Raw genomic sequence first — 100,000 nt, forward strand, 5'->3', positions numbered from 1 at the left:
GGTGCTGTGCCTTGTGTGGCACTAATTGTAACACTTGCTCCAGATAATTGTACTGGAGTGGCATCGGCTGTTAAGGTGCCTGCATCGGCTGAACATGTTTGAGCATTTAAATTATTACTGAATAATAAGCTCACGAACATTAGAACATTTAACAAGGCCGTTTTTCTGCCTGTTAATCCTTTTGAAAAATTGTAAAACTGTTTCATCATTATATTTTTGTCTAGTTAATAACTATACAAACTTAGACAATTTATTTTATTTGTCAAAGAATTTTTATTAAATCTTAGACAAATAAATGTAGTTATTTATTTCATTAGCATAAATATAAGAAAACAGAAAATGCGCAATACACTGTTTATCAAGTGTATAAATGGCTTATTCATGATAACTAGGTCAGAATCAGTGTGAAAAAAATTATAATTTTTTTAACTATTAAAAATTAGGTAAAAGGTAGATTTTTAAAAAAAATAAAGATTTGAAAATGATAGGATTTATAAATTTAAATAACCAAAAATATTACAAAAGATGTTGATAAGAAAATACTACTCCTCTTTCAACTCTTTTACAAAACTTTCAAACTCATTCGTAAACTCTAAATATTTTTCGCCAGTGGCTGGTCCATTAAACCCTGTATGAATTTTACGAACGTTCCCCGTTTTATCAATAAAAATCGTGGTTGGATAACTCAGCACTTGATTTAACATAGGCAATTTTTCTTGAGCAGATACTTTACTAGAGCTCCCATATTGTGCTAATAAGATTGGATAATCTATCTCTAGTCTATTTTTTAGTCTTTTTATGTTAGCAATAGCCTTTTCTTCAGTTTTAGTGTATTCGAAAGCTAGACCTATAATTTCTAAGCCATTGTTTTTATTGTTTTTATTGTTTTTATAATAATTTGCTAAATATTTGCTTTCATCTAAACAGTTTGGGCACCAGGTTCCCATTATTTGTACCAAGACAACTTTGTCTTTAAACCGGTCATCTTCTAAAGAAACCATCTTACCATTTTCATCTGGAAAAGAGAAAGCCACCTTATCATAGCCTTCTTTTAAGAAGGTTAAATTATTAGCATCGGGTAATTCAAAAGCTTCATTACGTTTTGCTGTAAAAGGCTCTTTATAATGGTTTCCAGAATAGAACATGCCTTGCATGATGCTATCTGTTACAGTTGCATGAAACAAATAAGCATGAGCCCCGTCGAAAGTTGATAGTTTTAACTGATTACCATCCAAAACGCCTTCTAGAAACCTGTAATCCCCTGTCGTAGTTCTAAAAGTTCCTGTTACTTTATTTTTGTCTTGCTTAAAGATGCCTTTAGCGATGTATTTATCAGCTTCCGAATCTGGGCTAAAAATAGTTTCCCAGTTTCCAGATACATCCGTTTCTGCATTGTTTTCAACTTCAAAACGTTTTGTTTTCCCAAAAACGGCTGTAAAAGGAACATTTCGATTTAAATCGTCTTTTATATAGTTTCCTTCCAAACCTGCATCTGTTATTTTTGCAGCAATATAACTATCAAAAACTGGAGGTTTTATAAACACAGAATCGTTTCTATAGGTAATTTCATCAACATCAATCACCTCTTCAGAATTAAAAATCTGGAGCTTATTTTCAGATAAAACCATAAAAACAAAGGGCATATCAATACTATCATTTACTTTTAAGAGAGCTTTATAGGTTCCTATTTGTAAGGTTTTTTGTGGTTCTTCTTTTTCAGATTTACAAGAAACCAAAATGACAAGAGCAAAAAGTAAACTATATTTTTTCATACAAAAAATTATTTAATTGAATAGATTCTTCGCTATAGCCTGTCTTGAGCGACAGTCGAAAGGCTATGAATGACAACTTTTATGATAAAAAAAAAGCGACCAGTTGGTCGCTTCATCTTATTTATTTTTCTTCGGATTAAATATGGGAAGCAATTGGGTTGAGACTTCACCAAAACCAATTCTAGTGCCATCTTTTTCACAATAGCCACGCATGGTAACCGTATCGTAATCGTTTATAAATTTACGTTCTGTTCCATCTTTCAACTTTAGAGGTTTTTCTCCTCTCCAAGACAATTCCAACATGGAGCCATAAGAATCTGGAGTTGGACCAGAAATGGTTCCAGAACCCATCATATCTCCAGAATTCACAGGACAACCATTAACCGTATGATGGGCTAATTGTTGTACCATATTCCAGTACATATATTTAAAATTAGACTTACTCACAATAGTTTCTTTTGCTGCTTTAGGTTTAATGGCTACTTCCAACTTAATATCGTAACTTTTCTTCCCTTTATATTGTAAATATGGTAATTGTGGTTTTAATGGCTTCGGACTCTCTACTCGATAAGGCTCTAAAGCATCTAAAGTTACTATCCAGGGAGAAATAGACGACGCAAAACTTTTTGCCAAGAAAGGTCCTAATGGCACATATTCCCATTTTTGAATATCTCTGGCAGACCAATCGTTAAACAATACGAGACCGAAAATATATTCTTCAGCTTCATCTATAGGAATTGGCTCCCCTAAATCGTTAGCATCTGTAGTAATAAAGGCCATTTCAAGTTCGAAATCCACTAATTTTGAAGGTCCGAAAACAGGGGTATCACTCCCAGCAGGAAGCGTTTGTCCTTGTGGTCTGTGGATTGGAATTCCCGAAGGAATAATAGAACTACTTCTTCCATGGTATCCTACAGGAATATGTAACCAGTTTGGCATTAGCGCATTTTCCGGATCACGAAACATGGTTCCTACATTAGTAGCATGCTCTATACTCGAGTAAAAATCTGTATAATCGCCAATTTGAACTGGCAATTGCATTTCAATTTCATCTAATCGAAATAAGACAATTTCCTTATGTTTTAAATTGTTTTTTAAATCACCATTTTCAGCATCAAAAATATGAGCTATTCTATTTCTTACTAAACGCCAAGTTTTTCTTCCGTCTGCAATAAAATCGTTAAGGGAATCTTGAAGAAAAATATCGTCGGTCAACGGGATTCCTTCAAAATAACCTAATTGATGTAAGGCACCTAAATCTATAGCTGTATCTCCTATTCGCGTTCCGATGGTAATAATATCGTCTCGTGTAAGGAACACCCCAAAAGGAATGTTTTGAATTGGAAAATCTGAATTTTTATCGACGTGTAACCACGATCTTCTATCTGGATTGTTAGCTGACATTGGCATAACTTTTCTGAGTTTGTAAATTAATAATTTCTATTCAAACCTACATAACTTTTTATTTTTATACTAATAATAAGGAAAAAATGTGGTTTGTCTTTCAATAGTTAATGAAATACTAAAAGCGAAGTAAATATATGTTTTTTGGTGATTTAAACTAATCTATTTGTTATTTTTGACATGATTTTAACTATAACTAGATTTCCTCTCGAAAATTCGAGAATTATGGAAATAAAAAAATATTCATATATGCAACGCGACGAACAAATATTCGAATTAATAGAAGCTGAAAAAAACAGACAACTAGAAGGCATTGAGTTAATTGCTTCGGAAAATTTTGTAAGCAACCAGGTTATGGAAGCTGCTGGTTCTGTTTTAACCAATAAATATGCCGAAGGGTATCCTGGGAAGCGTTATTATGGAGGTTGCGAGGTTGTTGACGAGGTAGAACAATTAGCCATAGACAGAGCAAAAACTTTGTTTAATGCTGCTTACGTGAACGTACAGCCACATTCTGGAAGTCAAGCAAACACAGCTGTTTATGCTGCTTGCTTGAAACCTGGTGATAAAATTCTTGGTTTCGATTTATCACATGGAGGACATTTAACGCACGGATCTCCTGTAAATTTTTCAGGAAAATTATACAATCCCGTGTTTTATGGTGTTAAAAAAGAAACTGGTCTAATAGATTACGACCATGTTGCTGAAATGGCTGAAAAAGAAAAACCAAAATTAATTATTGCTGGTGCTTCTGCTTACTCCAGAGACATGGATTTTAAGCGTTTTAGAGAAATTGCTGATAGCGTTGGAGCTTTATTATTAGCTGACGTTTCGCATCCAGCTGGTTTAATTGCTAAAGGTATTTTAAACGATCCACTTCCACATTGCCATATTGTAACAACTACTACCCATAAAACACTACGTGGACCAAGAGGTGGTATGATTATGATGGGACAAGATTTCGACAATCCGTTTGGATTAACACTTAAAAATGGCAACTTACGTAAAATGTCTTCTTTATTGGATTCTGCTGTTTTCCCTGGAAATCAAGGTGGTCCCTTAGAACATATTATTGCCGCTAAAGCCATTGCTTTTGGTGAAGCATTAACGGATGACTTTATGCATTATATGTTGCAAGTAAAACAGAATGCACAAGCTATGGCCAAAGCCTTTGTAGATAGAGGTTACCATATTATTTCTGGTGGTACAGACAACCACATGATGCTCATTGATCTAAGAAACAAAGATCTTACTGGAAAAGATGCCGAGCAAGCTTTAGTAAAAGCAGATATTACTGTGAATAAAAACATGGTACCTTTTGATGATAAATCGCCATTTGTAACCTCTGGAATTAGAATTGGAACACCAGCCATTACAACTAGAGGATTAAAAGAAGGAGATATGGAAGGCATTGTAGCTTTAGTAGATGAAGCTTTAATGAATTATCAAGATGAAGCCAAACTAGAAGCTATTGCAGGAAAAGTAAATGCCATGATGAGTGGTTTGCCTTTGTTTGCATAAACTACGAACCAAATTATATAAAAATGAAAAACCCGCTTAAATGCGGGTTTTTTTATGCGTACTGCTGTCATTCAAAGGAAAGAATGACCGAAGAATCTGCAAAAGCTTAACTATACTCTTTAGATTCCTCCTATCGTCGGAATGACAAAACTTAAAGCTTAAAAATCTGCATGCTGATAAGCTCCAGCATCTGGTGAAGTCGTTCTGCTTACACCCAAAATATCGTTTGGCACTTGTCCTGCAAAACTTAGATTTCCTATACCATTTGCAGCAGAATCATTACCAATAATCATCTGGTTGGCTCCTGTATCTTTAAAAGCAGGATTTTGATTGAAAACATTCAATTCATACAAAGCAGGATTATTAAAATCGTAATTAGCACCGGTAAAATTCCCGCTAGTATCTTCAAACCTCAACAAACAATTAGTAAACTTAAAATTGAAAACAACTGAAGGATCTTCAATTTCATCTAGAATAAACTCCGGATTATCGTTCCCATAAATAATACAATTATTGAAATTGGCTTCGGTTAAATCGGTTATAAATCTCGTATCTACAGTATCAAAAAAATTATTTATCAATAAAGCTGGAAATTGTCTAAAACCATTATTCCAATAATTAGCAATGGTACTATGGGTAACATTATATTTTCCTCCATAGGTTGCAGCAAAACTGGTCTGCCCAGAATTATTAATCACAATATTTTCAGCTAAAATAGAGGTTCTTCTACCTAAGATTCCAAAATTACTCGAGTTGTAAATTTGCGAATTAGTAATGGTTAATTTATTATTTATAGCATCTGGATTTCCTTCACTTAAAATTCCAACAGCCCCATTTTTAATGGTGGCATAATTAATAATATTATTCACACTACCATCAATCATCCAAATAGTTCCCCATTGTCCTGGAACATTAGAAAAAGCAGGCTCTAATCTATCGCCTTCAAAAATAACTTCGTTTTCTAACAAATCTGGATCAGAACTTAAAGCTCCATTAACATGTAAACTAGCTCCTTCAGCTACCAAAATTCCTGAATTAGCGTGAAAATGAACTCTTGAACCAGCTTCCACCGTTAGGATTTCGTTATTAGGAACAGCAGCATAACCATATACTACATAAGGTTTTTGGTTTGTAAAGGTTAATTCGCTTGGCAGTAAATAACGTCCTTGAATTTCTGTTTCAACAACTTCACCTCCAATATTTAAAGTCAAAGTTTCGATAATGCCAGTGGTATTATCTTTATCTGGATAAATAAAAACAGCATCCTTTACAAGAGTTACAAGTTCTACAGATTGAAAATTAGAACCTGAATCGAATTCTATTTTATCTGTATATAAAAATTCCCCATTAAGATTAGGCAAATTATTAATATCTATGGTGGTTTCTACAAATACATACATGCTATCTTTGGCTAGAATCTCTACATTTTCAAAAGATTTACCAGGCATTCCATCGACATTTAAACGGTATTCAGAATCTTCACCCAAAGCCAATCTAATAGAAGGAATACTAATATCATTACTGCTTCTGTTATAAACTTTAAGATTGTAAGTACTTGAACCTATATTAGTAAAAACGGTATCTAAATAAATGGTGTCTTTTGAAAATTCTAGGTTTCCAGAGCTTGGACCAAAATCCAAATCTTTTCTACAGGAATTAGTAGAAATTAAAACGCTTAAACATAAAATAAGATAAAAGGCTTGTTTCATTTTTTAATGATCATTTAATAATAGTGAATCATGTACTTGGTAAAAATATAACTTTTGAATTGATGAATTCATATGAATCTTAGATTTTAGCGAAATATTTTTGAGATTTCATCTAAAATTCTAGTAGGCTTAAGAGTCTTAGAACTCATAAAACACCAAGTGGTTTCAGATTTTGCAAGGAGTTTATTTGTCTTTTTATTGATAATTTCGACGATTCTTATTGAAGTAACTCCTTCGGATTTAGTAACGTAGGTTTTTAACTTAATCTCATCGTTTAAAAGCGCTGGCCGCTTATACTCTATAAAATGTGATAGCATAATCCAAAAATAAGCATCTGTAATATCTGCTGGGGCTTTACATAACCAATGTTCTTTAGCTACATCTTGAACCCATTGTACATAACGCACATTATTTACATGGTTAAGCTCGTCAAGATCATCTTCTGTAACGGTTATTAAAGTCTCGTAAGTCTGCAAAATTTAGTTTTCTATAATTTCTACTTCAAAGAGTTTATCCCAACGTTTTCCTGTAATAAAAAAGGTTTTAGTCTCTGGGTTATAAGCAATCCCATTTAAAACATCTAGTTTTGGATGTTGAGTTACTTTTTTTCTTAATGGCGTAAAATCGATAACTCCTTCAACGGCACCATTTTCTGGATTTATTATTGCCACCCCGTTTTTATTGTAACGGTTGGCATAAATTTTCCCATCAACCCATTCCAATTCGTTTAATTCTACCACTTTTCCTTTATTATGGTAGGCTTGAATAAAGCTTTCTTCCGTTAAAGTTTCTGGGTTTAATGTCCATATTTTTTCGGTGCCATCACTTTTGTAGAGTTTTGTTCCATCGTTGCAAATCCCCCAACCTTCTTTACTATTGCCATATTTAAAACTACCTGTTCTTTCAAAGGTATTTACATCGTAAACAAGTCCAGTGCCACTTTTCCAGGTAAGTTGGTAAATTTTATCATCTAAAATAGTTAAACCTTCTCCAAAATAGGCATCGGCTAAATCGATGTTTTTTAAAACTTTTCCTGTTTTATAATCTACTTTTCTAAGTTTAGATTCTCCAAATTGTCCGGTACTTTCGTACAGTTCACCATTATAAAATTCCAAGCCTTGGGTATAAGAAGTAATATCGTGTGGGTATTCGTTAATTATTTTATAGGAATAAACCTTTGGGGTTTGATTGTTTAAAATAGTTATGTTTTGAGTAACGGTCTCTGTGTCTCCTCCTAAATTAAGAGTCGCTTCAATAAGGTGATCTCCCAATCTATAAGTTTTTAAATCTACTTGTTCTGAAACTGGCTTACCATCTAACTTGAACTCAACAGATGATATTTCATGATTTTTTGGGTTAGAAATTCCTAATTCTAGGGTTTTATCGGTAGTCATTGCGTGCCCTTCTGCATTTGTTTTAATAGAAATATCATTTTTTTTCTGTGTAGAATTGCTCCCACAAGAGAGTAAAAAACTTCCTAAAAATATGATTGTAAGAGATTTAAATGTCTTCATTTTAACTTTAAATTTTTTGGCAAGTTATTTATTAAAATTCAGTTTAAAAAATCATTGCGTTAAATTTAAAAGATTGTATCTTTGCGCCGGGCAAGTCCTACACAACCAGCTCCTGTTGAATCCTCCAGGGTGGGAACACAGCAAAGGTAAACGGTCGTAGCGGTGTGATGTAGGTAGCTTGCCCTTTTTTTTTTACAACAAACTCAAAATCTTGAAAGCTACAGCAAATCAAGATTTTTTTAGTTTATATACAGTTTAAAGAGTACTACCTGCTTTTTAATATAATATCTTAGATTTGAAAGTTCTTTGTTTTCAAATCTTTCTTATTTTATATCAACTTTCTGCAATACATTTTTAATTTTACATTTTTAACTATACATTATAATTATGTCTAAAGTTGTTTTAATAACTGGAGGTTCCTCTGGAATTGGAAAATCGGTTGGTGAATATTTAATCACACAAGGATATATTGTTTATGGAACAAGTAGATCTCCAGAAAAATATCCAACTAGTAAATTTCCCATAGTTGCTTTAGAGGTTACAAACAACGAAACCATTACTCATGCTATTAGTGAGGTCCTTTCTAAAGAAGGCAGAATAGATGTATTGATTAACAATGCTGGCGTTGGAATTACTGGTCCTATAGAGGAAATTCCTGAAACAGAAATTAAAAACAACTTTGAGACCAATCTCTTTGGTCCTATAAATGTAATTAAAGCTGTGTTACCCAGTATGCGAGAACATGGTTCCGGGCTCATCATTAATATTACATCTATTGCTGGGTATATGGGCTTGCCTTATCGTGGTATTTATAGTGCTAGCAAGGGTGCTTTCGAGTTGGTAACAGAAGCTTTTAGAATGGAGTTAAAAGACTTTAATATTCAGATGACGAATGTAGCTCCTGGCGATTTTGCTACAAATATTGCTTCCGGGCGTTATCATGCGCCTATTTTAGAAACATCTCCTTATAAAACACCCTACGGAAATACGTTAAAACTAATGGATACTCACGTAGATTCTGGAAAAGATCCTTTGCTCATGGCAAAAGCTATTCATAAAATAATTAACACACCAAACCCAAAAATTCATTATAAAGTTGGTGAGTTTATGCAAAAATTTTCTATTGTTTTAAAAAGGATACTCCCTGATAAAATGTATGAGAAACTTTTAATGAGTCATTATAAATTGTAATTTTATAAAACTCCCCTAATTATAAGCTTTAAAAGCACCTAGCTAACTATGAAAAAAATATTATCCCTTATATTAATACTCACTGGATTTGCTAGTTATTCTCAAATTTTAGATATCAATAATTTAGCAGATCCTGAGTCTGGTTTCAGTTTGCAACAATTAGTAGAAAATGTTCTTATAAGCGGAGATTGTGCTGATGTAGATAATTTTACCTCTCAAGTTTCTGGATCTGCCAATCAAACATACACTAAAAGTTATGGGTATTTTAAGAAACCAACCGGGAGCAACTTTGCTTTCGATGAAGGTTTAATAATAACAAGTGGAAGAGCTTACTCGGCAGGAAACACCGTAAACAATGACAGCCCTTTTCCTGATTTTATAAATGGAACTCCTGGAGATAACGATTTAGAAACAGCGCTAGGTATTATTAATACTTACGATGCCACGTTTATTAAATTTCAGTTCACTCCAATATCTTCAGATTTTAGTTTTAATTTCATTATGGCCTCAGAAGAATATGATGGCTACTTTGAATGCGATTATTCCGATAGTTTTGCATTTCTTTTACGTGAAGTTGGTACTACTACATATACCAATTTAGCAGTTCTACCAGATAATACTCCTGTTAGCGTAACTAATATTAATAATTCCAATGGATGTCCTTCAAATGTTACTTATTTTGAAGGTTATGATTTACCTCATACCAATTACGGTGGACAAACCAAAGTATTAACAGCTAGTGCCACAGTAACTCCTTTCCAAACCTACGAAATTAAGCTAGTAGTGGCAGACCAAGGAGATCCGTTATACGATTCTGCTATCTTTTTAGAAGCTGGTGGATTCAATCTAGGGCTAGACCTTGGTGAAGATCTATCCATTTCCACAGGTAATCCTGCTTGCTCTAACAATGCTGTTATTTTAAACACTCATATTCCTACTAGTTTTGCGCCACATACTTGGTATCTAAATGATGTTGAGATTGATGGAGAAACAAATTCAACTTTAACTGTTGTAGAAAATGGGACCTATAGTGTTTTAATAGATAATGGTTCATCTTGTGTAGCAACAGATTCAATAATAATTGAGTTTACCACAAGTCCTGTTGCAAATCCTGTTTCAGATCAATTAATATGTGATGATAACAATGATGGCTTTTGGGATTTTAACATGCTTGCTCTTAGCAACGTGGTTTTAGGCACACAACATGCTACTCAGTTTAGTGTTAGCTTTCACACAAATCTCACAGATGCTAATACAAATTCAAATTCGTTACCAAATAACTATACAAACCAAGTGGCTTATCAAGCTGAAACCATTTATGTAAGAATTGAAAGTAATGTCAATCCAGATTGTTATGAAACTACCAGTTTTGTAATAGATGTTTTTGATATGCCAACAACCATACCTGTTTTATACGATCAATGCGACAACAATGATGACGGAGATGACACCAATGGATACGCCAAATTTGATTTAAACACTATTTCACCACAAATTTATGATACACAAGATCCAACACAATTCAATATCTCATACCATTTAAACCAAACCGACGCCAATAATAATGCATCTCCTCTAAGCTTAATATATACTAACACCTCTGCTTTCCAACAAGATATTGTAGTCAGGTTAGAAAATATAGATCATCCAGATTGTTACGCTACATCTGCTATTAACTTAGTAGTTTATCCTATGCCATCAATAATACCAAGTGTGACCTTAGAGCAATGTGATGATAATTTAGATGGTTTAACCTTGTTTAATTTAAATGAAGCAAACACGTTAATTTCTAACAATTCAGATAACGAAACATTTACTTATTATCTTACAGAAGCGCAAGCAATTTCTGGGCTAGTTTCTGACCAAATAACAAACGTGACGGCTTATACAAACTTAAACCCATTTAATGATATTGTTTTTTCGAGAATTGAAAGTTCTCCAGACTGTTTTAAAACTTCAAGAATTGACTTAGAAGTTGTAGCGACACAAATACCAGCATCTTTTCAATTAACTTATGAGGTTTGCGATGACACCCTTATTGATGGAGACAATACAAATGGTATTGCTTCATTTGATTTTAGTGATGCAACAGCTCAAATTGAGGCTTTATTTCCTGCTGGCCAACCTATTGAAATCACCTACTATACAAATATGGCAGATGCGCTTTCAGAAGAAAATACCATTTTAGATATTAGCAATCATAGAAACGAAGCTTCGCCTTTCACCCAAAATATTTATGTTAGAATAGATAGCGAGAATGCAAATGCTTGTCTTGGTTTAGGAGAACATATAACCCTGACTGTTGATGCCTTGCCTCTGCTAAACCCAATTTCAAATTATGAGCTTTGTAGTGACACCAATGAGGCTACTTTTGATTTAACTTTAAAAGACAACGAAGTAATTGGTTCTCAAACAACCCCTATGCTAATTTCTTATTTTGAAAGTTTAGTAGATGCTAACAACAATCTAAATCCTATTGTTGGTCCTTATTTAAATAATACCACTCCAAGAACCATCTATGTTAGAGCTCAATTTGATGATAATAACAATGGTATTGGAGATCCAGATGAATGCTACTCTACAGAAATGAGTTTTAATTTGATTGTAAATCCTAATCCTATACTAATTCAACCAGCTCCAATTATAATCTGTAATAATCAAGTTGAAACTGAATATGATTTAACTATTAGAAAAGATGAGATTACAGGAAACGATGCTTCTATTAATTTAGTTTATTATGAATCGCAATTAGATGTTGATAACACCAATCCTATCAGTAACCCATCAGCATATTTAAATACTGTTTTAGATAAAGAGATTGTAGTTGTAGCTACTGGTCCAAAAGGTTGTAAGTCTCAAACAATCCTAACTTTAAACACCGTTATATATGCTAATTTAAACCTAGCACCTTCTCCAATTGAAGAATGTGAAATTGATAATGATGGTTATGATTCGTTTGATATTACTAGACAAGAATTAAGCATCTTAAACGGATTAAATGCTGCCGATTTTGTAATTTCTTATTATGAAAACGAACTCGATGCAATTGAAGGAAATTCGAATACCATTAACACCCCATTAGACTTTACAAATACAGTGCCTGTTAGTCAAATTATTTATGTTAGAGTCACTCCTACTTCCAATAATTGTGCACAAATTGTACCTTTAACCCTAATTGTAAATCCAGTACCAGAAATTGCATTAGAGAACAAATATGTTATTTGTTTAGACGCTAATAGCCAAGTTATAAACCCTATGACTGAAACTGTTTTACCAAACCCTCCTATTGAAACCCATTTAAGTGACACAGAATACAATTTTCAATGGTATGAAGGCGAAGAAGTAGATGCTACAAATATGATTATTGGAGCTACTCAAAGTGCGTTCTCTCCAACTACTACTGGTTACTATACCGTAAATGCTACAAACATTTCAACAGGCTGTAATATTCCTGGAACTACTCAAGTTGTAGGTTCATATCCACCAGAAAGCATTACTGCAGAAGTTGTAAGTGAATCTTTTACGAAGAATAATACAATTGAAGTGAGCATTATTGGAAACGGAAACTACTTAATTAGTTTAGACTATGGTTTGTGGCAAAGTACTACTACTTTTCAAAATATTGATGGAGGCGAACATATAATTCGTGTTAGAGATACTTATAACTGTAACGAACTTATTTATGAAATAACGGTTATAGACTATCCAAAATTCTTTACACCAAATAACGATGGGCATAACGATACATGGAACTTATATGGGATGTCTAATAAACTAGATGCTAAAATTTTTATTTACGATAGATATGGAAAGCTTCTTAAACAAATTAACCCAAACGGAATTGGTTGGGATGGTACATATAATGGAGAACCTTTATCTTCTAACGATTATTGGTTTACAATAGAATATACCGAACCAACAAACTCGGTAAGAAAAACATTTAAAGCTCATTTCACATTAAAAAGATAACATCTTTTTACGATTTTTTTTTAAATAAAAACCCACATTCAAAGCATTATAAATTGTAATTTTGCAATCCATGCAAATGGAGATTACATACAACTAAAACAACAACTTCCTTATTAAAGGATTTAAAATTAATTATTTATGAAATTTTTTATTGATACTGCAAATTTAGGCCAGATTAAAGAAGCACAAGATTTAGGTGTTTTAGATGGCGTAACTACCAACCCATCGTTAATGGCAAAAGAAGGCATTACTGGTCATGATAATATTTTAAAACACTATGTGGATATTTGCAATATTGTGGATGGAGATGTGAGCGCAGAAGTTATCTCAACAGATTTTGAAGGTATGATTCGTGAAGGAGAAGCATTGGCCGAATTACACGAGCAAATTGTTATTAAATTACCAATGATAAAAGACGGGATTAAAGCATGTAAATATTTTTCTGATAAAGGCATAAAAACTAATGTGACTTTAGTTTTTTCTCCAGGACAGGCCTTATTAGCAGCTAAAGCTGGAGCAACCTATGTATCGCCTTTTATTGGAAGATTGGATGATATTTCTACAGATGGATTAAATCTAATTGCAGAAATCCGTCATATATATGACAACTATGGTTTTGAAACCGAAATTTTGGCTGCTTCTGTTCGTCATACCATGCATATTATTGACTGTGCGAAACTTGGAGCAGATGTAATGACTGGTCCATTAAGTGCTATTGAAGGCTTGTTAAAACATCCTTTAACTGATATTGGATTAGCTAAGTTTCTTGAAGATTTTAAGAAAGGAAATTAAGTTTTTCAACTTAATAATAATTGTATAATTAAAAGTCTCAGCATTTGCTGGGACTTTTTTATTGGTTTATAACTCCTAGAAGTTCCTCTTCAAAATTAATAGAGAACATATTGGCATGAGAATTCTCAATCAAGCCTTTTTTATCTAGAATAATCACTTTATTTATAGGGTATATTGCTAAAGCTTGTTTTGCTTCTTTTGGATTTTTAAAGATATATTCGCTCTCATTTTCAATCTTATATTTTTCTAAAGTTGCTTTCCATAAATCTTTGTTTTCATTATTAGCATTGATACCTATAAAATTAATTTCTGGATATTTTATTTTTAACTCGTTAACCTTATCATGGCATTCTTGTACACGAATCATATTAGATTGAGACCAAAAGAAAATAACACAAGGCTTATTTCCTAAAACAAACCTTAAATTAAACTCATTATTAAAAATGTCAAAGACTTTTACATCGGGTAATGGATTGCCTGGTTTTAAGTCTTTTAAAGAGCTAACCATTTTACTAACATACTCTTTATGTCTTTTGCTTTCATTCTTAGCTAGAAACGAGTTTAAAATTTCATCATACTTATCTAAGTCTTTACTATTACTAATAAATTCTAAAGTAGCACTAACTAAAAGCGAATTTTTAATGTTTTCGTTAGTCATTAAGCTATCTATTAAATTCAACCTAATTAAATTATATTCTAAAGATTGCTTATTTAAAAGGCTGTCATTTGAGTGCTTAAAATGTTCAAATAATGCTAAGTTTTCAAAATGATTTTTTAAAAATGCAGAATATGGAAAATAGTCAACTAAAGTTGAATCATTATAATTAATATCCTTTCTGTAGCTATAGAAGTCTTCAGATAAAGACTCAAAATTCTTTCGTTCGTTTTTAGCATAATTTACAAATGGATAGACTTCTTTACTTAAATAATAATCGTAATTAATACTAGACTTTGCCAAATGAATAAAGAGTTCTGATGGACTTTGCTTAGAAACAAATCTTTGAAGTTTTTTTAACTTCTTTTCTTTTAAAGAATCTAATTTTTCTTCAAAATCTGTAGCTGGTAGCTGGCTAAAACCTAGAACAATTTTATCTTCCACTTCTCCATCTAAAAATAGATTTATTAAATAATTGTTCTTTTTCGCACCATTTCCTGTAAAAACCAAAGACTCATCAAAATCCATTGTATTAAGCCTAAGCATAATACTATCGTTAGGTTCTAACAAAACCATTTGTATTTCTCCTCCATGAGAAAAGGTATATAAGCCTGAATTAAGTTGATCTAGTTTATAAATAAATCTATTCTTAGAATCTAGAGTCATGGTATCAATTACAGAATTGGCTTTAAGTAAAACCACATAATTGTTCGAAGGGTTGATTATTTCGCCTCCAATGTAGGCAACATCTCCTTTATCTTGTTTCGAATCTTTTTTACATGACACAAGAGTTAGTCCAAACAATACTAACAAGCAAAAATACTTCATAAGGCTATTATAGGTCTTTAGCATAACTATTAACAACAAAAATAAAAGTTGCTATCAACAAGTGTTGTTAATTCGCTGTTAAATATTAATAAGAGTTGGTTTTGTTTCATGTTGTAGTTGGTTTTATCTACTTTTGCAAAACTTTCTAATAAATTTATGTCAAGGAGTAAATTTATTAATTTGTAAGTTCACGAAAACCTATTTATAAAGTAATAATTATCTGAGTAAAAAATTAAATCATACATTATGTTATCAGTTTCAAATTTATCTGTTCAGTTTGGAAAGCGTATTCTTTTCGACGAAGTTAATACGACCTTTAACCAAGGTAATTGCTATGGAATCATAGGTGCAAATGGTGCAGGAAAATCTACTTTTTTAAAGATTTTATCAGGAAAACAAGATCCTACTTCTGGACATGTGCATTTAGAACCTGGAAAACGTATGTCTGTATTTGAGCAAGACCACTCACTTTACGACGAGCATACCGTTTTAGAAACTATTATAATGGGAAACAAACCCTTATTTAAATTGAAAACTGAAATTGATGCCTTGTATGCTGATTATACAGATGAAAATGCTGAAAAAATTGGAGAGCTGCAAGTTCAATTTGAAGAAATGAACGGATGGAACGCAGATAGTGATGCTGCTGCTATGTTGTCTAACTTAGGGATTTCTGAAGATTCACATTACACCTTAATGAAAGACTTAGACGGAAAACAAAAAGTACGTGTACTTCTTGCACAAGCTTTATTTGGAAATCCGGATGTACTTATTATGGATGAGCCTACCAACGACTTAGATTATGAAACCATTTCTTGGTTAGAAAACTTCTTGGCAAATTATGAAAACTGTGTAATTGTAGTTTCTCACGATAGACACTTTTTAGATGCCGTTTGCACACATATTTCTGATATAGATTTTGGAAAAATAAATCATTTTTCTGGAAACTATACGTTTTGGTATGAATCGTCTCAATTAGCTGCAAGACAACATGCACAACAAAACAAAAAAGCCGAAGAAAAGAAAAAAGAATTAGAAGAATTTATTAGACGTTTCTCTGCCAACGTTGCTAAGTCTAAACAAGCAACAAGTAGAAAGAAAATGATTGAAAAATTAAATATTGCAGATATTAAACGTTCTAGTCGTAGGTATCCAGCCATTATTTTTGAAAGAGAAAGAGAAGCTGGAGATCAAATATTAAACGTTGAAAATCTATCCGCTTCTATTGAAGGAGATGTGCTATTTACCAAAATAGATTTAAATTTAGTAAAAGGAGATAAAGTGGTTTTATTTTCTAAAGACTCTAGAGCTACCACAGCTTTTTATGAGATATTAAATGGCAATATAAAAGCAGATTCTGGAACCTTCGATTGGGGAATTACTACAACTCAATCTTATTTACCTTTAGATAATAGCGAGTTTTTTCAAAATAATTTATCCTTGGTAGATTGGCTTCGTCAGTGGGCAAAAACTGAAGAAGAACGTGAAGAAGTTCATATTCGTGGCTTTTTAGGGAAAATGATTTTTAGTGGAGACGAAGCGCTTAAAAAATCGAACGTTCTCTCTGGTGGCGAAAAAGTAAGATGTATGTTAAGTAGAATGATGATGGTTAGAGCCAACGTATTAATGCTAGATGAACCTACAAATCACTTAGATTTAGAAAGTATTACAGCTTTTAACAATTCCTTAAAAAACTTTAAAGGCACTGTGTTATTTTCTACTCATGACCATGAGTTTGCACAAACAGTTGCAAATAGAGTTGTAGAATTAACACCTAGTGGTATAATAGATAGACATACTACTTTTGATGAGTATATGCAAGATCCAAAAATTAAGGAATTGCGTAATAAAATGTATTCTGCAACTGTTTAATACAAGATATAGTCGCAGTTTTTAGTTATTTAATTTACATACTAACTACTGCGACTGTAACCTTTTAATTAAGGCTGAAGTTCTGCTGTAACACTTTCAACAATAGGAACTGCATCATCCAATTCTTCCTCACTAACATAAATCTCTTGATAACCTGGAATAGAAGATCCAAAACCTGCTAATCTTCCAGATTCTGTTTCATCTTTTACAATAGGACTTATACCTACAGCATCTAACTTATCCACTATTAATTGTGCAATAATAAAACTGCCTGTATAAATTTTTATATAACTAGAATCCATAGCATTTAAAATTTAGAGTTTCTTAAAGATACAAAATAACAATCTAAATAGATGCTAATATGAAGCACTTTAAATCCCAAATTTATTCCTGTTTTTTAAAAATTACATCAAAATATCTCATTTATAAATTATATGGCTATATTTGTTTATTATTAAAATATTTAAATTATTACAATGGGTAAAGGAACAGTAAAATTTTTCAACGATTCTAAAGGATTTGGATTTATAGTTGAAGAAGACACAAACAAAGAACATTTTGTTCACATTTCTGGTTTAATCGATGAGATTCGTGAAGGTGATGAAGTAGAATTCGATTTACAAGAAGGAAGAAAAGGAATGAACGCAGTAAATGTTAAAGTATTATAATATATATTTAACTTATTGAAGACATTAAAAAGCCTCGAAATTTCGAGGCTTTTTTTTTGAATGAGATTGAATCTTTTATCTTAATTCTGCTCCAAGTTCTTTTGTAAAGTTATCTTGAAGCTTTGTCATAATTTTATCTATTTGCTTATCTGTAAGTGTTTTACTCTGGTCTTGAAAAGTAAAACTTACAGCATAACTTTTCTTTCCTTGAGGCAAGTTATTTCCTTGAAACACATCGAATAAGTTCACGCTTTTTAGTATTTTCTTTTCAGTCTGTCCTGCTATTCTATCTATATCTTCAAAAGAAATAGAATTGTCTAGTAACAAAGCAAAATCTCTTTTTATTTCTGGATATTTTGGAATACTTTTAAAGGTAATGGTGTTGTGTTTTACTAAAGAGATAACTTCTTCCCAATTAAAATCGGCAAACAATACGTTTTGAGAAATTCCAAAATGTTTTAAAATAGATTTTTTAACCAACCCAAATTCTACAAGTTGCTTCTTCCCTATTGAAAAAATAATGCCTTCATTAAATACATCATTTTTAAAAGAAGATTCTTTAATTCCTGTTAATCCCAAACGCTCTAAAACACTTGTTACAACTCCTTTCATAAAGAAAAAATCTGATGGCTGTGAAGTTACATTCCAACGATCATTATGTTTATTTCCTGTAATAAACAAAGACAGATGTTTCAATTCTACTTTTTTATCACCAAAATTGTGATAGGTTTTGCCAAATTCAAACAACTTCAAATTTTCTCTTTTCCTATTAATATTATGACTTACATTCTCTAAACCAGAAAATAAAACAGATTGTCTTAAAACACTTAAATCATGACTTAAAGGATTCAACATCCCTACCTGATGTTCTGCTTTAAGTTGCTCGCTTAATTTTGTGTAATCTGGAGTTGTTAAAGAATTAGATAGGGTTTCAAAAAATCCTTGAGAAGCTAATTGGTTTCCAATAACATTTTGCAGTTTATAATCCTCAAATCTGGTAGTATTTGCAATGGTTGCATTTAACTTTTCAGTAGTTTTAATGTTGTTATAACCATAAACCCTAAGTATTTCCTCTATAATATCTGCTTCGCGTTGAACGTCATTTCTATAGGCTGGAACAGTAAGTCCTAAACCTGTTTCGGTAACATTATTAATTTTAATTTCTAAAGACATTAAAATTCGTTTTATAATGTCTTCAGGAATATTTTCACCAATTAGTTTCTTTGCATTATCAAAACTTAAACGCACTTGAAAATCTTCAATTTTGTTAGGGTAAAAGTCAAAAATATCGCTCGTTATTTCTCCTCCAGCAATTTCTTGAATTAAAAGTGCGGCTCTTTTTAAAGCGTATTCCGTAATGTTTGGATCAATACCTCTTTCAAACCTAAAAGATGCATCTGTATTTAAATTATGTCTTTTTGCAGTTTTTCTAATGCTTACAGGGTTAAAAAACGCGCTTTCAAGAAAAATACTTGTTGTTCCATCTGTAACTCCAGAATGGATACCTCCGAGAACTCCGGCAAAACACATCGGATTTTCAGCATCACAAATCATTAAATCTTCATCATGTAACTCACGTTCTATGCCATCAAGTGTTGTAAATTTCGTGCCTTTTTCCAGAGTTTTTACTTCAATTTTATTACCAGAAATCTTAGCCGTATCGAACGCGTGTAAAGGCTGTCCTAATTCGTGCAACACATAATTAGTAATATCTACTATATTGTTTTTTGGTGTTAAGCCAATTGCTTTTAATCTATTTTGCAACCATTTAGGCGAAGGTTCTACTTTTATTCCAGAAATGGTTAATCCGCAATATCTAGGAGCTAAATCCTTCTTTTTTACATCTACATCAATGCGTAAGGTTCTATTATCTACATGGAAAGCACTTACTGAAGGTGTTATTAATTCTAAAGTAACATCTTTTTGAAGAAAACCAGCTTTTAAATCACGAGCAGTTCCAAAATGACTCATAGCATCTGCCCTATTTGGTGTTAACCCAATTTCAAACACCTGGTCGTTTTCTACTTCAAAAACATCAGCAAGAAGCGCTCCTATTTCAAGTTTGGAATCAAGAACCATAATGCCATCATGCGATTCCCCTAAGCCAAGTTCATCTTCAGCGCAAATCATTCCATGACTCTCTTCTCCTCTAATCTTACCTTTTTTTATGGTCCATGGCTCGCCTGCTTCAGTATATAAAGTAGTTCCAATTGTTGCAACTGGCACTTTTTGTCCTGCAGCTACATTTGGAGCGCCACAAACTATTTGTAACGGATTTTCTAAACCTACATTTACTGTAGTTATTTTTAGTCTATCGGCATTTGGATGTTGCACACAGGTTAAAACCTCTCCAACTACAATACCTTCCAAACCTCCTTTTACAGACTGAAAGGAAGTAACTCCCTCTACTTCAAGACCTAGATCTGTAAGTAGTTCGCTAATTTGGTCAGGAGACCAAGTCGTTTTGATAAATTGTTTTAACCAATTGTAAGAAATCTTCATGCTTGCTTTATTCTTTAGAGCGCAAAGATAAAATATTGCTTTTTAGCATTCAAACAAAGCTTTAAAAATTGTAACTATTAATTAGCAAAACTCTAATTAATAATTAAATTTGATAAACCCCAACAAAACCCTAAATGTTAAAACTTTAACAATTTGGCATTATTATTGTGATAATCGTCCTACATCTAAAACCTATCCGTATGAAAGCTAATTTACTCTCCATGTTATTGCTTCTTGTCACTTTAAGTATCTCGAGTCAGGAAAATTTTTCAGAACAAACAAAAACCTTTTTAGATGAGAATGCTTATCTAAATAATGTTGAAAAAGAGAAGTTTTATCTCCATACCAACAAAACCACCTATTATGCTGGAGAAAAGATTTGGTTTAAGGCCTACATTGTAGAAGATTCCAATAATAAACCCAATTTAAATACAACCAACATATTTGTAAATTTTTATTCTCCTGAAAAAAAACTCATTAGCAGTCAGCTTTATTATGCTGAAGCAGGTTTTACTTATGGTGAAATGGAGATTCATCCAGATTTAATTTCTGGAACGTATTATATGGATATTGATACAAATAAAAATAGAAACTTTAAAAGTGGCTCTGTGATTTCCATTCAAGTGCTGAGCACTTCAAAAACATCAGAAAACACTTTAGCTGATATTAAAACCAAAAACTCCACTGAAACAAATGTTGAGTCCAATTACACCATGGCGTTTTATCCTGAAAGCCAAACTGTATTAAAGGACGAAATCAACAACATTGCCTTTACCATAAAAAACAATCAAGTTCCAGTTAAAGCTTCAGGGAAAATTATCGATAATACTTCTGGAGAAACTATTACTCGATTTATGAGCGACATTTATGGGATGGGACGTTTTAGCCTCTTGTATAATGGTTCTTTTTCTGCTGTAATAAATGTTGACGGAATCGATGAAAAATTCCCTTTGCCAGAAGCAAATCCGTTAGGGTTTATCATTCAGAAAAAATTAGATTTTAAGAACGAAAACACAACCTCCTTTTTATTAAAAACCAATAACGCTACAAGTTCTAAATACAGAAACGAGTCTGTAGTTTTAGTTTTACATAGAAATGGTTTTGCAAAATCTGTTGCTCCCATTGAAATAAACAAGGAAGCAACCAGCTATCAAATAAACTTCTTAAATAAAGATTTATTTTCTGGTATAAACACGCTTACCTTATTCGATAAAACCAACAAACCTATTTCGGAATATTCCTTTTGGAATGAGCCAGAAAACATAGAATTGGAAGTCACGCAATTTCAAGCCTCGTCAGATTCCATTACACTAGACTTCAGGATGCTAAACAAACTAGCAGACGCTAATTTAAGTGTGTCTGTATTGCCTGCAGCAACCATTTCTTATAACAATCAGCAAAATATAATAACCGAGTTTCAACTAGCTCCTTACTTAAATGACACAGGGTTTAATTTAGCCAATTACTATAACAAAACCAATGGTAACAAGCATAGTATGGATTTACTAATTCAGACGGGTAAAAAAAACAATCAAATTCAAAGAAATATTACATCTGAGAACGACTTGGTTTTCCAGCCAGAACATGGCGTTAAAATTAGAGGCTCTGTCAACTCTAAAGATAAAGATCTATCTAAACACAAAGTGATGTTATCTTCAACCGAAAACAACATTCTATCTATAAAACCATTAAAAGGGGAAAGACAATTTGAATTCGATAGTTTGAAGTTAGTACATCCTTCAAAATATAAATTAGCACTATTAAATAAAAAAGGGGAAATTGTAAAAGCCAACTTTTACATCTATAATAACTTTAATAAATATCGTCCAGATAGTTTGCTTACCAAACCAACTGAAGAGTATTCTAAAACAACATTTGAAACTGTATACACTTTAGAAGACGAATATGTCCCTCAATTAATGGAAGAAGAAATACTCGATGAAATTTTGATAAAAGCTAAAGTTAAAGCTAGAGAGAATAAAGAAATTTTAGAAGATAGAATACTGGCTAAAGTAAGAAATGTAGGATTCACTAGAATCCATATCCCAGACGAGAAAAGTTATGTAGGCGCTAGTGTAGTCTTTTATTTAAGAACGCTTCCTAGCATTTTTGTCGTACAAGATAGTCGTTCTGTAACTATAATGAGTACAAGAGGACCAGGAGCTGGAGCATTTATGAAAGATGAAAATAATAATAGTGGAAAACAATTAGGATATTATATCCTTTTAGATGAGATTCCTATAAGTGACCATTCAGAATTATTATATATGCAAATGTTCGATATTGCTGCAGTAACAGTAAATGCTAACGGAAGTATTATTAATATCTATTCAAAAACCTACGAGCTAATGAAAGGTCTTGGAACAATGGTTAATTCAGATATTCAAATAAGTGAAACGGAATTTGGATTTAGCTTACCTAAAGAAACTTTTAAGAATTCTGAAATTTATTTCCCTAACCAAACTTCGGAAGAATTATATAGCACCATCGATTGGATTCCAAATTTTTATTTAAACTCTAAAACACCTAACTACCTTACTATTAGCACAAAAAAACATCAAAAATTAAAATTGTTTATTAATGGCATGAATGCTAATAGTCAATTAGTTTATAAAAGTGTTACTATAGAGCAAGAGTCTAATTAGATATTTTTTATAATAAAATTTCAGGTTTTGGTTAACATTCAGACCAAAAAAACATTTATTTTTAAAATAATAATTAAATTTGATAAACCCCAATAAAACCCTAAATGTTAAAATTTTAACAATTTGGCATTATTATTGTGATAATCGTCCTACATCTAAAACCTATCCGTATGAAAACTAATCTACTCTTCTTATTACTTCTTGTCACTTTAAGTATCTCGAGCCAAGAAAGTTTTTCAGAACAAACAAAAACCTTTTTAGATGAGAATACTTATCTAAATAATGTTGAAAAAGAGAAGTTTTATCTCCACACCAACAAAACCACCTATTATGCTGGAGAAAAGATTTGGTTTAAGGCCTACATTGTAGAAGATTCCAATAATAAACCCAATTTAAATACAACCAACATATTTGTAAATTTTTATTCTTCTGAAAAAAAATTAATTAGCAGTCAGCTTTATTATGCTGAAGCAGGTTTTGCTTATGGAGAAATGGAGATTCATCCAGATTTAATTTCTGGAACGTATTATATGGATATTGATACAAATAAAAATAGAAACTTTAAAAGCGGTTCGGTTATCCCAATTCAAATTTTAAGTACTACTGAAGATACTGAAAATGATGTTTTACTTACTGCCGAAACTAGCATAGCTGAAGTTAACAACCAAGACCAATACAACATGGTCTTTTTTCCAGAGAGCCAAACTATTCTAAAAGACAACCTAAACAACATTGCTTTTACCATAAAAAACAATCAAGTTCCAGTTAAAGCTTCAGGGAAAATTATAGATAATAAAACTGGGGAAACCGTTACTCGATTTATGAGCGACACCTATGGCATGGGTAAGTTTAACTTAATGTATAACAGTTCTTTTTCCGCTGTAATGAATATTAATGGCATTGAAAAATCGTTTGCATTGCCACAAGCAAGCCCAATGGGTTTCATTATTCAGAAAAAACTACAATCTAGTTATGAAAATACAACTTCCTTTTTATTAAAAACAAATTTAGCTACAAGTTCCAACTATAAAGACGAATCTTTAATTTTGGTATTACATAGAAACGGATTTGCGAAGTCTGTTGCTCCCATTGAAATAAACAAGGAAGCAACCAGCTATCAAATAAACTTCTTAAATAAAGATTTATTTTCTGGTATAAACACGCTTACCTTATTCGATAAAACCAACAAACCTATTTCGGAATATTCCTTTTGGAATGAGCCAGAAAACATAGAATTGGAAGTAACGCAATTTCAAGCCTCAACAGACTCCATTACACTAGACTTCAAGATGCTAAACAAACTGGCAGATGCTAATTTAAGTGTATCTGTATTGCCTGAAGCAACCATTTCTTATAACAATCAACAAAATATCATAACCGAATTTCAACTAACTCCTTACTTAAATGACACAGGGTTTAATTTAGCCAATTACTACAATAAAACCAATGGTAACAAGCATAGTATGGATTTAATAGTTCAAACAGCTAAAAAAAATAATCAAATTCAAAGAAATATTGCATCTGAAAACGACTTGGTTTTCCAGCCAGAACATGGCGTTAAAATAAGAGGTTCTGTCAATTCTAAAGATAAAGATTTATCTAAACACAAAGTGATGTTATCTTCAACCGAAAACAACATTCTATCTATAAAGCCTTTAAAAGGAAAGAACCAATTTGAATTCGATAGTTTGATGTTAGCACATCCTTCAAAATACAAATTAGCACTTTTAAATAAAAAAGGGGAAATTGAAAAAGCTAACTTTTACATCTATAAAGATTTTAATACATATCGTCCAGATAGCTTGCTTACCAAACCAATTGAAGAGTATTCTAAAACAAGATTTGAAACTGTATATACTTTAGAAGACGAATATTTACCTTTATTATTGGACGAAGAAGTTCTTGATGAAGTTTTAGTAAAAACCCAAGTAAAATCAGATTCCGAAATTTTAAAAACAAGAATCGAAGATAAGGTTATGGCTAAAGGATTCTCAAAAGTCTATATCCCAGATGAAAAAAGTTTTGCTGGAGCTGACTTGATTTTTTATTTTAGAACGCTTTCTAGTATTAAAGTTATTCAAGATACTCGATCTGTAGTTTTAATAAAATCTAGAGGACCTGGAGCTGGTTCGCTTAAAAAAAATGGACACCAAGAGCAATACTTAGTATATTTTGATGACATTCCTATGAATGACCATTCAGAATTACTAGGCATCCAGATGTTTGATATTGCATCAGTAACTGTAAACGCTACTGGAGCAGGATATGGGATTCAAGGTTCTGGAGGAGTTATTCACATTTACTCTAAAACTCCCGAAATAATGAAAGGTATTGGAAACTTAGCAAACCCAGATATTCAAATAAGCGAGACTGAGTTTGGGTTTTGCTTACCTAAAGAAACATTTAAGAATTCTGAAATATATTTCCCTAACCAAACATCGGAAGAATTATACAGCACCATCGATTGGATTCCAAATTTCTACTTAAACTCCAAAACACCTAATTATTTAACCATTAGCACAAAAAAACATAAAAACATAAGACTGTTTATTAATGGCATGAATGCCAATGGTCAATTGATTTATAAAATGGTAACCATTACAAAAGAATCTAATTAAGTTTAAAGAAATTGTTCTATGTCCAAACTATTTATAGAACCATGAGACGCATGTGCAACTACTACTCCATTTTTAATAATCAATAATTGTGGAGATTCGTGCATCACTTGAAACTTGTAGCCTGTTTCATTAGAAACATCGCGATAATTTAATAAATCTAAATAATATAAGTCTAAATTAACATTAACATCGTAGGCATCAATAAATTGATTCATTACCATCCTACTAATACCACAACGTGTTGAATGTTTAAAAATAACCTGTGTTTTAGTTTTAGATTTCTTTGCAACCTCATCTAACTGTGGCACACTTGTTAAAGCAATCCAAGGCAATATTTTTTCTTCTTTTTCTTCGGAAGAACCACTAAATATTTTATTAAAAAACCCCATGAAACATGTCTTTTTTATTCCCGTAAGAACGGGAATCTTATTAATTGATATTTATATCAGACGAAGCTATTTTTTAAACCTTACAAACTGACTAAAAGTCACACTCTTATTGGTGCAATCAGACATTTTGTCTTGCGCTTTGAGTTGGTAAGGTAATTGACTTACTAGTCATGTAAAGAACGTAAAAATTAACCTTGTCATAAAGAATAAAAGTAAAAAACTGAAAACTGTTTTACGTTTATCGAAATGACAATTAAATAATATTATATGAATCTAAATAATTATACCATAAAATCGCAAGAGGCCATTCAGCAAGCACAACAACTTGCACAAGGCTATGGCCATCAACAAATTGAAAATGAGCATCTTTTTAAAGCCATTTCTGAAGTTGATGAAAATGTATTACCATTTATCTTAAAAAAACTAAATATTAATATTCCTGTATTACAACAGGCTATTGATAAGCAATTAGAAAGCTATGCTAAAGTTTCTGGCGGAGATATCATGTTATCTCGTGAAGCAGGAAAAACACTTAACGAAGCGGCAATAGTTGCTAAAAAAATGAAAGACGATTATGTATCTATTGAACATTTAATCTTGGCCATTTTTAAATCTAATAGCAAAATCGCTCAGATGTTAAAAGATCAAGGCGCAACAGAAAAGGCACTTTTAGCAAGTATAGACGAATTAAGAAAAGGAGACAGAGTAACTTCCCAAAGTCAGGAAGAAACTTATAATTCCTTAAATAAATATGCAAAAAACCTAAATCAATTAGCAAAAGATGGCAAACTGGATCCTGTCATTGGTCGTGATGAAGAAATTCGTAGAATTCTTCAAATTCTATCTAGAAGAACTAAAAACAATCCCATATTAGTGGGAGAACCAGGAACAGGTAAAACAGCTATTGCTGAAGGTTTAGCGCACAGAATAATTGATGGAGACATTCCAGAAAACTTAAAAGACAAACAGATTTTCGCTCTAGATATGGGAGCGCTAATAGCAGGAGCCAAATATAAGGGTGAGTTTGAAGAACGCTTAAAAGCTGTTATCAAAGAAGTTACCGAAAGCGCAGGAGATATTGTCTTGTTTATAGACGAAATTCATACTCTTGTTGGTGCTGGTGGTGGACAAGGCGCCATGGATGCTGCTAATATTTTAAAACCGGCTTTAGCTAGAGGAGAACTTAGAGCTATTGGAGCTACAACTTTAGACGAGTACCAAAAATACTTTGAAAAAGACAAAGCTTTAGAAAGACGTTTTCAAAAAGTAATGGTAAACGAACCAGATACTGAAAGTGCCATTTCTATTTTGCGTGGTATTAAAGAAAAATACGAAACTCATCATAAAGTCCGTATTAAAGACGAAGCAATTATTGGTGCCGTAGAACTATCGGAACGTTATATCACAAACCGTTTTCTACCCGATAAAGCTATTGACTTAATGGATGAAGCAGCTTCTAAATTACGTATGGAAATAAATTCTAAACCAGAAGAATTAGATGTTTTAGATAGAAAAGTCATGCAATTAGAAATTGAAATCGAGGCCATTAAACGCGAAAAAGACGAGTCGAAATTAAAAACCTTACGCTCAGATTTAGCTAATTTAAAAGAAGAGCGAAACGAGATTAATGCCAAGTGGAAAAGCGAAAAAGAGGTTGTAGATAACATACAAACAACCAAAGCCAATATAGAGGATTTCAAACTAGAAGCAGAACGTGCCGAACGCGATGGCGATTATGGAAAAGTAGCTGAAATTCGTTATGGAAAAATCAAGGAAGCTCAAGAGGAGCTTGAAAAACTTCAAAAGGAGCTACAAGAAAATCAATCTGAGAGTTCTTTAATTAAAGAAGAAGTGACTTATGAGGATATTGCAGATGTAGTAGCCAAATGGACAGGAATTCCAGTAACTAAAATGATTCAGAGTGAACGTGAAAAACTCTTGAAATTAGAAGACGAATTACACAAACGTGTGGTTGGGCAGGAAGAAGCCATTGTTGCTGTTAGTGATGCCGTTAGACGCTCCAGAGCAGGTTTGCAAAATGCACAAAAACCCATTGGAACCTTCTTATTTTTAGGAACAACAGGTGTTGGAAAAACGGAATTAGCTAAAGCCTTGGCGGAATATTTGTTTGATGATGAAGCTGCTATGACTAGAATAGATATGAGCGAATATCAAGAACGTCATTCTGTAAGTAGATTAATTGGTGCACCTCCAGGATATGTTGGTTATGATGAAGGCGGGCAACTTACAGAGGCTGTTAGAAGAAAACCATATTCTGTAGTATTGCTTGATGAAATTGAAAAAGCACATCCTGACACCTTTAATATTCTGCTCCAAGTTTTAGACGAAGGTAGATTAACAGACAATAAGGGACGTGTAGCAGATTTTAAAAACACGATTATCATTATGACCTCAAATATTGGAAGTCATTTAATTCAAGAGCGTTTTGAAGCCACTAAAGATATAGCTTCGGCTATGGAAGCAGCCAAAATAGATGTTTTAGCACTTTTAAAACAAAGCGTAAGACCTGAGTTTTTAAATAGAATAGACGACACGATTATGTTTACACCTTTATCAAAAACTAATATTAAAGATATTGTTGGCTTACAATTAAAAGGTTTAACTAAAATGTTAGCTCAACAGCAAATAACTTTTGATGCCACAGAAGATGCTATCATATATTTAGCAGAAAAAGGCTACCATCCAGAATATGGAGCCAGACCAGTAAAGAGAGTTATTCAAAAAGAAGTATTAAATGAATTGAGCAAGGAGATATTGGCAGGAAAAGTCACTACAGATAGTATTATTTTATTAGATGCTTTCGACGATAAACTTGTATTTAGAAATCAATCAAATATGGTTGAACAAGACGTTTAATAAAAGAATTATTTTTTCATATGGTTAGTTGAAAAAGCAACGTAAATCTGAAAAGATGAGCGTTGTTTTTTTTATATTAATTTGGCCTTATTTAGTTTTATTTAATTAAAAATCAACATATTACACAATAAACATCAACACATTATTATATGGGAATGATTCATTATTACAATTATCCAGAAACAGAAATCTTTGTTTTTGATGAATTTTTAATCTGCCAGATTCGTGAAGGAGCAGAAATATATCCAGATCATAACCTAAAACTAAATGACATTATTCAAACACATTTTTCTGGTACAAATATGGTTTATATTTCTAATCGTGTTAACTCTTATTCTGTAGATCCATTAACTTATGTGCAAACTGAAAAAATTCCCAACCTGAAGGCTATTGCTATGATTCCTGAAACAGAACTCATGAAAAAGAGCGCCGAATTTGAACGTGATTTTTATGATAAACCTTATGAAATATTCAGTTGTTTAAGCGATGCCATTGAGTGGACACATCAAATTTTAAAAAATTGTAACTCATAGTCTTGTTAACTATTTCAACCAATTTTGAGATAAAAAAAAAGGCTTCCAGAAAATTCTAGTAGCCTTTTAAAATATATCCTGATTTTATATTTTTAGAACTTTCGTCCTACACCTAATCCTATAATAAAAGGATTGATGTCTACTTCAACCGGTAAAACCCCTGCCCCAGTATCCACGTCTACATCCGTAGATAGCAGCAACTGTTTTAAATCTAAGTTTAAGAACCATTTATCATTTAAACTATAATCTACACCTGCTTGGAATGAAAATCCAAATGAATTTTCATAATCCATGCCTGCAACATCACCTTCATCTACTCCATAAAAAATAGTATAGTTAATACCAGCTCCTACATATGGTTTAAAATCCCCAGCATAAAAATGATATTGTAAATTTAAAGTTGGTGGCAATAACCATACATGCCCTAAATCTATATTAGACAAATTATCTCCAACCTCAACATCGTGTTTTGTTGTTCCTAAAATTAATTCGGCTGCAATATTTTTAGTAAAGAAATAGGTAAAGTCCAATTCTGGAACAAAAGACGTCGAGATATCCACATCTAAACCGTCTAAATTATCTCCAGGTGAAGGTATTACTGAAATGATACGAAAACGGGCTTGCCATTTACTGTAGTCTTGAGAACTTGAAGAAGCCTCCTGTGCTTGGGCATTAAAAACAAATAAAAAAGCAATTAATGCGCTAAAAATTATTTTTTTCATGGGTAAATATTTAGTTATTATTTACTTCAAAAATAACCTCTATAAACCCCCTAAATGCTGACAAAAGTCATATAAAAAAAACAGCCTTGTAACATGCTTATTTTCAAAAACATACTCAATAATTTAGATAAAATAAACCTCAAACTTCTAAAATATTTAAAAATTGGTTAAAGAAAACATGCATTAAACTCATAAATTTTTAATAATTTTTCAAATTGCATGATGCAAATGCAAACAGTTAATCGTATTTTTGTTACACCTTAACCTATAAAATAGCAAATATGTCCATTAACAAATATATAGACCATACCCTCTTAAAACCCACTGCCTCCAAGACAGATATTAAAATACTTTGCGATGAAGCAAAACAATATAGATTCTATTCTGTTTGTGTTAATAGTTATTATGTGTCTTTAGCAAAACATTTGTTAACACGCAGTAACGTAAAAGTATGTTCGGTTGTTGGTTTTCCCTTAGGAGCTATGAGTACGGATGCCAAGGTGTTTGAAGCCACTAAAGCTGTTGAAGATGGTGCAGACGAAATAGACATGGTTATAAATATTGGCATGCTTAAAAGCAAAAATTTTGTCGCAGTATATAAAGATATTTGCGATGTTAAATTAGCTATTGGTAGCGTAACATTAAAAGTTATTTTAGAAATTAGTGAACTTTCTAAAAATGAAATTATTAAGGCCTGTCAGATTTGTTTAGATGCTAAAGCCGACTTTATTAAAACATCTACCGGATTTTCTAAAAGCGGAGCAACTTTAACTGCTGTAAAAATGATTAGAAAAACCATTAAAAATAAAGCCAAGATTAAAGCCTCTGGTGGCATTAAAAATATAGAAACAGCATTAAAATATATAGATGCTGGTGCAGATAGAATTGGTACTTCTTCTGGCATAGATATCGTAACTGAAAAAAAGTCTGCTATTACCAGTAGTGATTATTAATTTTACAATCTAACTTAATTTTATGAGTGTACATATAGAAGCAAAACAAGGAGAAATTGCCGAAACCATTCTGCTACCTGGAGACCCATTACGTGCTAAATGGATTGCCGAAACCTTTTTAGAAAACCCAATTTGCTTTAATAAAGTTAGAGGCATGTTAGGCTATACTGGAACTTACAATGGTAAACGTGTTTCTGTAATGGGAACAGGAATGGGAGTACCTAGTATATCCATTTATGCTCACGAATTAATTACAGAATATGGCGTTAAAAACCTTATTCGCGTAGGAAGCTCTGGATCCTATCAAAAACATGTAAAAATTAGAGATATTGTGTTAGCTATGGCTGCATCTTCAAATTCTGGAGTAAACGAATTGCGTTTTGGTGGTGCAGACTATGCTCCAACAGCAAATTTTGAATTGTTTCAAAAAGCCGTAGAAGCTGCTAAAAAGAAAAACATTCCACTTAAAGCTGGAAATGTATTTACATCGGATGAATTTTATGCAGACGATTTCGAATCTTATAAAAAATGGTCTAAATTTGGAGTGCTTTGTGTAGAAATGGAAACTGCAGGACTTTACACAGTGGCTGCTAAGCACAATGTAAACGCACTTACTATTTTAACTATTTCAGATTCTTTGGTTACTGGAGAACGTACTACAAGCAAAGAACGCGAAACCACCTTTAAAGATATGATTGATATTGCCCTAGAATTGGCTTAAATATTCTCTAAATTATAATACAATTGCGTTTATCAAAATACTATGAAATATTTACTTATTCTTGTATTTGCCGGTTTTACTAGTTTTTTTAGTTGTGCTCAAAAAGATAATTCTCAAGAAACTACTACCTACTACTTCATTCGTCATGCTGAAAAAGATAGAACGGATGCTACAAATAAAAATCCCCATTTAACCCAAATAGGAATAGCTAGAGCAGAAAAATGGCGTAACATTTTACAACATATTCCATTCGATAAAATATATTCTACAGATTATAACAGAACTTTAGAAACTGCCCAACCTACTGCTACAAAAAACGGCTTAGAAATAATTATCTACAACGATAAAGAAACGGATATCAACCCATTTTTAAATGATACTAAAGGAGAAACTGTTTTAATTGTTGGACATAGTGACACAACACCACAATTTGTGAATCGTATTTTAGATTCCAAGAAATATAAAGATATAGACGACAGTAATAATGGTAATTTATATATCATTACCATTATAAATGGTAAAAAATTGGATCAGGTTTTGACTATTAATTAACGGTCACGTTTTTTAATTCTATTTTAGATAGCAAAACTAATTGATTCTCTTCAAACAACTTTCCTAAGTCATCAACCTTTACTTTGGTTGTTTTTGGTTTAAAGTTATTATAATCTACAAATCGAATGCCATTAACAAAGCGTTCGTTGTAGGCTTCTCTAAACCGAAAGCCTAAATCATCTATTTCTTTATAAGAATAAGCTAAATATGAAACTTTAAAAGTTTCAGTACTTATCCAATACACAAAAACATCTTCATAGTCTTCTCCTCCTCCATCTTTGTTAAAAGTTACTTGTATTTTATAATGGTTTTTACCTTTAATAATCTCTTCTCCCAAAAATGTTTTTACAACAGCAGGATCATTTAACCCATAAGGCAACACTGAAAAATAATGAACTGAATTTACCGAAGCTGCATATTTTACAACCATAGAATCTGGTATTTCTAAAGATTCATTTTCAACATAACGATTAAAACCATTGTTATCTAACACGTCTTTAACATTAAAAATGGAATCTTTAAAATGTCGTTCCAATTGAAAATCTCCTTGATTTCGCTTTGCTTTGTAATGTTTATCTCTAAAATCGAATGTTATTGTAGAAACATCAAATTTGTTTCCTCCAGAAGCTTCAATGGAGTTATTAATAATCTCAATAGCATTTAATGCTGAGGAATCTTGGTTTTTACAGGATAAAAAAACAGATAATAATAAAAATAAAACAAGCTTATTCATAAAATATATTTTAAAGTATCAGAGTAAAAATAAGGATAACTTTCCAAGAGTTCTTAAAAGTTCTTTTAAATTATTTACCTTTGGCTTGTATGCAAAAAAAAGTCAATATAAAAAACAAAAAGGCCAAGTTTCAATACGAAATATTGGATAAGTTTACTGCTGGAATTGTTTTAACTGGAACAGAAATTAAATCTATTAGAGACAGCAAAGCTTCCATTGCAGAAAGCTTCTGTGAGTTTAACGATAGAGGAGAATTGTTTGTTGTAAACATGACTATTGAAGAATATATTTACGGCACGTATTACAACCATAAACCTAAAGCAACAAGGAAGTTATTGTTAAATAAAAGAGAGCTTAAGAAACTTGAAAAAGAAGTTAACACATCGGGTTTAACCATCATTCCGCTAAATTTATTTATCAATGAAAAAGGACTTGCAAAACTAGTTATTGCTTTAGCTAAAGGAAAAAAACTATTTGATAAAAGAGAGGCCATAAAAGATCGAGATAATAAGGTAAGATTGGACAGAATTAAAAAAAGTTTCTAATATTATTACACCATGAAAAAAATTATTTTATTGCTTTCTATAATTGTTTTAAACCTGCATACAAATGCACAAGAAAGCGCTATAAAATATGGACATAAAGTAAAAACTTTAGAAACCACCATACAAACACTTTACAATGTGGTTTCTGGACCACAAGGCGAGAAAAGAGATTGGGATTTATATAAATACTTGTTTCTCCAAGATGCTAAACTTATTCCTTCCAGAAAAAATGAAGAAGGGTATTATATAACTAGATATATGTCGCCATCAGATTATATTTCTATCTCAGAAACCTGGTTGATTGAAAATGGTTTTTTTGAAAAGGAAATTCACAGAACTGTGGATATCTTTGGAAACATAGCCCACGTTTTTAGTACCTACGAGTCTTACCAAAACGAAACAGACCTTAAGCCCTATATGAGTGGTCTTAAAAGCATCCAGCTGTTTTTTGATGGATTTAGATGGTGGATTGTTAATATATATTGGACTCAAGAAACTGAAGACAATCCCATTCCTGTAGAATATTTGCCTAGATCTAGATATTAGTTTTTATCTTCTAATAAGGGTACAAATCTAAACTCACCAAACTCGTGTTTTTCAAATTCCTTGGCGCCATTTCTAATAAATAGAGTCATAGTTTGAACCTCGTCTCCAACAGGAATTACTAATCGCCCACCAATAGCAAGCTGACTCAATAAAGGTTTTGGTACAAAAGGCGCACCAGCTGTTACAATAATACCTTTAAAAGGTGCCTCTTCTTTTAAACCAATATAACCATCTCCAAAAATAAGTTTCTTAGCTATATAACCTAATTTTGGTAAAAACTTACTGGTTTTTTTATACAATTCACGCTGTCTCTCTATGCTGTAAACAACAGCTCCAAGCTCGCACAAAACAGCTGTCTGGTAGCCACTTCCAGTACCAATTTCTAATATTTTATCTCCGGGCTTCACTTGTAATAACTCTGTTTGGAAAGCTACAGTGTATGGTTGAGAAATGGTTTGGTCTGCAGCAATTGGAAACGCTTTATCCTGATATGCATGATCCAGGAAGCCTGAATCCATAAACATATGTCGTGGAATATTTCCAATGGCTTCCAAAACCTTTTCGTCTTTAATGCCTTTGCTTTTTATAATTTCAACTAGTTGTTGTCTTAAGCCTTTATGTTTAAAAGTATCTTTCAATGGTAGGTAAATTTTCAAGGCTAAAATAAATCAATAAGCAACAAGTTCAAAGCTTAAAGTTTTAAACTTTCGTTTAAATTCTATTTTCTATTCTTCAATTTCTAAAAGGAAAATCTTATTTTTGTTGAAAACGTAAAAACATGCTAAAAGCTGGAGTTCTAGGTGCTGGTCATCTTGGGAAAATTCATTTAAGGCTTCTTAATCAATCAGATAAATATCAACTTGTTGGTTTTTATGATGCAGATGAAGCCAATGCAAAAAAAATAGAAGCTGAATTTGGCTATAAATACTTTAACTCTATCGATTCTTTAATTGAAGCTGTAGACATGGTAGATATAGTTACACCAACACTTTCGCATTATGAATGTGCCATAAAAGCCATCGATAAAGGCAAACATATTTTTATAGAAAAACCTATTACAAATACTGTTGAAGAAGCTGAACATATTAGAGAACTTTTAGCACAACACAATATTCGTGGACAAGTAGGACATGTAGAAAGGTTCAATCCTGCTTACTTGGCAGTGAAAGATCAGATTATAAACCCCATGTTTATTGAGACCCATCGTTTAGCAGAATTTAATCCTCGTGGTACAGATGTTCCAGTAGTTTTGGATTTGATGATTCACGACATAGATATTATTTTAAGTGTAGTAAAATCTAAAGTCAAGAATGTATCTGCAAGTGGTGTTTCGGTAATTAGCGACACCCCAGATATTGCTAATGCCAGAATAGAATTCGAAAATGGTTGTGTGGCAAATTTAACTGCAAGCAGAATTTCTTTAAAGAATATGCGTAAATCGCGTTTCTTTCAAAAAGATGCATATATCTCAATTGATTTCTTAGAAAAGAAATGCGAAGTAGTAAAAATGAAAGATGCCCCAAAAAACCCAGGGGATTTCGATATGATTCTTCAAAATGCTGAAGGTGTAAAAAAACAGATTTATTTCGACAATCCAGAAATAGCCAGTAATAATGCAATTTTGGACGAACTAGAATCTTTTGCTGATGCTATAAACAATAACAGATCGCCTGTTGTAACTCTTCACGATGGTACCGAAGCTTTACGTGTTGCGACCATGATTATAAATCAGTTTTAATTCCAACAAAAGTAAAAATCTCATCATTTTAACTAAAATGAATTTTTAATTAACAAAAAACAAGATTCCCTTTTACAAGGGAATAAAAAATAAATTTTTTATGAAAAACGTAGCAGTTATAGGAGCTGGAACCATGGGAAATGGTATTGCACATACTTTTGCTCAAAGTGGATTTAAAGTACAACTTATAGATATTAATGAGGCTTCTTTAAAAAGAGGTATGGACACCATCTCTAAAAATTTAGATAGAATGGTTGCTAAGGAAAAAATAACTGAAGTAGACAAAACACAAACTTTAGGAAATATTACCACATTCACCAATATAAATGAAGGTGTTAAGCATGCTGGTTTAGTCGTTGAGGCCGCAACAGAAAACATCGATTTAAAGCTAAAGATATTCAAACAGTTAGATGAAGCATGTGCAAAAGACACTATTTTAGCAAGTAATACGTCGTCTATTTCCATTACACAAATCGCAGCTGCAACTTCAAGACCAAAAATGGTAATAGGAATGCATTTTATGAATCCTGTTCCAATTATGAAATTGGTTGAAATTATTCGTGGGTATAATACCAGCGACGAGGTTACTAATACCATTATGGAACTTTCTAAAAAGTTAGGAAAAACGCCAACAGAAGTAAACGATTATCCTGGTTTTGTAGCTAATAGAATTTTAATGCCAATGCTTAATGAAGCCATTGAAACACTTTATAATGGTGTTGCTGGTGTTGAAGAAATAGATACGGTTATGAAACTTGGCATGGCTCACCCAATGGGTCCATTACAATTGGCAGATTTTATTGGCTTAGATATTTGTTTATCAATTTTAAACGTGATGTACGACGGTTTTAAAAACCCTAAATATGCACCTTGCCCTCTATTAGTAAATATGGTTATGGCTGGAAAACTAGGCGTTAAATCTGGAGAAGGTTTTTACGATTATTCGGAAAGTAGAAAAGCTGAGAATGTCGCGAAACAATTTTTAAAGTAAACAGGTACAGTCATAACTTTCAGACATTACTCAATACTGAGACTGTAAACTAAAACCTATGTCTAAAATAATTCCTTTTAAAGCAGTACATCCAACCCGAGACAAAGTAAGTCTTGTGGCAGCACGTTCGTACCAAAGTTATTCTAAGGAACAAGTAGAATCTCGCTTACGCGACAATCCGTTTTCCTTTTTACAAATAGTAAATCCGGGTTATAGATTTGACAAAGAGATCTCAGGTGAAGCGAGATATAATTTAGTAAAAAATAGATACCTAGAATTCAAGGAAGATGGTATTTTTATTCAAGATGAAAAACCTTGCTACTATATCTATAAAATTGTCGATAGAGAGCAACAGGAGTTTAATGGCATTGTAGCTGCAGCAAGTGCTCTAGATTATGAAAACGATATTATTAAAAAGCATGAAGACACCATTGAATATCGAGAAATTATATTTAAAGACTATCTAAAAACGGTTGGTTTTAATGCAGAGCCTGTACTCTTAACCTACCCTGATAATTCTGTGATTGAATCAATAATTAAGAAAACACAAAAGGAAAGAGCTGAATTTGAGTTTACAACAACCTATAGAGACACGCACTATTTATGGAAGGTTGATAATCAAAAAACTCTTGCAATCATTCAAAAAGAATTTGAAAATATTCCAACTATTTATATTGCAGATGGACACCATAGATCTGCTTCTTCCTATTTACTTTACAAAGATTTAAAAGATATAAATCCAGTACATCATGGAAATGAACCTTATAATTTTTTTATGAGTTATTTAATTCCTGAATCCGATTTACAAATTCATGCATTCAATAGATTGGTTAAGGATTTAAATGGTTTAACTAAAGAAGAGTTTTTAATTCAGTTAGACACTTTTTACCGAATTGAAAACAGAGGAAAAATGCCTTATCAACCAACTAAGAAACATCATTTTAGCATGTATTTAGATGGCGATTTTTATTCTCTTCATTTACGAAAAACCATTTATAACATAGAAACCTCTTTAGATGGTTTAGATTCTCAAATTCTTTATAAAACCATTTTAGAACCTATTTTAGGAATTGAAGATTTACGCAACGACCAACGTATTTCTTACATTAATGGAAAAAAAGATTTGGTGAACATTAAAAGTAGTGTGGATAGTGGCGAATCTAGAGTTGGTTTTGTGATGATTCCTGTTACTGTGGAAGAAATGAAACAAATAGCTGACGACGGCTTGATTATGCCTCCAAAAAGCACCTATATTGAGCCTAAACTTAGAAGTGGTATTACCATTTATGAATTTTAAATTCCTGCGAAGGCAGAAGTTTTAAGTTTGAAAGTCAGAATATATTACTCAAGAATAACAATTATACATGTCAATACAACAAAACCTCAACAGCATAAAATCGGCTATTCCAGAATACGTAACACTTGTTGCTGTGTCTAAAACCAAACCTGTTAGCGACCTTATGGAAGCTTATCAAGCTGGACAACGCATTTTTGGTGAAAACAAAATTCAGGAGATGGTTGAAAAACATGAAGAAATGCCAAAAGACATTCAATGGCATATGATTGGACATGTACAACGAAACAAAGTAAAATACATGGCGTCGTTTGTAAGTTTAATCCATGGAGTTGAAAACTTTAAAACGCTTAAAGAAATAAATAAACAAGCTAAGAAACACGATAGAGTAATTGACTGTTTGCTTCAAATAAAAATAGCTGCAGAAGACTCTAAATTTGGAATGACAGAAAACGATGCTACAGAGATATTAAAGTCTAGCGATTTTTCAGAATTAAAAAACATCAACGTGGTTGGTGTTATGGGCATGGCTACGTTTACAGACAACCAAGAGCAGATAAAAAAAGAATTTACGCAACTAAAATCTAATTTCAATCAGTTAAAAACTATTTATTCTGACTTAAAAATTATTTCTATGGGAATGAGTGGCGATTATCCATTAGCAATTACTTGTGGGAGTAATATGATTCGCGTTGGAAGTAGTATCTTTGGGGAACGAAATTATAATTAATAAAAGTCTTCATTCTTTATCAAAGACTTAACAATATAAAAAAAAAGCATACCATTTACGCCATATTAGACATAGAAACCACTGGTGGAAAGTATAACGAAGAAGGCATTACCGAAATAGCCATCTATAAATTCGATGGACATCAAGTGGTCGATCAATTTATTAGCTTAGTAAATCCAGAGAGAGAAATTCAACCCTTTGTAGTCAACCTTACTGGCATTAATAGCAACATGCTAAAAAATGCTCCTAAATTTTACGAAGTCGCTAAACGCATCATAGAGATTACAGAAGATTGTGTGATTGTAGCACATAATTCTGAGTTTGACTATAGAATTTTACGCACAGAGTTTAAGCGCTTAGGCTTTCCTTTTAAAAGGAAAACACTTTGCACAGTGTCGCTATCTAAAACGCTTATTCCTGATCAAGCCTCATACAGTTTAGGGAAACTTACTAGAGCTTTAGGAATTCCTGTTAGCGACAGACACAGAGCCAATGGAGATGCTATTGCAACGGTAAAACTTTTTAAAATGCTTCTTGCTAAAGATGTTAAAAAGGTGATAGTTAAAGATGCCATTGTTGTGGAGCCTACTTTTAAGATGGAGCCAAGTTTAAAACAAATTATAAATAATCTTCCACATATCACTGGTGTATACTATATTCATAATGAACATGGTGAAATAATATACATTGGTAAGAGTAAGAATATTAAAAACAGACTTAGTCAGCATTTTACCAACACAAATTCTAAGTCTAAGAAAATTCAGCTTCAAACGGCAGCTGTCACTTATGACTCTACAGGAAACGAGTTAATCGCTCTTTTAAAAGAAAGCGAAGAGATAAAAAGTAATAAACCTATTTTTAACAGAGCACTACGTAGAACTATTTTTACACACGCACTCTATAGTTTTGTTGACAACGATGGCTATATTAATTTAAAAATTGATAAAGCAGATGGCAGAAGAAAAGCCATCACTACATTTAGCACAAGAAACAGCGCCAAACAATTTTTATTTAATGCTGTAGAAGAATTTAATCTTTGTCAAAAACTTTCTGGATTATATCCAACAAAAAGCAGCTGTTTTAATTATACAATCAAGCAATGCCAAGGCGCTTGTATTAAAGAAGAAGCGTCAGACACTTATAACGAACGTGTTAACAAACTTATAGAGAAACACAGCTATAAAAATATAAATATGGTTATAGTAGATAAAGGTCGAGAAGTTTCTGAGCGCAGTGTTATTTTAATAAAAAATGGTGTTTTTGTTGGTTACGGCTATGTTAATTTAAATTATCAAATTACCAATATTAATGTGTTAGAATCTGTAATAACTCCCATGGAAAACAATAGAGACACACAACATATTATTCAAAATTATTTAAGAAGAAATAAGAACCTTAAAATAATCCTCCTTGATAGTAAATGAAATTAATCTACCTCACCTTCTTACTGATTATTCCTTTAACTTTTAAAGCACAATCTGAATTTAATGCAATTGATTATTCAGTAACTCTTGGCGATCTTGAAACCAAAATTTTCGATAAAGATTCTACTGCAAATGCCTTAGTTATTTATGAATATGGCAATAGCTACATAGACGATAGAACTTTTAAACTCGTTTCGGAAGTAAAACGAAAAATAAAAATCATTAACAGTAAAGGTTTTGACAAAGCAACTATAACAGTTATTTTATACAATGACGGTAAGAAAAAAGAAAAACTTAGAAATGTTGTTGCAACCACCTATAATTTAAAAGGAACCTCCGTTGTTCATACAAAATTAAGAGATAGTGAGATTTTTGAAGAAAGGTATAACGACAATTATACCTTAGCAAAATTTACACTGCCAAATATTAATGAAGGCTCTGTCTTAACTTACAGTTACACCACAGAATCTCCCTATGTTTTTAATTATAAGGGTTGGGAATTTCAAGACGATATTCCAAAACTATATAGTGAGTACAACACAAGTATTCCTGCAAATTATGAGTATCATATTAAGTTGGTAGGGTTTTTAAAATTAAAAGTAAACCAAAGCAACATTGAAAGATATTGCTTGACGGTTAATGGAGGTGGATATTCAGACTGTACAATTTCTAAATATGTTATGGAAGATGTTCCTGCATACAAAGAAGAAGACTATACAACCACTAAAGACAACTATTTGGCTAAAATAGGTTATGAGCTTAATACCGTAAAGTTGTTTGATGGCAGAATAGACAAAATAAGCAAAACCTGGAAAGATGTCGATAAAGAATTAAGATCTGACAACAGATTTGGGAAGCAATTAAATGTAAATATTTCAAATGATTCATTTATTTCTGAAACAGATGATTTAAAAAGAGCTGAAAACATTTATTCTTACGTGCAAAACGAATATACATGGAATGAAAACTTTAATATTTTCGGCGATACTTCTGTAAGAGATTTATTAAAAAATAAATCTGGAAATGTGAGTGAAATAAACATTCTTTTGCACAATCTTCTTGAAGAAAACAACATAGCTGTCAAGCCTGTGTTATTATCAACTAGAGCAAATGGTTTTGCCACAAAGCTATTTCCGGTAATTTCAGAATTTAATTATTTAATTGTTCAAGCAACTATTAATAACAAAACCTATTTACTAGATGCCACAGATAGTTATTTACCTTTTGGAGAACTCCCTTTTAGATGTTTAAACCAAGATGGAAGATTATTAGATTTTAAAAAAGGAAGCTCTTGGATAGATGTCACTCCAGGTAAAACATCAACCATTCAATACAAAGTAGATTTAAAATTAGAAGAAGATATTTTGGTTGGAAAACTATATACAACTGCTACGGGTTATCAAGCCTTACCTTTAAAAAAGAGTTATTATAATAATAAAACCACCTATATAAATGAATATAAAGAAAGGTATCCTTCAATTTTATTTACAGATCACAAGGTAACTAGCAAAGGAAAATCAAGTGATATGTATTTAGAAGAATTTGGTATAGAATATGCTACAGAAGACATTGGTGGAAAATTATACATCAATCCGTTTCTATTTAAATTATTGGAGGAAAACCCTTTGAAACTTAAAGAAAGAACTTATCCAATAGACTTTGGGTACAAAGATGCCTATTTATATACTCTAAAAATAGATTTAGATAAAAACTACGAAATTCTCGAAATTCCTAAAGAATTAAAGATTAGTTTACCTAATAACAAAGGCCTTTTAATTTTTAGCACAAAAATAGTTGAAGGTTCTATTATATTATACTTTAAGTTTAATTTTAAAGAAACCATCTATAATCCAGAGTATTATGAAAGTTTAAAACAATTTATGGGGACAATTGTCGACATTCAAAAAAACTCCTTAATCGTATTAAAAGGTAAATAGCAATTCTTTTAGTACTTTTGATCTTATGGCCGAACGCAAACCCGATATAAGCTGGAAAGAAAAACTTTATATTATTATATATGAAGCAGACACTCCTGCTGGAAAATTATTCGATCTTATTCTTTTAGTCACCATTCTTGCTAGTATTGTTCTAGTTATGCTGGAGAGTGTAAAAAGCATTGACACAAGGTTTCATATGTTTTTAAACATTTCTGAATGGATAATAACCATTCTTTTTACCTTGGAGTATATTGCAAGAATCCTTACAGTAAAACAGCCTTTAAAATATATCACTAGCTTTTATGGTGTTATCGATTTACTTTCCACTATACCAAAATATCTTTCTTTAATTTTTGCTGGAACACATGCCTTGGTTGCTTTAAGAGCTTTACGTCTTTTAAGAGTTTTTAGAATTTTAAAATTAGCACGTTTCTTAGGGGCATCCAACACATTATTAAGCGCATTAAAAGCCAGTAGAGTAAAGATATCCGTTTTTCTATACGCTATAGTAATTATTTCTATCATTTTAGGAACCATTATGTACCTGGTGGAAGGGGAAGAAAACGGATTTACAAATATCCCTAAAAGTGTATATTGGTGTATTGTAACTCTTACTACTGTTGGGTTTGGTGATATTACTCCACAAACTGCTTTAGGACAATTTATAGCCACACTTATCATGATTTTGGGTTATGGCATCATAGCAGTTCCAACAGGAATTGTTACAGCTGAATTTACCTCAAAACAAAAACATACAGCAGCTGAGAAAAACGAAGTTGAAGAACCCATCCAATTAAACACAAAATGTTGCGAAAATTGTCTGTCTGTTAAACATAAAGACGATGCTCTTTTTTGCAATAAATGTGGTTACAAATTGTAAAATGGAAAAATGTCTTATTGCAATAGTTGGTCCCACAGCCATTGGAAAAACAGCTCTTAGTATTAAACTGGCAAATTACTTTCGAACTGAAATTGTTTCGGCTGATTCTAGACAATTTTTTAAGGAAATGCAAATAGGAACTGCTGCTCCTACTCCAACAGAATTAGCTGCTGCAACTCATCATTTTATTCACCATAAATCCATTGAAGACCAATATAATGTTGGAGCCTTCGAAAAAGATGCCTTAGAGGTTTTAGAACAACTTTTTAATATACACGATGTTGTAATCATGGTTGGAGGTTCTGGCTTATATGTCGATGCCGTTATTTATGGATTAGATAGATTCCCCGAAGTTGACTCTAATATTAGACTAAGCTTAAACAAACAATTAGAAACTGAAGGATTAGAGACACTGCAAAAGAAATTAAAAGCTTTAGATCCTGAATCATACAAAAACATTGCTATAGATAATCCGCAACGGGTCATCCGTGCTTTAGAAATTTGCATGGGTTCCGGGAAGCCTTATTCCTCCTTTTTAAATAAAGAAAAAGTGCAACGTCCATTTAAGACCATTACCATTGGACTAACTGCAGAGAGAGAAGTTATATATAATAGAATTAACCAACGTGTAGATTTAATGGTACAACATGGCTTGATAGATGAAGTAAAAACACTACAAGACAAGCAGCATTTAAACGCGCTGAATACGGTTGGTTATAAAGAAGTATTTAAATATCTTGAAGGCGATTGGTCTTTAGATTTTGCACTTTCTGAAATAAAGAAAAACTCCAGACGTTTTGCCAAAAGACAACTTACCTGGTTTAGAAAAAAAGAAGACACTATGTGGTTTGATTTTGAAACTCCCTTAGATATCATCATTGACTATATAAATTCAACCCTAAAGAACAAATCCAACTAATTATTAAGTCAGACTTAATAATTAACTGGATTTTTAGTTTATTCAATCTAAAGTTGGTTTAAGCGTTTTGGTTAACAACCAATCTAAACCCTTCCCCGTGAATATTCAAAATTTCAACATTCTCGTCTAATTTTAAATACTTTCTAAGTTTGGCTATATATACATCCATACTTCTAGAAGTAAAATAATTATCGTCTCTCCAAATTTTAGTTAAAGCCAACTCTCTTGGCATTAAATCGTTTTCATGTAAAGCCAACAAACGCAATAATTCATTTTCTTTAGGAGATAATTTTACTTGTTCCCCTCCATCATAGACTAAGAAACGTAATTTTGAATTTAAATCGAACTTACCTATTTTAAATTCAAACTGTTTACTGTCTGAAACGGTTTCAGTTGCTTTACGTTGCATGATAGCTTTAATTTTCATTAATAAAACCTCACTATCAAACGGCTTGTTTAAATAATCGTCTGCACCAACTTTATAGCCTTTAAGCACGTCTTCTTTCATGGCTTTAGCCGTAAGAAACACAATAGGCACATCGGTGTTTTTCTCTCTAATTTCTTTAGCTAAAGTAAAGCCGTCTTTATAAGGCATCATCACGTCCAGAATACAAAGATCGAAATCGTCTTTTTTAAATTTCTCAAAGCCTTCCATACCATTTTTGGCATGAGTAACCTGATAATTATTCATCATTAAATAATCCTTAAGAATGGTTCCAAAATTTGGATCATCTTCTACTAATAATATTTTTTTCTGTTGTTCATTCATAGCTTTTACGATATTAATGGAAGTTTTATAACAAACGTACTTCCTTTGTCCTTTTCACTTTCAACTGATATATGACCTTGATGGTCTTCTACTATTCGTTTAACATAAGCTAAACCTAATCCATGACCTTTTACATCATGTCTATCTCCTGTGTGTTCTCTATAAAATTTTTCAAAAACACGTTTTTGTGCAGCTTTACTCATTCCACTGCCTTGATCTTTAATTTTTAACAAAATATTGGTGCCTACATTTTCTGTAGTAACATCAATTATTGGGGCTTTATTTTCTGGAGTGTATTTAATAGCATTATCCAGAATATTTACAATAACATTTGTAAAATGTGTTTCATTTGCTAGTATAGATGAATTTTCTTCTGTTAAATTAATAGAGATGTTTCCGTTTCGGTCTTCCACTAATAACTCAACATGTGTAATAGCATCTTCTATTATGTCGTTTAATGACACAGGTTCCTTACTAATATTTAATTCATTTCGTTCAAGTTTAGAAATTCTCAATACATTTTCTACTTGAGCATGCATGCGTTTGTTTTCTTCTTTTATCATTCCAAGATAACGCAGGACTTTTTCTTGATCTCCAATAACACTTGGGTTTCTTATAGCATCTAAAGCTAAGTTTATAGTAGCAATAGGTGTTTTAAACTCGTGTGTCATATTATTAATAAAATCTGTTTTAATTTCTGAAATCTTGCGTTGTTTTAATAATTGCATTAAAGCACTTGTATAAGCGATTATAATGATAAACGTAAAAATGAATGATAGCAATGTCATTTTAATTATAGACGATTGTACAAACACATTTCTTTTTGGAAAATTAACCAAGAGTCTGTAATTGCTAGAATCGATATTATTTTGAAAGATTGGAACACTAAAAGTTGTTTCTGTAATAAGCTCAAAATCTTCCGATTGAATTTTAGTTGCCAAGTCATTACTATATATGGCAAATTGAAAATCGATATCTATATCATCATCGTTTAATTTATTTTTTAGAAGGCTTGCTATTTCTTCTTTAGAAACACGTTTATGGATTGGAACTCGATAAGATAAATCTTCATATGCTGTGTCGTAAAATATTTCAGCACCTTTAGATAATTTACCAAATTCGAACATCATGGCATCCAAATTTAAATTAGAATTAGATTCCAAAGCATTACTCTTTAAAACTTTAGTCTCTCTTTCGCTTAATACTTTCTTAATATTAATACTATCTATACCTATGTCAAAGATCGATGAAGACAATTTATAATTCTCTTCTAAAATACTGTTTCTATAAATTAATTTCTCGTTAGAACCTTTACCTTCTTCTTTTAAGTAAAAATCTCTAAATGCTGTTGTATCTGGTGTTACACCTTGGTCTAATAAATCTTGAATTTTTAAAGCATACTCTTTAAACTCTCTGTCTTCAATGTTTTTTGAAGTATAACTTAAAGCCTTTTTTACATTAAATGTAAATTGCTCTTCCTCATTTTTTAAAGAATTATTAATATAATAGGCTTGAACGAAAATGATACCAACCAACGACAAACTCATTAATAATATCAGTATGACGAATAACTTTTTGCTCATCGTTCAAAATTAACATTTTAACATTTAGCTTACTTATCATTTAACCTTACATTAACAAAAATGTTAAAATTTAAGATTTATGCTATTAAGTTAACGATTTTGTTATGAGTAAGTTGCACTTGCTGCTTGGTTTGTTCCAACTCTTTGTTGATAATAACAAAATCCGATTTTTCAATTTTGGCTTCGTCACTCCATTGGTTATTAATTATGGCTTGTATTTTCTCCAAGGTTGTGTCGTCTCTTTGTAATAAACGTGCTTTTCTTAATTCTATTGGAGCTGTTACAGTAATAATAAAGTCGCATTGTTTATAAGCACCATTTTCGAATAAAATAGCAGATTCTTTTAAAACATAAGGAGCTGCTTGTTTATTAACCCATTTTTTAAAATGTGATGCTACTTTTGGATGAACAATTGCGTTCATCTTTTCTAAATTAACACTATTATTAAAAATTTTATTTGCCAGAAATGGCCTGTTTAGACTGTTGTTTTTATATGCATCTTCCCCAAATAATGCTACGAGTTTTCTTCTAATAATTTTTGAGTGGTTCATTAACTTTTTGGCTTCATCGTCTGCTATATAAATAGGGATTCCTAAAGCATTAAACTGCTTGGCTACAGTAGTTTTTCCACTACCAATTCCACCTGTTAAACCTATTATCTTCATTCTATAATAATAAACTCTATATGTTCTTGAGACAGCTTTACATGTTTCACCATGTTTGGTTCTTTTACAATTTTCGGAATTAAATACTCAGTCCCAACTTCAATTTTATTGTAATCGCAAATAATTTCAAAATCGGTTGCCTTAATTTTATTATAATTCGATAAACTTGTGTAATAAGTTACATAAACTTTTTTAGGAAAGTACTTAATTGTAAGATTTTCTGGAATATTTATTACTGAAACCGGAATTTTTAAATGACCTTCAGTAAACTTATTAACCTCTCCATAAACTGTAACTTTAGAATCTGAAAACTTGAGGTTTCCATCAATATTCTCAGGTAATTTTAAAGGAATAGGCATATTAATATTGGCTTTAATGTCTTTTAATTTTATAGAATCTGTTTCTACATAAGAGATTTTAGAAACCAAAACTTCTGGACCTATAATTTTAATAGAGTCAGGAACCACCCGAAGAGAATCAAGCAAGTCGAAACCCTGTGTATATTCTATTTTCGAAAGCAACTTAATAGGCACCTGTTTTACAGCGTTTATATCGTATCGAAATTTTAATGTATCTGGAGTTATACTAACAATTTCTTCGTTTTTAGGAAACTGTAAATTTATACCAGAATAACCTTGATGTTTATTCCATACATAGTAATCTTCTGTTTTGGAAATATTTTCACTAAAGTCGATGTTTATTTCTGGGTTATTAAAATAGTATTTTAATAAGTTAAAACCATGGCTTCGTAAGGTAATATGTAATTTATCAGACTTATCGTTTAACACTAAATGACTTTCTGGGATGTGTATTTTGTTAATTTTAAAAGCTATTGTGTTTGTATAGGTGTTTGATAATTTTATAAATAAAAGCACTATAAAAGAAAGTAAAACAAACAAAAAAAACACATTTATTTTTTTGTTTTTAAAAGAGGCTAGTAATTTGGATTTTAGATATTTTATCATGTCTTTTTAAAGAATAAATCTGGAAACTCTTTTTCAGGATCTCTTTTAAAGATATTAATTGCAATAGTCGCTTTTAAAAAACCTATGCCATATCCCATAAACTGAATACAGATAGCTAGAATAGCTAAGCTGGCAATAGTTAAGCTTTTGGTTTTAAATAGAGCCCACGTAAAAGCAGTTAAAAAGTAAACAAGATATAATACTAAAAATAATTTAAAGTTAAAAATTCCCCATAGTATAATACTAAAAAAAAAGCCTGTTACAAAAAGTGAAGGAAACCAATAAGTCACCTTTTTGGTTTCCGGATGCCAGCTATTTAAAATAGGACGCACCATACCAAATTTGTTTACTTGTTTATAAAATTTTTTCCATGAGATTCTACGTTTATGAAACACATAGGCCTCTGGTATTAATTTTGTTTTAAAACCTAAATTCCAAAGCCTTATGGACAAGTCTGGATCTTCACCAGGATGTATTTCTCCAAAACCTCCAGATTTATCAAAGGCCTCTTTAGAAAGTCCCATATTAAAACTTCTCGGTTGGAATTTGTTGACACTCTTTTTATTCCCTCTGATTCCTCCAGTCGTCAAGAACGAAGTCATAGAAAAGTTTATCGCTTTTTGAATATTTGAAAAAGAATCATGAGATGCATCTGGTCCACCAAAACAATCAACATAATCTTTGGTTAGACTTTTTATTACTTCATTTAAGTACTTAGGTGGCAGAATACAATCGCTATCTAAAATAATAAAATAATTACCTTTAGCTTGTTTCATCCCAAAATTTCTAGAATCTCCAGGCCCCGTATTGTTTTTTTTAAAATAGGCAATATCCAACTGCTGATTATAGGTATTGATTATATTTTCTGAAGTTACAGTAGAACCATCTTCCACAATAACAATTTCAAAATTTAAACTTGTTTTAAGTCTTGTAAAACTCTGTAACAACTCTTCTATTTCGTCAGGACGATTATAAACAGGGATTATAAATGAAAACTCTAGTTGCATACAGCAAATGTAGCTAAACAAAAAAATAAAAGCCACTCGTTTGAGTGGCTTTTTAAAATAAATTTAGAATTTAATCATTCTTATTTTTTAACAACTTTAATTGTTTTAGTTGCATTGTCTACAGTTACTTTTACAAAGTAAGTACCTGCTTGTAGACTTGACATATCTACTTCACTAATAGCAGTATTAGGAGCAGTTCTAATTACTTCTTGTCCTAATAAGTTAAAAACGGCTACATTTTGAATGTTCTTAACACTTCTTAAATTTAAAGTATTACTTACCGGATTAGGATAATATTTAAAGCTTAAAAATTCTGACTCCTCAACACTTAAAGATTCATCAATTGAGATGTTATCTAAATGCAAGTAAAATTCATTAGCATTAGAATAGGCTTGAAAACCTATATAATACACCCCAGTTGTTGCAGGAGTAAAATCTTGTGAATCATTAATCGGAGTTCCATTTACAACATTTGGATAATCTGCAATTTCGTTTATCATTGATGCAGCATTATTACTTGTTCCATAAGCTACTCTTAATGCTTCTGGAAAAGATGTACCAGTTCCGCCATAATCATAAGAAATTGTATAAGTCTGTCCTGCAGTCAAATTAATACCTTGGGTATAAAACCATGTATTAGCTGGATTACTTGTATCCCAACTATATCTTAAATGGTTTGGGGTAAACCCATAACCTGTTGCATCAACAACTTGCCACATATTACCAGTTCCATCATTCGTAATAGACGTACAATTTGGAGTTGATGTAGAAGCTTGAAAATCTATTAGATAAGGTACGTTGGTTGCAGTACATTGCGTTGCAAAACTAAAAGGTCCTGCCCAAGTAGAATAATCTCCACCACAATTTGCTCTAACATAAAACTCATAATTATTAGAATCTGTTAAACCACTTAAAGCATAAGGATTTCCTACATCAGTTGCTGTTGGAGTCCCTGATACTGTTCCTCCAGCCGTAATATCCACTAATTCAATATCCCATAAAGTTTCTGAATCACCCGCTGTCCAACCTAAGTCGGCAGAAGTTGTTGTAATGTTTGAAACATTTAAATTTGTAGGCATTAAACAAGATGGTATCATCTCCCATGTTACATCATCAATTAAAAGACTATTTGCTGGCGAACCAGTATGTCTGATTGCTGGGAAATTTGAATATGTTCCTGCTGCAGGCATAACAATGTATTCCTCATAAGTTGTAGAAGCTGCTGTAACGGACTCAATAGATACAAAAGAAGTAGCTTCCATTGGATTCGTTAAATATCCAAATTCTATAACACCTCCAGTTGTAAAATTGGCTCTCATATTAAATCTAAGTCTGTGAGTTCCATCTCCTAAGTTAGATACTGGTTGCATAGTAACAAGTGCTATATTTGTAGTCGAACTGCTATACATATAAAGCGTATTAGGTGCTGAATTTGGAGATCCTGTTTGCGTATTTAAACTACCTGTGGCTCCTACTTTAAACCAACAGTTTGGTAATTCAGGAGTTGTAAGGCTGTCAAAGTTTTCAGAAAATTCAGTTACAAGATCACAAGATGTTGTAAAGCTATATGGTCCAGTCCAAGGGCTTAGGTCTCCACCACCACAATTTGCTCTCACATAAAACTGATAATCGTTAGATGCTACTAAACCACTTTGAGTATATGGATTTGCCACATCTGTTGCTGTTGGATTTCCTGTTGCTGTACCTCCTGCAGTAACATCTACTAATTCAACATCCCATAATGTTTCTGAGCCTCCAGCTGTCCATCCTAAGTCTGCCGAAGTGGTAGCAACATTAGAAACTGTTAAGTCTGTTGGCTCCACACAAGAAGGAACTTCTCTAAGCATGACTTCGTCTAAATGAATATAAGCGAGTGAAGGTCCATAATTACTGGTTCCCATAAACTTAACCACCACATCACTTGAAATATACGATGAAATATCATAAGTTAATGGAGCCCAATCTGCTTGACCCGTTAAACCATTTGCAATAGAGGTATAAGTCGCACCACCATCAGAAGATACTAAAATTTCAAAATTACCTCCAGTCGGGTTTTTATAATAAAGCTTTAATTGTAAAGAAGGTAATGCAGATGCATCAAAGATAGGTGAAATTAACTCTGATGTCAATCCACTACTGTTAACATAAGAATTAAACCTCATTCCTCTTCCTGAAAATCCATCTTCATGACTAGTAAAATGGTAGTTTGGATTTGTTGTTGTACCTTCAACAGACCAACATGCTGGCTGCCCTGATGTAATGCCTTCAAAAGACTCTAAATAAGGATAAGCAGTTATGTTTTCACATAAGGTTGCAAAAGCAAAAGGACCAGTCCAGCTGCTTAAGTCACCACCACAGTCTGCTTGTACATAATATTCAAAATCGGTACTACTAGCAAGTCCTGTTTTTATATATGGATTACCTACTCCAACATCTGTTGCTGAACCAGACGGCTCATTACCAGCAACAACCACCTCTACATTATATAACGTGGCGCTTCCATTCTCTGTCCAAGATAATTCAGCTTGAGTTGTTGTAATTGCTGTTGCTGCTAAATCTGTTGGAAAAGGACAAGCTTGCACGATTCCTCCAAAAATAATATTTGAGCGATAGGCTGCAAGAGTACCTGTTGGTGGTGCAGCAGGATCTGGATTTGTACTATCGCTACGATAAAAGATTGAACTGTTAGTTGCAGTCATAGTACTTTGCCAAGCCATGGAGCAATTATAACCTGTAGTATTCTCATCTACACCAACCACTAAATTATCTGTCCCATTATATGTAAACGGTGTATCTAAAGTTATGGTAAACCAATTGCCTTCAGCTGGAAATGTTACTGTTCCAGAATAAGATTGTGTTAAATTTGACACATCTTCCCAATCTGTGGTAGAAGCAAATTCCGTTTTAGATGTATGTCCTATATATACGTCCCAACCAACACTAGAATCAAAAGATGTTGCACTAGTTGCTTCATCTAAATAAAAAGATAGAGATGTAATGTCTCCTGAAGTGTTAATTTCTGATGCTAGAAATAATTGCTGCGAATAGGTGTATCCCCAGCAACTTGTAATTGGCAAGTTTGTAGTTGTTCCAGTTTCTGAACCAATCTGTACTTGCGAAAAAGTCGAAAAGGTTATTGCAAAGAAAAATGCAAAAACAAATGTAATTTTTTTCATAAGATTTTAGTTAATTATTAATAGTTATCTTAAAAATATTAATTTATAATAGATTAATATGACTTCATAAAGACTAATCGATGAAAGCCATATTTCTACGATGAACTTAAGCATAAAAAAAAAGCCACTCTTTCGAGTGGCTCTTAAATTTATATAAAAAATTAAGTAACTTATTTCTTAATCACCTTAATGGTTTTGGTGGTGTTCTCAATCATCACTTTTACAAAGTAAGTACCTGTTTGAAGTTCTGACATATCCACATCGCTATTAACACTGTTAGGAGCCGTACGTAGTACCTCTTGACCTAGCATGTTATAAATAGTTACATTCTGGATGTCTTTAACACCTCTTAAAGACAAAGTATTGTTCACTGGATTTGGGAAATAAGTAAATCCTGTTAACCCATAATCTTCAAGACCTAATGGAGAACAACCTACTGTTGCTTCCCAACCTTCTCTTGTTACACCACTATCTGAAGTAAACACAAAGGTTAAACAACCAGATCCGTCTGTAGACGTAATAGTCATCCCTTGTAAGTCTCCTGTTCCTCCTGGTGTAGCATCATCTCTATCCCAACACCAAATAGTTCCAGTTGTTGGATTAATAGTTGGCGCAGAAGCATCAGGACCATCATGGATAGTTAAGCCATCATAACATCCAGTACTTCCACTATTCTCTGTACTAAAGAATGTAAACGTTACATTTACCGCATCTCCTGGTACATCTGGACAAATAGTTGTAGTTATATTAGCACTATTAGAATAGTCTGAAGCAATACCTCCATCATCATAGAAATTTCCTCCACAGGCTGGTGGTGGATCTGCAGTTACAAAAGTATAAGGCCCAGTCCAATCACTAGTGTCTCCTCCTCCACAATCTGCACGTACGTAGAAATCGTACGATGTAGAAGCTGTTAAACCTCCTAAAGTATGTGGATTTGTTGCTGTATCTTCAATATTTGGTACACCTGTAGGAGTAAAACCAACGGTTCCCCATTCTATATCCCATGCCGTTGCAGTACCATTCTCTGTCCAACCTAAATCTGCAGAAGTTTCTGTTAGATTTGAAGCTGTTAAACTTGTTGTAGCTGGACACGTTGGAGGTGTTCCAACACACACATCAAAGGTAGATGTTTGACCTGGAGTATTTGTCCAAGTATATACTTGTACAAAATACGTATTTCCTATAGTTAAGCCAGTTAAATTACTTGTGTTTCCATCATTACAAATTACAGATGTTGTTAACGCTCCACAACCAGGAGTTGCATCATAAACTGCATGATACATATCTGTAGTACTTCCAGCTATGTTTATTAAAGAAACTCTATGTTCTGTTGCAGTTGCAATAAAGCTATACCATACATCATCATCTTCAAATCCTCCACATACATCAACACCAGAGTTTGTTGCTCCTAAAACGGTTCCAGAAGTTACTGTACCACATGCATAATCGGCATTCACCGTTAAAGCTATGGCAGCTCCACATTCGTCGTTTGCAGGTGCAGGTGCATTTGTTGTAAACGTATAAGGTCCAGCCCATGCGCTAGTATCTCCACCACCACAATCTGCACGTACATAGAAATCGTACGATGTAGTAGCTGTTAAACCTCCTAAAGTATGTGGGTTTGTTGCTGTATCTTCAATACTAGGTGTTCCAGTTGGTGTAAAACCATTAGTTCCCCATTCTATATCCCAAGCTGCTGCAGTACCATTTTCAGTCCAACCTAAATCTGCAGAAGTCTCTGTTAGATTTGAAGCTGTTAAACTTGTTGGGGCTGGACACGTTGGTGGTGTTCCAACACATACATCGAAACTTGTTGTAGTAGATGTTAAAGAACTCCACGTATAAATTCTAAAGAAATACGTATTTCCAGATGTTAATCCTGTTAAATCTATCGGTGAATTAGGTGTATCTTGACATACAAGACTTGTTCCTCCACATGCATCGAAAACTTCTGTAACAATATCAGAACTTCCACCAGTATTGGTTATCATTATTCTATGACTATCTCCTGTGGCAACAAATGAATACCATACATCATCATTTGCAGTTCCTAAACATCCTGGAAGACTTTGAGTTGCAGCTATGGTAGTTCCTGAAACGGCACTAGCACAAGAGTAATCTGGATCTACTGTTAAAGCAGTGGCAGCGCCACATTCGTCGTTTACAGGAGGCGCAGTAGAAGTGAAATTAACTGGCCCAGCCCAAGTACTCAATCCATTGGTATCACAATTAGATTGTACATAAAAATCATAGTCGTTTCCAGCAGTTAAACCTGTAGCTGTATCAGAAGTAACACCAACTGCAGTAGAACCTAAAGCAACAGGTGCATCTACATCTGGATCTTGACCAGAAGTCATGACTGCCCAGTTATAACCGGAAGTTGCACTACCTTCCACATCCCAAGATAGGGTTGCAGATGTATCACCTGGAAGTACTGTAACATCAAGATTAGTTGCTTCAAAACACGTTGGGATTGCAGCACATGTTAATGTAATATCTATTGTTCCAGTAGTTGTATTACCAGAAGCATAATGAGCAATATAAACATAATATGTTTCACCTGGTGAAGATGTAAAAGTGTAAGATTCTGTACCTCCACTTCCAGTTCCATCATCACAAATAATATTAACCAAACTACCACAAGTACCACTAGTAATTGCCATTTCATGATCGAAACTAGCAGTCGATTCAACAGTCATGTCTCCTCCAGTACCTGTAAAAGTAAACCAAATACCGTTATCTCCAATAGAGCAGCCACTTCCTTCTTGGTTTCCTGTAGAACCTACAGAACTACCATTTATAGTATCACCACATACCATTGGTGTAGCATTTGCACAATCTATATTACTAGGAGGACAAAAATATTGAAAATTTCCTAGAGAGAAATTACATGCAGGATCAGAATGTTCAACTGTAAGAGTCACGTTTGTTCCAGTTGCATAAGGACCAGCTGTTACCAATCCAGAAGCTACAGTAAACATTCCACCTAAACCATCTGTAATAACCGTTCCATCTCCAACTGAAGATACAACTACATCTACAGAAAATTGGCTACTTCCACAATCATCAACTACAGTTGAGCTATCTACAACAGCTGGAGTACATGTAGGAGCTGCATCATTCACAAACTCGTCTACATATAAATAGAACTGATTTGCTCCTGTAGCTTTTATAGCTATATAAATTGGAGTTCCATCATAAGCAGATAAGTCATAAGAAAATTGCTCAAAAACTGGCGCATCCGTACTAGCTAATTCATCTCCTAATGAAACTGAAAAATCTCCAGGTGCCACACCAGTTGTTGAAAGTAATACTTCAAAAGATTCAATATACCCCAAATAACTAGCAGCCCAGAAAGATATTCTATCTGAAACACCTGCTGTAACAGTAAATTGTGGGGAAATTAAGTAGTCATCATGAGCACCTGAATTATATGTAATTCTAGCACTACCACCTCCAGCATAACTTTGAGCTGTACTGTGAACCCAAGTATTTCCTCCATCTACATCAACAACTGTCCATGTAGCTGGAATCTCAGCATCAAAACTTTCCGTAAACTGCGCATGGCCTTGCCAACAAAAGGCAAGCATGGCAACTAATAAAATTGTAATTTTTTTCATGTTAAATAATTAATTTATTGATTAGAATCTAAAAATATTGATAATAATTAGTTAATAAAGTGTTAATTCAAATAAATCGACAAAAGACAACATTTTAACGATGAAATTAAAAATATAAAAAAACCACTCTAATGAGTGGCTTTTAAATATTATTATAAAAAAACAATCAGATTACTTCTTAATTATCTTTATGGTTTTAGTCGTATTATCAACAGTTACTTTTACAAAATAAGCACCTGGCTGAAGGTTTGACATATCCACATCACTTTTAACAGCGTTAGGAGCTGTACGAAGTACTTCTTGTCCTAACATGTTGTAAATAGCAACATTTTGAATAGCTTTCTGTCCTTTTAATGTTAATGTATTATTAACTGGGTTAGGATAGTATGTAAACGTATCTGATTCAGCAAACTCTCCTACCGAAATAGTAGGACAGGTTATACTAATAGTATGTGTTCCTGTAACTGTACTCGATCCACTCCAATGAGCGATATAAACATAATATGTTTCACCATCAACTGAGTTAGTGATAGTATATGATTCAGCGCCAGTAGAACTATCTATACAATCTACATTTACTAAAGCGCCACAAGTACCACTTGTTATAGCTAACGCATGATCAAAAGAAGCAGTAACATCTATATTAATATCACCTCCATAACCTGCAAAAGTATACCATACACCATTAACTCCTAGAGTACAACCACTACCTTCCTGGGTTCCAGTTGAACTTACACTAGTTCCAGATATACTGTCACCACATGCAATAGGAGTAGCTGTTGCACAGGTTTCATTTGCTGGTGGTGCAGGTGCAGACTCTGTTGTTAGTGACCAAGTTGCGCAACCAGTAGCAGCACCAAAACAATTAATTGGAATAACAGACCAAGTATAGGCTGTACCATAATCTAGACCAGTGATACTTATAGATGTTCCTGGTATATTGGCTAAGGTATTTCCTTCAAATACAAAATCGTAAGAAATAGCGCCAGGAACTGCATTCCATGAAAAGGCTACTACACGAGATAAGCCATCATTTGAATCAGTTGTAACTACATCTGTAGCTGTATCTAGAGGAGAAACAGGTGTTGTACAAGCAGGAGCTGCTGTTTCAGTACAACTATATACCTCTACATTATCGAAAGCCCATCCCCATGAATAATTTCCTATCCATTTAAACCTAACCTGTGCATTTGTTACACCTGCTAAATGTGCAGTTACATCAATGTTTTCTAGTCCATAAGCAGTCGTAGCATCATAAGAAGCAACAGCAACCCATGCAGAACCATTATATACTTCAACAGATGCACTACCTCCATAACCACTTGTAAAAAAATGATTATATTTTAAGGTCACAGATGTTAGCGCTGAACAATCAAAAACTGGGCTTTCTAGAGCGGCTTCTTCTGCTGGACCTCCATATCCATCACTATCGAAAATAGCGTAATTACCATCCATTCCACCATTAACATAATAAATAGTGTTTGGGGAAGCATAACCAATAGCTTCACCTCCTGTGGCAAAGGTCCATACATTCCCTCCTCCATCGATATCGTTATTAGTCCACCCTGCTGGAATTGTTAATCCTGCTTCAAAGTCTTCAGTTAAAACTGTTTGAGCACTCAAGTTAATCATGGCAAACATTGCCAATAATAAAGTAATTTTTTTCATAAATAATTATTTAAATTGTTGTTAACGCATAAAAATATCAATAATAAATAGTTAAGGAAGCTTCTATTTTGAGTAATCGATAAAAGGCCATATTCTTACGTTACAATACAGAAATAAAAAAAAAAAAACGTCTCGATAATAAAATTTCGATTAGTCAATAGAAATTCTAATAAACACCAAGTTAGAGTTTCTTACTACATTTCATGTTTATGTATAAAAAAAGCGAACCATATAAATATGATTCGCTTTTACTATATATCCTAATTTTAAAAAAAAAATTATTCTTCTCCTTTAATAAAGGCTTCCATAACTTCGTTACTTACTCCCATATTACTAAATCCTCCATCGTGGAAGAGGTTTTGTAAAGTAACCTTTTTTGTTAAGTCACTAAACATAGCCACCGTATAATTGGCGCAATCTAAGGCTGTCGCGTTTCCTAAAGGCGACATTTTATCGGCATATGCAATAAACCCGTCAAATCCTTTAACTCCTGATCCTGCCGTTGTAGGTGTTGGCGATTGTGAAATGGTATTTACACGAACCGTTTTATCTTTACCCATAAAATAACCAAAACTTCTAGCAATACTTTCTAAGTAAGCTTTATTGTCTGCCATATCATTATAATCAGGAAATACACGTTGAGCAGCCATATAAGTTAAAGCTACAATACTTCCCCATTTATTCATGGCGTCTTTTTTATGCAAGGTTTGCATGACTTTATGGAAAGATATGGCTGAGATATCTGTACCTTTTTGCGTCCAATCGTAATTTTGGTTTGTATAGGCATTTCCTTTTCTTACATTTATAGACATACCTATTGAATGCAAAACAAAATCTAGTTTTCCACCTAAAATTTCAACAGACTTTTCAATTAGATTTTCTAAATCTTCAATTGATGTTGCATCTGCTGGAATAATTTGCGACCCTGTTTTTTCTGCCAGAGCATTTATTTCTCCCATACGTAAAGCTACCGGTGCATTGGTTAAAACAAAAGTCCCTCCTTCTTCATGAACACGTTCGGCCGTTTTCCATGCAATAGAATTTTCGTCAAGAGCTCCAAATATAATTCCTCTTTTTCCTTTTAATAAGTTGTATGACATATTGCTAGTTATTTTTGATTGGTGTTTCGTTCTTTAAAAGTCAAAGTTAATAAAACTTTCAACTTTAAACTGAAACTTTTTCTTTTTAATTGAGTAATTGTTTGGCATGAGCCATTGCTGAAGATGAAATTTCAATACCTCCTAACATTTGCGCTATTTCTACCAATCGCTCGTCGTGATTTAATTTTTTAAGATTGGTAAGTGTTATATTATCTACATCTTCTTTAAACACTTTAAAGTGCGTATGCCCTTTTGCTGCAATTTGAGGAATGTGTGTAATGGCAAATACTTGCATATACTGGCTCATTTGCAACATAATTTGCCCCATTTTATTGGAAATTTCCCCAGAAACTCCTGAATCGATCTCATCGAACATAATGGTTGGCAATTGCTTATATTTAGAAAGTATGGATTTAATGGCCAACATAATTCTAGATAATTCACCTCCAGAAGCTGCTTTTTTAAGCTCGTTAAACTGGCCTCCTTTATTGGCTGTAAACAAAAAGGACAATACATCTTTTCCATTGGAATAAAACGCTTCTCCAAACTTAAGTGACACCTGAAATTTGGCATTTGGCATCCCTAAATCTTTTAGCAAATCTTCCAATTGTGTCGCTAATTCTGGTATGGCTTTTATTCTGTTATCATGTAGTTCTTTAGACAGTTTGTTTAAAACATCGTTTTTAACTTTTAACTCTTTCTCTTTCTTCTGAATACGATCATCAAGGTTTTCAGTTTCAGATACTTTTTCTGAAAGGCTTTCTCTTATAAGAATGAGTTCTGAAACACTTGAAACCAAATGCTTTTTAAACAAGTTATTTAGTAGTAATAATTTAGAGTTTACTTTTTCCAATCGCTCTGGATCGGCATCTAACTGCTCTTGTAGCTTTTCCATTTCAGCAAACACATCGTCCAACTCTATAAAACTACTATCAATCCTTTCAAATAAACTTTGATAGGTATTGGCATAAGCACTTATTTTTTTGAAGTTACTTTTTAATTGTGTTAGCAAGGATAGGATCCCTATTTCTTCTTCGCCTACTAATTGTGTAGAATGCGATAAGGATTCTCTAATTTCCTCAATATTATTTAAGGTCTCAAATTCTTCTTCAAGAGATACTAATTCGCCATCCACCAAATTGGCTTCGGTTAATTCTTTTAATAGAAACGTATTATAATCGTATTCTTTTATAGCTTCTGCCTTAAATTTTAATAAGACATCTAGTTCTTTCTGAGCAAGTTTATACTGCTTTAAATGACTTGTATAGTTATTTAATAAATCATTGTTTTTTGCCAAGGCATCGATAATTTCAAACTGAAAGGAATCGTCAACCAACTGAAGGGTTTCATGTTGGGAATGGATATCAATTAGTTGTTCGCCTAAAAGCTGCAGAGTTGATAAATTTACTGGAGAATCGTTTATAAAGGCTCGGGATTTACCAGAAGGCAAAATTTCTCTTCTAACAATGGTTTGTGGTTCGTAGTCTAAATCGTTAGCATCGAATAGGCTTTTTAAATGGTAATTGGTCACATCGAAAACAGCTTCGATGATGCATTTTTTAGACGCGTCCTTTATACTACTTAAATCGGCTCTTTTTCCTAAAATTAGAGACAAACCTCCTAATAAAATAGATTTTCCTGCGCCTGTTTCGCCTGTAATAATAGAAAAACCCTGGTTAAATTGAACCTGAAGGCTATCTATTAAAGCATAGTTTTTTATGGAGAGAGATGTTATCAAACGTATTTCTAGAATTTAGGTTAAAGGTAAATAATTTCAAGAAATGTTATACTGAAAAGGCGATATAAAAAAGTACTGAAAAATTTTCAGAAAAAATTAATACTTAATATTTCTCCATTGACTAGAATACATGGGAGCTATATTATTGAGTACATCCATTAATTTGGTGATTTCAACATTAGGACCAGCACTAAAGATATCTTGGATTTCGTCTGCCTTGGCATCAAAAAATGTTCTTAAGATGAACGAATTTGGTCTTACTCTGTTCATGGCTTGTAGGCTTATTAAAGCTTCAGCAATGTTACTTTTAGCTTCTTTTTGATTTTCGTGCATGATGTCTAAACCGTTTATATGGTATTGATACATCACTTTTCTATAATCTTCGAAAGTTTGAGACAGCATATTGTCAATTAATACATATCTAGATTGTGTGCCATCGCTTGATTTCCATCCTTTAGTATTTTCACCTTGAGAATAATTTACAATATTTTGGGCCTGTTTAAAATAAGCGTCTCCACCATTTAGAGAAAATGTGTCTGCATCGATACCTAAAATCATATAAATATGAAAGGCTAATACCGAAATTAAATTAGACTCAAACGAATTTGGGTTATAAACCATATTCTGAAACTCTAAATATCTAAATGTAAAATCTTTATCGTTTACATTATGTACAGAAGTTGTATATGAAGAACCGTAAACAGGTCTAGAAGATTGTACTTGAATGGTTGCATTAAAAACATCCCCAGCATAGTCTGTTACATTAATATATATAGAACACTCAATACGTTCTTGGGTTGTAAACTCTTTGCTTGTCCATTTAGTGGTATTAACAAACTCGAATATTTGTTTTTCTAATGTTTTAAATATAGGTAAATTACTATTTCCTGTCTGTTCTGCGTTAATAACCACATTACAATTAAGCTCTTGTGAATAAGCTGAAAAGCTAGAACACAACATTAAAAAAATTAAAATTCTACCCATGGAATTGCTTTATAATTTCGTTTAGAAGATCTTTTGCGACTTCTGTTTTAGATTTTAGTTGATATTCTGTAACCCGATTTTTATTATCGATTATGGTTACTTTGTTGGTTTCGGTTTTAAATCCAGCCCCTTTATCTTGTAACGAATTTAAAACAATTAAATTTAAATTCTTCTTTTTTAATTTTCCTTTTGCATTTTCAAGTTCGTTTTCTGTTTCTAATGCAAAACCCACTAAAAATTGATTTTTCTTTATAGCACCTAAAGAAGCCAAGATATCTTTTGTTTTCTCTAATTGCAATACTAACGTTGAATCTGACTTTTTTATTTTCTGAGCAGCCATATTTGCAGGTTTATAATCTGCAACAGCAGCCGCTAAAATAGCAATATCTACTTGATTAAAATACTTGTGAGCTTCTAGATACATGTCTTCGGCAGAAGTAACCGGAATAACATTTACAAGGCTATGATTTAAATTGAGATATGTTGGTCCAGAAATTAATATGACTTCTGCTCCCAAATTGGCTGAAGCTTTTGCTATTTCGAAGCCCATTTTCCCACTGGAATGATTTCCTATAAAACGAACTGGATCTATGGCTTCGTAAGTTGGCCCTGCAGTAATAAGCACTTTTTTTCCACGAAGTGGTAGTTTCCCAATAACATCCTTTTCAATAAATGAAAGAATATCTTCCGGTTCTGCCATACGCCCTTCTCCAACCAAACCACTTGCCAGTTCCCCACTAGTGGCTGGAATAATGATGTTTCCAAAGCTTTTAAGTTTGTCAAATGAGCTTTTTGTGGTAGGATGCTTGTACATATCCAAATCCATAGCAGGAGCAAAATAAACTGGACATTTAGCAGATAAATAGGTGGCTAGAAGTAAATTATCGCAAACACCATTTGCCATTTTAGACATGGTATTTGCTGTAGCAGGAGCTATAATAAACAAATCTGCCCAAAGACCTAATTCCACATGGTTGTTCCAAAGGTCGCTATCCACATCATCAACAAAGGTTGAGTGAACAGGATTTTTGGATAATGTAGAAAGTGTTAACGGAGTAACAAAGTCTTTTGCAGATGGTGTTATAACAACTTTTACATTGGCTCCAGCTTTAATAAAAAGCCGAACCAATGAAGCCGTTTTATAAGCAGCAATACCAGCACTAATGCCTAAAAGTATATTTTTGCCGCTTAATATTGACATATAATTTATTCTTGTGTATCGTCTTCTGTGTTTCTGTAATAAATTTTATCATCTAACCATTCCTGTACTGCCAAAGCATGAGGTTTTGGTAATTTTTCATAAAATTTAGAAACTTCAATTTGTTCTTTGTTCTCGAAAATCTCTTCAAGACTATCGTTAAAAGTAGCAAATTCTTCAAGCTTTTCTATTAATTCTTTTTTAATTTCAGAATTAATTTGTTCTGCTCTTCTAGAAACAATAGATATAGCTTCATAGATATTACCTGTAGGTTCTTCTATTTTATTTCTGTTATATGTAATGGTATTAACAGGAGCTTTAATTTTTTTTAAATCCATTTTATTGTATTTAGCTTTTAGTACTATATTTTTCTAATTCTTTAATTACTTCTTCTAACATTTTGTCAGCTTCTTCCATACGTTCAGAATCACTATAATTTTTCTTATAGTTGTTGTAGTGTGTCTTTACACTTTCTAAACGATTTTGTCTTTTAGATAAGACACTGTTAATGGCTAAATGATAAGCCGAATCTAATTTGTAATAGTAAGCATCTTCTCTATAAACAGATCCTGGAAAATCTAAAATAAAATTATCAAATGCCTTAATGGACGCATCATAATCTCCCGTATAACCTGCTATTTTATTGTATTGCTTAGCTATTTCGTATGCTTTTCTCTCTAATTTAAAATCTAATTCCTGTACAAGGAGGCTTGCTTCAGGTAAAAATTCGGATTCAGGATATAAATTGATAAATCCTTGAAGCTTATCAATAGCCTCTCTGGTTTCTGTTTGATCTTTAGAGTACACAGGAGACAACATATAAGCGCTTTTTCCACTTAAAAAAGAAGCTTCGTCAACTTTCTCACTTTGAGGATAAGCCGAAGTAAATCTCTCAAATTGATAACTAGCCAAATAGTAATCTTTCATTTCAAAGAAACTTTTGGAATATAAGTACATCAGCTTTTCAGCTTGAGGTTTTCCTCTATAGTTGGGAACAATTTGAGCAAAAAGTTTATTTGCTTTAGCAAATTTCCCTTTATTATACATCTCTTCTCCTTCTTTAAATTTTTCAGCAATATCTGGCTTTTTTAAAGCTTTTTGATAGGAGCTACAAGAACTTAAAACAGTGAAAGTTATAAATAAATAAAAAAGTTTCTTCATAATTTTTAAACAGGAGGCAAAATTAAGCTATTATAATGGATTTTAAAAATATTATTTTCAGCTAAAATAATTGCTTAAACTCGCTTTATATCAGGTTTAAGGATAATTTAACTTTTTTAAAAATTATTTACAAAGTCAGCAATCTTGGTTTTTAAGGAATCTGTTGCTGCAACAAGAGGTAATCTAACTACATCTTTACACAGGTTTATTTTTTCTAAAACAGCTTTAATTCCAGCTGGATTGTTTTCTGCAAAAATTAACGATATAATATCTAAAAACTGATAATGAAGCTTAAAAGCTTCTTTGGCTTTTCCTTCTAATGCCAAGTGAATCATTTTTGAAAATTTTTCAGGAAAAGCCTGACCAATTACGGAAATAACTCCTGCTCCACCTGCTAAAGTTACAGGTAAAGCTAAATCGTCGTCGCCCGAAATAACCAAGAAATCTTTTGGTTTGTTTTTTATTAATTGAAAGTATTGAAACATACTTCCTGCAGCTTCTTTAATAGCAACAATATTTTCAAAATCGGTTGCTAACCTGATAACTGTTTCTGTTAACATATTAGAGGCTGTTCTTCCAGGAACATTATACAAAATAACAGGAACTGGTGAAGCCGAAGAAACGGCTTTAAAATGTTGATAAATACCTTCTTGAGTAGGCTTACTATAAGCTGGAGACACAGATAATATAGCTGAAATATCTTTAAAATTAGTTGTGTTTATTTCTTCAATTATTTCAGCTGTATTGTTTCCTCCAATTCCTAAAACCAAAGGCACACGATTATTATTCGCTTTAACTATAGTGGCTATAATCTCCTTTTTTTCAATTTTGGAAACGGTAACACTTTCTCCAGTTGTGCCACTAATTACAATATAATTAGTGCCGTTTTCTATATTATAATTTACAATTTTGGAAAGCGATTCATGATCTACACTTAAATCTTTTTTAAAAGGTGTTACAATTGCTATACCTAAACCTGTTAATTTATTTTTCATGTGTTTAATTTATTTAATACCCTCAAGTATTTATTTAATTCGATTTTAAACGCCTCAAAATCTTTGAAATCTGTTTTTATAATCAAATCGTTAAGACGCTTGTCTAGCTGAAAAATACTTACTTTAAAATGTGCTTTTGAAGCTGTGGTTAAAAACTTTAACTCTAAAACATCTTTGGAGTAATAACTGATTAACAAATCGAATTTGGTGTCTAAAAAAGTTTGTAACTCTATATTATTTACTTTCCCATTCCAAGTAAAATCTTTCGGATTAAAACAATCGTTCCAGGAATAAGTTACTTCTTTTTTAGATTCTGTAAACGCAATAATCTTTAATTTATTTGGCCTTAGATTTAACGATTGAGCAATGGTTTTAATGGATTCAAAGTCGGTTGTCTCATCAGCATTTAAAACAATTCCTATGCTCTCAATTTTATTGGTGTTAAAATGTGTTTCCCTATTAGCTAAAATGGTGTTTAAATTCTTTTTAATAGATTTTTCTTTTAAACCCTTTAAAATCATTATATCTTTATACTTTGCTACAAAGGTAGTAAAAGTACAGACAAAAAATTATTAAAACGCACATGTTTCGTCATGAATTTTAAACCTCTTTTTGCGCTATTTCTTATAGCATTTATATTTTCTTGTAAACAAGAAAAACAACACTTAACAAGAATTGAAGGAAAACAAATTGCCGTTACGGATAGTTTGGAAACAGACCCTGAAATAGAAGCCTTTATTAAGCCCTATAGAGACCATGTTAACAAAAACATGGATAGCGTTATTAGTTATGCCATGCACACCTACTCTAAAACAGATGGCGAGTTAAATACTGCTATCGGGAACTTATTTGCAGATGTGATGTTTGAACAAGGTAATCCCATTTTTAAAAAGCGAACAGGCAAAGACATTGATATGGTTTTAGCCAATCATGGAGGAATTCGAGCTATTATTTCTGAAGGCAATATCACTACTAGAACAGCTTACGAAATCATGCCTTTTGAAAACAGCATTGTTGTTGCTCCTATAAAAGGAAGTCAAGTAAACCAAATGATTGCTTATTTACTTAACGCTAAAAGAGCACATCCTATTTCTAAACTACATATTGTTGCAGATAAAAACTATCAGTTGGTAGAAGCTACAATAAACAACAAACCCATTGATACTTCTAAAATATATTATGTTGCCACAAACGACTACCTCTATAATGGTGGAGATGGCATGACTTTCTTTCAGCCAAGTGATTCCTTATATATTTTAAATTATAAAATACGAAATGCTTTTATAGACTATTTTAAAAATCATGACACGATTAATCCTGTTATTGATAATAGATTTATAAAATTAGACCACTAAACCTATGAAAAGAAGAGATTTTATTCAGCAAACAACGGCTGCAACAGCATTAGTTACTATTGGAGGTTTAACCTTACCATCGTTTAGTTCTGCTCCTAAAGGCAAGCACATTACTATTTTACATACAAATGATGTTCACAGCCATATTGATCCTTTTGGGCCAGAAGATGGTCGAAATCCAAATAAAGGTGGCGTAGCCAGAAGAGCTAGTTTGGTTCAAGCTATTAGAAACGAGAATCCGAACACCCTTTTGCTTGATGCTGGAGATATTTTTCAAGGCACGCCATATTTTAATTATTATGGTGGGGAATTAGAATTTAAATTGATGAGCAAATTAAAGTATGATGCTGCCACTATAGGGAATCATGATTTTGATAATGGGATTGATGGCTTATATGCCCAACTACCTCATGCTAAATTTGATTTCTTATCGGCTAATTACAATTTTTCAAATACTATTTTAGACACACATGTAAAGCCGTATAAAGTTTTTATTAAAGAAGGTTTGAAAATTGGCGTTTTTGGAGTTGGCATCCAGTTGGACGGCTTGGTATTAAAAGATCTTTATAAAGAAACTGACTATTTAAATCCCATTGAAATTGCTCAAGATATGAGCCGTATTTTAAAAGAAGAAGAACATTGCGATCTTGTAATTTGCCTCTCGCATATTGGCTACAAATACAGTAATAACCCAAATAAACCAAGTGACTTAATACTGGCCGAGAAAACCAAAAATATCGATTTAATTATTGGAGGCCACACACATACTTTTTTACCAAAACCTACAGTCACCAAAAATGCAGAAGCAAAAAATGTACTGGTAAACCAAGTAGGTTGCTATGGTATTAATTTAGGAAGAATAGATTTTTATTTTGATACCGATAAAAACAAAACTGCTAACGGAACCTCTATAATTGTCTAGTTAGTGTTAAGATTGACTCTTTTGAAATTGAACTGTTACTAGTAATTCTCTCTAAAACCAATTGCTTTTTACGGAGTCTGTTTTCTCCAATAAGAAAATTGAACAAAAAGAACAGACCAGTGATATGCAATGTATGATCTAGCATACTAAAACTCCAGTTATAGATATAATAACTGCTTACATAATGTAGAACATCTGAAAACACAAAACACAAGACTGTAAACAGAAAAAGAATGGATTGTTTGGTGTCTGAATTTAAATACACAACAAACGACATAAAAGTTAAAGCTAACAAGGAAAGACTCTTTAAAGCAAATAGATTAATTTCTGTAGTATCTGAAATCTGTGTTTTTAAAATCCCGAATAATTCATATAAAAAATAGGAATTTATACTGATTACGATTACCAAATAAGTAATTACTACCGTATCTATTCTAATGCGCTTTACCTTAGGTATCATATAGATTATTAAGGCTACATAGCTCAAAAAATATAAAAAACTAGAAAAATTTAAGAGTGAATTGTTTGATGAGAATACTGTAGAGAAATCTCCAATAAACGACAACACAAAAAAGACCACAAACACCAAATTTACATATCTGTTTTTTATATAGTAAAACATTATAAAAACAGGAATAAGTAGGGGTTTTGTTACCTGTAACAATAAATCGTTTTCACTTAAAGAAGCGAAAACATTTAATAAGATAAGTATAAACAGAACGCATAGAAAAATTCTGTTATAACTAATTTTTAGCCATTCTTTCACAGTAGATAATCATAAGTAGGTTGAATCAAATGTAATCAATTACAACGATATTAATGTGCAGTTCGTCGAAAAGTATGTTAAAATATTAGATTTTTTATAAAAACACAGCTAAAAACAGGTGAAGATTTATGGAGATACCAGCTTATGAAACAAGCTTAAATGTCTTTTCGCTTTTAAGTCTTGAATGAAAATAATAAAAGCAAAAAGCCAAAACAAATAATATGGTAGAGGTAAAATTAAGCATGTCCTGATCTACAATATAAAAATAGGCAATCTGGATAAATTCGGAAAAAACAATACATAAAGATCCGACAAAAAACAGTAAGGTCTTTTTGTTATCATTATGAAAATATGCTATTAGTGAAAATGTTAAGAGCAAAAGCATAACAACATTATAAATAAGCTCAATAAAAATTAAATTTTCATCATTTATAAAAGGGTACACAATAGTTAACAGCATATAAACTATATATATGTTCAAAATAAGAAGCACAATGAGGTGAAGCTTATACTCTTTTATAATTTTTTTAAAGTTCATTCCTTTCATAACTTCAAACAATAAACATATGTATGCCACTATATAAAATGAGTTTCCTATAATATAATAGATATCTAATGCCATTTCTGTTTCTAAATAAAACTGTAAAAATATGGTCAAATCTGATATAGAAAAGAGCAATAGAAACCAAGTAAAAAAAGGAGATCTATTTTTTACGTTTATAAAATATAACAAGGTAATTAAAGGAACAATTAAAGATTTTGAAACACTCGAAATTAAGTATTGCTCTTGAAACTGAAATAGCGCAAAAGAAGCACAAAACATAATAATGAATGCTATAAGTATGTTAGACTTAGTTAAAATCATAAACTAAAAAATGAAAGCAAATATATACAATATTTACAATTAAACGTAAATATCATACATTTTAACGGTTTAAAAAATTTTATTTATAATGATTTTAAATTATTAACAGCTAGATATCTTGAATGAATCATCCATGTTATTTTTAAAAACAGTCAGCTAAAAAAATATAATTAATAATTAACAAAGGAATTTTGTGCACGGGTCTTTATCTTAATAGAAGCAGAAAAATAAAACATTAAAAAGGCACATAATTCTAATAAGATAGAAACAATACGAATAATGCTCATTTCATCTGAAAGGTAGTAATAACCTATTAACAAAAACTCAAAAAAGGTCAAAGCCAAACAACCTGAAAACAACAGTAGTGCTTTATTGTTTTCGTTTAATAAATAATTAAAAAACGACATACTTAATAAACCTAACAAGATAATGTTATAAACATGTTCAAAAATTCTAACAAATTCAATATGGGTTGTTTCAAAAGTTATTGGATTTATAATGGTTGCCATAACAAAGATTATATAAATGTTTAGCAAAGACAAGACTGCAAAATGAATTGGAAAATTTTTAAGTATCAATTTCATTTTAACCGTTTTGTTTATTTCTAAAAACAGAAAAACATAAGACAACATATATAAACCATTACAGAGAAAATAAATTTGTTCGTTATAACTCTCTTGATCGTAAAAATTAATAAGATCTGAAATGGTATACGTAACTAAAAATAAGGTAAGAAAAGTGGGTTTATTTTTAACTTTAATTAAGTAAAACATAGTTATAATGGGAGCTATAAACATTTCCAATTGTGTATCAATACTAAAATCAAAAATTATTAAAGAAATAAAAAATGAAATAAAATTTGCCATATAGCCTTACTCAATGTTGTGCATGAGACAACAAATATATTCAAAAAATACAATAAGCGACAATAAAAAAGACATTAACAACAAGTAATTCAAGTCTTTAAAATTTATTGTACCATCTCTAAAAATTCTTGTTCAGAAATAATAGACACTTGTAATTTTTCTGCTTTTTCTTTTTTACTTGGCCCCATATTATCTCCAGCCACAATATAATTGGTTTTTCCTGATATAGATGAAGACACCTTCCCTCCATTATCTTCTATAAGCTTTTTAAGTTCGTCTCGAGAAACAATATGGAACACACCTGAAACCACGAAAATGTTACCTTCTAATATATTTGTCTGATTGGCTAATTTTTCTGCAGAAATCTCTAATTGGACACCAAAATCACGAAGTCTATTTATAATCTCTCTATTAGTTTGAGAATTAAAAAATTCTAATACACTTTCGGCAATCTTCACTCCTATTTCATCTACATTAATTAGGTGATCATGTGAAGCTTCCGCAATTGCTTCAATACTTTTATAATGTTTGGCAAGTTTTTTAGCAACAGTTTCTCCAACATACCTTACACCTAAAGCATACAAAACGCGTTCAAATGGCACTTGTTTGGATTGTTCTATTCCTTTAATTAAATTATCGGCACTTTTCTCTGCCATGCGCTCTAAGGGCAAAACTTGCTCTTTTGTTAATTCATATAAATCTGAATAATTATGAATCAAATTTTCATTAACCAACAAAGCAACAGTTTCCCCACCTAAACCTTCAATATCCATAGCTTTTCTAGAAATGAAATGCTGAATTCTACCTATAATTTGAGGTTTACAACCATTGTAATTTGGACAATAATGCTGAGCTTCCCCTTCAGTTCTCACCAATTCTGTTTCACATTCCGGACAATGGGTAATGTATTGTGTTGGTTGTGAGTTTTCTGGTCTTTTAGTTAAATCGACAGCTATGATTTTAGGGATAATTTCCCCTCCCTTTTCAACAAAAACTTCATCTCCAACTCTAATATCTAGTTTTTCAATTTGATCGGCATTGTGTAAGGATGCTCTTTTAACTGTTGTTCCTGCTAATTCCACAGGTTCTAAATTAGCCACTGGCGTAATAGCTCCAGTACGTCCAACTTGATAACTAATGGTATTTAATCTCGTAGAAACCTGCTCTGCTTTAAACTTATAAGCAATGGCCCAGCGTGGTGCTTTTGCCGTATAACCCAACTCCTCTTGTTGCTGTAAATTATTCACTTTTACAACCACTCCATCTGTTTCGTATGGCAATTCATGTCTATGTTTGTCCCAATAATTTATAAATTCAAAGACCTCATCAATAGAATTTACAAGTTTAGCTGCTTGAGGCACTTTAAATCCCCAAGAACGTGCTTTCTCTAAACTTTCAAATTGCGTAGTAATATTTAAATTACTTCCTACAATACTATATAACAAGCATTCTAAAGGTCTTTTAGCAACTTCGCTACTGTCTTGCAACTTCAAACTTCCAGAAGCCGTATTTCTAGGATTTCTATAAGGTTCCTCTCCTATTTCTATCCGTTCTTCATTCATTTTATTGAAACCTTCATAAGGCAAAACAATTTCACCACGAATGTCGAATCTTTCAGGGAAATCTCCCTTTAATTGTAAAGGCACCGACCTAATTGTTTTTATATTGGCGGTTACATTATCACCTTGAACCCCATCTCCTCGAGTCACAGCTTTTATGAGGTTTCCGTTTTCATAAGTCAAACTTATAGAAGCGCCATCGTATTTTAATTCACATGTAAATTGTAAATCTCCATCTACCATCTTTTTTATTCGGGTTTCCCAATCCAATAAATCCTCTTTAGAATAAGAATTATCCAAAGAGTACATACGCTGTTCGTGAACAAGAGTTTCAAAATTTTTAGTGATTTCTCCTCCAACACGCTGACTTGGGGAATTGGCATCAAAAAATTCTGGATGTTTAGCTTCTAAGGCTTGAAGCTTCTTTAGTTTTATATCAAAATCATAATCGCTTATGCTGGGACTATCCAACACATAATAATTATAATTGTGTTTATTAAGCTCTTCTCTTAATTGTAAAATCTGCTCTTTACTTGTCATTTATTAAAAATTCTTTTTACCTTTTAACATACGATTATTTCCAAATATATCTAATTTCAACTCTAAATCTGTAAAACCTCTATCCTTCATTAGTTCTTTGGTTTCATTTCCAAGATATTGATTGATTTCAAAAAATAGCAGGCCTTTTTCTTTCAAATTATCAGATGCAAAATCGGTGATGGCTGCGTAAAACTGTAACGGGTTATTATCATCAACAAATAAAGCTAAATGGGGTTCGTGTTTTAACACGTTATTCTTTATTTCCACTTTTTCTAGGTGTCTTACATAAGGTGGATTCGACACAATAATATCAAATTCAATACTATTAAATTTCACATTCACAGAGTCTTTATTTAAAATGTCGGCTTGAATAAAACGAACATCTACTTTGTTTAATTCCGCATTCTTTTGAGCTATTTTTAAGGCTTCTTCGCTAACATCCACAGCGTAAACTTGAGCATTTGGAATATTTTTAGCCAAGGAAATAGCTATACAACCAGTACCTGTGCCTATATCTAAAATGGTTAAAGACTTTATACTTTGAATCTTAGATTTTGAATCCTGAACCACTAGCGTAACAAGTTCTTCTGTTTCAGGTCTGGGAATTAATGTATATTCATTCACTTTAAAAGGCAGTCCAAAAAACTCAGTTTCCCCAATAATATACTGTATGGGTTCTTCTATTTTTAATCTGCTTAAAGCTTCAAATAAGGGTTGTTCCTCTTCTTTTGATATAGTTAAGTCTGGGTCTAGAACCAAGGCTATTCTATTCAGTTTTAAATAATGGGAAATCAAAATATTAAAAAAACTTCCGACTTCATTTGCACCAAAAATGGCATCTAATTCTTTATGAAATATGTTTTGAATATCCTTTAATTTCATAGTGCTTTTATCATCCAGACATCACAAGAATAATGCCCTGTATTTCCTAAAGGTTTATCTAAAGACTCAAACCCTACTTTAGTATATAATTTTTGTGCTGCAACCATAAATGGTAAGGTTTCCAAATAGCATTTTTTAAACCCCAAAACCTTAGCCCTTTCCATACATTTCTGAATCAGAATCTCACCTAAACCAAGACCTCTTGCTTCTTTTAAAAAGTACATTTTTTGAAGTTCGCAAACTAGATCTTCAAAACCATCTAATGGCGCAATTCCGGCACCACCAAGTATCTTTCCTTGTCGTTCTATCACAAAATAAGCAGCCTTTTCATTGGTATAAGTTTCCATCATATTATTTAGAGACACATCTTCATAAGCAGTTCCCACTTTGGGCGCTCCTAATTCTACTAAAACGTCCCTGATTACTTGTGCTATTTGTATATTATCTGCTACAGATATTTCTCTAATAACAATATTATTATTGCTCACTTTATTATGTTATTTTTGCGCTGAAAATTTGTCGGGATGAAGATACATGAAAAATATATAACACGTTGTATTGAAATTGCTAAAAATGGACTTGGAACTACTGCTCCAAACCCAATGGTTGGCTGTGTTATTGTATTTAATAATGACATTATTGGCGAAGGTTTTACAAGCCCTTATGGTGGAAATCATGCCGAAGTAAATGCTATAGAAGCTGTTAAAGACAAATCTTTATTAAAAGAAGCTACGCTTTATGTGACTTTAGAGCCTTGCAGTCATTTTGGAAAAACGCCACCTTGCAGCGATTTAATTATCAAACACCAGATACCAAATGTCGTAATTGGAACTACGGACACATTTAGTCAAGTTGCTGGAAAAGGTATCGAAAAGCTAAAAACCTCTGGATGCAATGTTACTGTGGGAGTATTAGAAAATGAATGCAAAGAACACCACAAACGTTTTTTAACTTTTCACAATAAAAAGAGGCCTTATATTATTTTAAAATGGGCAGAAACTCAAGACGAGTTTATTGCGCCAGAAACTAGAAATGAACAAAAACCAGTTTGGATTACCAACGAACAATCTAGGCAACTGGTCCATAAATGGCGAACAGAAGAACAAGCCATTTTTGTAGGAACCAAAACCATTCTTGAAGACAACCCTAGCTTAACAGTTAGAGATTGGACCGGAAAAAACCCCATTCGTGTGGTATTAGATAGAACGAATAGGCTTTCTAAAGATTTTCAAGTTTTTAATGAAGAAGCCAAGACTCTAGTTATTTCTGAAAATGAGATAAATTTTTCAAAAAATATAGCAGCTCATTTTTGTAGTTATTTGCATAAAAAAAACATTCAATCCATAATTATTGAAGGTGGAAGACAAACTCTTCAAACCTTTATAGATGAAAATCTTTGGGATGAAGCTCGAGTTTTTACTGGAAAATCTACTTTCAATCAAGGTGTAAAAGCCCCGGTATTTAAAGGAAAACAAATTCAAGAATCATCCATTTTAGATGATATTTTAAAAATATACTCCAATCAATAATAAAAAAGAACCCTGCTTTTCAGGAAATAGATATGATTAAAACTTTAATCTTCGATTTTGGCGATGTCTTTATCAACTTAGATAAAGAAGGGGCCATGAATCATGCACTTGAAACTTTTAAATTAGACACACTTTCCGAAGAAATAATGGCTTTCAATAGTTTTTACGAACAAGGCCTAATTTCAACAGAAGAATTTATAGAATTCTATTTAGAGAATTTTCCAGACTTAACAGAGGATACTATTCTACATGCTTGGAATTGTATTTTAATGGATTTTCCAAAACATCGGTTAGACTTTATAAAAAACCTTGCTTCAGAAAAAAAATACCAACTTATTTTATTGAGTAACACCAATACGTTACATATAGATTGGATAAAAAACGAAGTGCCCTTTTATGAAGAGTTTAAAAATTGCTTTGATGTTTTCTACTTGTCTCATGAAATCAATCTAAGAAAACCTAGTGCCGATATCTATCAGTATGTATTAGCAGAAAACAACTTATCTCCTGAGAATTGCTTATTTATAGATGATACCGAAGAAAACACAGTAGCTGCATCCAAATTAGGGATTCACACATGGCACATTAATCCAAAAACAGAGGATATCACTAATTTATTTACCATTAAAAAAGATCTCTTTTGATAGATTTATTCTTAAGTATTCTAGCTTCGACACTTATTTTTTTAATCTTCAAATTATTTGATAGATTTAAAATTAATACGCTGCAAGCCATAGTATTTAATTATATAACAGCTTGTTTTTGTGGTGTTGTTACGTCTAAAAAACAATTTCAGGTTCAAGAAATTATTCATTCAGAATGGTTTTACGGCGCTTTAATTTTAGGTTTTTTATTTATAAGCATCTTTAATGTTATGGCCATTACGTCTCAGCGTAACGGCTTATCTGTTGCTTCTGTTGCAACAAAAATGAGCGTAATAATACCGGTTATTTTTGGAATATACGTCTATAATGAAAGTACAGGGTTCCAAAAACTTTTAGGAATTTTCTTAGCCTTATTTGCCGTGTATTTTGTTTCGGTAAAAAAAGACCTGCCTTTTAACTTTAAAAGCAACCTGATGTTTCCTTTAATTATTTTTATAGGTTCAGGGATTATTGATACTTCCATAAAATATATAGAAACCACTTATATTGAAGGAGATGGCATACCTTTATTTTCTGCCACGATTTTCTTTTTTGCTGGATGCATAGGCATTGGGATGCTTATTATAAAAATGATTAGAAAAGAATTTAAGTTCAATCCACCAAGTATTCTTGGAGGAATTGCCTTAGGAATTGCCAATTATGCATCTATCTATTTTATTTTAAAAGCCTTGAATCATGAGTCGCTAGAAAGTTCTACTATTTTTACTATCAATAATGTAGCTATCGTTTTGTTTACTTCTCTTGTTGGTTTAATATTTTTCAAAGAAAAGCTGTCTTTTAAAAATTGGATTGGAGTTGGCTTAGCCATTATTTCAATCTTATTAGTAACTTTGGCTTAATGGACAAAAAAGACACGTACAAAACCTTAATCAAGTCATCTAAAGAAGTTTTATTCAAAGACAAAAACAGTAAGTTTTTTGGATATGCTTATCCTGTTTTAAATGAAGACCAAGTAAAAGAAAATTTGGAAGCCTTAAAAAAGCAACACCATTCAGCCAGACATTGGTGTTATGCCTATCAATTTGGCACAGATGAAAATAATTTGCAATTTCGGGCAAACGATGATGGCGAACCCAACAATAGTGCAGGCATGCCAATTTACGGACAAATACAATCTTTTGATGTTACGAATGTTTTAATTGTAGTTGTTAGATATTTTGGAGGTGTCAAACTTGGAGTTGGAGGGTTAATAAATGCATATAAAACTACAGCTCAAATGGCTTTGGAGGCTTCAAAAATAGTTACTAAGACTATTAATAAACATTTTGAAATAAGCTTCGATTACAAAAACATGAACAAAGTGATGCGTCTAATTAAAGAAAACAATCTAAAAATTGTAAACCAGACTTTAGAACTAGATTGTAAAATTGAAATTTCAGTCCGTTTAAAAGACGCATTAAAAACTTTTGAAAGTTTTCAATCAATTTTTGAAGTTGAGATAAAAGAGTTGGACAACTAATTCATTATTTTATTTAAAATATAATCCGGGCATTTTATCGGTCTTTTGGTTTTCATATCAATAAAAGCCAAAACTGTAGATGCTAACACTAAAATTTCACCAACTTCATTAGTAATTTCATACTCAAATTCAATCCTTACTGAAGGTTCTTTTTTTAGTTGTGTTTTTACTTTAACTATGTCGTCGTAAAGTGCTGATTTCTTATAGTTCAAACTCATAGATACTACAGGTAACATAATACCATTATCTTCCATTTCTTTATATGAAATACCTTTCTTTCTCAACCATTCGGTACGCCCCATTTCTAGGTATAACGCATAATTTCCATGATGTACCACCCCCATTTGGTCAGTTTCACCATATCTCACTCTTATTGGTATTTCATCGAAATTCATATAGGACTTTAGATTATTTTTTGTAGTTTAGTCGAAGTGTTAAACATGAGGATTTTTTTCTTTAAATTCAATAGCATTTGATTTTTTTTTTAAGAAATTTGTTCACATATTTGTCCAGCTATAAAATCAATCAAGAGAATTCCAATTCTCTTACCATAATTAACTTATAAATCTTTAAAATTATAATGAGTGTAACTGCGCAATCGGTATGGAACAATTGTCTTGAATTTATTAAGGATAATATTCAGCCGCAAGCATACAAAACTTGGTTTGAACCAATCAAAGCAGTGAAGCTTACAGATAATTCTCTAAGCATTCAAGTACCTAGTAAATTCTTTTACGAATGGCTTGAAGAACACTATGTGAAGATTTTAAAAGTTGCTTTAACTAAAGAATTAGGAGAAACTGCTAAACTTGTTTACATTATTAAAATGGAAAACACGTATGGCAACAAACAGCCTTTTACTGAGAGAATACCAAGTTCTAATCGTTCAGCAGTTAAAGCTCAAGACGTAGATATTCCATTAAATAACAAAAACCCAGAATTACGTAATCCGTTTATTATTCCAGGAATTAGAAACGTAAAAATTGAGTCGCAACTTAATCCTAATTATAGTTTTGAAAATTTCCTTGAAGGCGATTCTAACCGGTTGGCTAGAAGTGCCGGATTAGCAGTAGCTTCGAAACCTGGAGGCACTTCTTTTAATCCTCTTTTAATTTTTGGTGGTGTTGGTTTGGGGAAAACACATTTAGCACATGCTATTGGTGTTGATATTAAAGATAAATATCCTGAAAAAACAGTTTTATATATTTCTGCTGAAAAATTCACGCAACAATATATAGACTCTGTAAAGAAAAATAACAGAAACGATTTCATTCATTTCTATCAAATAATTGACATTCTTATTATTGATGATGTGCAATTTCTTTCTGGAAAAACTGGAACCCAAGATGTGTTCTTTCATATTTTCAATCATTTACATCAAAATGGGAAGCAGGTTATTTTAACTAGTGACAAGGCTCCTGTTGACATGCAAGATATTGAACAACGTTTATTATCTAGATTTAAATGGGGACTTTCAGCAGAATTGCAAAGCCCAGATTTTGAAACTCGCGTGTCTATCTTAAAAAACAAATTATATCGTGATGGTGTAGAAATGCCTGAAGATATTATTGAATATGTTGCCAAAAACATCAAATCTAATATCCGTGAATTAGAAGGCGCTATTATTTCATTAATAGCACAATCTTCTTTTAATAAAAAGGAAATCACTATAGACCTAGCAAAACAAGTTGTTGAAAAATTTGTTAAGAATACAAAACGTGAAGTTTCCATAGACTATATACAAAAAGTAGTTTCCGATTATTTCCAAATGGATATTGACACCTTACAATCTAAAACTAGAAAGCGTCACATTGTTCAAGCTAGACAATTAGCTATGTTTTTTGCAAAAAAGCTTACCAAAGCCTCTTTGGCAAGTATTGGATCTCAAATAGGAAAAAGAGATCACGCTACAGTACTTCATGCTTGTAAAACAGTAGACAATCTTTCTACAACAGATAAACAGTTTAGAAAATATGTTGAAGATCTTTCTAAAAAATTATCGGTTTAAAATCAAACCATTCATCTGAAAAACTTTTAAAACGTCATGACTAAAATTCTAATGGTATGCTTAGGTAATATTTGCCGTTCGCCATTAGCCGAAGGTATCTTAAAATCTAAACTTCCAATAAATCAATTTATCATTGATTCTGCAGGAACTGGAAATTACCATGTTGGAGATCCTCCCGATTTACGCTCTATTAAAGTAGCAAAAAAATATGGAGTAAATATAAGCAATCAAAAGGGCAGACAGTTTTCTGAAACAGACTTTGACACCTTTGATTATATCTATGTCATGGACGATTCTAATTATGAAAATGTTATAAAGTTAGCTAGAAACGAACAAGACATTCAAAAAGTAAGAATGATTCTGAACGAAATTTACCCGAAACAAAACTACAATGTCCCAGATCCTTATACTGGAGGCATACAAGGGTTTGAAAGTACTTTTAAAATGCTAGACGAAGCTTGCGAAGAGATTGCAAAAAAACTTCTTAAATAATTGATTACAAGTGTTTATTAATTTGATTTTTTGTAATTTAGTACAACTAACACATTAAAAAAATAAGATGAAAATAGACGCTAAATTTTTAATTTTTCTATTATTTCCACACTTTCTATTTTCGCAAGAAATTGAATTAGGTATATATGCTTCTGGCTTTACAAATCCCTTAAGCATTAAAAACGCTGGAGATAACAGGCTTTTTGTGGTAGAGCGTGGAGGACTTATAAAAATTGTAAATACAGATGGTTCTGTAAACAACACACCTTTTCTAGATATAGATTCTAGAGTTTTAAGTGGAGGAGAAAGAGGGTTACTTGGCTTGGCGTTTCATCCTCAATATGCTTCCAATGGTTTTTTCTTTGTAAACTATACAGATAATAATGGAGACACGGTGGTATCTAGATTTATAACAAATCCACCAAACTCAAATACTGTAGACCCCTCAACCGAAACTGTTTTAATAAACGTGGAGCAACCAAGTAGTAATCATAATGGAGGTGATTTAGCTTTTGGAAACGATGGCTACCTGTACATAGGTCTTGGTGATGGTGGTTCTAGCGGAGATCCAGGAGATAGAGCTCAAAATTTAACAACCATGTTAGGCAAAATGCTTCGTATAAATGTTGATAATTCAGATCCAGGATTAAATTATGCTATTCCTTCAGACAACCCTTTTCCAAATACAGAAGAACCTAACGCATTACCAGAAATTTGGGCTTATGGCTTAAGAAATCCCTGGAGGTTTTCTTTTGATAGAGAAACACATGATCTTTGGATAGGCGATGTTGGCCAAGGTCAAATAGAAGAAATCGATATGGTTCCTCTGGACCAAGCAGCTGTAAATTACGGTTGGCGTTGTTATGAAGGAGATCAAGTTTATGACACTTCAGGAAATTGTCCTAGTGATATAAACGAATTGACATTTCCTATATCGCAATACACACATTCGTCTAGTGGTAATTTTAAATGTTCTATCACTGGAGGTTATAGATACAGAGGAACTGCCCAACCAAACTTAAATGGTTTGTACTTTTTTGCAGATTACTGTAGTAACGAAATTGGTATTCTTGAAAATAATGGTGGTTCATGGAACATGACTTTTACAACTCCATATTCCGGAAACGGCTGGACTGCATTTGGAGAAGATGTAAATGGAGAAATTTATATTGTAGGTATTGATTCTGGAAACGTTTACAGACTATTAGATCCAAGTTTGAACATACATGAAAATAAATTGTTAGATATAAACATATTTCCAAACCCTGCAACCCATGTATTTACAGTTAAAAGCACTAACCCTCAAATTGTTATTGCAACTGTAAATATTTATAATTTACAGGGAAAACTTGTTAAGTCTGTTTCTGAAAATATAGCTTCTGAAATTAATATTGACACAAAAACTTTATCAAAAGGGTTTTATTTAACTGAAATAATCTCTCAAACCGGCGCTAAAACAACACAAAAGCTAATTATTAAATAAACACGTTATTAATGACGACCCAATTCGGAAAACTTTTTCTAATTCCTACTACACTAGGAGATACAGCTCCTTTAGAAGTATTGCCTATTTCTGTTAAAAAAATTGTTGAACAGGTAGATGTTTATATCGTCGAAAATGAAAAATCTGCCAGACGTTTTATTAAACAAATAAAACCCAGCAAAAAACAATCAACCTTAAAAATATTCCTATTAAATAAATTTACAGATGCAACTGAAATACCTTCTTTTTTAGAGCCTTGTTTACAAGGTAAAAACGTTGGTTTGCTTTCTGAAGCTGGTTGTCCGGCTATAGCAGATCCAGGAGCAGAAGTTGTTAAAATAGCGCATAAACACAATATTAAAGTTGTGCCATTGGTAGGCCCGTCATCAATTATCATGGCTCATATGAGTTCAGGAATGAATGGTCAGAGTTTTGCTTTTAATGGTTACTTACCTATTGATAAAAACGAAAGAAAAAAAGAGTTAAAACGTCTGGAGCAATTATCTTTTAGCCAGAATCAGACGCAATCTTTTATAGAAACTCCTTATAGAAACAACAAATTACTTGAAGATATTTGTAGTGCCTTAAACGATTACACCATGGTTTGTGTGGCTTGTGATATCACCTTATCTACAGAGTTTATAAAAACACAAACCGTATTAGAATGGAAAAAAAATAGTGTAGACCTTCATAAAAGACCTACACTATTTATTATTCATAAAGAATAAAACTCTTAAGCAGAAAGCTTTACTTTGGCTTTTCTATTTGGTTTTATCTTAGACGTATCGTAACCAGAGAATTTTTTTAAGTAGTAAGAAACAGATGTTCCATAAGCATCAGTAAAACCGTTTGCTCCATAACTTCTTAAATATTTCTTAACATTTCCAGGTCCAGCTAAGTGTGCTGCAGCCAATATTCCAGATTCTGTAACTTTAATTCCATTTATCATTTTACCAGAAAAACGCTTGATGTCTTTTCTTAAAATCCATTTGTTACGTTCTGCATTTGCGATAAATGCTTTTTCTTGTAATTCAGGATTGCTTAAAAAGTGAACTGGATTATAAATACCAATCAACTTTAAAGTTTCTTTACCAAATTGGTATTTACCTAAGTATCCTAAAGTGTTAACTGTAAAGTAGTCTCCACCAGATTCTTTAAAGCCTAAAGCCTCTTTAAATCCAACCAAAGATTTACCTAAAGTAGGTGAATATGTTGGTTGTGGTTCATAAATAGGAAATAAATTATCTTGGATTACCTCGCCATGATTTGCAATATTAGATGCATACCTTGGAGATGTGTAGTTTTTTTCTTTAACCGATTTATTCATATAAATCGATCCAAACAATAAGAAACATATTGTAAAAGATAAAGCTAAGTAACTTCCAATATTTTTTATCATATCTTTAAATTTCTTCAGTAAAAATCTATGTGATAATTACTTGAAAATTTCAGCATGCAAAGATATAACTTTTTTTTAATATCTGAAAATTAATCGATTAAGTGTTTCTAAAAGTAGATTCCATGGAACTTTATGCCATTTTTATCGGTGAACTCCAAGGCTGGAAAAGGCACTTTTATCACGTTTAAAACATCAAAAACAGTCTTTAAAACATGTGAATTTGTTTTAATTCTTGTTAGATCTACATCCAAACTTAAGTAATATTGTCTGTAAGGGTTTTGATATGTTATGGCTTCATTTCCATTATTATTAGTACCAGAAACCATGCCTTCTGCACCATAACCAAAGGCCACGTTTAACCACGTTGGTATTTTAGTATCTTTAAAAAAAGAATGTATGTTAAAACTTAACCAATAGGTTTGACCATTATAGTCCTTTAAAAATTCTTCTGAAAATCCGTTTCCTAGTTTATCAGGGTTTAATTGTGCATAATCTGTTCTATGAAAGGAGTATTTTACAGTAAAGCGCTGTTCATCCCAAAGCAATTCTTGACCAACATACAGTCCTGCTCCAGCTGCATTTGCTGCCATATCCCCCCAAGAGAAGCCCCATTCTTCTGAAAACCCATCAAAAACCTCAACAACCGTTAAAAAAGCGAATCCAATGCTAGAACCAAAAATAAGCTGGTCTTTTTTACTAACCCCACTCCACTTTAGTGTGTTTGCTCCTATTCTTCCAAGTTGATAAGCAGAAAACACATGTCCTAATTTATCCATTTGCAACCATTCACTATTATCGTTTAAAGTATGGAATTTGGAATTTGGATAATCTGCATACCAAAGTTGGTTTAACCCAACCAATGTTAGTGTAGCAACAGAAGCCTCAGTAATGGCAACTGCATTTCGTCTTGATTTGTTTAAGGTATCGCTTGGCTTTAAAAATGTATTCAGTTTACTTTGTGAAAAAGACGCACATGTTATTAAACACGCAAGTATGGTATGTTTGAAACATAGTCTCAAAACCTATTTATTTATACCTTGAGATGATAAATATCTTTGATAGTCTCTGGCGTTTGCATTGTGCTGACTTAGGGTTTTAGCAAAATTATGATACCCCAATCTCTTGGCATCTGCAGCAAAGTAAAGGTATTTATGAGCTTCAGGATTTAAAACAGCATCAATAGCTGAAATATCTGGCATAGCAATTAAACCTGGCGGTAAACCTCCATACATATACGTGTTGTATGGCGAGTTGATGTCTTTATGGATATTTAAAACACGCTTAATTACAGTATTCTTATATTTCGGTAATTGATAGGCAGCAAATTTCAATGTTGGGTCAGCTTGAAGTGGCATCCCAATACGTAATCTGTTTAAGTAAACTCCAGCAATTCTTGGTTGTTCTTCTGCTTGTTTAGATTCTTCATGTACTATGGAAGCTAAAGTCATCACGTCTTTTTGAGTTAAACCAATAGCTTTTGCTTTTGCTTTTCTACTATCTGTCCAAAAACGATTGTATTCTTTCAACATTCTATCTCTAAATTCTATAGCAGAAGTATTCCAGAAAAACTCGTAGCTATTTGGAATATACATCCCTAATGCCGTAGCCTTAGTAAACGAGTTTTTTTCTAAAAATGCTTCGTCGTTCATCACGTCAACCAATGTTAAACTATCTGCTTCAATTTGCATGGAAACCCTTCCTGCAAGCGCTGTTAGATTAGGTTGATTATTAAAAGCTAGTTTTATAGGAATATTGTTACTTCTAATAGAATTTATAATATCATTATTATTCATCCCCTTTTTAACAATAAAACGTCCAGCCTTAATATTCGAGATATATTTTTTTTGTTTCGCTAAAGCATCAAATTTCTCTATGTCTTTCAACAAAGGTTTTAATTGTTCTCTTACATCTGCATAAGTTGCATTTGTAGGCACGTAAATATAAGCCTGTTCATTATTAAAAGCCGTGTTATCCACTAACATAACACCATATATATAGTTTGCGAATAAACCAGCTATTATAAGTCCTATTAAAGCTATGGCTACTAAAATTTTTTTAAAATACATTAATTAATACGTTGAAGTAAATATTCGTTTTTATAAGAACCATCTACATAGTTCCAATCTTTTTTTAATCCTATTATTTGAAATTTGTGCTTTGAAAACAACTTGAGACTGGCTTCATTCTCTTCAGAAATATTACAATACAATTGATGTATATTTAAATGAGTTTTACAGTAATTTATCAATAATTCTAAAGCTTCATTTCCAATGCCTTTTTGTCTTTCAGAGGTTTCCTTAACAAGTATCCCTACTCCTGCTCTACTGTTTTTAAAATCAAAATCAAATAGATCAATCATTCCGAGCGCAATATTACTATAATTTGAAATAACTAAACGCAATTGTTTCACTTCAAAAATATCTTTATGCGCATTTTCTAAATATTCTTTAATTATAAATCTGGAATAAGGTGTTTGTGTTCCACTTATCTCCCAAACAGATTCATCATTTTCTATGGCATGAATAAACTCCATGTCTTCAGGTTCTAAAGCTCTTAAATATATATCGTTTCCTTTTAGTGTTACCATGAAATAGTACCTTTAAAAACATAAGTTGCTGGTCCTATAAGCCAAATACGCCTGTAGACATCATCTTTCTTTTCAAAAGAAACCTGTAGTTTTCCTCCTTTGGTTTCAAGACTTACTAGATTATTTTTTGTTTCCCCGGTTTCAAACATCGCTAAAGCAACTGCTGTTACTCCTGTACCACAAGACAAGGTTTCATCCTCTACTCCTCGCTCATACGTTCTAACCTGAAAACTATCTTTAGAAAGCTTTTTTACAAAATTAACGTTAGTTCCTATTTCATTATAAGGTTGTCCATATCGTATTTTTGAACCAACTTCTTTAATTGCTAAGTCGTTTAAATTAGTTTCAAGCTGTACATGATGGGGTGACCCCGTATTTAAAAACACATGTTTTTGATGATTTTCAACCGAAAATACATCCTGCATTTGAAGTTTTATCAACTCGCCTTCAATTATAGCATGATGTAACCCATCTATAGCTTTAAAAGATGTTTTGTCTTGAATAATCCCTAACTGCTTGGCAAAAGCTGTAATACAACGTCCTCCATTACCACACATAGAACTTTCATTTCCATCTGCATTATAATAGACCATTTTAAAGTCACATTCAGGATGGTTCTCTAACAAGATAAGACCATCTGCTCCTATGCCAAAACGTCTGTCGCATAGTTTGGCAATAAATTTGGTATTGTTTTTGTCAAAATGTTGTTGACGATTATCAATCATCACAAAATCGTTGCCTGTTCCTTGATATTTGTAAAATGGTTGTTCCATAAGCAAGGCAAATATATGAATTAAAGACGGTTTATTATCATGTTAAACACACGTTAAATAGTGCGTTAAAAATCGTTAAAAGTTAAAAACCGATTCAATAAACAATTAATTTTAATCGTTAATAATTTACAAACCCATTAAATCTAATTAAAAATGAAAAAAATAGCAACATTAGTCTTAGTTTCTGTGTTAGGTGGAGCTATCACCCTTTCTGCCTACAAGTTTTTTTTAGAAAACAATCATACAAATAGTAATTCCCAAATTGAAAATTCTACTACACCCTTTCCGGTTAGTCATGTTTCTAATTCGAGTTTTATTCCAGAAAATAGCATAGATTTTACAAGTGCAGCCGAAAAAACAATTCATACAGTTGTGCACGTAAAAAACACAACAACTGGGAATTCTGGTCAAATGACTTTTGAAGATTTATTCTATGGAAGATCTCCTCAACGTTCTCAAGTGGGATCTGGTTCTGGTGTCATAATTTCGCCAGACGGTTATATTATAACTAACAACCACGTAATTGCAGGCTCTAATGAGTTGACCGTAACCCTCAATAATAATAGTACGTATAATGCTAAAATAATAGGATCGGACAATAAAACAGACATCGCATTATTAAAAATTGAAACCGATGAGGATTTACCGTATACTACTTTTGGAGATAGCGATCAGGCAAGAATTGGAGAGTGGGTTTTAGCAGTTGGAAACCCATTTAATTTAACCTCTACAGTAACAGCTGGAATTATTAGTGCAAAATCTAGAGATTTAACTGGAGGTAGAAGCACCCAGTCTTTTATCCAAACAGATGCAGCTGTAAATCCAGGGAATTCTGGTGGTGCTTTAGTGAATTCTAATGGAGATTTAATAGGAATCAATACAGCTATTTCCTCACAAACAGGGTCTTATATTGGCTACTCATTTGCAGTACCTAGTAATATTGCTCGAAAAGTTATAGAAGATATTATTGAATATGGCAATGTACAAAACGGGGTTCTAGGAGTAACAGGAGGAGCTCTAAACAGTGGTTTCGCTGAAAGATTGAGTGTTAATGAAACTGAAGGTTTCTATGTGGATTCTGTTGAAGAAAATTCTGGTGCTTTTGAAGCCGGTTTAGAGACTGGAGATATCATCAAAAAAATTGATCATGTTAAAATTTCGAAATTTTCAGATTTAACAGGTTATCTAAGTACCAAACGACCAGACGACGTTGTAAAAATAACCTATTTAAGAAATGGTTCTTTAAAAGAAATCCCTGTAACTTTAGCTAGAAACCAAAGCTATACCATTCCAAAATTAGGTGTTGTAAAAAATGCAACCAAAACAGAATTAAAGAAATACAATACGCCAAATGGGGTTAAAATTTCCAGACTAGGCCAAAGCTACTCTAAATATTTAAGAGCTAATGGGGTTCAAGAAGGAGACATTGTTACATCAATCAATAATAATAAAGTATATAATGTAGAGGATGTTCAAGAAATTATAAAAAACAAATCGGCTTATGAGCCCTTAAGAATTGAGCTTATAAACTCCAATGGCGAAGTGGAACGCTATAACTTCAATTAATAGGAGTTAATGATTAAATATCAATCCTTCAGAAAAATCTGAAGGATTTTTATTTTAAAAAAAGGAAGCTAAATACGACTAAAATATCTTATTTTTGCAAGCAAATTCAACAAGGTAATATACTAAGTTGAAGAGTTATTTAACAACACACACTAAAAATTAATTACAATGAGTTTTAATGAGACTTATGAAAGCGAATTAGCTTTTCAAGCAGATAGAAGAAAAGCAACAGTAGAATTTATTAAAATTGTAAGCGACCTTTGGTACGACAAATCTATTGAATTGGTTATTTTTAGAAACCAATTAATTGATAGAAATGTAAGCCAAATTTTAACCCTACATGAATATGCTGGCGAATTTGTTCAAAAACCTATCTCTATTTTCGATTCTGTTGAAATTGCACAAGCTATTCAAACCTTAGACTTGCCACCAGCAAAACTAGATATAGGTAAATTAACTTACGAATTTCATTTAGAAGAAAAAAAATTCAGTAATGCTTTAGCTTTTGTAGCAGATAAACTTAAGGATGCTAACAAAAATAACATCATCAAACCCAAAGATGTCGTTCTTTATGGTTTTGGTAGAATTGGCCGTTTAGTAGCTAGAGAATTAATAACTTTTACCGGAAAAGGAAGTCAACTGCGTTTAAGAGCCATTGTAACTCGTGGTATTATAGATCAAACTGTATTAGAAAAAAGAGCCTCATTACTAAGAAATGATTCTGTTCACGGAGATTTTCCTGGAACTGTTGTTGCCGATTTAGAAAATAGTGCTTTAATTATTAACGGAACTACAGTAAAAATTATTTCTGCTAATAATCCTGAGGATATTGATTATACAGCTTATGGCATTAACAATGCTCTTGTGATTGATAATACGGGAGCTTTTAGAGATCAAGAAGCTTTAAGCAGACATTTGGCTTCAAAAGGTGCTGATAAAGTATTGCTTACTGCTCCTGGAAAAGGAGTTCCAAATATTGTACATGGAGTTAACCATCTAGATCATAATCCAGATAAAGTAGATATTTTTTCTGCAGCATCTTGTACAACCAATGCCATTACACCTATTTTAAAAGCTGTTGAAGATTCTCTTGGTGTAAAAAGTGGTCACCTAGAAACCATTCATGCTTATACCAACGACCAAAATTTAGTAGATAACTTCCATAAAAAATACCGTCGTGGACGTGCTGCTGCATTAAATATGGTTATTACAGAAACTGGAGCTGGAAGTGCTGTAGCAAAAGCTTTACCTGCTTTAGAAGGGAAACTAACGTCTAATGCGATTCGTGTTCCAGTACCAAATGGTTCTTTAGCGATACTATGTTTAGAATTAGATAAAGAAACATCTGTTGAAGGCATCAATACCATCATTAAAAAATATGCTCTTGAAGGCGATTTAGTTGAACAGATTAAATATGAATTAAGCGACGAGCTTGTTTCTAGTGATATTGTTGGAAGCTCTGCTCCTGCTATTTACGATAGTAAAGCTACCATTGTTAGAAAAGACGGTAAAAATGTCTTGCTATATATCTGGTACGATAACGAATATGGCTACAGTCATCAAGTTATTAGATTGGCAAAACACATTGCTAAAGTGAGACGCTATACATATTATTAGTCGTTTAGACATCCAAAATAATATTCCATTCGTATATAAAAAAGCCTCGCAATAGTGAGGCTTTTTCATAATAGGTATTTAAAACCAAACTTAATTCCTTATTTTCGTAATTATAAACATTCAAAAAACAACTAATCCCAAATGAATATTTTTAAATTATCCTTGTTTTCATTATGTATCGCCCTTTTTTCAATTAGTACCTACGCTCAAGAAAATAGTGATGAGGACGATGAACTATCTTTAAACAATAGCACGATTGATAATCAATTTGAATATGTCCTTAAAAAATCTGGCGATTTTAGAGGTACAAACGGTTCGATGTATGAAGCTGTTAAACGCAGCATGCTTACAACCTTACAAGCACATACAAACGATTCTTTAAATACGTTCAGAAAAAATTTAGCAGATACCCAAACCATAGTAAATACCCAAGCCAAAGAAATTACAGATTTAAAAGCAAATCTTACTAATACACAGGCTACTTTAGACAAAACCAATAACGAAAAAAACAGCATGGCCTTATTTGGTTTACAAATGAGCAAATCCAGCTATAATGTATTAATGTGGTCTATTATTGGCATCTTATTAGTGTTGTTAATCTTATTTATATATAAATTTAAAAACAGTAATTTAGTTACTAAGGAAGCTAAAATGGCTCTGGATGAAATTGAAGATGAATTCGATGAACATAGAAAAGTTGCCTTAGAGAGAGAACAAAAAGTAAGACGGCAACTGCAAGACGAATTGAACAAACAAAAAGGGATTTAAAAACTAAAACCTTTTTAAATATTTTTAAAATCTGTAAATTCATTTTTACAGATTTTTTTTATTCCATATGCCTTATTAAATACGTTTCAACAAATTTATTTAGCTACCATCTAAATCCATTTAAGGTTTATGATATTGATAAGTTTACAAAACTTCCAATTCAAACCTAAAATTTCCTAAAACATTTCAAGTATATTTGCTGTCCTAAAGTCTTATCATGCGTATCGATATTATAACTGTTTTACCAGAATTACTTAAAAGTCCGTTTGAAGCTTCTATTTTAAAAAGAGCTATTGATGCTGGCTTGGTGGAAGTACATTTTCATAATTTAAGAGACTTTACAACAGACAACTATAAAACCATAGACGATTACCAATTTGGTGGTGGAGCTGGTATGGTTATGATGATAGAACCCATAGACAAGTGCATTACAAAATTAAAATCTGAAAGAAATTACGACGAAGTTATTTATATGACTCCAGATGGCGAAACTTTAAACCAAGGCATTGCCAATCAATTATCTTTAAAAGAAAACATTATCATACTTTGCGGACATTATAAAGGAGTTGACCAACGAGTGCGTGATCAATTTATAACACGGGAAATCTCAATTGGAGATTACGTGCTTTCTGGTGGAGAGCTAGGAGCTGCTGTATTGTGTGACTCCATAATTAGATTAATCCCTGGAGTTTTAGGGAATGAAACATCTGCCTTAACAGACTCTTTTCAGGACAACTTATTAGCACCACCAATATATACGCGCCCAAGAGACTATAAAGGATGGCAAGTTCCAGAAGTATTATTTAGTGGGAATTTTCCTAAAATTGAAAAATGGCGAGAAGAAAAAGCCTACGAAAACACCATAAACAGGCGTCCTGACTTATTAGATGAATAAAAAAGTTATTAATTATTCATTTTTAATTGTTCATTTTTAATTATTAACTATCTTTGCAGCCAATTTCGGGTTAACCTCTGGCGAGAATCGTGGATGTTGTTTCGAACTAATTATAAATAAATTTAAAGATATGGAATCTTTAGTAAAATTTGTACAAGACGAATTTGTAACAAAAAAAGATTTTCCAGAATTCAAAGCTGGAGACACAATTACTGTATACTACGAAATTAGAGAAGGAGAAAAAGTTCGTACTCAGTTTTTTAGAGGTGTAGTAATTCAAAAAAGAGGCTCTGGAGCTTCTGAAACATTTACCATTAGAAAAATGTCTGGAACTATAGGTGTAGAACGTATTATGCCTGTAAACATGCCAGCCTTACAGAAAATTGAAGTGAATAAAAAAGGTAAAGTTCGTAGAGCTCGTATCTATTACTTCAGAGGTCTTACTGGTAAAAAAGCAAGAATTAAAGAAAGTATGAAACGTTAATAAACGTTTAATAACCTTGAAAAGCCCTGTTTTAACAGGGCTTTTTTTATTAACAAAAGTTAATAACTAATGTTTATAATTGGTTGATATCTAATGTGTTAAAATTCTTGAAATAACCATCTATCTAACGTATCTTAGTAAAAGAATTTATAAACAACGTATAGTTGGTTTTATGAAAATGAATTAGTTATAAACTCTTTAAAGAAACGTTCTTTATTTTAATTGTTTTTTGAGGTTTTAAGGTATCATGTGTATGCATGCTTAACCAAAAAATCATGATACTATTAATAGTGTTGGTTGTTTAGACACTCAATATCTTGAAATAGTTGAAAGTTTTTAAAAATTGTATCAGCGAAAGTAAATATTATTTAAGAAAACAATGATGGCTGTGTTGCACGTTGTTAAAACGATGTACAATAAGAAAATCATCAAGAAAAATAATTTATAAGAAATTTTTATACAGCAGGTCAATACATTTTGAAAGCTGCATAAAACGAATGTTTCTATTGAAATAGTAACACTTGAATTGAAAAGGTGTAAATGAAAGTTTATACTTTGGTAGCAATACCAAATTAGATCATGTTAAACTATTTCAAAGAAAGCCATATCAGATATAGATTTAGGTCTATTGTGATATGGCTTTTGTTTTTATATAAACTTCCTATCTTTGTCTACTAAGAATACATCCATAAAAATGAACCTTCCTCTTATAATAGACCAAGACTTTAAAAAAATTGATTATACCAAAAAAGAATTACTAAAAGCAGAATATGATAGCTGTCGTTTTATAGATTGTAATTTCTCAGAAACTTATCTTTCAAACATCACCTTTACAGACTGTAAGTTTATAAATAGCAACTTAAGTAGTATTAAAGTTAAAAACACGACGTTTAAAGATGCTGTTTTTACAGAATGTAAGCTGCTTGGCGTGTTGTTTAACGACTGCAATCCGTTTTTAATGTCATTTACTTTTAATAAATCTAATCTCAACTTTTCTTCATTTTACAAGTGTAATCTAAACAAAACCAATTTTAATACCTGCACTTTAGAAAACATCGATTTCTCTGAAACCAACTTAAGTCAGGCTAAATTTATAGAGTGTAATTTAAATAAAAGTGTCTTCAATAATTCCAATTTAGAGAAAGCTGATTTTAGATCTTCATATAATTTTTATATCAACCCTGAATTAAATAGCTTAAAGCAAGCTAAATTCTCTAAAGAAGGTGCTTTAAATCTATTAAAATCTTATAATCTTGACATAGAATAATCTAAATTAGCAACAGACAATTCACTTTTTTATCAACTTGATAAAACATGCCTATTTAAAGGACTCTTCATTAAAAAACTGTATATAATTTCATATATTTGCATGGCTTAAAAAACAAGCAAATTCTATTAAATAAAACTGAAAATTCTTATGGCAAATACATCTACTATATTTTATACCAAAACAGATGAAGCTCCAGCTTTGGCTACTTATTCTTTTTTACCAATTGTCAAATCTTTTACAAAACCCTCAGGTGTCGAGATTGAAACTAAAGACATCTCACTTGCAAATAGAATTTTAGCCGTTTTTCCTGATTTTTTAACAGATGATCAAAAAGTAAGCGATGATTTAGGAATATTAGGCGAATTGGTTAAACAACCAGAAGCTAATATTATCAAGCTACCAAATATAAGTGCCTCTATTCCACAATTAAAAAATGCAATTGAAGAGTTACAAGCTAAAGGGTTTAAATTACCTAGTTATCCAGATGAGCCTAAAAATGATTCTGAAAAAAACATAAAATCTCGTTATGACAAAATTAAAGGAAGTGCCGTAAATCCTGTACTTCGTGAAGGAAATTCAGACCGTCGCGCTCCAAAAGCAGTTAAAAATTACGCTAAGAAAAATCCGCATTCTATGGGAGCTTGGTCTAAAGATTCCAAAACTCATGTAGCAACTATGGGTGAAGGAGATTTTGAGCATAACGAAAAATCGGTAACTTTAGATAAGGCAACTACTGTTTCTATTCAGTTTAAAGGAACTGATGGTGAAACTGAAATTTTAAAGGAAAACTTAAACCTTTTAAATGGCGAAATTATAGATGCAACTGTATTAAGCAAAAAAGCTTTAATCGCATTTTTAGATGCTCAAATAAAAGATGCTAAAGATAAAGGTGTGCTTTTCTCTTTACACATGAAAGCAACCATGATGAAAGTAAGTGACCCAATTATTTTTGGTCATGCTGTAAAGGTATTCTTTAAAGACTTATTTGCTAAACATAGTGACACATTTAAATCTATTGGTGTAGATGTAAATAATGGTTTTGGAAATTTAATTGAAAAACTAGAAGAACTTCCTGCAAACAAACGTCAGGATATAGAACAAGATATTACAACTGCTTTTAAAAACGGACCAGCTTTAGCTATGGTAAATAGCGATAAAGGCATTACTAATCTTCATGTTCCAAGTGATGTAATTATTGATGCTTCTATGCCGGCAATGATTAGAACCTCTGGAAAAATGTGGAATGCTGAAGGGAAATTACAAGACACTAAAGCAGTTATTCCAGATAGTAGCTATGCTGGAATTTATACAGCAACCATAGATTTTTGTAAAGAACATGGTGCCTTCGATCCAACAACTATGGGTTCTGTGCCAAACGTAGGGCTTATGGCTCAAAAAGCTGAAGAGTATGGTTCTCATGACAAAACTTTCGAAATAACATCAAACGGTACTGTAAGTGTTATCGATGCTTCAGGTAAGGTTTTAATTGAACACAAAGTAGAAAATGGAGATATCTGGCGTATGTGTCAAGTTAAAGATGCACCAATCCAAGATTGGGTAAAACTTGCAGTTACAAGAGCTAGAGCCTCTCAAACTCCTGCCGTTTTTTGGTTAGATGAAAATAGAGCGCACGATGCCGAATTAATTAAAAAAGTAAATCTATATTTAAAAGATCACGATACGTCTGGTTTAGATATTAGAATTCTTTCTCCTATCAAGGCTACAACATTCACTTTAAAGAGAGTAAAAGATGGAAAAGATACTATTTCTGTTTCTGGAAATGTATTAAGAGATTACTTAACAGACTTATTCCCAATTTTAGAATTAGGAACAAGCGCTAAAATGCTTTCTATTGTTCCATTAATGAATGGTGGAGGCTTATTTGAAACTGGCGCTGGAGGGTCTGCTCCAAAACACGTGCAACAACTTTTAGAAGAAAACCATTTACGTTGGGATTCTTTAGGTGAGTTTTTAGCACTTGCTGTTTCTTTAGAACATTTAAGTGAAGCTACCAACAATCCTAAAGCATTAGTTTTAGCTGAAGCTTTAGACCTTGCTACCGAAGAGTTATTAGATACAAATAAAGGTCCTTCTAGAAAAGTAGGAGAAATAGATAACAGAGGTAGTCATTTTTATCTAGCAATGTATTGGGCTCAAGCTTTAGCTGAGCAAACAAAAGATATTGACTTACAGAAGATATTCACTCCTATTGCTAAACAACTTGAAGAAAATGAAAATGTAATTATGCAAGAACTAAATAATGTTCAAGGACACGCTACGAACTTAGGTGGATATTACAAACCAAATGAAAGTGAAACTAAAAATGTAATGCAACCAAGCAAGACGTTTAATAGCATTCTAAAAGCTATCTAGTTTAAAATAATATTTTGTTAATAAAAGCTCCTTCTAGGGGCTTTTTTTATAACTTTAGTCAAAATTACTCTTTTAATGAAGATACGAATACTCTGGTTACTTGTAGTTATTAGTTTAAAATTTCACGGTCTTTTTGCTCAAGACAATGTAACCCTTAGTGGTATTGTTTCAGATATTAGCAGTAACGAAACCCTAATAGGAGTAAACATTTTAATCCCTGAATTAAAAACTGGAGCTATTACAAATGAATATGGTTTCTACTCAATAACCCTTCCTAAAGGAACTTATAATCTAGTTATTAGCTATCTAGGGTACAGCAATGTTTCCGAAACCATCTCTCTTGAAAAAAATCTAAACAAAAATTTTAGTCTATCAGAAGCCATTGAAAGTTTAAATGAAGTGCTTATTAAAGATAATGTGGAGAAACTAAATATTAAAAAGCCACAAATGAGCGTTAATTCATTGAGTTCAAATACTATTAAGCAGATTCCTGTAGTTTTTGGTGAAGCAGATGTTATTAAAGCTATTACCTTATTACCTGGTGTTACAAATGCTGGCGAAGGCTCGTCTGGATTTAATGTACGTGGTGGTGCTGCAGACCAAAACTTAATTCTTCTAGATGAAGCAACTATTTATAACTCTTCACATCTTTTTGGTTTCTTTTCTGTTTTTAATCCAGATGCCATTAAAGATTTAAAACTCTATAAAGGAGGTATTCCTGCAAGATATGGAGGACGTGTTTCTTCGGTTTTAGATATTTATCAAAAAGAAGGAAATAGTAAAAAGTTTCATGTCAATGGTGGTATTGGTTTAATATCTAGCAGACTTTTGGCCGAAGGCCCTATTAAAAAAGGAAAAGGCTCGTTTTTATTAGGAGGAAGAGCTACCTATGCACATTTGTTTCTACCTCTCTTCGATGTTGAAAACAAGGCCTATTTTTACGATTTAAACACTAAAATAAGTTATAGGTTAAATCAGAATAACAATGTGTATTTATCAGGCTATTTTGGAAGAGATGTATTAAGCTTTAATGATAGTTTTAAAAACACCTATGGTAATTCTATCTTAAATTTTAGATGGAATCATTTATTTTCAGATAAGATATTTTCAAATCTCTCTTTAATCTATTCCGATTATTATTACGGATTAGATCTGGGTTTTATAGAATTTAATTGGAATTCTGGGATTAGAAACTTAAATCTTAAATACGATTTTAAACATTATGTAAGTAATAAAATAAAATTACAGTATGGTTTAAATAGTATCTATCATAAATTCAATCCAGGTGAAATAGAACCTTCAAATCCGGGTTCTGGAATTAATGCACAAAAATTAATAGACAAATATGCTTTCGAAAATGCTGTATATATTGATGTTGAACACAAATTAACTAATAGATTAATGGCATCTTACGGTTTACGTTATAGTTCGTTTATACGTTTAGGACAAGACGAATTAAACATTTACGAAAATGACCAAGCAGTTATCTATAATCAAGACCTTCAAATTTATGAAAAGGCAGAACCAATTGGAACAGAAAGTTATAAACGCAGTGATATAATAGAATCTTTTGGGAATTTAGAACCTAGGCTAGCTTTAGCCTACGAATTAAATTCAAGCTCATCCATAAAAGTAAGTTATAATCGACTAAGCCAATATTTACATTTATTATCTAATACAAGTTCCCCAACACCTTTGGATATTTGGACGCCAAGTGGAAAATATGTAAAGCCCCAGATTTTAGATCAAGTTGCCTTGGGATATTTTAAAAACGTAAAAGACAATATGTATTCTTTAGAAGTTGAAACCTTCTATAAAAAAGTTAAAAACCGAATTGATTATATAGATGGTGCAGACTTAATTGCTAACGATGCCATAGAGCAAGTTATTTTAAATGGTGAAGCTAAAGCTTATGGATTCGAATTGCTTTTCAGAAAAAATGAAGGCCGTTTTAAGGGTTGGTTTGCCTATACTTTAGCTAATTCTCAACAGAGAACGCCAGGAATAAAACCTAACGAACCGGGAATTAATAATGGAGAATGGTACAAAACACCATACGATAAAACCCATGATATTTCAATAACAGCAAGCTACGATTTAACAAAAAAATGGATTGTTAACATCAATTTTTTATTTCAAACAGGACAACCTGCAACCTATCCAAATGCCCAATACCAATACAACGGACTTAATATTCCTAATTATGGCTTAAGAAATGAATACAGATTGCCTACTTACAATAGATTAGATATTTCGGCAACTTATATTCCAAAACCAGAAAAAAATAAAGGGTGGCAAAGCGAATGGGTTTTTGGAATATATAATGTGTACAACAGACGTAACGCAGCATCTATTTCATTTCAAGAAAACAGTGAAACTAGAGCAAACGAAGCTGTGAGACTCTCTATTTTTGGAATTGTTCCTTCTGTTTCTTATAACTTCAAATTTTAATAAAATGAAACAAAAATTTATAATAGTAGTTGTTTTATTAGTCAGTTTTTTTTCTTGTGAAGATGTCATCGATGTCGATGTACCAACTTCAGAACCTCGTTTAGTAATAGATGCTTCTATCAATTGGTTTAAAGGAACTACAGGAAATGAGCAATTTATAAAATTAACTTTAACGGCACCATATTTTGACGATGGTGTTCCTCCTGCAAACAACGCATTAGTAACTGTTGAAGACCAAAACAATAATGTTTTTGAATTTATAGAAGATGAAAACTCAGGTTACTATTACAATAACAATTTTATTACAGAAATAAATGGAGTCTACAATTTAACCATCGTTTATGAAAATGAAACATATATTGGAACTGAAACTCTTTTAGCTGTTCCTGAAATTGAGTTTGTAGAACAAAATTTAGAAGGTGGCATTACGGGAGAAGACACAGAAATTAAAGCCTATTTTACAGATCCTGCAAATGAAGAAAATTATTATTTCTTCGAGTTTATCCCAAACACACCAGTAATTCCTACGCTTGATACTTTTAAAGATGAGTTTGTAAATGGGAACCAAGTGTTTGGTTTTTATGTGGAAGAAGAATTAAATCCTGGAGATGAAGTGCTAATAAAGAATCATGGTGTTTCTAAACGGTTTTACGAGTTTATGTATGTTTTATTACAACAAACAGGATCAGCTGGTGGTCCTTTTGAAACTCAACCTGCAACCGTTCGAGGAAACTGTATGAATATTACAAATCCAGAAAACTATCCTTTTGGCTATTTTAGACTTTCAGAAGTTTCACAAGTTAATTACGTCATTCAACCATAAATAAGAAACACAAGAATATGCTTTTAGAGATTTAAAAAAGCTGTATTTTTGAAGGTATGGAATTCACAAAAACAACAGAGCTAAACTCAAACCATAATCATCTAGAAAAGATGACGATTCAGGAATTATTATCGAATATTAATCTTGAAGATAAAACAGTTCCACTTGCAGTAGAAAAAGCCTTACCTCAAATTGAAGTATTAGTTAATCATATTGTTGAAAAACTTGAAAATGGTGGTCGTTTATTTTATATAGGAGCTGGTACTAGTGGCAGATTAGGCATCCTTGATGCTTCGGAATGTCCACCAACTTTTGGCGTGTCTCAGGATTTAGTAATTGGTTTAATTGCAGGTGGAGATATGGCTATAAGAAAAGCTGTTGAAAACGCCGAAGACTCTCTTACACAAGGTTGGGAAGATCTTCAAAAATATCATATTTCAAATAAGGATGTCGTTATTGGCATTGCAGCTTCTGGAACAACACCTTATGTTATTCAAGCTCTCAAAGTATGTAATAACAACAATATTATTACTGGCTGTATAACCTGTAATAAAAATAGTCCATTATCTCTTGCAGCAAAATTCCCAATTGAAGTAGTTGTTGGACCTGAGTTTATAACTGGAAGTTCTAGAATGAAAGCTGGAACTGCACAAAAACTTGTACTTAATATGATAACTACTACAACCATGGTGAAGTTAGGTCATGTAATAGGGAACAAAATGGTAGATATGCAACTAAGCAATAATAAGCTTGTTGAAAGAGGTACAAAAATGATTATGGATGAACTAGATATTTCTGAAGAAAAAGCTTTAAAACTTTTAATGAAATACAAAAATGTTCGCGAAGCAATAAAAAACTATAAAAATGGAAACTAAAAGAACCGATAAAGATATTCTTGTAAAAGGCTTAAAAAAGATGGGATTTTCTCTAGTTTGTATGTTTCTTGGTCCAACTCTGATGTATATAGCTTTTAGCAACCAAGAAAAAACACTCTACATCCCACTTTTAATTGCTGCAATATTAATTTGTATTCTTGCCGTTTATTTGGCTTTTATGGGCTTAAAAACCATTATGGATAGCATGTTCGGTAAACCACCTTCAAAGTAATATAATTTCAGAATATTTTTTCTTTATCTTAAAAAACCTCTAATTATTTAAGTTCTCCAAAACCAAACGTATTTCCCCATAAGAATATTTTTCATCCAATTGATGTTTTAAATCTGATAGATTTTCAAATGTTATTTTAGGGATGATTTCTTTTAGTTCTTTATAATGAGTTTCAGACATTAAGTCCGTAATTTTAATTTCTTTTGATGGAATAAAATTCGCCAAATGTCCGAAAATAGTGTTCTCATTTAATCCTCTTTCATCTGCTATATCATGAATACTTTTACCTGCTTTAAATAAGTCTAGAGATACTTTTTTAGTGTCTACTTTCTTTTTACTAGTTGTTTCAAAATCCATTTCAATATTAAAATCTTGAGGCAAATCAATATTATTTTCATCACAATAATCACTAATAACTTCTAAGATAGCACCTCCATATTTTTCAACACGTACTTTTCCCATCCCATTAATTAACAAAAGCTCTTTTTGAGAAGTTGGCAATGTTTCGCACATCTCATACAAGGACTTTTGATTGAATATTTGATAGTGAAGCAAATTGTTTTCTGTAGCAATATCATTTCTCAAAGTTCTAAGCAACTCAAATAGTTCGACGTTCGACGTTCCTTCTATAACAGTTTTTCTTTTCTTTTTAGGTTTTTCTTTAGTAATAAATGCAGACTTAGCACGTAATTCTAAAAATTTACTACTACTAAATCCATTACTCAACTCTTTAAAATACATTAATTTGATTTCTAACAATTCTTCAATTAAACCAATATGTTTTTCAAGATCCTTTTCAATTTCTTTGTTATCTGTGGTATAACTAATAGCATTTAAACTAGATACTATTACATCTTCGGTATGTTGCTTAAAATATTGAATAGCTTTTGTAAAACGTTCTTGGACTAAAGGGTTGTTTTCTGGAAGTTCTTGTTGACTTCCAATGTTTTTTAATTGATCTTTAAAACTGGTCTTAATTTTAAGAAAAGGAATGATGGCTTGATCTTTAATGGTTGTTAACGGTTTATCCAGTTCTCCTTCAATACTATTTCTGTTTTTGTAATAAATATCTAACAAACGACTGATAGGATATAAAAAATTGTGAAAATTAAAAATATCCGAAATAGCATCTAATTGAAAGTCTTTTCGTGATATTTCCAAAATGCTCTCGTTTGGTGCACTTTCTTCAGAATATTTAGTGAACGAAGTAATATGATTGTCATTAATAATCTGGCTAGAATCAATTTTATTTTTAAGAATTAAACCTTCAAGAGATTTACACCTGCTTAATGCCACGTACGTTTGCCCATGAGCAAAAGCTCCTTGGGAATCTATTATGGCTTTTTCAAAAGTTAAGCCTTGACTTTTATGAATGGTAATTGCCCAAGCCAACCTTAATGGAATCTGTTTAAAAAAACCAATTTTATCTTCTTTAATGGCCTTGGACTCTTTATCTACAGTATAAGTAATGTTTTCCCAAACTTCTGAACTTGTAGTAATATCAAAATCATCTTCAGGACATCTTATAACAACTTCGTCTTTATTAAGCTTAATAACCTTACCTATTTTCCCATTAAAATAACGTTTCTCTATGGAACTGTCATTTTTATTAAACATCACTTGGGCTCCTACTTTTAGCTCTAGAAGTTCATCATTTGGAAAGGCATGTTCAGGAAACTTGCCTCCTATTTCTGCTTTATATGAAAACAATTTTGAAGGT

85 protein-coding genes and 1 other RNA gene (1 of these 86 cut by a window edge) are annotated in these 100,000 nt (G+C 32.1%); 45 read left to right on the forward strand and 41 right to left on the reverse strand.

Translation table 11 applies throughout. The annotated features are described in order from the left end of the window. From OS191_RS14985 to fahA, 3 genes are all read right to left on the reverse strand, one after another. Positions 1 to 206: hypothetical protein (locus OS191_RS14985; protein WP_267156510.1), on the reverse strand; the 206-nt coding region annotated here is incomplete at its 3' end. A gap of 336 nt (positions 207 to 542) precedes the next feature. Then, a complete protein-coding gene (locus OS191_RS14990; RefSeq protein WP_267156511.1) occupies positions 543 to 1,772 on the reverse strand; it encodes a TlpA disulfide reductase family protein in 1,230 nt (409 codons plus the stop codon). Positions 1,773 to 1,889: 117 nt separating this feature from the next. Next, positions 1,890 to 3,182 (reverse strand): fumarylacetoacetase, encoded by a 1,293-nt coding sequence (gene fahA, locus OS191_RS14995; RefSeq protein WP_267156512.1) that lies wholly within the window; start codon positions 3,180 to 3,182, stop codon positions 1,890 to 1,892. A 243-nt stretch (positions 3,183 to 3,425) separates the two neighbouring features. Here fahA and glyA point away from each other — a divergent pair, with 243 nt between their 5' ends. After that, positions 3,426 to 4,697: a serine hydroxymethyltransferase gene (gene glyA / locus OS191_RS15000; protein WP_267156593.1), complete on the forward strand. Its 1,272-nt coding sequence runs from the start codon at positions 3,426 to 3,428 to the stop codon at positions 4,695 to 4,697. Between the two features lie 158 nt (positions 4,698 to 4,855). Here glyA and OS191_RS15005 read toward each other — a convergent pair whose 3' ends face one another. The 3 genes from OS191_RS15005 to OS191_RS15015 form a co-directional block, all read right to left on the reverse strand. Next, positions 4,856 to 6,406 (reverse strand): hypothetical protein, encoded by a 1,551-nt coding sequence (locus tag OS191_RS15005; protein ID WP_267156513.1) that lies wholly within the window; start codon positions 6,404 to 6,406, stop codon positions 4,856 to 4,858. A gap of 86 nt (positions 6,407 to 6,492) precedes the next feature. Further along, on the reverse strand, positions 6,493 to 6,882 hold the full coding sequence (locus OS191_RS15010) for an acyl-CoA thioesterase (RefSeq protein WP_267156514.1): 390 nt from the start codon (positions 6,880 to 6,882) through the stop codon (positions 6,493 to 6,495). A gap of 3 nt (positions 6,883 to 6,885) precedes the next feature. Next, complete coding sequence (locus OS191_RS15015; protein ID WP_267156515.1) at positions 6,886 to 7,920, reverse strand: glutaminyl-peptide cyclotransferase; 1,035 nt, start codon at positions 7,918 to 7,920, stop codon at positions 6,886 to 6,888. A gap of 88 nt (positions 7,921 to 8,008) precedes the next feature. Between OS191_RS15015 and ffs the strand changes: the two genes are divergently transcribed. The 4 genes from ffs (at position 8,009) to fsa (ending at position 13,872) form a co-directional block, all read left to right on the forward strand. After that, positions 8,009 to 8,107: signal recognition particle sRNA small type (ffs, locus tag OS191_RS15020), an RNA gene on the forward strand. A 200-nt stretch (positions 8,108 to 8,307) separates the two neighbouring features. Then, the gene (locus OS191_RS15025) at positions 8,308 to 9,111 is read left to right on the forward strand and encodes an SDR family oxidoreductase (protein WP_267156516.1); all 804 of its coding nucleotides are present in this window, start codon (positions 8,308 to 8,310) and stop codon (positions 9,109 to 9,111) included. 48 nt (positions 9,112 to 9,159) lie between these two features. Continuing rightward, positions 9,160 to 13,080 carry a T9SS type B sorting domain-containing protein gene (locus tag OS191_RS15030; protein WP_267156517.1) on the forward strand — a complete coding sequence of 1,307 codons (3,921 nt, stop codon included), beginning with the start codon at positions 9,160 to 9,162 and terminating at the stop codon, positions 13,078 to 13,080. 138 nt (positions 13,081 to 13,218) lie between these two features. Next, complete coding sequence (gene fsa, locus OS191_RS15035) at positions 13,219 to 13,872, forward strand: fructose-6-phosphate aldolase (protein ID WP_267156518.1); 654 nt, start codon at positions 13,219 to 13,221, stop codon at positions 13,870 to 13,872. 58 nt (positions 13,873 to 13,930) lie between these two features. On the opposite strand, the gene OS191_RS15040 is transcribed toward fsa, so the two are convergent. Continuing rightward, complete coding sequence (locus tag OS191_RS15040) at positions 13,931 to 15,355, reverse strand: TlpA family protein disulfide reductase (protein WP_267156519.1); 1,425 nt, start codon at positions 15,353 to 15,355, stop codon at positions 13,931 to 13,933. Between the two features lie 246 nt (positions 15,356 to 15,601). On the opposite strand from OS191_RS15040, the gene OS191_RS15045 reads away from it, so the two are divergent. Then, positions 15,602 to 17,227: an ABC-F family ATP-binding cassette domain-containing protein gene (locus OS191_RS15045; RefSeq protein WP_267156520.1), complete on the forward strand. Its 1,626-nt coding sequence runs from the start codon at positions 15,602 to 15,604 to the stop codon at positions 17,225 to 17,227. A 68-nt stretch (positions 17,228 to 17,295) separates the two neighbouring features. Here OS191_RS15045 and OS191_RS15050 read toward each other — a convergent pair whose 3' ends face one another. Then, on the reverse strand, positions 17,296 to 17,529 hold the full coding sequence (locus OS191_RS15050; RefSeq protein WP_267156521.1) for a putative signal transducing protein: 234 nt from the start codon (positions 17,527 to 17,529) through the stop codon (positions 17,296 to 17,298). A 174-nt stretch (positions 17,530 to 17,703) separates the two neighbouring features. Here OS191_RS15050 and OS191_RS15055 point away from each other — a divergent pair, with 174 nt between their 5' ends. Beyond that, entirely contained in the window at positions 17,704 to 17,895 is a 192-nt protein-coding gene (locus tag OS191_RS15055) for a cold-shock protein (protein WP_267156522.1), read from the forward strand. Positions 17,896 to 17,970: 75 nt separating this feature from the next. Here OS191_RS15055 and pheT read toward each other — a convergent pair whose 3' ends face one another. Then, the gene (gene pheT / locus OS191_RS15060; RefSeq protein WP_267156523.1) at positions 17,971 to 20,397 is read right to left on the reverse strand and encodes a phenylalanine--tRNA ligase subunit beta; all 2,427 of its coding nucleotides are present in this window, start codon (positions 20,395 to 20,397) and stop codon (positions 17,971 to 17,973) included. 200 nt (positions 20,398 to 20,597) lie between these two features. On the opposite strand from pheT, the gene OS191_RS15065 reads away from it, so the two are divergent. Together OS191_RS15065 and OS191_RS15070 are read left to right on the forward strand one after the other, a co-directional pair. After that, a complete protein-coding gene (locus OS191_RS15065) occupies positions 20,598 to 23,042 on the forward strand; it encodes a hypothetical protein (protein WP_267156524.1) in 2,445 nt (814 codons plus the stop codon). 170 nt (positions 23,043 to 23,212) lie between these two features. Beyond that, positions 23,213 to 25,660: a hypothetical protein gene (locus OS191_RS15070; protein ID WP_267156525.1), complete on the forward strand. Its 2,448-nt coding sequence runs from the start codon at positions 23,213 to 23,215 to the stop codon at positions 25,658 to 25,660. 2 nt (positions 25,661 to 25,662) lie between these two features. Here OS191_RS15070 and ytxJ read toward each other — a convergent pair whose 3' ends face one another. Beyond that, entirely contained in the window at positions 25,663 to 26,049 is a 387-nt protein-coding gene (gene ytxJ, locus OS191_RS15075; protein ID WP_267156526.1) for a bacillithiol system redox-active protein YtxJ, read from the reverse strand. A gap of 267 nt (positions 26,050 to 26,316) precedes the next feature. Here ytxJ and clpB point away from each other — a divergent pair, with 267 nt between their 5' ends. Beyond that, on the forward strand, positions 26,317 to 28,926 hold the full coding sequence (gene clpB / locus OS191_RS15080) for an ATP-dependent chaperone ClpB (RefSeq protein WP_267156527.1): 2,610 nt from the start codon (positions 26,317 to 26,319) through the stop codon (positions 28,924 to 28,926). A 149-nt stretch (positions 28,927 to 29,075) separates the two neighbouring features. Next, positions 29,076 to 29,459: a hypothetical protein gene (locus OS191_RS15085; protein WP_267156528.1), complete on the forward strand. Its 384-nt coding sequence runs from the start codon at positions 29,076 to 29,078 to the stop codon at positions 29,457 to 29,459. A gap of 92 nt (positions 29,460 to 29,551) precedes the next feature. Here OS191_RS15085 and OS191_RS15090 read toward each other — a convergent pair whose 3' ends face one another. Beyond that, on the reverse strand, positions 29,552 to 30,181 hold the full coding sequence (locus OS191_RS15090; protein WP_267156529.1) for an OmpW/AlkL family protein: 630 nt from the start codon (positions 30,179 to 30,181) through the stop codon (positions 29,552 to 29,554). 281 nt (positions 30,182 to 30,462) lie between these two features. Here OS191_RS15090 and deoC point away from each other — a divergent pair, with 281 nt between their 5' ends. The 3 genes from deoC to OS191_RS15105 are packed head-to-tail and all read left to right on the forward strand — an operon-like array spanning position 30,463 to position 32,407. Then, the gene (gene deoC / locus OS191_RS15095) at positions 30,463 to 31,134 is read left to right on the forward strand and encodes a deoxyribose-phosphate aldolase (protein WP_267156530.1); all 672 of its coding nucleotides are present in this window, start codon (positions 30,463 to 30,465) and stop codon (positions 31,132 to 31,134) included. 22 nt (positions 31,135 to 31,156) lie between these two features. Next, positions 31,157 to 31,855: a purine-nucleoside phosphorylase gene (deoD, locus tag OS191_RS15100; RefSeq protein WP_267156531.1), complete on the forward strand. Its 699-nt coding sequence runs from the start codon at positions 31,157 to 31,159 to the stop codon at positions 31,853 to 31,855. Positions 31,856 to 31,897: 42 nt separating this feature from the next. After that, entirely contained in the window at positions 31,898 to 32,407 is a 510-nt protein-coding gene (locus OS191_RS15105) for a phosphoglycerate mutase family protein (protein ID WP_267156532.1), read from the forward strand. Here OS191_RS15105 and OS191_RS15110 read toward each other — a convergent pair. Next, complete coding sequence (locus OS191_RS15110; protein WP_267156533.1) at positions 32,400 to 33,140, reverse strand: DUF6503 family protein; 741 nt, start codon at positions 33,138 to 33,140, stop codon at positions 32,400 to 32,402. The two genes, OS191_RS15105 and OS191_RS15110, sit on opposite strands and share 8 nt — an antisense overlap. 89 nt (positions 33,141 to 33,229) lie before the next feature. Between OS191_RS15110 and smpB the strand changes: the two genes are divergently transcribed. Together smpB and OS191_RS15120 are read left to right on the forward strand one after the other, a co-directional pair. Beyond that, positions 33,230 to 33,685, forward strand: coding sequence for an SsrA-binding protein SmpB (smpB, locus tag OS191_RS15115; protein ID WP_267156534.1), 456 nt, complete (start codon positions 33,230 to 33,232; stop codon positions 33,683 to 33,685). A gap of 12 nt (positions 33,686 to 33,697) precedes the next feature. Then, positions 33,698 to 34,231 carry a hypothetical protein gene (locus OS191_RS15120; protein WP_267156535.1) on the forward strand — a complete coding sequence of 178 codons (534 nt, stop codon included), beginning with the start codon at positions 33,698 to 33,700 and terminating at the stop codon, positions 34,229 to 34,231. Here OS191_RS15120 and OS191_RS15125 read toward each other — a convergent pair. Next, complete coding sequence (locus OS191_RS15125) at positions 34,228 to 34,869, reverse strand: protein-L-isoaspartate(D-aspartate) O-methyltransferase (RefSeq protein ID WP_267156536.1); 642 nt, start codon at positions 34,867 to 34,869, stop codon at positions 34,228 to 34,230. The genes OS191_RS15120 and OS191_RS15125 overlap by 4 nt on opposite strands. A gap of 140 nt (positions 34,870 to 35,009) precedes the next feature. Between OS191_RS15125 and OS191_RS15130 the strand changes: the two genes are divergently transcribed. The 8 genes from OS191_RS15130 (at position 35,010) to miaA (ending at position 44,144) form a co-directional block, all read left to right on the forward strand. After that, on the forward strand, positions 35,010 to 35,969 hold the full coding sequence (locus tag OS191_RS15130) for a Gfo/Idh/MocA family protein (RefSeq protein WP_267156537.1): 960 nt from the start codon (positions 35,010 to 35,012) through the stop codon (positions 35,967 to 35,969). A 100-nt stretch (positions 35,970 to 36,069) separates the two neighbouring features. Continuing rightward, positions 36,070 to 36,960 carry a 3-hydroxyacyl-CoA dehydrogenase family protein gene (locus OS191_RS15135; RefSeq protein ID WP_267156538.1) on the forward strand — a complete coding sequence of 297 codons (891 nt, stop codon included), beginning with the start codon at positions 36,070 to 36,072 and terminating at the stop codon, positions 36,958 to 36,960. A 58-nt stretch (positions 36,961 to 37,018) separates the two neighbouring features. Next, positions 37,019 to 38,257: a DUF1015 domain-containing protein gene (locus OS191_RS15140; protein ID WP_267156539.1), complete on the forward strand. Its 1,239-nt coding sequence runs from the start codon at positions 37,019 to 37,021 to the stop codon at positions 38,255 to 38,257. Between the two features lie 67 nt (positions 38,258 to 38,324). Next, a complete protein-coding gene (locus tag OS191_RS15145; RefSeq protein WP_267156540.1) occupies positions 38,325 to 38,984 on the forward strand; it encodes a YggS family pyridoxal phosphate-dependent enzyme in 660 nt (219 codons plus the stop codon). 53 nt (positions 38,985 to 39,037) lie between these two features. Beyond that, positions 39,038 to 40,408: an exonuclease domain-containing protein gene (locus OS191_RS15150; RefSeq protein WP_267156594.1), complete on the forward strand. Its 1,371-nt coding sequence runs from the start codon at positions 39,038 to 39,040 to the stop codon at positions 40,406 to 40,408. After that, positions 40,405 to 42,345 (forward strand): transglutaminase family protein, encoded by a 1,941-nt coding sequence (locus OS191_RS15155; protein WP_267156541.1) that lies wholly within the window; start codon positions 40,405 to 40,407, stop codon positions 42,343 to 42,345. Before OS191_RS15150 ends, OS191_RS15155 begins: the two co-directional genes overlap by 4 nt. A gap of 25 nt (positions 42,346 to 42,370) precedes the next feature. Next, complete coding sequence (locus OS191_RS15160) at positions 42,371 to 43,225, forward strand: ion transporter (protein ID WP_267156542.1); 855 nt, start codon at positions 42,371 to 42,373, stop codon at positions 43,223 to 43,225. A gap of 1 nt (position 43,226) precedes the next feature. Next, on the forward strand, positions 43,227 to 44,144 hold the full coding sequence (gene miaA / locus OS191_RS15165) for a tRNA (adenosine(37)-N6)-dimethylallyltransferase MiaA (protein WP_267156543.1): 918 nt from the start codon (positions 43,227 to 43,229) through the stop codon (positions 44,142 to 44,144). 58 nt (positions 44,145 to 44,202) lie between these two features. On the opposite strand, the gene OS191_RS15170 is transcribed toward miaA, so the two are convergent. The 16 genes from OS191_RS15170 to OS191_RS15245 form a co-directional block, all read right to left on the reverse strand. Further along, entirely contained in the window at positions 44,203 to 44,913 is a 711-nt protein-coding gene (locus OS191_RS15170; protein ID WP_267156544.1) for a response regulator transcription factor, read from the reverse strand. A 5-nt stretch (positions 44,914 to 44,918) separates the two neighbouring features. After that, entirely contained in the window at positions 44,919 to 46,496 is a 1,578-nt protein-coding gene (locus tag OS191_RS15175; RefSeq protein WP_267156545.1) for a sensor histidine kinase, read from the reverse strand. A 77-nt stretch (positions 46,497 to 46,573) separates the two neighbouring features. Next, positions 46,574 to 47,161 (reverse strand): dephospho-CoA kinase, encoded by a 588-nt coding sequence (gene coaE / locus OS191_RS15180; RefSeq protein ID WP_267156546.1) that lies wholly within the window; start codon positions 47,159 to 47,161, stop codon positions 46,574 to 46,576. Continuing rightward, positions 47,158 to 48,126 carry a CdaR family protein gene (locus OS191_RS15185; RefSeq protein ID WP_267156547.1) on the reverse strand — a complete coding sequence of 323 codons (969 nt, stop codon included), beginning with the start codon at positions 48,124 to 48,126 and terminating at the stop codon, positions 47,158 to 47,160. The genes coaE and OS191_RS15185 overlap by 4 nt, the downstream gene beginning before the upstream one ends. Further along, the gene (locus tag OS191_RS15190; RefSeq protein ID WP_267156548.1) at positions 48,123 to 49,133 is read right to left on the reverse strand and encodes a glycosyltransferase family 2 protein; all 1,011 of its coding nucleotides are present in this window, start codon (positions 49,131 to 49,133) and stop codon (positions 48,123 to 48,125) included. Before OS191_RS15190 ends, OS191_RS15185 begins: the two co-directional genes overlap by 4 nt. Positions 49,134 to 49,213: 80 nt before the next feature. Continuing rightward, entirely contained in the window at positions 49,214 to 52,309 is a 3,096-nt protein-coding gene (locus OS191_RS15195; protein ID WP_267156549.1) for a fibronectin type III domain-containing protein, read from the reverse strand. A gap of 170 nt (positions 52,310 to 52,479) precedes the next feature. Continuing rightward, positions 52,480 to 55,932 (reverse strand): T9SS-dependent choice-of-anchor J family protein, encoded by a 3,453-nt coding sequence (locus tag OS191_RS15200; RefSeq protein ID WP_267156550.1) that lies wholly within the window; start codon positions 55,930 to 55,932, stop codon positions 52,480 to 52,482. Positions 55,933 to 56,103: 171 nt separating this feature from the next. Beyond that, positions 56,104 to 57,600: a T9SS type A sorting domain-containing protein gene (locus OS191_RS15205; protein WP_267156551.1), complete on the reverse strand. Its 1,497-nt coding sequence runs from the start codon at positions 57,598 to 57,600 to the stop codon at positions 56,104 to 56,106. A 278-nt stretch (positions 57,601 to 57,878) separates the two neighbouring features. Next, positions 57,879 to 58,700: an enoyl-ACP reductase FabI gene (locus OS191_RS15210; protein ID WP_267156552.1), complete on the reverse strand. Its 822-nt coding sequence runs from the start codon at positions 58,698 to 58,700 to the stop codon at positions 57,879 to 57,881. 85 nt (positions 58,701 to 58,785) lie between these two features. After that, positions 58,786 to 60,438 (reverse strand): DNA repair protein RecN, encoded by a 1,653-nt coding sequence (gene recN / locus OS191_RS15215; RefSeq protein ID WP_267156553.1) that lies wholly within the window; start codon positions 60,436 to 60,438, stop codon positions 58,786 to 58,788. Positions 60,439 to 60,534: 96 nt separating this feature from the next. Beyond that, positions 60,535 to 61,422 (reverse strand): type IX secretion system protein PorD, encoded by an 888-nt coding sequence (gene porD / locus OS191_RS15220; RefSeq protein WP_267156554.1) that lies wholly within the window; start codon positions 61,420 to 61,422, stop codon positions 60,535 to 60,537. Beyond that, entirely contained in the window at positions 61,415 to 62,623 is a 1,209-nt protein-coding gene (gene coaBC, locus OS191_RS15225) for a bifunctional phosphopantothenoylcysteine decarboxylase/phosphopantothenate--cysteine ligase CoaBC (protein WP_267156555.1), read from the reverse strand. The genes porD and coaBC overlap by 8 nt, the downstream gene beginning before the upstream one ends. A 5-nt stretch (positions 62,624 to 62,628) precedes the next feature. Then, positions 62,629 to 62,958, reverse strand: coding sequence for a DNA-directed RNA polymerase subunit omega (locus OS191_RS15230; protein ID WP_267156556.1), 330 nt, complete (start codon positions 62,956 to 62,958; stop codon positions 62,629 to 62,631). 10 nt (positions 62,959 to 62,968) lie between these two features. Beyond that, entirely contained in the window at positions 62,969 to 63,781 is an 813-nt protein-coding gene (locus OS191_RS15235) for an outer membrane protein assembly factor BamD (protein WP_267156557.1), read from the reverse strand. Positions 63,782 to 63,897: 116 nt separating this feature from the next. Beyond that, the gene (gene dapA, locus OS191_RS15240; RefSeq protein ID WP_267156558.1) at positions 63,898 to 64,776 is read right to left on the reverse strand and encodes a 4-hydroxy-tetrahydrodipicolinate synthase; all 879 of its coding nucleotides are present in this window, start codon (positions 64,774 to 64,776) and stop codon (positions 63,898 to 63,900) included. Next, positions 64,773 to 65,297: a DUF6913 domain-containing protein gene (locus OS191_RS15245; RefSeq protein WP_267156559.1), complete on the reverse strand. Its 525-nt coding sequence runs from the start codon at positions 65,295 to 65,297 to the stop codon at positions 64,773 to 64,775. The genes dapA and OS191_RS15245 overlap by 4 nt, the downstream gene beginning before the upstream one ends. Positions 65,298 to 65,369: 72 nt before the next feature. On the opposite strand from OS191_RS15245, the gene OS191_RS15250 reads away from it, so the two are divergent. Together OS191_RS15250 and OS191_RS15255 are read left to right on the forward strand one after the other, a co-directional pair. Further along, positions 65,370 to 66,131, forward strand: coding sequence for a 5'-nucleotidase C-terminal domain-containing protein (locus tag OS191_RS15250; protein ID WP_267156560.1), 762 nt, complete (start codon positions 65,370 to 65,372; stop codon positions 66,129 to 66,131). Positions 66,132 to 66,135: 4 nt separating this feature from the next. Next, on the forward strand, positions 66,136 to 67,053 hold the full coding sequence (locus tag OS191_RS15255; protein ID WP_267156561.1) for a bifunctional metallophosphatase/5'-nucleotidase: 918 nt from the start codon (positions 66,136 to 66,138) through the stop codon (positions 67,051 to 67,053). Here the strand turns inward: OS191_RS15255 and OS191_RS15260 are convergent. The 5 genes from OS191_RS15260 to OS191_RS15280 form a co-directional block, all read right to left on the reverse strand. Beyond that, the gene (locus OS191_RS15260) at positions 67,040 to 67,513 is read right to left on the reverse strand and encodes a hypothetical protein (protein ID WP_267156562.1); all 474 of its coding nucleotides are present in this window, start codon (positions 67,511 to 67,513) and stop codon (positions 67,040 to 67,042) included. The genes OS191_RS15255 and OS191_RS15260 overlap by 14 nt on opposite strands. Before the next feature lie 1,341 nt (positions 67,514 to 68,854). Beyond that, entirely contained in the window at positions 68,855 to 69,550 is a 696-nt protein-coding gene (locus tag OS191_RS15265; RefSeq protein WP_267156563.1) for a hypothetical protein, read from the reverse strand. Between the two features lie 104 nt (positions 69,551 to 69,654). Next, on the reverse strand, positions 69,655 to 71,649 hold the full coding sequence (ligA, locus tag OS191_RS15270; RefSeq protein WP_267156564.1) for an NAD-dependent DNA ligase LigA: 1,995 nt from the start codon (positions 71,647 to 71,649) through the stop codon (positions 69,655 to 69,657). 3 nt (positions 71,650 to 71,652) lie between these two features. After that, positions 71,653 to 72,531 carry a peptide chain release factor N(5)-glutamine methyltransferase gene (prmC, locus tag OS191_RS15275; protein WP_267156565.1) on the reverse strand — a complete coding sequence of 293 codons (879 nt, stop codon included), beginning with the start codon at positions 72,529 to 72,531 and terminating at the stop codon, positions 71,653 to 71,655. Further along, positions 72,528 to 73,019, reverse strand: coding sequence for a GNAT family N-acetyltransferase (locus OS191_RS15280; RefSeq protein ID WP_267156566.1), 492 nt, complete (start codon positions 73,017 to 73,019; stop codon positions 72,528 to 72,530). The genes prmC and OS191_RS15280 overlap by 4 nt, the downstream gene beginning before the upstream one ends. A gap of 36 nt (positions 73,020 to 73,055) precedes the next feature. On the opposite strand from OS191_RS15280, the gene ribD reads away from it, so the two are divergent. The 4 genes from ribD to OS191_RS15300 are packed head-to-tail and all read left to right on the forward strand — an operon-like array spanning position 73,056 to position 76,184. After that, the gene (gene ribD / locus OS191_RS15285) at positions 73,056 to 74,060 is read left to right on the forward strand and encodes a bifunctional diaminohydroxyphosphoribosylaminopyrimidine deaminase/5-amino-6-(5-phosphoribosylamino)uracil reductase RibD (RefSeq protein WP_267156567.1); all 1,005 of its coding nucleotides are present in this window, start codon (positions 73,056 to 73,058) and stop codon (positions 74,058 to 74,060) included. Between the two features lie 32 nt (positions 74,061 to 74,092). Next, on the forward strand, positions 74,093 to 74,704 hold the full coding sequence (locus OS191_RS15290; protein WP_267156568.1) for an HAD family hydrolase: 612 nt from the start codon (positions 74,093 to 74,095) through the stop codon (positions 74,702 to 74,704). Then, positions 74,701 to 75,564 (forward strand): GRP family sugar transporter, encoded by an 864-nt coding sequence (locus tag OS191_RS15295; protein WP_267156569.1) that lies wholly within the window; start codon positions 74,701 to 74,703, stop codon positions 75,562 to 75,564. The genes OS191_RS15290 and OS191_RS15295 overlap by 4 nt, the downstream gene beginning before the upstream one ends. Then, positions 75,564 to 76,184, forward strand: a complete 621-nt coding sequence (locus OS191_RS15300) for an IMPACT family protein (protein ID WP_267156570.1) — start codon at positions 75,564 to 75,566, stop codon at positions 76,182 to 76,184. The genes OS191_RS15295 and OS191_RS15300 overlap by 1 nt, the downstream gene beginning before the upstream one ends. Here the strand turns inward: OS191_RS15300 and OS191_RS15305 are convergent. Further along, positions 76,181 to 76,579 (reverse strand): acyl-CoA thioesterase, encoded by a 399-nt coding sequence (locus OS191_RS15305; protein ID WP_267156571.1) that lies wholly within the window; start codon positions 76,577 to 76,579, stop codon positions 76,181 to 76,183. The two genes, OS191_RS15300 and OS191_RS15305, sit on opposite strands and share 4 nt — an antisense overlap. Before the next feature lie 185 nt (positions 76,580 to 76,764). On the opposite strand from OS191_RS15305, the gene dnaA reads away from it, so the two are divergent. From dnaA to OS191_RS15325, 4 genes are all read left to right on the forward strand, one after another. Further along, complete coding sequence (dnaA, locus tag OS191_RS15310; protein WP_267156572.1) at positions 76,765 to 78,192, forward strand: chromosomal replication initiator protein DnaA; 1,428 nt, start codon at positions 76,765 to 76,767, stop codon at positions 78,190 to 78,192. Between the two features lie 36 nt (positions 78,193 to 78,228). Then, the gene (locus OS191_RS15315; RefSeq protein ID WP_267156573.1) at positions 78,229 to 78,684 is read left to right on the forward strand and encodes a low molecular weight protein-tyrosine-phosphatase; all 456 of its coding nucleotides are present in this window, start codon (positions 78,229 to 78,231) and stop codon (positions 78,682 to 78,684) included. Positions 78,685 to 78,751: 67 nt separating this feature from the next. Further along, positions 78,752 to 80,167: a PQQ-dependent sugar dehydrogenase gene (locus tag OS191_RS15320; RefSeq protein WP_267156574.1), complete on the forward strand. Its 1,416-nt coding sequence runs from the start codon at positions 78,752 to 78,754 to the stop codon at positions 80,165 to 80,167. A gap of 11 nt (positions 80,168 to 80,178) precedes the next feature. Continuing rightward, entirely contained in the window at positions 80,179 to 80,895 is a 717-nt protein-coding gene (locus tag OS191_RS15325) for an SAM-dependent methyltransferase (protein WP_267156575.1), read from the forward strand. Positions 80,896 to 80,900: 5 nt separating this feature from the next. On the opposite strand, the gene OS191_RS15330 is transcribed toward OS191_RS15325, so the two are convergent. The 5 genes from OS191_RS15330 to dapF all read right to left on the reverse strand — a co-directional run bounded on the left by OS191_RS15330 (position 80,901) and on the right by dapF (position 84,926). Then, positions 80,901 to 81,566 (reverse strand): peptidoglycan-binding protein LysM, encoded by a 666-nt coding sequence (locus OS191_RS15330; protein ID WP_267156576.1) that lies wholly within the window; start codon positions 81,564 to 81,566, stop codon positions 80,901 to 80,903. A 107-nt stretch (positions 81,567 to 81,673) separates the two neighbouring features. Next, positions 81,674 to 82,585 (reverse strand): DUF2279 domain-containing protein, encoded by a 912-nt coding sequence (locus OS191_RS15335; RefSeq protein ID WP_267156577.1) that lies wholly within the window; start codon positions 82,583 to 82,585, stop codon positions 81,674 to 81,676. A 3-nt stretch (positions 82,586 to 82,588) separates the two neighbouring features. Continuing rightward, positions 82,589 to 83,632, reverse strand: coding sequence for an endolytic transglycosylase MltG (gene mltG / locus OS191_RS15340; protein ID WP_267156578.1), 1,044 nt, complete (start codon positions 83,630 to 83,632; stop codon positions 82,589 to 82,591). After that, complete coding sequence (locus tag OS191_RS15345) at positions 83,632 to 84,153, reverse strand: GNAT family N-acetyltransferase (protein ID WP_267156579.1); 522 nt, start codon at positions 84,151 to 84,153, stop codon at positions 83,632 to 83,634. Before OS191_RS15345 ends, mltG begins: the two co-directional genes overlap by 1 nt. Beyond that, the gene (gene dapF, locus OS191_RS15350) at positions 84,147 to 84,926 is read right to left on the reverse strand and encodes a diaminopimelate epimerase (RefSeq protein WP_267156580.1); all 780 of its coding nucleotides are present in this window, start codon (positions 84,924 to 84,926) and stop codon (positions 84,147 to 84,149) included. The genes OS191_RS15345 and dapF overlap by 7 nt, the downstream gene beginning before the upstream one ends. Positions 84,927 to 85,079: 153 nt before the next feature. Between dapF and OS191_RS15355 the strand changes: the two genes are divergently transcribed. The 11 genes from OS191_RS15355 (at position 85,080) to OS191_RS15405 (ending at position 98,280) form a co-directional block, all read left to right on the forward strand. Beyond that, complete coding sequence (locus tag OS191_RS15355) at positions 85,080 to 86,492, forward strand: trypsin-like peptidase domain-containing protein (RefSeq protein ID WP_267156581.1); 1,413 nt, start codon at positions 85,080 to 85,082, stop codon at positions 86,490 to 86,492. Positions 86,493 to 86,660: 168 nt separating this feature from the next. Further along, positions 86,661 to 88,109, forward strand: a complete 1,449-nt coding sequence (locus tag OS191_RS15360; protein WP_267156582.1) for a glyceraldehyde-3-phosphate dehydrogenase — start codon at positions 86,661 to 86,663, stop codon at positions 88,107 to 88,109. 141 nt (positions 88,110 to 88,250) lie between these two features. Beyond that, positions 88,251 to 88,877, forward strand: coding sequence for a tRNA (guanine-N1)-methyltransferase (locus OS191_RS15365; protein ID WP_267156583.1), 627 nt, complete (start codon positions 88,251 to 88,253; stop codon positions 88,875 to 88,877). Positions 88,878 to 89,094: 217 nt separating this feature from the next. Beyond that, on the forward strand, positions 89,095 to 89,772 hold the full coding sequence (trmD, locus tag OS191_RS15370; protein ID WP_267156584.1) for a tRNA (guanosine(37)-N1)-methyltransferase TrmD: 678 nt from the start codon (positions 89,095 to 89,097) through the stop codon (positions 89,770 to 89,772). A gap of 130 nt (positions 89,773 to 89,902) precedes the next feature. Next, positions 89,903 to 90,256 (forward strand): 50S ribosomal protein L19, encoded by a 354-nt coding sequence (gene rplS / locus OS191_RS15375; RefSeq protein ID WP_267156585.1) that lies wholly within the window; start codon positions 89,903 to 89,905, stop codon positions 90,254 to 90,256. Positions 90,257 to 90,950: 694 nt separating this feature from the next. After that, a complete protein-coding gene (locus OS191_RS15380) occupies positions 90,951 to 91,523 on the forward strand; it encodes a pentapeptide repeat-containing protein (protein ID WP_267156586.1) in 573 nt (190 codons plus the stop codon). 150 nt (positions 91,524 to 91,673) lie between these two features. Further along, the gene (locus OS191_RS15385; RefSeq protein ID WP_267156587.1) at positions 91,674 to 93,899 is read left to right on the forward strand and encodes an NADP-dependent isocitrate dehydrogenase; all 2,226 of its coding nucleotides are present in this window, start codon (positions 91,674 to 91,676) and stop codon (positions 93,897 to 93,899) included. A gap of 75 nt (positions 93,900 to 93,974) precedes the next feature. After that, positions 93,975 to 96,350: a TonB-dependent receptor gene (locus tag OS191_RS15390; RefSeq protein WP_267156588.1), complete on the forward strand. Its 2,376-nt coding sequence runs from the start codon at positions 93,975 to 93,977 to the stop codon at positions 96,348 to 96,350. A 4-nt stretch (positions 96,351 to 96,354) separates the two neighbouring features. Beyond that, complete coding sequence (locus tag OS191_RS15395) at positions 96,355 to 97,173, forward strand: DUF4249 domain-containing protein (RefSeq protein ID WP_267156589.1); 819 nt, start codon at positions 96,355 to 96,357, stop codon at positions 97,171 to 97,173. Positions 97,174 to 97,229: 56 nt separating this feature from the next. Continuing rightward, positions 97,230 to 98,048 carry an N-acetylmuramic acid 6-phosphate etherase gene (murQ, locus tag OS191_RS15400; protein WP_267156590.1) on the forward strand — a complete coding sequence of 273 codons (819 nt, stop codon included), beginning with the start codon at positions 97,230 to 97,232 and terminating at the stop codon, positions 98,046 to 98,048. Next, the gene (locus OS191_RS15405) at positions 98,038 to 98,280 is read left to right on the forward strand and encodes a DUF6095 family protein (protein ID WP_267156591.1); all 243 of its coding nucleotides are present in this window, start codon (positions 98,038 to 98,040) and stop codon (positions 98,278 to 98,280) included. Before murQ ends, OS191_RS15405 begins: the two co-directional genes overlap by 11 nt. Positions 98,281 to 98,319: 39 nt before the next feature. Here OS191_RS15405 and OS191_RS15410 read toward each other — a convergent pair whose 3' ends face one another. Beyond that, on the reverse strand, positions 98,320 to 100,000 hold the 3' portion of the coding sequence (locus tag OS191_RS15410) for a helix-turn-helix domain-containing protein (RefSeq protein ID WP_267156592.1). It continues 761 nt past the right edge of the window; the window shows 1,681 of its 2,442 coding nt (coding positions 762–2,442); its start codon lies beyond the right edge, outside the window; its stop codon occupies positions 98,320 to 98,322.

The organism is Xanthomarina sp. F2636L (assembly GCF_026410195.1).
Lineage (GTDB): Bacteria > Bacteroidota > Bacteroidia > Flavobacteriales > Flavobacteriaceae > Xanthomarina.

Excerpts from the sequence above, each read along its gene's own strand:
- OS191_RS14990 (WP_267156511.1), bottom strand. The coding sequence starts at position 1,772 with ATGAAAAAATATAGTTTACTTTTTGCTCTTGTCATTTTGGTTTCTTGT.
- fahA (WP_267156512.1), bottom strand. The coding sequence starts at position 3,182 with ATGCCAATGTCAGCTAACAATCCAGATAGAAGATCGTGGTTACACGTC.
- glyA (WP_267156593.1), top strand. The coding sequence starts at position 3,426 with ATGCAACGCGACGAACAAATATTCGAATTAATAGAAGCTGAAAAAAAC.
- OS191_RS15005 (WP_267156513.1), bottom strand. The coding sequence starts at position 6,406 with ATGAAACAAGCCTTTTATCTTATTTTATGTTTAAGCGTTTTAATTTCT.
- OS191_RS15015 (WP_267156515.1), bottom strand. The coding sequence starts at position 7,920 with ATGAAGACATTTAAATCTCTTACAATCATATTTTTAGGAAGTTTTTTA.
- OS191_RS15025 (WP_267156516.1), top strand. The coding sequence starts at position 8,308 with ATGTCTAAAGTTGTTTTAATAACTGGAGGTTCCTCTGGAATTGGAAAA.
- OS191_RS15030 (WP_267156517.1), top strand. The coding sequence starts at position 9,160 with ATGAAAAAAATATTATCCCTTATATTAATACTCACTGGATTTGCTAGT.
- fsa (WP_267156518.1), top strand. The coding sequence starts at position 13,219 with ATGAAATTTTTTATTGATACTGCAAATTTAGGCCAGATTAAAGAAGCA.
- OS191_RS15040 (WP_267156519.1), bottom strand. The coding sequence starts at position 15,355 with ATGAAGTATTTTTGCTTGTTAGTATTGTTTGGACTAACTCTTGTGTCA.
- OS191_RS15045 (WP_267156520.1), top strand. The coding sequence starts at position 15,602 with ATGTTATCAGTTTCAAATTTATCTGTTCAGTTTGGAAAGCGTATTCTT.
- OS191_RS15050 (WP_267156521.1), bottom strand. The coding sequence starts at position 17,529 with ATGGATTCTAGTTATATAAAAATTTATACAGGCAGTTTTATTATTGCA.
- OS191_RS15055 (WP_267156522.1), top strand. The coding sequence starts at position 17,704 with ATGGGTAAAGGAACAGTAAAATTTTTCAACGATTCTAAAGGATTTGGA.
- pheT (WP_267156523.1), bottom strand. The coding sequence starts at position 20,397 with ATGAAGATTTCTTACAATTGGTTAAAACAATTTATCAAAACGACTTGG.
- OS191_RS15065 (WP_267156524.1), top strand. The coding sequence starts at position 20,598 with ATGAAAGCTAATTTACTCTCCATGTTATTGCTTCTTGTCACTTTAAGT.
- OS191_RS15070 (WP_267156525.1), top strand. The coding sequence starts at position 23,213 with ATGAAAACTAATCTACTCTTCTTATTACTTCTTGTCACTTTAAGTATC.
- ytxJ (WP_267156526.1), bottom strand. The coding sequence starts at position 26,049 with ATGGGGTTTTTTAATAAAATATTTAGTGGTTCTTCCGAAGAAAAAGAA.
- clpB (WP_267156527.1), top strand. The coding sequence starts at position 26,317 with ATGAATCTAAATAATTATACCATAAAATCGCAAGAGGCCATTCAGCAA.
- OS191_RS15085 (WP_267156528.1), top strand. The coding sequence starts at position 29,076 with ATGGGAATGATTCATTATTACAATTATCCAGAAACAGAAATCTTTGTT.
- OS191_RS15090 (WP_267156529.1), bottom strand. The coding sequence starts at position 30,181 with ATGAAAAAAATAATTTTTAGCGCATTAATTGCTTTTTTATTTGTTTTT.
- deoC (WP_267156530.1), top strand. The coding sequence starts at position 30,463 with ATGTCCATTAACAAATATATAGACCATACCCTCTTAAAACCCACTGCC.
- deoD (WP_267156531.1), top strand. The coding sequence starts at position 31,157 with ATGAGTGTACATATAGAAGCAAAACAAGGAGAAATTGCCGAAACCATT.
- OS191_RS15105 (WP_267156532.1), top strand. The coding sequence starts at position 31,898 with ATGAAATATTTACTTATTCTTGTATTTGCCGGTTTTACTAGTTTTTTT.
- OS191_RS15110 (WP_267156533.1), bottom strand. The coding sequence starts at position 33,140 with ATGAATAAGCTTGTTTTATTTTTATTATTATCTGTTTTTTTATCCTGT.
- smpB (WP_267156534.1), top strand. The coding sequence starts at position 33,230 with ATGCAAAAAAAAGTCAATATAAAAAACAAAAAGGCCAAGTTTCAATAC.
- OS191_RS15120 (WP_267156535.1), top strand. The coding sequence starts at position 33,698 with ATGAAAAAAATTATTTTATTGCTTTCTATAATTGTTTTAAACCTGCAT.
- OS191_RS15130 (WP_267156537.1), top strand. The coding sequence starts at position 35,010 with ATGCTAAAAGCTGGAGTTCTAGGTGCTGGTCATCTTGGGAAAATTCAT.
- OS191_RS15135 (WP_267156538.1), top strand. The coding sequence starts at position 36,070 with ATGAAAAACGTAGCAGTTATAGGAGCTGGAACCATGGGAAATGGTATT.
- OS191_RS15140 (WP_267156539.1), top strand. The coding sequence starts at position 37,019 with ATGTCTAAAATAATTCCTTTTAAAGCAGTACATCCAACCCGAGACAAA.
- OS191_RS15145 (WP_267156540.1), top strand. The coding sequence starts at position 38,325 with ATGTCAATACAACAAAACCTCAACAGCATAAAATCGGCTATTCCAGAA.
- OS191_RS15155 (WP_267156541.1), top strand. The coding sequence starts at position 40,405 with ATGAAATTAATCTACCTCACCTTCTTACTGATTATTCCTTTAACTTTT.
- OS191_RS15160 (WP_267156542.1), top strand. The coding sequence starts at position 42,371 with ATGGCCGAACGCAAACCCGATATAAGCTGGAAAGAAAAACTTTATATT.
- miaA (WP_267156543.1), top strand. The coding sequence starts at position 43,227 with ATGGAAAAATGTCTTATTGCAATAGTTGGTCCCACAGCCATTGGAAAA.
- OS191_RS15170 (WP_267156544.1), bottom strand. The coding sequence starts at position 44,913 with ATGAATGAACAACAGAAAAAAATATTATTAGTAGAAGATGATCCAAAT.
- OS191_RS15175 (WP_267156545.1), bottom strand. The coding sequence starts at position 46,496 with ATGAGCAAAAAGTTATTCGTCATACTGATATTATTAATGAGTTTGTCG.
- coaE (WP_267156546.1), bottom strand. The coding sequence starts at position 47,161 with ATGAAGATAATAGGTTTAACAGGTGGAATTGGTAGTGGAAAAACTACT.
- OS191_RS15185 (WP_267156547.1), bottom strand. The coding sequence starts at position 48,126 with ATGATAAAATATCTAAAATCCAAATTACTAGCCTCTTTTAAAAACAAA.
- OS191_RS15190 (WP_267156548.1), bottom strand. The coding sequence starts at position 49,133 with ATGCAACTAGAGTTTTCATTTATAATCCCTGTTTATAATCGTCCTGAC.
- OS191_RS15195 (WP_267156549.1), bottom strand. The coding sequence starts at position 52,309 with ATGAAAAAAATTACATTTGTTTTTGCATTTTTCTTTGCAATAACCTTT.
- OS191_RS15200 (WP_267156550.1), bottom strand. The coding sequence starts at position 55,932 with ATGAAAAAAATTACAATTTTATTAGTTGCCATGCTTGCCTTTTGTTGG.
- OS191_RS15205 (WP_267156551.1), bottom strand. The coding sequence starts at position 57,600 with ATGAAAAAAATTACTTTATTATTGGCAATGTTTGCCATGATTAACTTG.
- OS191_RS15210 (WP_267156552.1), bottom strand. The coding sequence starts at position 58,700 with ATGTCATACAACTTATTAAAAGGAAAAAGAGGAATTATATTTGGAGCT.
- porD (WP_267156554.1), bottom strand. The coding sequence starts at position 61,422 with ATGGGTAGAATTTTAATTTTTTTAATGTTGTGTTCTAGCTTTTCAGCT.
- coaBC (WP_267156555.1), bottom strand. The coding sequence starts at position 62,623 with ATGTCAATATTAAGCGGCAAAAATATACTTTTAGGCATTAGTGCTGGT.
- OS191_RS15230 (WP_267156556.1), bottom strand. The coding sequence starts at position 62,958 with ATGGATTTAAAAAAAATTAAAGCTCCTGTTAATACCATTACATATAAC.
- OS191_RS15235 (WP_267156557.1), bottom strand. The coding sequence starts at position 63,781 with ATGAAGAAACTTTTTTATTTATTTATAACTTTCACTGTTTTAAGTTCT.
- dapA (WP_267156558.1), bottom strand. The coding sequence starts at position 64,776 with ATGAAAAATAAATTAACAGGTTTAGGTATAGCAATTGTAACACCTTTT.
- OS191_RS15245 (WP_267156559.1), bottom strand. The coding sequence starts at position 65,297 with ATGATTTTAAAGGGTTTAAAAGAAAAATCTATTAAAAAGAATTTAAAC.
- OS191_RS15250 (WP_267156560.1), top strand. The coding sequence starts at position 65,370 with ATGAATTTTAAACCTCTTTTTGCGCTATTTCTTATAGCATTTATATTT.
- OS191_RS15255 (WP_267156561.1), top strand. The coding sequence starts at position 66,136 with ATGAAAAGAAGAGATTTTATTCAGCAAACAACGGCTGCAACAGCATTA.
- OS191_RS15260 (WP_267156562.1), bottom strand. The coding sequence starts at position 67,513 with ATGATACCTAAGGTAAAGCGCATTAGAATAGATACGGTAGTAATTACT.
- OS191_RS15265 (WP_267156563.1), bottom strand. The coding sequence starts at position 69,550 with ATGGCAAATTTTATTTCATTTTTTATTTCTTTAATAATTTTTGATTTT.
- ligA (WP_267156564.1), bottom strand. The coding sequence starts at position 71,649 with ATGACAAGTAAAGAGCAGATTTTACAATTAAGAGAAGAGCTTAATAAA.
- prmC (WP_267156565.1), bottom strand. The coding sequence starts at position 72,531 with ATGAAATTAAAGGATATTCAAAACATATTTCATAAAGAATTAGATGCC.
- ribD (WP_267156567.1), top strand. The coding sequence starts at position 73,056 with ATGAAGATACATGAAAAATATATAACACGTTGTATTGAAATTGCTAAA.
- OS191_RS15290 (WP_267156568.1), top strand. The coding sequence starts at position 74,093 with ATGATTAAAACTTTAATCTTCGATTTTGGCGATGTCTTTATCAACTTA.
- OS191_RS15300 (WP_267156570.1), top strand. The coding sequence starts at position 75,564 with ATGGACAAAAAAGACACGTACAAAACCTTAATCAAGTCATCTAAAGAA.
- OS191_RS15305 (WP_267156571.1), bottom strand. The coding sequence starts at position 76,579 with ATGAATTTCGATGAAATACCAATAAGAGTGAGATATGGTGAAACTGAC.
- dnaA (WP_267156572.1), top strand. The coding sequence starts at position 76,765 with ATGAGTGTAACTGCGCAATCGGTATGGAACAATTGTCTTGAATTTATT.
- OS191_RS15315 (WP_267156573.1), top strand. The coding sequence starts at position 78,229 with ATGACTAAAATTCTAATGGTATGCTTAGGTAATATTTGCCGTTCGCCA.
- OS191_RS15320 (WP_267156574.1), top strand. The coding sequence starts at position 78,752 with ATGAAAATAGACGCTAAATTTTTAATTTTTCTATTATTTCCACACTTT.
- OS191_RS15325 (WP_267156575.1), top strand. The coding sequence starts at position 80,179 with ATGACGACCCAATTCGGAAAACTTTTTCTAATTCCTACTACACTAGGA.
- OS191_RS15330 (WP_267156576.1), bottom strand. The coding sequence starts at position 81,566 with ATGATAAAAAATATTGGAAGTTACTTAGCTTTATCTTTTACAATATGT.
- mltG (WP_267156578.1), bottom strand. The coding sequence starts at position 83,632 with ATGTATTTTAAAAAAATTTTAGTAGCCATAGCTTTAATAGGACTTATA.
- OS191_RS15345 (WP_267156579.1), bottom strand. The coding sequence starts at position 84,153 with ATGGTAACACTAAAAGGAAACGATATATATTTAAGAGCTTTAGAACCT.
- dapF (WP_267156580.1), bottom strand. The coding sequence starts at position 84,926 with ATGGAACAACCATTTTACAAATATCAAGGAACAGGCAACGATTTTGTG.
- OS191_RS15355 (WP_267156581.1), top strand. The coding sequence starts at position 85,080 with ATGAAAAAAATAGCAACATTAGTCTTAGTTTCTGTGTTAGGTGGAGCT.
- OS191_RS15360 (WP_267156582.1), top strand. The coding sequence starts at position 86,661 with ATGAGTTTTAATGAGACTTATGAAAGCGAATTAGCTTTTCAAGCAGAT.
- OS191_RS15365 (WP_267156583.1), top strand. The coding sequence starts at position 88,251 with ATGAATATTTTTAAATTATCCTTGTTTTCATTATGTATCGCCCTTTTT.
- trmD (WP_267156584.1), top strand. The coding sequence starts at position 89,095 with ATGCGTATCGATATTATAACTGTTTTACCAGAATTACTTAAAAGTCCG.
- rplS (WP_267156585.1), top strand. The coding sequence starts at position 89,903 with ATGGAATCTTTAGTAAAATTTGTACAAGACGAATTTGTAACAAAAAAA.
- OS191_RS15380 (WP_267156586.1), top strand. The coding sequence starts at position 90,951 with ATGAACCTTCCTCTTATAATAGACCAAGACTTTAAAAAAATTGATTAT.
- OS191_RS15385 (WP_267156587.1), top strand. The coding sequence starts at position 91,674 with ATGGCAAATACATCTACTATATTTTATACCAAAACAGATGAAGCTCCA.
- OS191_RS15390 (WP_267156588.1), top strand. The coding sequence starts at position 93,975 with ATGAAGATACGAATACTCTGGTTACTTGTAGTTATTAGTTTAAAATTT.
- OS191_RS15395 (WP_267156589.1), top strand. The coding sequence starts at position 96,355 with ATGAAACAAAAATTTATAATAGTAGTTGTTTTATTAGTCAGTTTTTTT.
- murQ (WP_267156590.1), top strand. The coding sequence starts at position 97,230 with ATGGAATTCACAAAAACAACAGAGCTAAACTCAAACCATAATCATCTA.
- OS191_RS15405 (WP_267156591.1), top strand. The coding sequence starts at position 98,038 with ATGGAAACTAAAAGAACCGATAAAGATATTCTTGTAAAAGGCTTAAAA.